The sequence below is a fragment of the Halobacteriovorax sp. GB3 genome (assembly GCF_028649655.1).
GTDB lineage: Bacteria > Bdellovibrionota > Bacteriovoracia > Bacteriovoracales > Bacteriovoracaceae > BSW11-IV.
In genome coordinates this window covers 230685-327980 of the sequence record NZ_JAQSLN010000002.1, presented here as the reverse complement: position 1 = coordinate 327980, position 97296 = coordinate 230685, and the positions used below count along the sequence as shown (strand labels likewise).

Here is a 97296-nt window from a genome sequence, read left to right as displayed (position 1 = left end):
CAAGAAAACTGCTAAGAAAGCGACTAAAAAAGTAGCTACTTCTTCTGTAAAGAAGAGTGAAACAAAATCAACGAAAAAGAAGGCCGCTCCTAAAAAGGCCGCAACTTCTTCAAAGAAGAAAGAATCTAAAAAAGAAGTTAAAGAAACTGTTGATTCAGGAAAGCTAACAAAAGAGCAGGCCATTGCCCTTTATAAAGAAAAAAATCAAGTAACGATCGATAGTGAACTTAAAGACTCACTAAAAGAATATGAACTTGAAGATAAAATCGAAGCAAAGGGTGAAAATACTCTTGAAATTGATGAAGCTGTAGAGGACCAAATGGAAACGACAGCTCCAGCAAAAACTGAAGTAGATCCTCTTCTAGAAGAAGAATACAATCCTGACGATAACGAAGGTGACGATTCTTCTCAATTTGGATACGGATGGGGTTATAACGACGCATTTGATAAGCCAGATGAAGAAGAAGAGCCTGATCTTCTCGATGAAGATGAGCGATATGCTTTAGGTCTTGATAAAGACGATAAATAAGTTCTATAGAGCCTCCCATGGAGGCTCTTTTTTTTTGCCTTTTACTAGGCTAAGCGGTACAACGATCCAAAAAACGGAGAATCCAAATGAACACGCCTAAACTAGAGTTATTCTATTTTGATAGTTGCCCATTTTGCCAAATCGTTCTTCAGGCCATTAAAGAACTCAATATAAAAGTTGATTACAAAGATATCTTCTCAGACCAGCAAAATCTAGAGAGACTCGTTAGTGACACAGGAAGACGAACTGTTCCTTGTCTCTACATCGATAATAAACCAATGCATGAGTCCTCAGATATTATTCAATGGCTCAAATCAAATGCCGATAAATTAGAAAAGAATTAACTAAGAGGTAAAGATGGAAATTAGAGATCCTGTCCATGGCTCTATTCATATTTTAAAAGAAGAAATTCCAATCATTCGTGCTGATTTCTTTCAACGTTTGAGAAATATCAAGCAACTTGGATTCTCTGAATACGTCTTTCCTGGTGCAACCCATACAAGATTTATCCACTCAATTGGTGTTATGCACATTGGTACTCAAGCTTTCGATCGTCTATTTAGAGATAAGCTCGACAATAAAGATATTTTGAGACTCAAAGAGACCTTCAAGCTAGCCTGCCTCTTACATGATATTGGACACGCCCCACTCTCTCACTCAACAGAGTCGGTCATGCCAACAATTAAAGAACTCGATATTCCAAAACAATTTCTTGCAAATGAAAATGCTGATCTTTCTCGTCAGGCAACTCACGAGGACTATACGATTAAGGCCATTGCCGATAGCTCATTTGCCGATTCTTTTCTACTCGTTGAAAAGAAATTTGGCCTTGAAAGAAAATATATTGCTGATCTTATTCACGGACAAACTAATGAGCCAGAATATTTCACAGTAAATGGTATTAACTACTTTGGTCTTCTTCATCAACTTGTTTCAAGTGAGCTGGATTGTGACCGAATGGATTACCTTCTAAGAGATAGTTACTTCTGTGGTGTAAGCTATGGTTCATATGACCTAGATTGGCTTCTTGATAACTTGCAACCTGCGATCATTGATAATCAAGCAAGTCTTGGGATCTCAGAAAGAGCAGTTGTTACTTTTGATGACTTTCTCCTTTCTCGATACCACATGTTTGTGATGGTCTACTTTCACTATAGAGCGGTTTGCTTAGAGCAACTTCTCATGAATTATTTTCAAACGGCTCCGAATGAATATAAAATTCCAGCCTGTATTGAAGAATATATTGAGCACGACGATCACTTTCTTATGAAGGTTCTAAGAAATAGTGATAATAAATATGCTAAGGCGATCATCAAGAATAAGATCCCTGATAAAATTTACGAATCTTTTAATCAAAATCAGCATGCGCGCCTCTCTGATATTCGAGACTACCTCAATAAAGAAGGAATCGAATTTATTCACAGCTCTTCAACAGGAAGACTTTCTAAGTACTACACAAGTGACTCTTCTTATAATAAGAGCCAATACACGATGAAAGTAGTCAGGAATTTACATAATTCGATGAAAAAAGAGTACTCTGATATTAATAAGGCCACTGATCTCTTTCATAAATTCTCTAATTCTCATGCTGTTAACAGATTACACTGTAATTATGATGAATTAAATGATGATCAAAAGAGAGAATTAATTAGACTCATTAACAATAATTAAATCTATCAAGCTGGGCGAAATGCTCAGCTTGTTTCTTCAGCTTCTTTAAGCGATAATCAATTCAAACCTTTGAAATTAGATTTATGAATAAAATCTCACTCTACGTCTTGTTGATATTAATTTTCCTTGGGCTTTCGAAAAGTTTTTCTCCCTCGGAACAAAGAACACCTTATCTTGCCAATGAGCAGGTGTACTCTGATTTTTTTCAAGGCTCGCCATTATCAGTTATCTTATTGGACTCGTTTCAAACAGGTTTTCTTATTAAAACTTATTTTCATAAGTATAAAATTGTTCATGGATTTAAAGTTCCTGAAGAAGTTGTTGTAAGGACTTCAAAAAAGTATTGGACGAAGAATCTTGCTAACAAGGGCCTTTCACTCTTTAGAAGAAAAGAGCTCAATTATGAAAAGAGAATTGAAGAGTTAAAGAAAAACAAATATCAAAGTGAAATCTCTCAAAGTCACGAAGAAAGTAATCTTCCTATGCCCCCAGGATTTATTTATCTTGGCGACAGGGCCTATGGAAGATGGAGATTAGAGAATTCAGGTAGAAAAGTATGGTCATTTCACCGAGCCTATCGACACTTTCCAAAGCTATTTAATTGGGGAACATTTAGACCTTCTTACGATTTCTACGAAAGAGGAAAAATCTATGTAAACCAAGAGAAGCCTTTTTATGGACTTAATCAAGAGTTTGGAACAAATGGTTCTATTACCTCAGAGCACCTTGAAGATACTCTCAATGTGAATCAAAAGAGTATTGATCTCTTAAAACACTTTAAAACTCTCTTTCAAATTCCCCCATGGGAGAAAAAATCATGAATGAACTTTTTGATAAATTAATCCTAAGATTTGTCTTCACCCTCTTTCTCTGTGGAGCACTTTTCTTGTATAAATATGCTCACTCATTTCTTTATCCGTCTTCGAGAAATCAACTTTTTAAAAGATTTTTTCCTTCAAAGAACTCTCCAGACACACTTCATCTCTTTGCAAGAATTGTTGGGATCGGGATCATCTTTTCTGAATTTACTTTTAATATGTCCGATGGGATTTCGATGGCCCTCATTGACTTTGTCATTGAAGCAATCTTGATTAGTGGGTTCTATCTAGCCTCGATTTATATTGTCGAAAGTATTGTTCTTTATAACTTTGAATATAATGATGAAATCATTAAAAGAAAGAACTTTTCATATGCTCTTGTTTGTCTGGCCCACTCACTTGGTCTTGCCTACATAATTAAAACAGTTGTAGCGGTATCTCAAACGAGCGTCGTTATGATTTTCTTTCTTTGGCTTTTTGCTATTGTCCTTATTGGTTTTGCAACGAAGTCCTATTCTCTCATTTCAAAGCTTTCTTTTAACCGCTTAATGGTTCAAAAGAACCTTGCCGTTGGCGTGAGCTATCTTGGATTTATTTGGGGTTGGTGTATCATCATTTCTTCAGCTCTTAATCATGAACTTAACGATATTAAATGGTATAGTATTTGGGTTATTTTAAAAATTCTCCTAAGTCTTATTATAATTCCTTTCTTTAAAAAGGGACTTGTTTTCATCTTCAGTGTTCAAGATGATCTCATGACCAAAAGTAGTGACGGTAAAGCTGTCTCAACTCAAGCAGAGTTTGGATATGGCGTTTATGAAGGTGCCATTTTCTTTACGTCATGTTTTTTAACGACGGTCATCACAAGTAATATCAATTTTGGAACTTTTTATCCTATCTTTTAATACCCGGGCCTTGTGCTCGGGTTACTTTTTGCCCTTTTCACTCAAATTCTTCGTCCTGATATAATAGCTAGAGATCGCTTAGTATCGATACTCTTAATATTTTAGGTGCAATATGGATTTAAGAATTTTTCAAATGTTAGAATTTATGAATACGAGACTTTCAAATATTGAAAAGAATATTTCTCGTATCGATGAAAAGTTAGAGTTCTCAATTGCACTTCAAAGAAATCATCTTATTCGTGTAAAGAATGGTGAAAATATTGATGATAATATGATCTTAATGGGAAGACCTTACAATGATTTAAGCCCTTCAGATGCCTTTGATATTTTTAATAATGTTAATATGGACTTCCTCGTTTTGGATGTTAGTGAAGATGAATATATTGGAAAAAGCATTGCTGGCGCTATCAAAATTCCTCTAGAAGAGCTTGATCGCAGATATGCAGAGATACAAAATAAAACGACGCCCATTATGATTATTTCAGAGAAGGGACTTCGCTCCATCAAGGCCTGTGAAATGCTCGTTAAAAAAGGATTTTTTAACGTAAACAATATTTCAGGTGGACATGAGTTTTGGCCAGGAAAAGAGAGTCACTCTCCTTCCCCTAGCGCCTAGAAATCGAGATTTAAATTCAATTGAACTCGCGATTGTAGAGTGTCTTTTTGCTCTTGATTAATCTTCGTATGAAAATTACTCAAGAGGTGCTCAACCCTATCAAGTTCAACTTTCCCGACTTGATCTACATAGACTCTTTCAACTTCGCTGATCGACTCAAAAAGATTGAACTTAAATCTTTCACCGTATTCAGTTAAAAAGATGTTCTGCTCTCTTTTGTCAGAAGGGTTCACTTTTCTTTCAATATAGCCTCTTCTTTCAAGTTCATTTAAATGACTCGTCATCGTTTGCTTTTTAAGCCCACATGCTCGTCCAATTGACTTGATTGAAGGTCCATCATTTTCACAGATATATAAGAGAATTTCCAAAAAACTTGGTCTAAGATCAGTAAAACCTTTTAATTGGAGAAGACGCAGTAATTCATTGTTATACAATCGGTATATACGCTTTAAAAGACTGCCAATTTGAGAAACTTTTTTCATACAATAACTTCCTGTTAGTATGGTTATAGTACTTTTATAGCATTCTCAATTCTTAAACGTCAACTTTCAAAAGAACTTGGTAGAGCTCCTCTGGAATGATGAAGTCCTCACCTTTACTATCTGGTTGCTCCTGAAGCTTCGCGGCATCTTCTTTTGAGATCAGACCAACACCTCCAAACCAAAGACTTTGCTTTACTTGGGCAAAAGCAGGGTTTTTGATTTCCTTTGGTGTCGCAAATGCTGTTTGAGAGCTTAAAAAGAAGACAGTTGCCAAGAAAATAGACGATTTAAACATATATAACCCCTTGAAAGTAAAGATTTATACTAACTTCAGGTTATTAAATGCAAAGGCAGGGCCACAAATTTATAGAGGATGGCAAAATGAAGAACCAGAGGTCTTATAGTTGAATTCGAGCCCCATTTTTTCATACATTGATCGACAGCTCTTTTGGGCCTCGCAAATATCAGAAATACTATTTCCCAAATCGAGGTTCTTTGATTGATAGGCGTAACCAGAATAAACAGAATAATATTTTTTCCATTTAAACATCCCATGTGATCCAGACTTTGATAGCCTGCAATCAATTAGGCCCTTCTTTTGGCAATACTCCATCGCCTTGAGCTCGGCACTTTCTTTTGATTCACGAGAAAAGATTCTTTCACTTATAACATTTCGATCAAGCCGAATATTTACACCTAAATAACCACAGTAAGGAACTTTCTCCTTACGATCTTTATCTTCATCAAGGATAGAAAAATAGAGCTCTTCTACTAGATCCTGATCATAGATTCCATTTAAACGCAAAAGAGCATAGATAAGAAGAGGGCGAATATCGTGGGAAATTTCTCCATTAACCCACTCATCCCTATTTAAAAATACGGTTCCATCTTGCACGTGTAGATAGAGGCTCTCTTTTGTTCCAAGAATATTAAAGTTTAGGTTTGAAACAGCTTTGACATTCGCCTCATAGAGCGAAGAACGAAGAATGTTAAAAACATAACGAGTTGCTTGATCATTTCTATTTTCAGCAGAACTAACGAGATCTTTAATGATCGACTCACTCTGCCTCACAAAATTTGATCGTATCGTGCTGTCGATCATATCAATAGAGCGAACCTTCTCAATTGCATACGAAGGATCAAGGGCAAATATAAATAGAAGTGTAGAAAGCACAAAGCGCTTCATTCGATAAAACTCCATATCAAGAACTTACAGTTATCTTTTTAATAAAAATTTAAGAAAAGATCTTGGAGTTTGAAAGAACTACTAGGGGCCGTCAATTTTCCAAACACCCTAGTAGTTTTTGATAGTTAGAAGAGATTTCTAGAATTGCTTATCGATGTGGCCACACCACAACAAACCCCAAAGGTCATTAGAGAGGAGCCTCCATAGGACATCAAAGGCAAAGGAAGACCAACAATTGGCATTAAGCCTGTAACCATCCCCATATTAATGAAAGTGTGCCAAAAGAAAATCGACATGATTCCTACGACGACAATGGCATCGTAGACCTTGGTCACCGAGGTTGCTAACCATATAAATCGATAGAACAAAATTAAATACAAACTAATTAAAAAGAGTGAACCAAAGAAACCGTGTTCCTCATTAAAAATTGAGAAAACAAAGTCCGTATGGTTTTCCGGAAGATAATTGAGTGAAGCTTGAGAGGACTTTCGAAAACCCTTTCCAAGAAATTTACCAGAACCAATGGCAATCTTTGACTGAATGGCATTGTATCCAGAACCTTTCGCATCTGCACCAGGGTTTATAAATGTGAGGATTCTCTTTCTCTGATATTCTTTGAGTCCGAATTTATACATGACTCCACCTGAGAGAATTCCTATCAGGCCAATAATAAGAATCGACTTCCACTTTAACTTTCTAAAAAAGGCGATTGAAAAAAAGATCAATATAACGAGAAGACCGGTTCCAAGATCAGGCTCAAGGATAATCAAAAGCGCTGGAACAAAGGCGAGAATAAAAGGAGGAATAAGCTCCTTAATCCCCGATTCTTTTTCAGGGTGATACTTTGTAAACCACCTTCCCAATAAGAGAATAACACTTAATTTCATTAGCTCTGATGGTTGCAATCGAATAGGCCCAAGAAGAATCCATCTCCTCGCCCCCATTCCCTTATGTCCAAGAAAGAGAACTAAAACGAGCAAAAAAACATTGAGACCATAAATAAGCCAAGAGTATCGAAAATATGTCTTTGGTTGAATAAAGCTCACGATCAGTCCCACAATGAGTGACATCGCATACCAACCAATTTGTGTTTTATAAAGATTGGCCATGTGAGCTGATTGAGAAGCATGAGTCGCAGAATAAAGATTCACAACTCCAACAAGAAAAATGGCGAAACAAATTCCAAAAAAAGTAAAATCATATCTCTTTAAGGCCTGAATAAGACCAGAATCACTATTCATCTTCATCTTCGTTCTCTTCTTGCTTTTTAGCATCTTCCGCTTTCGCGCGCTTCTCTCTCCACTCTTTTAACCAAGCGAGATAGGCCTGCTTATCTTCAGCAGCATATTTTTCATAAAGTTCTTTCTGATATTTCTTCATATAAACTGTCGCAACATCTTTCATAACAGGAGCTGCAGAGCTCGATCCACTACATCCATGCTCAACGACAACGGCAACAGCAATTTTAGGATTTTCATAAGGCGCAAAGCCAGCAAAGACACCATGATGTCGATCGTGCATTGGCATGTCTTTACAGCGAGAAAAAAGTTCCTTTGAGCTCATACTTCTAACTTGTGCAGTTCCCGTTTTCCCGGCCATGCGAATCCCACGTCCACGATGCCACCAAGCGGTTCCCTCTCTCTCATTGACAACAGCATTAAGCCCCTGCTTAATCCACTTTAATGTTTCTTTTGAAATTTTAGCCGTTCCAACAAGTTCAGGTTTTACCTTTTGTAAAACTCTCCCATTATTAGAGAAAACTTCTTTAATTATTTTTGGCTTATAAACTCGTCCACCATTTGCAATGGCCGCATAAGCAACAGCAAGCTGAATTGGAGTTGTTAAAACATAAGACTGACCAATACTACATGAAACTGTTTCACCAAGTTGCCACTCTTCTCCAAATCTTTTCTTTTTCCACTCTTTTGTAGGAATGAGACCCGAAGTTTCACGAGGCAGATTCACACCTGTTTTAGAGCCCAGTCCGAAGCTTTTTGCATAGTCAGCAAGAACATCAATATCGAGAAGTGTTCCAATTTTATAATAGTAAACATCAACAGATCTCTTTAGTGATTTCACAACATCCGTCATTCCGTGACCACTTCTTTTCCAGTCGTGGAATGTTCGTCGTCCAAGTTTAAATGTCGGTTTACAATTAATCTTCTGCTCTGGTTTAAAAATACCTTCTTCTAGAGCTGCAATCGCAACAAAAGGCTTAAAGGTAGAACCAGGCATATAATGTTCTTGGATTGTTCTATCTCTTAAAGGGCGTCTTTCATCGTTACGAAGAGAATTCCAATATTCAGTTGTAATTCCGCGACTGAAGCGACTTGGATCAAATGAGGGACGAGAAACCATCGTTAAGACTTCACCTGTTTCAACATCAATAGCAACGACAGAACCAACTTTTCCCTCTAGGGACTTATAGGCCTGAAGCTGCATGTCTCTATCAATTGTGAGACGAATATTATCACCTGGTAGTGCTTCTTTATTCTCAATTCCTGCAAAGAGGTTGTTCGAACGAATAACTCGCTTCATTCGACCTCTAGCATCGACTTCCATAAATTGATAACCATCTTCCCCACGAAGAGTTTGGTCATATCGCTCTTCAACTCCAGACTGACCAATGAAGTCTCCGAGATTGTAATCGATCCCATCTCTTTTTTTATACTTTGGAAGTTGCTGTTGAGAAATTTCTGAGATGTATCCTAAAAGGTGCCCACCAACTTCTTTGTCTCGATATTCACGCGAAATAAATGTTTCAATACGAACACCAGGAAGTGAAGAGTTTTCAGTTTCAATAACGGCTACTTCTCTTTGAGAAACGTTTTTCTTAATGACGACAGGACGATAACGAGCTTGCCCTCTATTTTTCTTTAGAACTTTTTTAATATCATCAGTACTCATTGAAAGAATTTTTGCAACTCTTTCGATCGTTTCTTTTTTTCTTGTTAAATACTGAGGAATAATTACGGCATCAAATCGAAGAACATTATTTACCATATTCTGGTTATTACGGCTGTAAATAAGTCCACGAGGAGCTTTAACAACTTCTTTTCTCAGTCTGTTTTGGACGGAGTACTTATAAAGGAGATCACCTTGATAAATTTGTAGATACCAAAGTCTTGCAACAATAATTAAAAAGCACAAAAGGATGAGGTTATAAATAACATCTGCTCTCGTTTTGTGACTTTTTACAATATCATCTTCACCAAACATTAAGACTCATCTCCAAGAAGACCTCTCTCTTGAACGCCCCAAATTTTATCTAAAAGAGAAAAGAAAAAAGGTGCCATAAGTGAGATAAGAATACTTTCAGGAAGAAAGCGCCAAAATTTTTCGACAAGATAATCCATGTTATCAAGTTTTAAGTAAAGTAGACCTGAGACAATAACAAACCATACGACTTGAAATACCTGGGTAACAAACATCGTTGCTGCTGCCGAATGAAAGTGAATAAGATCTCTTACGTATGAAATGACAATACAAATGATCACCCCCGCAATTGTTCCCATTTCCCAACCTTCAATCGAGAAGAACGAATGAAAATACTGAACGAGAAAAATAAGTACAGCAATATAAGGCGTTTCTAATTTAAATCCCATGAACAGAACGATCAAAATATTAAATGGGATTGTATACTTTTGTAATCCCAAGAGAGGTAAAATCCCCGTTGAGACGATTTCCAATACAATTAAAATCAGTAGCGTAATAAATTGAGAAATAAGTATATTCTTTAACTGTAACTTCATTAATTTTTCCTTGATTGTTCTGGCTCATCAAGAGCTTCCCACTCTAGTTTTCTCGTCTCATCACCTTCTTGAACAAGAATAACAACCTCTTCTAGTCGCGAGAAATCAACTGCCGGAGTAACTTCAATCGATTGCTCGATTCCATGACTCTCTCTTTCAATCTTAGTAACACTTCCAACTCGAATACCTTTTGGATAAATATTCCCAAGACCAGAGGTTAAAACGAGATCCCCCAAAATAACAGGATCTGTCGTCGCAATATATTTCATCATTGTTTTTGAATTTGAATCTCCTTCAATGATTCCGTGAGATCTTGTTCTCTCAATAAGTCCATCTACTCGATTGTTTGAGTCCAAGATCGTTAGAATATCGGCAAAGTGATTCGTAATACGGTAAATATACCCAACAAGACCATCAGAAGTAACAACGGTAGATTGAAGTTTAATCCCGTCCTTAATTCCTTTATTAATTCTTAAAACACGAAAATCAGAATTGGCATTCCACGCGACAACTTGAGCAAGAACTTTTCTCTTCTTAATTTCTTCACCAAAATCTAAAAGTTCTTTAAGTCGAATATTTTCTAAGTGAATTTGTTCCAACTTAAAAATATCGTCTTCTAAATCATTCACTTTCTTTTTTAATTGAACATTTTCTTTACTCGCGTTCACATTAAGAAAGTAATTATCAACAAATGATGTTGTTCTCTCTTGAATAAAACGAACACTTTGCTGCATCGGGGCAAACGTCTCGATCATGACATTTTCAAATGCTGTCGTTTCCATCTTAGAAACGTCTCTTTTTGACACACCATACAACGCAAAGGACAAAATAAATAAATTCAATGTGATTTTAAGCTTAGCGCTCTCACCTTCCAAAAAATTCAAAACATACACCTCAAAATTCTGTTTTATTAAAAGGTTACCGAAATTGTCGGCAAGTGCCAACATTCTTTACGTTCAGTCTCACCTAGGTGATAATACTTCGAATATTGAGAAATCTCTAAAAAAGGACAGGAAAACTATGTCGAACTCTTTCCAAAAGAAAACTTCGAGTTTTTTAGTGAATGTGATCATCGGATTGATCGTTATTGCTTTCGTCGTCTCAGGACTTTACTCTTTCAACGGTGGCGCTCCAGATTCAATCGCTACAGTTGGGGACTATTCGGTTAAATTGAGCGAGTACGAAAACGAAGTTCAAAGACAAACGCAATTTATGAGTAACTTTATGAATGGAGGAAAGCCTCTTACAAGTTCTCAAATGAAGCAGTTTGGTGTGAGAAAAAATGCACTAAATAACCTCATCAACTCTAAAGTGATGATTACATTTGCTGATGAAGTTGGCGCAACAGCGAGTAAAACAGAAATCAAAAAGCAAATTAAGGATATGCCTTACTTTAAAACAAACGAGCAATTCGATGTTAACAAGTATAAGCAACTCCTCGCTTACAATAGAATTACTCCTGAAGACTTTGAAAATGATACAGCTAACCAAATTAAGCTACAGAAAGTTCAAAACCTCATGGCACAAATTCCAGTTTCAGATACTTACAAGAAAGAAGTAGCGACAATCAAGTCGACAGCTGTTAAGGCCACTATTGTAAATATTAATAAGGAAGATCTAAAGAAGCAGATCAAGATTTCAAACAATGAAATCAACGAATTCCTTAAAGACGAAACAAATATGAAAAGAGTTGAGAATCTTTTTAAAGAGAGAAAGGGAGCACTTGATCAAAAAGAACAAGTTCTTGCTAGCCACATCCTTATCGATACTAAAGACGGTGAAGACAAGGCCCTTAAGAAAATTCAAGACATCGCTAAAAAGACAAATGCAAAGAACTTTAAATCTATGGCAGCAAAATTCTCTACAGAACCAGGGGCTAAAGATAGAAAAGGAAGCTTAGGTTGGTTTGGACGTGGAAGAATGGTTCCCGAGTTTGAAAAAGCTGCTTTCTCAATGAAAAAAGGTGAAATTTCATCTCCAATCAAAACGAACTTTGGTTATCACCTTATTCTAGTTGAAGGAAAGAAAGCTGCCGTTGAAGCAAAGCTGGACAACCACAAGATGGCACTAGCAAAAGAACTTATTCAAAAGTCTAAAGACATTAAAGAGCTTCTTGCTACAGTTAAAAGTTCAGTTGAATCGGCCCTAGAGTCAGGAAATAAGAAGACACTTGATAAAGTTGTTTCACAATATGATCTTGCACTAAGTGCAAATGTTGAAGTTAACCAACTTGATTCTAACCGCACTGTTTCTCAACTTTCAGATGACGAAATCATGGCCCTCTTTTCACAAGGTGCCATCAATAAAATTTACACTTTTGACTCGGCGTCCAAAGTGACACTTGTCAAATCTGAGAAAATGAATGAAAAAGAGATCACTAAAAATAAAGATGAAGGATCTCTAGAGAGAATCCTTACGAGAGTTCTTCAACAAAATATTGTTAAAGAGCAAAAAGAAAAAGTTTCTGTAAAAATTAACGGAAATATTTCTTTTCAATAACCAATAGGAGAAGACATGGCCGATAAAAGTGCAAAATGGGAACAAAACGTTACGGGAAGATATTATGTTGATGATCAATGTATTGCCTGTGATGCTTGTGTCATGGAAGCACCAAACTTTTTCGAAATGAACGATGAAGATGGTCATGCCTATGTTAAGGCTCAACCGACGACACCAGATGAAGAAGAAGAGTGTCAATCGGCATTGGAAGCTTGCCCAGTTGAGGCCATTGGCACCGACGGCGAATAACATTTCTTATCACAAAGGCCAGTTTTAATACTGGCCTTTTTTTTGTCATATTTTAGTCAATTCAATTCTCGTTCATAGACATCTAAAGAAAAGCTAAATTATAATTATGCCTTCTGGAAACAATCTAAGGATTCATTATGACATATTTAAAATTGATAATACTTTCACTATTACTTTCAAGTTGTGCCCTCTACAATCCTGTTCAAGTTACTTCTAATAAGCTTGGTAATGTGAGAACAAAGGCCTGTACGGATTATGTATTGGGCTTCCATGCTGGTGGTGATAACTTAATTTCTAGTGCTGCTAAAAACGCTCAGATTGAAACAATTTCAACTGTTGATACATCCATTGAGGGCTTCTTCCCTTTCTCATTTAAAAGATGTGTTTATATCACTGGCCAATCAAGTAAAGACTTTCAGGCCTTTACTGAACTAAGCCCAGTACAAGATAAAGAATCTGTAGTTAAACCAATCAAAACACAGTCACCTTCTCCAAAAGATACGAAACAAACGTATCGTCAGAAAGTTATTAAGGCCCATGAATACTGTAAGCCTTACAATGGTTCTGAATATGATCAATGTATTGATGAATTTGTAGGACAATAAAAAAAAGGCCCTCAAAAGAGGGCCTTTAATCTAGGGATTATCTCTTGATGTTAAGCACTTCTTGTAACATCTGATCTGCTGTTGTTAGCGTCTTCGCGTTTGCCTGGAAGTTTCTTGAAGCCGTCATAAGATTAACGAATTCGTTGGCAATATCAACGTTTGAAAGTTCAATTGATTTAGAAAGAACTTCTCCACGTCCACCTTCACCTGGTTTTCCCATGGCCGCTTGACCTGATTGACGAGATTCTTTGAAAAGGTTCTTACCAACTTTAAAAAGAGCTTCGTTATTTTCAAATTTAGCTACTGCAATTTGAGAAATATCTCTAGCAACACCATTATCGTAAACTGCTGTTAGAACTCCATTATCATTGAATGATAGTGATCCTAGAGTTGCAGCACTTGAACCATCTTGTGTATGTCTTGCAACAGCTGATTCAGAACCATATTGAGTAGAAGCATCAAGCCCATCTCCGCCTTCAGTAATCGATACACCAAAATCAAATTTGATCTTTTGATCTTGAGCCGCACCTTTGTTGAAGTTGAATGAGTTACTTCCTTCTACTTCTTCTTGTAACTGTCCTTTAGCATTGAAACTTAGAGTTCCTGATGCCATTTCAGTAAACTTACCATCTTCTCCACCACTTGCATCAGATCCATCAACAAGCGCACGATAAGTCCAAGTATTGTCTGCTTGCTTGTTATAATAAACAGAAACAAGTCTTGCTGTACCTACGTTGTCATAAACTGTGATTGAGTTAGAAAAGTTAGAAGTATTATCAGGGTCATTAATATCAAATTGCTTAATTTCAGCTCTTGAATCAAGGTTCATATTAACCTTAACTTCTTTCGTTGCTTCAGCAGGAATTGTTGTATTTCCTAGTTTGATTGGACCAAGCTTATTTGTGATATCACCTGCTCCATTAACTTGGAAACCTAGAACTCTATAACCGTCAGAGTTAACAAGTTCACCTTCTTTGTTAAAGTGCATTGAACCGTCTCTTGTGAAACCTGGACCAAATGGAGCTTCGACTCTAAAAAGTCCATCACCATTGATTGCAAGGTCAGTAATCGAGTCAGTTCTCGCAACATCACCTTGAGTCATCATCGGCTTGATGTGTGCTAGCTTAACACCTGCACCAAATTGATCACCACCATCAATTCCTTTGAGGGATTTTGCTAAAACATCTTGAAATTCTGCACGTGATGCCTTGAAACCAGTTGTTCCCGAGTTAGCAATGTTATCACCGATAACACCCATACCCTGACCAACAGCATTTAAACCAGATACACTAATGTTGAATGAGCGTAAGATTCCCATCTAAGTCCCTCCTAGACCTTGAATTTATAACCATTTAGATGGAGGTAAAGATAACTACAGATCTCTACAAGGCTTCCGGAAAGGACCAGCCAACAACCTTCTAAACTTTTTCTACACAATCACTGTAGAATCAATTTTTGTAAAAACATTTTCCAGCATATTGTCTTTATCAATAGCTGTTACAACTTTATTACTTCCTACATCTACTATGTAGGCTGCTTTATCAGTGATAACGAGAGAGTCTCTCCCACCCTTCGTTTTCAATTTATCAATGGCACCTTTCAATTTGAAAAATTCTTCACTATCCATTTGAAGATTTCTCTCTTGCAATCTCTTAGCTGCATGAGTTGAAAGAGAAATACCATGTTCTTTTCTTGGAACTTCTAGTTGTTCATTAAGTAGATTTTTAAATTCACTCTTATCTACTTTACCATCGAGTTTTTCTTTAAGATTAACGTTCTTATGATTCGAAGTTTTCGAAACGTTAGGAATAAGAATGTTGTTAATCTTGTTATTCGTCATATTTTTTCCAACTTACTAGAGTTGTTGCTCCATACCATTATAGGCTTTAGCTGCGTTTTTTTGCAATGCAGGATTTTTTTGCTCACCGAAATTTTTTGCCTGCTCAGGTAGTTTAAAACTATCAACGTCTTTTAGGAAAACTTTTTTTCCACCATCAAGGGTTAGAACAGTTTCACCATTTTCAAAGTCAACACCTTTAACAACACCAACACCTTTCGTCTCACCTTTGAACTCATTCATTTGTTCATCCCAGGCCATAACTTGAAATGTGTAAGCATCTTTTACTGCACGTGTACCATCTAGTTGATCTCCACCCCATGTCATAGACTGTTGACCTTTTCCTAGACCTTCAACCTCAAGCTGCTTTACGAGCTGACGTTTACTATCATAAATATTAACCATAACGTGCTTTGCTGGTTTTTCTAAAAAGAATGGAACATCAACAGAACGATCAGAACCATTGTAATTAAGAGTTGTTCCAGATGTAATGACTTCTTTTCCTAAGAAACTTGCACCATAAAACTTCAACTCTTGTGGAGCATTCTGTTTCATACCATCAAGCTTAGCATTCATATTTGTCATTTGTTCTAATTGAGAAAATTGAGCTAGATCAGCTGCAAATTGCTTTTGATCCATTGGCTTCATTGGGTCTTGATTTTGCATTTGGTGAGAAAGAAGTTTTAAGAATCCATCTTTTCCCATTTTGTTGTGTTTTTCACGTTCAACAAATTGGCTCTCTTGTGCAACACCGGCCAATTGGTTTAGGCTATCTCCAACAGATTTCTTTGCTCCACCTGTCCCAACTCTTTTTTGGGCCATTTGGATATTTGCGAAGTCGTTTTTACCTTGATTAGGTTTTCCAATTGATGGCATCTAATTAAGCCCCTAGCCTTTCTTGATATTCTTGCCAAAGTTGTCTTCTTCTCTCACTTCCTCTATCTGAACTTTGCTGATCCTGTCTTTGAAAACGACTATCACCTTGGTTTTGATTGAACGAAGAATTATCAGAAGATTCTTTAGTATTTGATGCCATTTGAGGAGCATCATTCATTGCAATTTTAATATCTTGAATTTTAACACCTTTTTGTGAAAGGTGTTTTAATAGTTCAACTTCGTTCTTTGCAAAGAACTGATTTCCTTCTGCTGTTGCCGTTTTAATCTGTAAATCGACGAACTCAGAATTTGATTGTTTATTTACTTGAATATTGAATTGCCCAAGAGAGTCATGCTTAACTGTAAGATCTAGACGATCAGCATTTTGTACTCTTGATTGAACGACATAATCAGAAATTTTTTGAATCATTTGCTCTGTATCGGTTGGATTCATACTAGTGAGATCAATGACTTTATTTTGAACACTAGCTTCAACTGATGCAGTCTTAGCTTGAAGTGGCTTAATACCATCATTTGTTAATAGACCTAATTCTGAAGCAGTTTTAGCTTGCCCCTGTAAGGCCATATCAATTTTCATTTCACCATCAGCTGAAGAGCTACCTTTTAAACTCTTCATAACTTCTTTTTTATCAGTCTTGATGATTCCATTTTCAAGAACAGACTGCTCTTGTTGAAATTTTGTAATACCACTGAAGTTACGAATACTCTTGCCTTCACTAGAGTTTTTCAACAATTCAGTGGTCTGAATATTCTTTTTATTAATGAACTTTCTATTTTCAAGAAAATCTTCACCGCTTTTGATTAATTTAAGCTTGCTTGAATCTTTTCCAACTTGTTCAGAATCTAACTTTGCAGACTCGCTAACAGGCATATTCTTAAATAATTTTGTTAACTCATTATTTTCAGCATTCGCCTTAGGAGACTTTGTTTTTAAAATAGAGCTTAGAATATTTCCTTCACCCTTAATTGATTCTTTATTTGAATTTTGTGTTGCCTCTTGAAGCTCATTTAACTTAACTTCAGGTGAATCTGTTTTAAGTTTTGCGAGGAGGTCATTACCATTTGTTTGAGTTGGTATTGATTTTTGATTCACTTCTCTCGCTAAAGTATTTTGAGCAAAATCACTTTCTTTAAGAATTGATTGTGCTTCTTTAGAAAGAGTTTCTAATGAACTATCTTCTGCTTCAAGCTTTTGAGAAACCATATCGAAAAGAAGTGACTTATCTTCTTTATTTAATCCCTTCCCTTCTTCATTTAGAAAATTAATGATCGTCTCTGGGGAAGCATCTGAGTTAACAAGCTTTAGTACCTTAGAAAAAAGAGCATTCTCCCCTTGAAGAGCTCCTTCATTATTTAAGAGCAATTGATCAGAGTTTACAGCGCTACCCTTAGTAGCCTTTGCTCCTTTCATTGCTGTTAAATTTGCTAAGATATTTCCTTGTAACATTTATTTTTCCTTACCCACCGGTAACACACTGTATTATTTTTTCATCTTTAGGTATAATTTTTGAAGCCGGGCAGATATTTCCTTATCCATTAAATTGAATATTTTCGCGCTCTTAGCTCCATCTAATTCACTAATTATTTTTACAGAAATTTCAGCTTCCTGTTCAGATAGTAGATCTGCGGCTTTTTGTGGTCTCATTCCAGAGACAATACTTACCATATGAGCAATGCGATCATTGGCCTTCTTATCAACTTCATCAAGGCAGGCAATGAACTTCGATTGTTCTTGCTTGAAAGCTTCTACACGAGAGACAAACTGCTTTTCATTAAGTTTTAACTGCTCCTCTCTCTTAGAGATCGCAAGTTCTTTTTCTTTGAGTTCCTCTTCTTTTTTTATAAGACTTTTCGAAAAATCAATCATGTTACCACGACCAGTTTGCTTCATCTTCTTACTTAACTCATCCATGACAGCTTTTTTAAATTCTTCTTTAGTAAAAGAAAGCTTGTCTGAATCTTTATTTTCATTGGCCATCGTCTGTAAGCATAAACTTAAGGCGAGGAGACAAATTATTTTTTTCATTAGAGATTTTCTCCCTTTTCTCTAAATTTCTTGGCCATTGTATGTTCTTCAATGGCCTCTAATAACTTCTTTTCTATTTCTTTATAATGTTCAGTCTTCTTTTTTTCTTTGAAGTTTTCCATAATTTTAACGTCACCCTTGGCCTTACTCATCTCTTGAACTTTTTCATCATATTTTCGTTTAAGAGAGTAAAGGAGGTTCTCATTATTTTTTATATCGTTATTTTTGGCCTCAATAAATGCAGGAAAGAATTGAATCATTCTCCCAGCTGCGGGCTCAGCAACGAAAGCCTCTTGTGCCTCATAGGTCTGCGCAATCTCATCTTTAAGAACACGAATTCTATCTTCTACGTCATTCATTTCCTTAAGAAGTTCACCAAGCTCAATCTTGATCTTTTTCTCTTTAAATTCTCGAACCTTTAATAGCCCTTCTAATTTAAATTTAAACTTCTTAGGCATCTAATATCCTTATCCTACTGGTTGTATACTTTGCTCAGCTTTTCTCGCTAAATCAACCATACGATCATAAAGTTCTTCCATCGTCATTGGTTCACTCATTCCTTGAAATTGCTTCATAAGATCCATAAGTTCATCATAAATAGATAAGGCCTTATCTACTTTAGGATTCGATCCTCTAGCATAAGCTCCTACACTAATGAGATCTTCACTTTCTTTGTATGAAGCTAGAAGGTCTCTTAAGTGACCGGCAACAACTCGATGCTCACTTGAAACAACTTTATTCATAACCCTTGAAAGAGATTGAAGAATATCGATGGCAGGAAATTGGTTCTTTGATGCGAGATCACGAGAGAGAATGATGTGACCATCAGAAATCCCTCGAACCGCGTCAGCAATAGGTTCATCCATATCTCCCCCTTCAACAAGGACAGTATAGATTCCAGTAATTGTTCCTGCTCCAGCTTTTGTTCCAGCTCTTTCCATCAGTTTTGGTAATTGAGCAAAAACAGATGGCGTATAACCTTTTTGTCCTGGAGGATCTCCGGCACTTAAACTAATTTCACGATTTGCCATAGCAAAACGTGTGATTGAATCCATCATAAGAAGAACATCATTATTTTGATCACGAAAATATTCTGATAATGTCGTTGCGACATAAGCAGCTTTCATACGAATCAAAGGAGATGTATCAGAAGTTGCCACAACAACAATCGACTTTTTAAGTCCTTCTGGACCTAAGTCTGATTCAATAAATTCAAGAACCTCACGACCACGCTCTCCGATGAGGGCGATAACGTTAACATCGGCCGAAGAATTTTCTGCAATCATTCCTAAGGTAACAGACTTACCTACACCAGACCCGGCCATAATCGCCATTCTCTGACCTTTTCCTGCAGTCATAAAACAATTGATTGCATTTACTCCAGTGTCGAGTTGTTCGCGAATTGGAGGTCGTTCCAGAGGATTAATCGGTTTTCCAAAAATACTTCTACTTTCGACAAAGTTTTCTATTGGCCCTTTACCATCGATAGGATTACCTTGGAAATCAATAACACGACCAATCATCTCATGAGAAATTCTTATCGTTGTTGTTAAATCTTTTAAATAAACTTTTGTTTCAGAATTTATTCCAGAAATTTCAGAATACGGCATCGCCAAACAACGGTTACCATCAATAGAAACAACTTCTCCTAAACAAGAGTCACCAAACTCTGTTACAAATTCAACATTGGAACCAATAACGGCTCTTGCCAAATTAATTTCATAAAGCATTCCCTTCGATGCTCTCACCTTTCCAATTTTTTGATAGGGAGTCGCATATTCGTAGGCTTTATGAATTGCTTCTAAATCGAGGATATTATTCGTTGGCATCTTCAATTACTCCAACACTTTCAAATAGTTTCGATAGGCTTTTAAATTGTTCCTCGATTGTCCCGTTGATAATTCCATTTTCAGACTCTAGGACAATTCCTGGCCCCTCAATGTCATAGTCTGTCTCAACTCTTACATTGACGAGCTCCCCTAATCTCTTTTGAACATGTTCGAGAACTTCAGGCATTTGTTCAAAATCTTTTTGATCAACGCGAATAAGAAGATTCTTCTTTGTTTGCATTTCAAGAATAAGCTTTTCTAAAAGGCGTTCAATATATTGCCCATCATCTTCTAATTCTTTCAAAATGACCCATTTAGACAGTGTCTTAACTAGTGAATAGATTTGAAGCTTTTGATTTTGTAATATGTCTTCTTGTGAAACAAGAACATCATTAATAATTGCAGAAAGAGTTTCTAACTTCTCTTCAGTCTGCTTAATTGTTTGCTCGTAAACCTCTTCTCGACCAATTTGAACACCTTTATCATACCCATCGGCATAAGCTTGTTCTTGAATAGCAGCAACACGACGTTCTACTTCATCTTGAATACGTCTTTCAGTTTCAGCTTCTTCCTGATCTTGAATTCCTCTGTGATGTCTAACAATCGGAGAAATATTGAAATTTGATGTTCGAGCAACTTTTCTTTCAGATTTAATAATCTGTTGATGACGCTCAATTTGTTCAATCGTCTTTCCTTCCAAGTTACTAAACTCGAAATCAGAAACTTCCCCGTCTTTTAACTTAGATCCAGAGAAAGATTGAAACTCGTAATTTTTAACATCAAAATCCATTATTATCCTTTAGTGCTCTAATTAAACGAGAGCGTCTGAGTCTCCACCACGAGAGATAAATGCTTTACCTTGAGATTCAAGATCTTTTGCTTTCTGTACAATTTCAGCTTGAGCTTTTTCAACATCTGATAACTTCGTTGGCCCAAGCGTCTCGAGGTCTTCCTTGAGAAGTGTAGCCGCTCTATTTGACATGTTCTTAAAGAGTTTAGTTTTAACATCTTCTGGCGCTGTTTTAAGAGCAATAACAAGTTTTTGACCATCAACTTCTTTAAGAAGGTTTTGAATCCCTTTGTCATCAACATAGACAAGGTCTTCAAATACGAACATGAGTTTTCTAATTTCTTCAGCAAGCTCAGGATCTTTCTCTTCAACTCTTCCCATGATGTTCTTCTCACTGTTCTTATCCATAAGGTTAAGCATATCAGCGATAGGTTCAACACCACCAAGTTGATTCGTATCGATTGAGCCAAGAGTACTAAGCTCAGTTTTAAGAACATCATCAAGTTGAGCAATGAGTTCTGGTGATACGTGGTCAAGGTTTGCCACCCTAAGAACAACCTCTGCCTGAAGTCCTTCCGGAAGACGTCTTAGGACGTCTACTTTTCTTTCTGGATTCAGGTGAGCGACAATTAAGGCAATCGTCTGAGGGTGTTCATTAATAAGGAAGTTAGCAAGAGTTCTTGTATCTACAAGCTCAAGAGATTCAAGTGTGTTTGAAGCTCCAACATCAACAATCTGACCAAGAAGTTGCTTCGCTCTATCTTCACCAAGAGCATTAACGATAAAGTCACGCCCAGAGTTTTCAGAGAATAGGAGATCGTTCTCTTCATTAAGCTGTGAGTAGAATTCTTCTAGAACTCTTTTAATCATCCAAATTGGAGCACGACGAATGTTTGCCATCGCATTAATCATTCGTTTTACATCGTTATCCTTCATATAAGAAAAGATTAACTGTGTCGTTGTTACTCCAAGAGAACTCAAAAGCAGTGCTGCTTTGTCCTGCCCGGTAAGCAGGGAGTATTCTACATCTGGATCTAAATTCTTACTCACAACGGTTCTCCTTTACCATTAAGCGATTTGTTTATCCGACTCATTTGCATGAATCATTTCATGAAGGATTTGTGCTGCTTTACCAGGGTTTCCTTCTACCAGAGAGATAATCTTCTCACGTAGCATATTTCCTTCAATCTTCTCTGGATTGAGTTTTTCTTCAATCTGAGGAAGAGCATCTTCAAGTCCAGGAAGTTTCTGGTTAGCCTGTACCTTCTCAAGCTCTTCAAGAGTCTTAGGAAGAAAGTCTTCAACAGTCTCAACCGTGTTATCAGTAATCCACTGAATAAATGGTCTAACAACAAGGAAGAAGAAAAGTGAGATAACGAGACCAACTGCTACATATTTTACTATGTTTTTAAGAAGTTCTCTATTTTCACGCTCTCGCATCAGAGCTTCAACACCTTCCATATCTTCGTGATGAAATTGCATATTTTTAATAACAATTTTATCACCTCTTTTATTGTCAATCCCAAGTGTTGAAGCAACAATCGCTTGAAAGTTGGCGATATCAGCTTCCGACCATGGCTCATACTGCATAACAGTCTGTCCACCCTCACCTTTCATAGGAACCATCTTTCCATCGATCATAACAGCAGCTGAAATATTATTCACAGATGCCGTTGGTTTTTTCGACTTCGTAATCTTAGTTGGAACATTATAGTTTCTTGTCGTCAGAGATTTATCGACATTATTTCTCGTCTCAGGGATACCTGGTTGCGGTTGCTCACCTGGAACATTTGATCTCGCTCCAGGAATTCCTTGTGGAGATGGTCTTGAACCATTTAGTTTTTGAACATTCGCAACTTCGGATAGAACAGCTTTATTTTCTGAATCATATTCTGTACTCGTCGATACAGATTCGGTGTAATCTAGCTTAACAGTTACCTTCGCAATAACTTTACCCGCACCAACAACTTTACTTAGAATTTCTTCAATTTGAGATTCATACTGGCTGTTTAACTTTGATTCAAGAGCTAAACGATTCGCCGTATTAGCTGTCATAATATCGCCGATATTATCAGAAAGCTTCTTACCCCTATGATCTAGAATGACGACATTTTCAGTTCTCATTCCTTCAACAGTAGATGAAACAAGTGAGCCGATTCCTCTAATTTCAGTTTCAGTAAGAACAACACCTCTATTAAGCTCTAGGACAACTGAAGCAGAAGGTGGTTTTTTCTCAGAGGCAAATGGACTTGATTCAGGGATTGAAAGGTGAACTCTGGCCCTTTTAACTCCTCTAAGATAAGTAATCGTCTTGATCAGCTCACCTTCAAGTGCTCTTTGCTTATTTACTTTTTGAACGAAACTTGTCGTTCCAAATGATTGCTTATCGAAAACTTCATAACCAACTGTTCCCGAAAAGTTCACACCTTTCGTTGCAAGTTGAAGTCTCCATACTTCTACCATGTCCTCTGGAATCATGATTGTTTTACCATCATTTGTCAGTTGATAATCAATCTTGTTCTGCTCAAGGATGACAGCAATTTTCTTTGAATCTTCTTTATTAAGATCTGTATAAAGGACTTCAAATCTCGTTTTCGATGCCCAAATAATAAGTGCCGATAAAACACCTACAATAAAGACAGAAATTGAGACAAGACCGATCTTCTTTGAAGCATCTAGACTTTGATAAAATTCCGAGAAATTTCTTATAATTTTTTCTAAAAAGTCCTGCAAGGGAATCCTCCTGATTCTCTAGCGGGCTTCATGCCCTAACTCAAGCCTAAATTAGACTTGCATTCTCATTACTTCTTTATAGGCGTCGATTACTTTCATACGAATTTGGTTCATCGTCTTGAAAGCAATTTCAGCCTTCTCTACCGCCAGCATTGTCTCGTGTAGATTTTTAGACTGTCCAGATGCGAGCTTTTGAACAGCAACATCCGCATCCTTTTGCAGTTTATTAACATCTTTAATAGAAGCATTTAGCATGTCGCTAAAGCTTTGGCTCGTTTTACCAACTTGTAGTTCATCAAAGTTAACATCACTAAAATCAAGTGGCTTTTTGATATTCACCTCAGCGGACTTAGACCACTCGTGAGCACCATGTTTACTTAAAATTTCGTTCATTGATGAAACATTATTGATTGGCATAAACTATCTCTCCCTTAGTTTCTACCGATTTCTAGGGCCTTCATGGCCATATTCTTCGTAGTATTCATTGTATTAACATTGGCTTCATATGCTCTTGAAGCTGAGATCATATTGGCCATTTCTTCCATAACATTAATGTTAGGATAGGCCACATAACCTTGTGCATTTGCATCTGGGTGATGTGGCTCATATTTTAGAATAGGTGGTTTATTAGTTGAAATTACCTCTGTCGCGTGGACAGACTGAGCTTGAGCATCAATTTCACCTTCAAGTATTTCTGAAAAGTTCTCTCTTGCAGGTTCCGCTCCGTAAACAACTTCTTTCTTACGGTAAGGTCCACCTTCAGCAGTTCTCGTCGTTTGAGCATTAGCAATGTTAGAAGAGATAGCGTTCATTCTCTTTCTAGTTGCTGATAGTCCTGATGAGCTAATTTTCAAACTTGTTAATAGATCCATTTATTACCTCTCTGAGCTCACGGCATATTTCATTAGTCCCAGCTTTTTATTCAGTAGCTGAACTGATGCATCGTACATGATTTTATTTTCGGCCATTTTTGCCATTTCGGCATCTCTATCAACTGTATTTCCGTCTTCACTAACGATTCCATTTGAATCTTCTACGACTTCAGGCTGAAGATTATCAAAACCACCACTTCCAACATCGTGATGTTTTTCGTCGGAGGTCAACATCGATAAATTTCCATCAACATCTAGGGCACGAGCAAGAGCTTCTTCAAATTCAAGTCTCTTTGCTTTGTAACCTGGAGTCTCGGCATTAGCGATATTCGAACTGATGATTTCTTGTCTCATCTGTCTAAAGTTTAGTGATGTCGCCAGTGCTTGTAGAGTTTTATCGTCCGAAATCATGTATCGTCCTTATTATCTTAAGTTTACGAAGTATGCATTTCCTGAGTTTCTATACTCATTGATCTTATTTCTAAGAGTTCTAATAGAAACACCTAAGATCTTTGCAGCTTGCGTTCTATTTTCACTTGTGTGAATAAGAGCTTTCTTAATAAGTAGTCTTTCAGCTTCTTTAAGAGACATTAGTCTAATTCCTTCTGAATCTTCTTCAGAAATCATGCTAACTGCTCTCTTCTCACCGATCTCTAGAGCTTCTTCCCCAAGAACACCATCTTGAAGATTAGCAACAGAGCTTTCGATTACAGCTTTTAGCTCTTGAACATTATGTGTCCAGTAGTGATTTAGAATCTTATTAAGAGCATTGTCATTAAGAGTAACTTCTTCAGAAGAAAGTTCTGTAATGTAATGTCTTGCGATCATTTCAAGATCACCAACTCTTTCTCTAAGAGGAGTAAGATTGATTGTGTTTGGTGAAATAAATGTATATAGACCTCTATAAAATCTTCCAGCACCAACAAGCTTTGAAAGATTTTTAGTTGTCGTAGCAACAATTCTTACATCGATATCATAGTCAGATAATTCAGTTAGAATTTTGTGAAATCTCTTTTGAAATTCATCTTCAAGTCCGTCGATGTTTGCAAAGATAACGGTTCCACCGTTAGCAACTTCGAGAGCACCACGATTGAAACGACCTGTTTCTTCATCTCTGTAACCTAAAATTTTATTTTCTACTTCTTTTCCTTCAGCTGAACAATCTACGACCATTAGCTGCTGATTTGCTCTTGTTGAGCTGTCATGAATGAAGTGACCTAGTGTCTTCTTTCCTAGTCCAGCTTCACCTGTGATAAGCACTGGTGCTTTCGTAACCGAAACATTTCTTGCGATAGAAAGTGCCTTAACAATTTTTGGATCCTTCCCAAATAGTTCGACATTTACCGTATTCATTTGACCTCCTGTCTTGAATAAACCTTAACCTATTCCGTGGTTATATTTTTCTATCTTTAATAGCGAGTAATGATAATTCCGTTCTCGCCATTTCTTTTAAGTATTCGCTAGATTTTGTATCCTTCAAAATCCCTTCAAATACTTCTCTACCCTCCTTCGAATTTCCGGCCTTAACGAGGTTGATCCCGAAAAGGTAGTTAATTCTCCCAAGATATTGGGATTGTGGGTAGTCTTTTTTAAACGCTGTAACATCTTTTGAAAAAGTTACAAAATCCGGTTTCATTTCGACACCGACCATTTCGAGAAGAAGATAATTCATACGTTCTCTAACTCCTTGAACATACTTATTCTTCTCTTTGAGGCTCTCTGTATCGCTTAAAAGCGCTCTTGTAACCTTCACAAACTTATCGGCCTTCCCCTGCTCATAGATTGAATCAGTATAGGCTTTTAATAGTTTTGCAACTTCAACTGAATCGACAGTTTCCATCTTTCCAGCTTCAGTTAAGTACTTTTCAAACTCTTCTTCTGCTTTATCAAAGTTCTTACGATGATAGTGAATCAGAGCTTGGTAATAGTGTTTTTTCTTTGTGTTAGAAAACTTAATCGAAGCAATACTTCTCCAAGCACCATCCCAATCCTGCATTTGAAATTGCTTTAGCAACCTTAACTCACTTATAACAGTATCGAAGTCTGAATCAGTCGCTCTCGAAACCCATACTGGAAAACTTTTAAATTTGTTTTCTTTTAATCCTTCTAGACGACTAACAAACTTCTCAAAGAGATCATTGAAATTAAGCTTTAGTAGTGATTTAGCAACAATGTAATTGAGGTATGGATCAGTGGCAACTCGACTAATATAAGAGTCTTTATAAATTTCCCAAGCTCTATATACTTTTGAGTATTCTGTTTTTTCGAAATTATCCATCATAATTCCGTAAACAATCTCTGCACCATCACCTTCATAAACTCTTCTCACTTCTTCTTTCATTGTTTTTAATGGAAGAGCAGTTAAGAAGCTCAAGGCCTCTGTATATTGAGCATCTTTAATAAATGTTCTTAAACGAGTTAGCCATAGAAGCTTTTTAAGATCATATGAAATGTTTTTTAAATTATCGTTATCTAGAAAGACACGAACTTCTCTATCAGCATCATTGATTGCATTTTTTCTAATACTTCTATGAGCAACATATCTAATTCTAGCTTCATAGCTAACAAATGGGTTTTGAGATCTATTGATTGCATTTTTATAAAGTTCTTCAACCTTTTTAGGTTCTCTATCTAAAAGATCATAGGCTAGAGCAATTCTAAGTCGGGCTTCAGATGATTTGATGTGGTATGAATGCTGTGCCAAGAAGCTATCGTAAACAGCAACTGCTTTTTCGTAATTTGCTTCTCTAAAATATGCTTCAGCAACATTAAATAGAATAGCCTCGTGAACCGGCTTTGTGAGACTATTTTTTACTTCGTTATAATATGAAAGAACATCTTCAGTCTTTCCAAGTTTTAAAAGTGAGAACATCTCATAAGCAATAAGAACTTGCTTAGGAAGCAGCTTAATAATTGTCTTTTCTTTAACTAGTTGTCTAACCTTATCAACTTGATTTAGCTTCGCAAGAGTATAAAGGATATATTCTGCTGCTTTATCTGATTCTTCGTAGTCAAAATTTTCTTTTGAATCTACGTACATCTTCTTTGCAAGATCAAGAGCTTGAACTGTTTCATTATTGTTCAAATAATAAGTTAAAAGGTATTTCCCAACACCTTTTCTCATATCGTAAACTTCACTTCTTTTAAAAATATTTTGAAACATTGAAATGGCCATCTTTACGGGCTCAGTTTCACCTTTTTCAAGATTCTCTCTCAAGATAGCATTAGCTTTGAGATATTCGATTAAATCAATCTCTGTATCTTCTCCATACTTTTGAACAAATAGACGAAGAGACTTATACATAAGCCCCCACTTCTTCTTTCTAAAGAGATTTACAGCAAGTTGTAAGTGAGCTTCTTTTTCACTTTTATTGAATTCTCTATTCGCTACAGGATAAAAGTACTCCGGAGTCTTTCTCTCAATATTTAAAGGTTTACTAACTCTCGGAGAAAGCGCCTCATAGTCCCAAATAAAAGAAGCTCCATATCTAAAGTCTCTATAGTCTTTATTCTTTTTTACAACTATAGGTTTCTCTATCTTTTTAGCAGCAGCCTTCTTTGTTAGCTTCTTTCCCTTAATTGGTTTAGTAAAAGTAACCTTAGCCGCTGGCTTTGTTGCAGCAGTCTTTGTACCAAGAGAATCTGAATCAATCCAAAAGTCGAGAACCTTTTTCTTCTCTCTTTCTTTATAGAAAGAAAAGAGTTCAACACTTGGACTAGCTAAAGTGATCTTTAAAGAAGGAACATTGTTCTTTGCATTGGGTTCAAGAAGTTGATAGCCAGAAAAGTACTTAGCGTTTAATTTCTCACTCTTTAAGTCATTAACGATGTTATCTAGTAATTCGAGATCGAGAGTCTTGATCTCAATTTCACTTCCCTTGCGACTAATAATAAGTTGTTCAGAAGTTTGTGCGTGCAAAGATAAACGAAGGAAATCATCGTTTTGAATCTGATCAAAGTATCCCTTGGAAAGAATTTCCCCAGAGGCACCCAGCAGGCATAAGAATGTCAATAATTTGAATGCATGTTTTCTCATACTTTCTGAAACTTCCTGTTTCTATAAAGTAATAACTAGGCGGTAACTAAAAGTTCTTCTTCCTGAAGATCTTTTTAGCACCTGAGATAATTCTACCGTGTTTTAAAAAATTTAAAAGGAAAATTTTGCTCGTGGGATTTTTTTTCTGCTCAAAAAAATGACATTGACAAGAATGCGAAAAAAAACAAGCCGTTACATTAGTAACGGCCAAGTAATTTAAAAACTGATTAAGTTGGTTATTTGACTAAATTTCCAGTTGAATGCCCTTCTTCTTCATTTTCTCAATCAAAGTCGTACGATTCATACTAAGAAGTTTGGAAGCGCGATTCTTATTTCCGCTGGTTTTTTCTAAGGCCTGTGTAATGAGAGAGTCCTCAATCTCAGAAAGCATCTTTTTAAGATCAATCCCCTGCTCAGGAAGTGAAATAAAATTCTCTGTTTCATAGTAAGCAAAAGTCTTAGAAGAATGGGCCAAAAACTTCTTTGGTAAATCACTTGCTCTAACAAGGCTTCCACCTTTCAAAATAACAAGTCTTTCCATAAGGTTTTCTAACTCTCTAACGTTACCTGGCCAATCATAAGTAAGTAGGAGCTCTAAAGCTTCATCATCAAACTCGATAGAGTTTCTACCATCAGCACTAACGAAACGTGAAAGGAAATAAGAAATAAGTAGTGGTATATCTTCTCTTCTCTCAGACAGAGCAGGAATTTTAATAGGAATAACATTTAAACGATAATAGAGATCTTCTCTAAAATTACCATCCATGACAGCTTGTTCTAAGTTGCGGTGAGTGGCAGTAATAATTCGAACATCAATGGCCGTTGAAGTTGTACTTCCTACTCTTTCAATCGTTCTATTTTGAAGAACGCGAAGGAGCTTTACTTGAAGAAGAAGAGGCATATCACCAATCTCATCAAGAAAGATAGTTCCTTTATCAGCTATCTCAAAACGTCCTTTTCTAGCGCTTATAGCTCCTGTAAAAGAACCTTTCTCGTGACCAAATAGCTCACTTTCTAAGAGTTCTCCAGGAATCGCTCCACAGTTAACAGAAACGTTTCCATTATTTTTTCTAAGAGAAAGAGTATGGATAGCATTAGCGACAAGCTCTTTCCCTGTACCAGATGGTCCATTAATAAGAACTGTTGAATCCGAAGCAGCAACCTTTTGAATGCGCTCAAAAACCTCTCTCATAACGCGAGAACGGCCAATCATTCCACAAAAAATATCTTCTTTTGTAGGTGCTTCAATTTTAAATCTTTCAGAAAGTGTACTCGTTTGTATTTTCGAAGAAGACGGGGCGGTCTTCTTTTTGAAGAGAAGATTTTTTTCAACACCAAATCTTTCATCCATTGCTTTAACAATGAGATCTTGCAGGATATGAAGTTCAAATGGCTTAGTTAAATAGTGATAAACACCCTTTTTAGTCGCTGTAATGGCCGTTTCAATCGATGCAAAACCTGTCATAACAATTGAAACAAAGTTTAGAGACCTTTCTTTTAAGAGGTCAATAAGAAGAAGGCCGTCAGCCCCCCCTTCATCAAAACTAATATCAGAAATTAAACAAAAGCTCTTATCAGGCTCAAATGTTGAAATTAGCTCTAGACATTGAGATGGACCTTGAACATAGTGAATCGTTAAATTCAACGTTTTCTCAAGATATTTTTTAATTGTTTTACCTAGAGTTTGATCATCTTCAACAAGTACGACATCGGGAATTTTAACGTCATCAAAATTTTGAAAATCGTTAGAATTTTCACCTAGATTATTATGAAGAAAATCAAAATCATTCATGCTTGAATAGTCCATTTGAGGTTTGAAATCGGAACATCATTTCCGATATAAAAAATGCTAGCGAATTAAAGGATGGGTGTCAATTTTTCAACACATGTTCTTTTTGAAGAAATCTTACATGGTAAAAAGTACTTAAATATCAGTATCTTATTTAGTCCCTGTAAAAGAGTGATAATCAGGGTCTGCCCGATTGACACAAGGGGCTACAAAACAAACTCTTGAATAAATCTGACACTTCCACTTGGACCACCTGTTACCAACCAGTACAAGTTAATGAGAAAACACAGGAAGGACGTAATAACCAAATAGAAGGCAATACTTCTAATGTCCTTGATCCAGTATACGTAGGCAAAAGAGAGGGCCATAAGCATGATAGGCGTTGCCCAAAAAGGAATATACTTAACGATAAAATAAATTAAATCCTGCATTCTACTATTTTAACTTTAGATGAGAGCAAAAAAAAGCTCCCAGTTAGGGAGCTCTTTTTTACCTATTATAGAAGTGATTTAAGCTGATCTACGAAATCTAGCCTTTCCCATGGGAAAAGACCATCTACAGCTTCACGTCCAAAGTGTCCGTAAGCAGCAGTATTAGAATAGATCGGTCTTAGAAGGTCTAATCTATCAATGATTGCCTTTGGCTTCATATCAAAGATTTCATTTACAGCACCTTCAATCTTTTTAACATCAACTTTCTCTGTTCCAAAAGTATCGACAAGAAGAGACATTGGCTCAGCTACACCAATAGCATAAGCAACTTGAACAAGAGCTCTATCAGCAAGACCAGCAGCTACAATGTGCTTAGCAATTTGTCTTGTTGCATAAGCAGCTGAACGGTCAACTTTAGAAGGATCTTTCCCAGAGAATGCCCCACCACCGTGAGCTCCGTGACCACCGTAAGTATCAACGATGATTTTTCTACCAGTTAAACCACAGTCTCCCATTGGTCCACCAATAACAAATTTACCAGTTGGGTTAAGGAAGAATTTTGTATCTTTAGTAATGTACTCAGTAGGAACAGTCTTCTTAATAACTTCTTCCATAAGTGACTCTTGAACTTGTGCAAGAGACATATTTTCTGAGTGTTGAGTAGAAATAACGATATTGTTGATGTGAGAAATCTTTCCATCAACATATTGAGCAGAAACTTGAGTCTTACCATCAGCTCTAAGCTCTGGAAGAGTTCCATTTTTTCTTACTTCTGAAAGTCTTTTAGACAGTTTGTGAGAAAGATCAATCGTTAATGGCATAAAGCTTTCAGTTTCGTTAATTGCATAACCAAACATAAGACCTTGGTCTCCTGCACCCATTTCAGCGAATGTACCTTCACCTTCATTTACACCTTGAGCGATGTCTGGAGATTGCTTATCTAGTGCAACCATAACACCACAAGTGTTAGCATCAAAACCTTTGTCAGAGTGATCATATCCAATCTCTCTAATTTTATTTCTAACAACTTCTTGAAAATCAATTTGCGCTTTTGAAGTAATTTCTCCAGCAAGAACAACAAGTCCTGTTGTCACCATTGTTTCACAGGCAACTCTTGAAGCTGGATCTTGTGCAAGCATAGCATCGAGAACGGCATCTGATACCTGGTCTGCAATCTTATCTGGATGTCCTTCAGTTACTGACTCTGAAGTAAATGTATAGTCCTTTAGCATTGTTCTACTCCGTATTTCGTAATAAACATTTTTTAATTAAATAAATAATACACTATAGTTTTGTGACTATACACCTATAGTCATAGGCGGACAATACTAAAATGTACTGTGAAAAAAAACCGAACACTAACTATTTTTTATTTGCTCAAAATAGCGAAAGTAATGCGGGTTTCGATAGGTATAAAATCGCTGGCTTTTCTCACTGAGAACATAATTTCTTCGCCCTATTCTAAGAACGCGAAACCAAGCTCCCTTTGCATCTTTGAAGCGATAGAGAAATTGATAACCACCCTTTTTATAAAGTGCTTTAAGCCTTTTGTCCTTATAGATTCTAACCCCAGGCTCCTCTGGTAAAGAATGATAGTCACTCCACAAGGGGGCCATATCAATACGGCCTAACATTGAGGCCCTAGAAAAATATCTAAGAGCACCAAATGAAAAGTTTGGCTTTTTAAGCAGTGAAAGAACTAATTTCAAATTCTCTTTTCTAAGCTTCCTTCCGATTTTCGTCTGATCAGGACAATAGATCCTTAGGTTTGCTGATATAAAAAAATAAGTAAAAGAGAACTCTCCCTTTTTAAACATTACATTTAGCCAAGGATAATTTTTAGTTTTGACTCTTTCTCTTTCAAGAATTGTATAAAGATCCGTTTCATCGCCCATTGAATTATATTTATCATTAAAGCGACGATTGATTACAACCTGAGCAACACTTCTTCTTTCGGGAGCCCCTTTTGAATCGATTCGTCCAACTTCATTATAAAGAATTGTTTCAAGAGCAAATAGACTTCTATAAAGGGGGTTTTGTTTAATCCAAAACTTATAAGTTTCTTTTTCTTTTTCTAAAACAAAATCTTTTAAAACATATCGTGCCTTAGCTTTTTGACCCAATAGGTCTGTCGCTAAAAGACTTTTTCCATCTAAAACAACTTTGTCTTGCAAAAGCATTTCATAGAAGTCGAGGGCCCTCTTCGACCTTTCAGTCCACTCTTGCATGCGCTCAATCTTCTTTCTCTTACTATAGCGAAGTTGCCTTTCGATACCATCAAAAATAGATTCTAAATCATAGCGAAGATCTTCAGAAAGATATTCATCAGTATTTTGTAGTCGCAAATAAACAGTACTTATATTTGCCCTTAAATAACGATCTGGTCTTTCGTGTTTCTTATTCTGCGCTCCATCTTCAACGATTTTTCGATAGAGATAAATTTCATTCTTCTTTTTGATATCAGAGATCTCTTCAGAATCCTTTACCAGATCAAAGTTCATACGAAGATTCGCAAAATCAGTTGGAAAGGGATAAGTATGAAGAAATGTGATCGAGTTTAGAAACGCCATCGTCTCAGACTTAAAGCTCTCATAGTCACTCTTGGCTCTTAGTTTCAACTCACCTGCTGAAGGCCCATAGCTTTCTTTCTTATAATGAAGAAGTTTGCTTATTTTCTTCTTTAATATTCGTACTTCATTAATACTTTTTTTAAATAATTTCTTCTTTCTTAAATTAACGAGCTCATTTTGAAGAAAACGATGCTTATCTTTTAACACTGATAAGTTCTTCTTTATGGCTTCTTTATCGAGAGTTTCATCATCTAATGTTGGGATGAAATGACCGTCACCCCTAAAGTTTTTATCTAATTGCCAAAATTTTTCTTCAACTCCAGGAGCGCAAACTGTACGAGAAAATTTCTTATGAATTTTGTCATATGATTTTAGTACATAACTTTCTTTATTCTTAAAAGAGAATAAAGACTTATGACTCTGGTTTGCATAAGAGTGAAACGAGAGAGAAAAAGTACAAAGAGCAAAAATCGAATTACGAAATCTCTTTAACAAATTCAGACTCCCAAAGACCAAGACATGTACCATTACTTAAAACAAGAATGACTTTATTCTCATCAACATGCTCATTAAAAACAGTTAAAAGATCATTTAAATCATTAGCAACAAAGGCCTTACGCCCCTTTTCATTGAGACTTGATACAATTTTTTCGTAATCAAGGTTACCACAACCTTTAACGCTTGTTGGACGATTAGGTTTTGTAAAAACAAGATAATCAGAATCTTCTAGTGCTTGTTCAAATTCATTTTGAAAAATAGAACTTCTGGCCGTAGCGGAGTTCGGTTCCATAACAACAAGAATTTCTTTATTGGGATATTTCGTTTTAATTGAATCAATTGTTAACTCTACCGCTCTAGGGTGGTGAGCAAAGTCATCAATGACAGGAGCTCCTTTATAGAATCCCCTTACTTCCTGTCTTCTTTTCACCATCTCTAGCTCAAGAATTGATTGAGTCAGCGACTCATAACTAAAACCTTCTTCAAGCGCATAGAGAAGCACTGAAGTGAGGTTTAAAATATTATGCTTTCCAATAAGGTTCGTTGAAAACTCAAATGTTTCATTTTTATAAATGATTTCAAATCGAGTACCCTTGTCATTTTCATCTAAAATTTTTGGTCCAAACTTTTGATCGAGTCCATAGAGAACAACATTGTCTAATTCGCTTTCTTCAATCAACTCGTTAATAGCACTATAATCGCCATTAAAGATAAGACTCCCTTTAATATTAGGGACAACTTGCTTAAATTCATTTTTAATGTCTTCAATAGAATCAAAAATATCAGCATGATCAAATTCAAGAGAAGTTAAAATCATATTTTTCAAAGAATAGAGTCTAAATTTTGAGATTTTTTCAAAATATGCACTGTCATACTCATCAGACTCAATAAAGAAGTACTTTCCTTCTCCAAGTTTTGATGAAGCTCTTCCATTAACAACACCACCAATAAAATAGCCAGGAGCTTCTCCAAGCTTTTCAAAAACTTGGGTTGCAAAATAAGTCGTCGTTGTCTTTCCATGTGTTCCAGCAAGACCAACAACGTTTATATCATTAAGAACAAGTGAACCTAGGGCCTGAGGAAATGAGCAGAAAGGAACATCGAGAGATTCAATCATTCTCGCTTGATCACTACTTCCTGGAACGACATTTCCAACGACAATAAGATCAAATTGCTTAAGAAAATCAGGTGTAATTTCATCTAATTGATAAAGAGGTATTTTAGTACTTTCTAAATAAGTGGACATTGGAGGATAAAAATTATTATCTCCCCCTTCAACTTCGTAACCTTTTTCTTTTAGCAAGCAAGCTGCTGCTCCCATACCTGTTCCACAAACACGGTAGAAAAAGATCTTTTTAATCGAAGTACTCTTAGATTTAAGTTCTTCCCAGCTTATTTTATTATCTAAATTCATAACTCTTCCTTGATTTGAATACTTCTATTCTATTAGGAAAAATCAGTGGGGTAAATATTTGAAAGCACGAAACAACGATTAAATCTGATCGTTCCAGATCATTTCGCCCACATTTCGACGAAATTCATTGATTTTAGCGCGGTCATACCAATACTTCTTTGTTTCATTGGTTAAAATGATATGTCCTTTCTTAGTTCGAGCATCAATCCAAATTGAAGTTCCAGTAAAACCGAGATGCCCAAATGTCTCTTTAGAACATCCTTTTCCTGCTAGTGTCCTCTCTAAATCTGTTGGACGATCCCATCCCTTTATGAAACGCTCTGCTACAGCCCAGTCCTCTTTAAGCATATTTTCTAATAAGTGGTTGTTCTGATCAAAGTCGATTAAAGTTCGGGCCAGTGAGTTTATATTAGAAAACAGTCCGGCATGTGAAACTCTCTCATTTATGACAAAAGCATTATCATCATGAACATCACCCTGAATCGGATGTCCATTTCTCCAGCCTGTAACAGGACAATGAAGTTTTGAATCCAAATCTAGCCAATTTTTGAGTTCCCCATCCCAATGAGAAGAAAGTCTCTGGTAAATCGATTCTCCCCACTTAGATTCCAGATCAAGCATAAGTCTTAGGGCAGAAAAATCAGAATAGAGAGTTTTAGATTTTGAAATAGGATAACTTAAAACCTGTTCCTTCCAATCACTTCGAGACAACCTTCCCCATGAGGGAAGTCCTCCTCTGTGTTCAAGTAAAAGGATTTGATCTATCGAAAAATCGGCAGGGAAAAGCTGAAAAGCAAGGCCCAATGTTAATGGCTTAGTCAGAGAAGCGAGGTCAAAGACAGCTGCTCCAACTTGAACTTCACGGCCATTTTCAAATTCAAGAGCATCGAAAGTAAAGTTCTTAAAGTCAAGAACTGCGACCGCTAAGCGATCGAAGTTCTTGTCTTTTAATTCATCTAAACAATACTTTCGTAATTTTTCCATTCTATTTGTTATTCAAAGCTGCTTGAGCGGCCGCTAGACGTGCAATCGGTACTCTATAAGGAGAGCAAGAAACATAGTCTAAACCTGCTCTGTGACAGAAATCAATAGAACTAGGTTCACCACCATGCTCTCCACAGATTCCCATATGCATATTTGCATTGGTTTTCTTACCTTCTTTAACAGCGTGCTCAACAAGGAATCCAACTCCACTTTGATCAAGTGAAACAAATGGATCATTAGGCATTAGACCTCTTCCAACATATTCTGGAAGAAATTTTCCAGCGTCGTCTCTAGAGAGACCAAATGTTGTTTGAGTTAAATCGTTCGTTCCAAAAGAGAAAAACTCTGCTTCTTTAGCAATTTCTCCAGCAGTAATTGCTGCTCTTGGAAGTTCGATCATTGTTCCAATTTTGTACTTGATCTCTTTTCCTTTTTCTTTGAAAACGGCCTTAATAACTTCAAGAGCATCTTCTTTTAAAATGGCCAACTCTCCTTTAAGAGCAACGAGTGGAATCATAATCTCTGGCATAACAGTAATATTAGATTCACTAGACTCAACGGCTGCTTCCATAATTGCACGAACTTGCATCTTATAGATTTCAGGATAAGTCACACCTAAACGACAACCACGATGCCCGAGCATTGGGTTGAACTCTTGAAGCTTTTCAGCTCTATCTTCAACTTCACGAATATCAATTCCAAGATACTCAGCAAGTTCATTCTTCTCTTGTTCAGAGTGTGGAAGAAATTCATGAAGTGGTGGATCGAGAAGACGAATATTAACTGGCTTCCCATCCATAGCTTTGAATATTCCTAGGAAGTCCTTCTTTTGAAATGGTAGTAATTTCGAAAGGGCCTTCTCTCTAGACATAACATCTTCAGCAAAAATCATTTCTCTTACGGCCAAGATTCTCTCGGCTTCAAAGAACATATGCTCAGTTCGACAAAGTCCAATCCCCTCTGCACCAAAGTTATTTGCAACTTCACTATCTTCAGGATTGTCAGCATTTGTTCTTACTTTAAGAGTTCTATATTCATCTGCCCAACTCATAAAGTTAGCAAATTCTTTTGAAATTTCAGCATCAATCGTTGGAACAAGACCTTCAAATACTTCTCCGCTTGCACCATCAATTGTTAAGTGGTCACCTTCTTTAAATGTTTTGCCATTCACTGAAACAGTCTTAGCACTGTAATTAATGACAAGATCAGAACAACCTGCTACGCATGGTTTCCCCATTCCTCTGGCAACGACGGCAGCGTGAGAAGTCATTCCACCTCTAGCCGTTAGAATACCGCGAGCAGCATTCATTCCTCCAATATCTTCAGGAGAAGTTTCCTGACGAACCAGAAGAACCTTTTTTCCAGATTCAGCTAAGCTAATGGCAAGTTCAGAAGAAAAGGCAATCTCTCCCGCTCCCGCACCAGGAGAAGCTGGTAGCCCCTTAGCTACGACTTTTTTATCAGCCTTAGGATCAAGTCTTGGGTGAAGAAGTTGGTTAAGTAGTTCAGGCTCAATTTTTAGAATGGCCTCTTCTTTAGAAAGAATCCCCTCACCAACGAGGTCTGAGGCAATCTTAATAGCAGCACTTGCCGTTCTCTTTCCATTTCTCGTTTGAAGAATAAAGAGGTTCCCTTTTTCAATAGTAAACTCGATATCCTGCATATCTTTATAGTGGGCCTCAAGTTTTTGATATACTTCTGTGAGTTCATCAAATGTTTCACCCATTGCTTCTTTCAATGTTTTCAAATTTCTATTTGAATCATTTTTAGACTCATCATTGATTGGAGCCGGGGTTCTAATACCTGCAACAACATCTTCACCTTGAGCATTAATTAGATATTCTCCAAAAAACCTCTTGTCTCCAGTACTTGGATCACGTGTAAAACAAACACCTGTTGCACAATCGTCACCCATATTTCCAAACACCATCGTTTGAACATTAACTGCAGTTCCCCAGTTGTGATCGATCCCATTTATGTCACGATATTTAATCGCTCTAGGATTTGTCCAAGATCTAAAAACAGCACCAATGGCCTGCCATAATTGATCCATTGGATCTGTTGGAAATGAGCGTCCACTTTCTTCTAAAATGATTTGCTTATAAACAGTCACAAGATCCTTTAAATCTTCTGCCGTTAATTCAGTGTCTTCATCGACACCTCTTGCATCTTTTAAGTCTTCAAGAGTTGCTTCAAGTAATGAGTGGTTGAAACCCATGACAACGTTAGCATACATCTGAATGAAACGACGGTATGAATCCCAAGAAAAACGAGCGTCCCCTGTGAGCTCACTCATTCCCTCAACTGTTTCATCATTCATTCCAAGATTGAGAACAGTGTCCATCATTCCTGGCATAGAAACTCTAGCACCAGATCGAACCGAAAAAAGAAGAGGGTTCTTACTGTCACCGAAAACTTTTCCCGTTACTTTTTCAACTTCTTTCAGCGCTTCTTGAACTTGTTGTTTGATTGAATCACTTATTTGGTTTCCAGCTTTTTGAAAATCAATACAAGCTTCAGTTGTTACAGTGAAACCAGGAGGAACATTAAGTCCTAGAGAAGACATCTCAGCAAGGTTTGCACCTTTACCTCCGAGAAGATTCTTCATTTCCTTGTTACCTTCAGTATTTTCTTTGCTAAATAGATAGACCCACTTCATCAGATTCCCTCCGTATCATGGTCCAAAAAGAAAGGAGGCATCAATGCCTCCCTCTCTCAATTATAATTGTAATTTGTCTTGTAGATATTGCTCGACTTTATCCAGCGAAACTCTCTCTTGAACCATCGTATCTCTGTCACGAATTGTAACAGCGTGATCCTCTAGAGAGTCGAAGTCAAAAGTAATACAGAACGGAGTTCCAATTTCATCTTGTCTTCTATATCTCTTACCAATTGTTCCTGTTACATCAAACTCTGCAGGGTATTTCTTATTCAGTTTATTGAAAAGTTCTTTTGCAGGTGCAGCAAGCTTTTCCTTTTTAAGAAGAGGAAGAACTGCAACTTTAATTGGTGCAACTTTTGGAGAGAACTTAAGAACAGTTCTTTCTTTTTCTTTGTCTCCCTCATTTTCAACTCGGTATGCATCCGAGAGAACTGCGAGAAGACAACGATCACAACCAACAGATGTTTCGATAACAAATGGAAGATATTTTTTATTTCCATCTTCAGCATCAAGATACTTAAGATTTTTCTTAGAAAATAATTCGTGTTGTTTTAAATCAAAGTCAGTTCTTGAGTGGATACCTTCCATCTCTCCCCAACCATGAGCATATTGATATTCAATATCAGTTGCCGCATCAGCATAGTGAGCAAGTTCACCTGGTCCATGTGGTTCCCATCTCAGTCTTTCTGGACGAAGACCATTTTCAAGGTGCCAATTCCAACGGATTTCTTTCCACTGCTCCATGAATTCCATTTGAGATCCAGGCTTAACGAAGAATTGCATTTCCATTTGTTCGAATTCTCTCGTTCTAAAAATGAAGTTCCCGGGAGTAATTTCATTTCTAAAGGCCTTACCAATTTGAGCAATACCAAAAGGAAGTTTCTTTCTCATTGTCGATTGAACGTTAAGAAAGTTTACAAAGATCCCCTGAGCTGTTTCAGGTCTTAAATAAACTTGAGCTGATGAGTCTTCAACTGGTCCCATTTGAGTTTTAAACATGAGGTTGAAGTCTTTTGGCTCAGTATATGTTCCAGATTTTCCACAAACTGGACAGTTTGCAGCGAGATCAATTTTATCTGCTCTAAAGCGCGACTTACATTCTTTACAGTCAACCATTGGATCGTTGAAACCATCAACGTGTCCAGAAGCTTTCCAAACTTCAGGGTGCATAAGAATTGAAGCATCGATACCCACAACATCTTCACGAAGAGTCATGGCATTCCACCAACGATCTTTAATATTTTTTCTAAGCTCAATCCCTAATGGTCCGTAGTCCCAACAAGAAGAGAGACCACCATAGATTTCAGAACTTTGGAAAATAAATCCTCTTCTCTTACAAAGACTAACGAGGTCTTGCATATCTTTTAGGTTGGTTTCTGACACAACGCGCTCCTATCAACTAAATTCGACTAATTAAAAACTAAAATGCCTCTGCATTGTACAATACACAAGCATAGTTGATAAGCGTAAAATCGCTGATTGATAAGGATTTTAGTTAGTGCCGAGCGCTACTTTTGACTCAACTCATAAAGTTTAGAGTATTCTCCACCCTTGGCCATAAGTTCGCTGTGATTTCCTTGCTCAACGACAACACCTTCATGAAGAACATAGATTCTATCAAAATCTTGAATTGTGCTCAGTCTATGGGCCACAGCAATGACTGTTTTTTCTCCAGCAATGCTATCAAGGGCCTTTTGAACGACTTTTTCCGACTCATTATCAAGAGCTGAAGTGGCTTCATCAAAGAGTAAAACCTCTGTATTTTGCAAGAATGCGCGAGCAATTGTAATACGCTGTTGTTGACCACCTGAAAGTCTCGCCCCACGATCACCGACGATCGTCTCGATTCCTTCTTCTAATTTATCAACAAATTCACTAGCATAAGCGACATCAAGAGCTTCTTTAATCTCTTGCTCAGAGAATTCTTTAGCAAGCGAGAGGTTATTTTTAATTGAATCGTGAAAGAGAAAGATATCCTGAGAGACCAGTCCAAAGAGCTCTCTTAAAGAATGAAGCTTAATGTCTTTAAGAGGGTGACCATCAATAAGAACTTCCCCTCTATCAAAATCATAGAGTCTAAGTAGAAGATTAATGAGCGTCGATTTCCCTGATCCAGAAAGTCCAACCAAGGCGATTTTTTCACCCTTTTTAACCTCTAAATTCATGTTCTTGATAACATCCCCATTACCGTAGGAGAAGCTTAGGTCTTTAACAATAATTTCTTTTTGAAAGCTAGTTAACTCAACTTTCCCATCATCTTTTTCTTCTTCCAATTTTAGAACTTCAAAAATTCTATCTGAAGCAGCTTTAGCCTGTGAGAGCTTAACATTGGCCTGAGAGAATTTTCTAATAGGGTCCATAAAGAGGGCCAGTGCTGCAACAAAAGAGACAAAGTCACCTACAGTTGTTGCTCCAGAGGAAACTCTATAATGGGCAAAGAGAATCGTTGCTCCAAAGGCCATCGCTCCTACAAATTCAACGAGAGGGTGGGCCATTTCTTCAACGAAAGTCGTTTTCATTTGAGCGTTGAAGAACTTGTCTTGGGCCATGCTAAATCGACTGACAATATAATCTTGTAAGTTGAAGGCCTTTGTTAATTTATTAGCTGAAATACCTTCAGCAATATTGTGAGTTAAATCAGAATGCTCTTCTTGAACTTGCCCTTGGTTTCTTTTTACTTTTTTCCCCGACACGCCAAAGATAACGACAAGAAATGGAGCAATAAAAAAGATCACCAATGTTAATTGCCAATCACTGTAAAAGGCCATTCCTAGAAAAGCCACGGCCTTGAGAGGCTCTCTTACAAGGTCGACGATCGACTTGAATCCAAGAGAGAATACATGGGTGTCATTAACAATACTGGAAATCAAATTCCCTTGCTTACTTCTTGCAAAGTAAGAAGTCGGAAGGGCCTGCAACTTGCGAAAGATATCTTCACGAATTGAGCACGTCGCTCGGTCGACAATAAAGCGAATCCAATAGAAGTGTAAAAAGCGCGCTGGAAAGTGAATCATACTTAAACCAACCAGGGCACCGGCCAAAAGGTAGACATCTTGCCAAGTCGCTTCAGGTGATAGGCCGTGATCGAAAATCGGCTTAACCAAGCGAACTTGTAGCGCACCAACGGCAGCGATAACAAAAGAGAGAAGGATGGTTCCAACAACTTTTGCTTTAAATGGAATAATATAAGGAAATAACTGAGTTTTAAGTAATTTAAGCATGCCTCAGTTTAGCTTTAATTCTAAAGATCGTAAACGAGGCATGCTTATTTTCAAGGTCTAATTTTTAACCAATTTATTATCTAGCTCGAGTGAGCTTGCCATGTCCATAATTTCCATTGAACCTGAACTCTCTTTCACAGTGATCTTATCACCATTCATAAGTTCAATAATATGAAGGACATAGCCCTTACCTTCTTGCTTTTCAATGCGCTTAACCTTCTCTTGTTTAGAGATCAATTGCGAAAGTTTCTCCTTAAGCAGTGGCTCTCCCTTAACGGCAGCGATATCATTCATACTCCATGGAATCTCAACCCCACTGGCTAAATCTTTTTTCATTTTAAAATCAAGAATCTTATCTAGCTTCTTTGCTCTCGAAGCCTTCGGGCGAATCTCTTCATCTTTAGAGCTAACGGCAAGTGTTGAACTTTCAGAGGCGTCTGCTAATTCAGTATCGCTCTCTTTCGCGAAGTTAGAAAGATCTTTATTCTTCTCTAGGTTATTTGATCGTCCTTCATCTACAAAACTAACATCAGAAAATGACTCTGCAGAAGTTGGAGCGGGAGCACTTATTCCAGAGCTTGCAGATGACCCAGAAGAAAAACTTTGTCTTGGAGCGACAGCATTGCGAGTTGAACTTCCAGATGATTTTGAAGGAGCTACGCTAGCGATTGAACGTGATGGCGTTTGAGCTTCTTTTTGACTTCTTTCTACTTCAGTCTTTTTAGCGGCAACTCTTTTATTTGAACTGCCACTTAGATCACTTTGAGCACTTTCAATTTTCTTTTCAAGATCTCTTCTTTTTTGTTCGAGATTTGCAATCATTTGATCATTGCTCTTTTTACGAGATGCATCTTCTCTATCTCTCACAGCAGACTTAATTGTATTTGAAAGATCATTCTTATAATTGCTTAAGTAATCTTTCGCCGCGAGAACCTCTTGCTTTCTCTCTTCAAAGATTTCATTGGCCATTTTACTTGAGACACCAGTCTTTTTAGAGATTGCCGAAACAAACTTATCTCTATTTCCTTCCGAGAAAGCTTCGGCCGCTTTAGAGACTCTATCACTGAGTACTTGGTGATCAATATTTGATCCACTAACATTTAAAGCTTCTTTCACAGTCTCCAAACTTCTCTCATTCTTAGCAAGCTTAGAAAAATTTACTTTTGATGAACTCTCTAGAACATGATTAACTTCATCTTCGATATTTTCATCCGCAAAAGAATTAGAGAATAGATCATTCTTCATTTCTTTATTCTTCTCATTTATCTTATTAGAAACATCAGCAGCGACAACAGCTCCAAGCGCCATTTTTTTCTTAGTCGATGTTTTTGAAGGAATTCTTCTCTTAATAGCTGCTTTAACAGGTAGAGGTACATTTCCAGCAATTCTAGGATCGAGATTCTTTTCATATTTCCCTAAGCGGGCTAACTGTCTTACACCCAATGCACCACTGCCATTAGTATTTTCTTCTTTTTGATGGTGTTCATTTTGTTTCGATTGAGAAGGAGCTGTTGGCTCACTCTTACTTTTTGCAGTCTGATGGCCATGATTTCCAGAACCCGTTACACTTTCTTTAAGAGTCTCTGCTTGATCTTTAATGTGATCCATAAATGTATCACTTTTTACTCTCGCATTTGTCTTTGTAGCTGAACGATAAAGTCTTCTGGCGTGAACAACTTTTGCTGAAACTTGGCCGACTTTATTCGCCTTTTCCATGTTGATTGTAATCTTTGAAAGACTTCCATCTTCATCGAGCTTAATTTGAACGATATCACCCTTACCAGAATTTCTAAGACGAACTTTCTTTCCCGTCCCAAAATAAAGGGCAGCTTCAGTTAACTTTTGACCTTTGTTATAGGAATTTTCAAGTTTATCTTCCACCCACTTAACACCTGTTGCATTTTTCACAGTATCGACAACTTCTTTCGCCTTCGTTGCTGTATTCACTGCCACTTCGACAGCTTTTGCAGCCTTTTGAGCTACAACTTGTCCAGCTTTTTTAGAATTGATAGCCGCGATTCTCTTCGCTCTCTTCGCTTTTTCATAACTTGCTTTTGCTAGAGCGATTTTTTCAGGACTAAAGAGACCTAGAGATTTCTCAATGGCCTTTGCTTTTACTTTCGAAAATGCCGCAAGAAAGGCATTTGATTTATTCAGACTGCCTTTTAACTTGCTCGCCTTAGCGTCAGCTTTCTTTTTACCTTTTAAAAATTTTAACTCAGGAGTCATTGCAGAAATTCGAGCCTTTACTTTAAAAGCAGAACTTGCATACTTTGCAGTAAGTTTAGCTCCTACTCCTAGAGCAGTCCCTGCTCCCCCAGTTAGGGCCATTACAATCATCTCTGAACCAAGAACTCCAACTGCACCACAAACAGCATTGAGAGAGTCATTACAATCGAGACATTCAAATTGCTCAAGTGGCTCGGAGCAATTTGAGTTATATGGCATTCCCTCCCACTTCTGGCAGAAGACACTTGCCTTTACCCAAGTCTTAATAGACTTGATTCCCGACATAATTTTATTTTTTATCCAAGCAAAAGGATCATTTGTAAAACTAGTAACACTTTTTGAACTTTGATCCATTGCTTTATGAAGATTATTGGAAACATTATCCAAAGCTTCACCTGTTGCGACATCCCCAAAGAAGTTAAAACTCTTTTTAACGAGTGACCATAAACTCTTTCCCGTTCCAATGAGACTTCCTGCAAATGCATTAACAAGATCGGACATACAGTCACCTTCACTGTTATTAAAACAGCTTTGATCTGCATATCCTGAATCAATGATTTTACTCTTAAGTTTGCCACCAAGTTTTTTTAGCATCCAGTTGGCATTATCTGTGACCTTAAAGACTGATCGAGCAACGTTACATCCAAGATCACTAAAGCAAGTATTCTCATCTCTTGTTTCAGTACAAGAAACTTTAGAACTGGCATTTGAAACACCAGCAATAAGATCTTCAATTGTTTTGAAACCTTTTTTCGAAGAACAATTTGCCAATGAAACTAACTTATCATCTTCAAAGTCAGCCTTCTCTTGTAAATCCTCATACATCTTAGCAAGAGCATCGGCCTCAGCTGAGCAAGCCTCAACTTTAGCATCAATAAAAACATTAGGAGCAAGTTCTTTTCCCTCTTTATCTAAGCAATTCTTTCCAAAGGCGATGTAAGCATCATGGAAAGCAAGAACATCTTCACTTCCATTGATTAGGTCATCTTCAGCAAGAGCCTCAGGTTCGCTTGAGATAGTCTTCACTTCAGAAGGTTGATCAACATACCTAAAAGGAGGCTGAGCCAACTGAGCAAAGGCAGTTGTAAAAAACAAATTTAGAGTAAGTGTAATGGCAGCAATTCTCTTCATAAACAACTTCAATTTTCCTTTACGGTTCCTTAATTTTGTCTTTAGATTGATCGTATAAAAGTCAAAAAATCTTTAAATATTTTTTTCTCTTTTTACGATATTGCCATAAGGTATGATGGAAAAAAGAATAAAAAGTGAGACTGCCAAAATGAAAAAGAAAATGAAGTATTTAGTAAGATTAACTAAGAAGGCTCAACTTATTGTATTTGCGCTTTTATTAAGTCCAGCCCAAGTCTTAGGCCTAGGTCAAGTTACCCTTAAGATTGGGCCAGAAACCTTAAGGTTTGATGCCCCAAATGAATGGCAATATGCTGAGAGTTTCCTCAATGCTCCCCTCATGATTTGGGGTCCAGATACAGGATCAAAACGTGTTGTTCTTTCTATCTACAATACAAAGCAGGATGCCAAGGATATTTCCAAGAAGAACTTCTGGGGTGATTACGACAAATATAAGTCGATAAAAGAGAATTGGCTTAAAAAGAATAGTGGCGAACTCATATCGTTTTACCCATTTGAAATCAAAAAAATCACGAAAAATGGTAAGAGCGCAACAATGGGACTAACTTATAGAAAAGACGATCTCGTTTTCCATGAAATGAATTACTTCTTCGCCTGTAATGACAAAATGTATACGGCCTCGACACTAGTAACAGACTATCTATTGAAGAAATATGGTCGCGATCTTAAAGAAGTACTCTCTTCAATAGAGTGTTTAAAGAAATAGTGTCAAAGATTTAAAATCACTTTCTTGAAATTGATATTGAAAACATAAAAAAGAAAGTAATGCTCGCACATGAGAGGTTGAAGGAATGCCAAGCTCCTCGATCTCTCCATACTTGGTCGTAGAAATATAGCGCATCCACTTTGAAAGATCTTTTCCCTGTAAAAAATAATGTTGTTGATCTTCTAAGTTGATACATGTGAGATCAGCAAAACCACCTTGTTCACTTAAAAGTATCACGTCTTCAATTTTACTTAATTCTTCACCACTAAGAGCACAGTGTTTCACATCTGGGAATACTCCTGTCTCTATAGAAAGCTTTGTTAAAAAGATAAAGACCTGATCCAACTCACTAAAACTAGATTTCTTTAATTGTTGATCTAGATAAAAAAGAGCATTACTCAAAACTCGAAAGTGCCCTGCTGAAGACTGATCAAATTCACCATGCTCATCATGAAGATCATCTTCAAGAGCAAGCTTCGATAACATTTCAAGATAAAAGCATGTTAAGTAAAAGGCCTTATGATTTAAGCGAATTTTTTCGTGGGCCCAAAGAAGAATTGTTTCTTTTGCCCTGTACATATGTTCAGTCGATCGACTATGCCCTAACTCAATTTGTAGCATATACCCCAATTCCAAAATTGAAGACTTCTTCTTAGAGCCTCCTCCTTGACCACCGTAAAAGAGGACACTAATTTTCTTTCCACTTCTTAAAAGTAGCTTTCCAATAATATGTCGATCTCCATAAGGGACCTTTGAAAGAAGAATACCTTCTATTTTTGTCTTCATCTCTTATCTTAGGTTTATTGCTGAGAATATCTCCTATAACCGTACTAAAGATGAATGATATCAACAACCATTTCCATTCGATCGGACCTGGATTTCTATGATAAAAGGAGAAGCCCTTATTATCTCTTCCGCCCCTTCCTTTCATTTGAAAAAACATTTCACTGGCCCTTACCTGATAACTTATAAAAATATTTCGAAGTACAGGAAGATTGGCACCATGACTAAGAGCAGAGGTTGATACAATAACAAATGGTGAACAAACCTTAGTTACCTCTTCGTAGAACTGGCCAACTTGTCCACCTTTACAAGTTAAAACATTGAGTCCTTGCCTTCTAAAATACTCTCCAACAAAATCAACTTCTTTTCTTGATCGAACAAAATAAAGAGTATTAACCCCATCTCTTTGAATGAGAAAAGAAGCCATTTTTAAAAAACGATATTTAGATAGATAATATGAGCAACGGTCATGGAGTACTTTTTTCGAAGACTGGGACCTTGATAAATCAATGACATGTTGTTTTAAGTAGTGACCATGAAAATATTCTCCGGCCCTTTTAATTAGTTCGGGACCAAAAGTAGCACTTAGGGCCATTAACCTTTCACTATGAGAACACACTCCCATAAGTAATTCTTCTAAGCTCGGTCGAAAGGACTGCCAAAGCCAGAATAAATGAAATTCGTCCAAAACAAAGAGAAGCTCCCTGCCATAAAGTAACTCTTGAAACTGTAAGACTTTCTCTACTGTTGCAACAAGAAGACCTCTCTTTGAACGACAAAAAGCTGAGACATCTTCCGGCTTACTTAGGTAAAAAGTATTTAGGTTCTTTTTCGCTCGATCAAAGACTTCTTCAGCAATAATTCTTAGAGGGCTAATAAACACAACTTTATCGCGTTTACATAAATCGAAAACAAGAGAAGTCTTTCCCCATCCAGTGGGAGCAATAATAATTGCAGAGTGTGATTGATTCTTGACGAGTTGGTGAAAGTGTATGCTATGTTCCATAAATAAAGAATACAGCAAGAAGAGACTACAGAGAGCTCTTCTAAGTCATCAAAAAGATGGATTAAAATGAATCGAATCGTCATATTTGAAGATGAAATTGAAACACAATCAGATGTTAAGTTAGCAAAGATCTCTTGTTCACTTAGAGCTGAGCATATTCAAAAGATTTTAAAACTCGGTGAAGGTGATCAACTTAAAGTGACCATAGCAAACGTTGGCCTTTGCGAGGCTAAGATTTTAACAATCGATAAGAACTGCGCAGTCTTTGAACTAGAGAGTGAAACAAAAGTAGGTCGAGAAGCTGATATTCACTTAACTGTAGGCCTTTCACGACCTATGACGTGCAAGAAAGTTATTGAGCATGGAACTTCTTTAGGAGTTAGATCATTTCATTTCTTTACTTCTGAGTTGAGCGAAAAGAGTTATGCAAAATCAAATCTCTTTTTGAATAAAGAATATGAAAAACTTATTCATCTAGGACTTTCTCAATCAAACGGCCTCTATCAATTGCCTGAAGTTAACGTTTCAAATCATATTAGCGGGCTAAGAGACCAAGGCCCTAAGATGAAGCAAAAATTTATTTTAAGTCCTTTTGCTAAAAAGAGCTTTAAAGACTTTTCTATAGACTTTAGTCAGCCCATTGAATTAGCAATTGGTTCAGAGAGAGGATGGACAGCAAAAGAACTTCAAAACTTTAACGAGATGGGATATGAAGAAGTTAAAATCTCTGAACATATCTTGAGAGTCGAAATAGCGACTTACAGTGCCCTCGGTCAACTTGAACTCTTAAAGTTTCCGAAGCTTTGACTTTAGGGTATATAATAAAAAAATAAGGAGTTTATTATGCTTAGAAAAGTAGAACATATATTAGATGAGCAAATCCGCCCGGCCCTTGCCGCCCACGGGGGAAATATTGAAATCGTCGATATCGACAACAACAAAGTTTATGTAAGACTTCAAGGTGGTTGCCAAGGCTGTTCTAGCTCAAATGCCACATTAAAAGATGGAATCGAAACTCTCTTGAAGAGACACTTTCCTGAAATTGAAGAAGTAATTGATTTAACAGAACACGATAAGGGAGAAAACCCTTTCATGTAGAAAGGGCATCCCTATTTTTGATTAAGCAGATTTAGTGTCATCACCTAGACGAGCCTCGGCTTCCGTCACTTGATTCTCATGAGGGCGCATTGGCATGACATTTTCGTCTGGATGAGTCTTTTCATAATATTCGACTTCATCAGAGAAAAAGCGAAGTGTCATAAAAATTGCTCCACCACCGAAGCACAGGCCAGCGACAACTCCAATAATAATCATTTCAGTCGTTCCCATAAATGCCTCCTGTTTTCTTATTTTACCCTTCTCTCATCGGCAAAAAGCGCACATTATTAAAAAAGTAATGAAATTCGAATATTTGTGCATTACAATCTTAACGGAAACTTAAAATCATTAAGATTATTTAACTTTTCATGAAAATCAGACTATGGCATAAATATTCCGTGACAAATATAAAGAACTTAATCACATTCCTTATTCTTATCATGATCACTTCATGCCACCCGCTTATGGGTAAGCTAGAAGGAAGTTGGTATGATGAAGACGGCCTTTTGAAATTTAAAGTTCAAAATGGGAAGGCCTATGTTCACAGCCGTAACACGATTGAAGTTTACGAATCTTACGAAATCAATGATTACAGAAATCTGATCATCTTTAATGACGGACCAAGTGGAATGAGCTTAAGAAAGTATTTTTCTTCTTTAAATAATAATCAAATTGAATATCTTGATGGACTTGGTAAAGTTAAGACTCTCGTAAAAAGAGACTAACCCATTATCACAGACTGGCGAACTTCTTGGATACGTTCTTTAGATAGAGTTGCTGTCATAACATTTTGAGCTTCACCATTATCGCAAAGAATATCGCCCCAAGGATCAACACAAAGGGAGTGACCAAAAGTATTGACTCTCTCATTATGATTCCCCCACTGCGCTGAAGAAATGACGTAACTTTGATTTTCAACGGCCCTTGCCCTATTAAGTAAATGCCAGTGAGCTTGACCAGTTGGAACAGTGAAAGCGGAACTGAAAGTCAAAATATCTGCACCTTGATTTCGATAACTTCTCGCAAGTTCAGGAAAGCGAATATCAAAACAAATCCCTAGACCAATTTTCCAGCCATCGACATCAATCAATTTCTCTTTCTGACCTCTTGTATAGATATCACCTTCATCGACTTTCTTTCTCTTTCCATCGCGAACAATATCACACGAAAAGAGATATCTCTTATCATAGTGACCAAGGTCTTCCCCTTGCGGTGAAAAGTTATAGGCACGATTTAAAATACCTTTTTCACTTTCTGTAGCAGCAGATCCGCCTATTAAATAAAGATCAAAACGTTTGGCGAGGTTTTGAATGTTTTTATAGTGCTCGTTATTATTAGATACAAGGTAAGGAGTTGGTCCAGTTCCATCTGAAAGCGAATAGAAGCATTCAGGGAGAAAGGCCATTTTAGAATGATTATCTTTTGCAACTTGGAGAAGCTCTTCTAACTTCTCCAAGTTTTTTTTATAGTCTAATACCGAAGTTAATTGGATAAGACTGACTTTCACTTTCTACTTCTCGTTTGCTGGAATATATTTTCCAATCGCATAGTAAGTGAAACCAGCATCGAGCACTTTCTGAGTATCGTACAGATTTCTTCCATCAAAAATAACAGGAGTGTTTAGTCTCTCTTTGATTTCAGAAAAGTCAGGAGAACTAAATTCTCTCCACTCTGTCATTGTAACAAGAGCGTCACTTCCTTTAAGAGCATCATACTTATTTTCAAAACGAATTAGCTTGTCGTTATTTCCCATAAGCTTGAGAAAGTTATCAGAAGCAACTGGATCAAAAAATTGAACTGTTGCACCAGCTTCAGTTAAGACCTTGGCCATGTAAATTGCTGCAGTCTCTCTAACATCATCAGTATTGGCCTTGAAAGCAACACCCCAAAATGTAAATGTTTTACCTTTTACATCTCCATAGTGAGCTTTCATCTTATCAAAAAGCCTAACTTTTTGATCATCATTAACCTCTTCTGTTGCACGAACAACTCTTAGGTCCATACCGTATTCATTTGCCGTGTACATAAGGGCCTTAACATCTTTTGGAAAACAACTTCCTCCATATCCTGGACCTGGGTAAAGAAAGTGACCACCAATTCTTTGATCAGAGGCAATCCCCTTTCTCACTTCATTAATATCGGCACCAGTGAAGTCACAAAGTTTTGCTACATCATTGATAAAAGAGATCTTAGTTGCTAAGAAGCAATTTGCTGCATACTTTGTCATTTCAGCAGACAAGTTAGACATCATATAAATTGGATTACCTTGACGAACAAGTGGTGCGTAGAGTTCAGTCATAACATCTGCTGCATACTGATCTTTACGACCAATAACAACTCTATCTGGTCTCATAAAGTCTTCAACCGCTGAACCTTCTTTTAAAAATTCTGGGTTATTCACAATATGAAACTTTTTATTCGTGTTCTCTTTTACAAGGGCTTCGATCATCTGACATGTACCAACAGGTACAGTTGATTTTATGACAACAATTGCATCATCAGAAAGTTCTTTTGCGACAGAAACAGCAGCAGCTCTTAAATAAGTAAGATCAGCTTGCCCATCATCACTTGAAGGAGTTCCAACCGCTAAAAAGATTGCCTTAGCCTCACCAACTGATTCGTAACCAGTAGAGAAATGTAATCTCTTTCCTTCAATATTTCTTTCTAAAAGATCAGTTAAACCTGGTTCATATATTGGAGATTTTCCATCTTTAAGCATTTGTACTTTATTCTCATCAATATCAATACAAGTGACATCGTGCCCAATTTCAGCGAAACATGTTCCACTAACAAGACCAACATATCCCGTTCCAATTACTGATACTTTCATATTTTACTCCAATTCTTATTTTATAAAACCTATTTACAATAGCACTTATTTTTCGCATTATAAAACGTATTTTTCAAAGTAAAATAGGTTCTCTTTATGTTCAAAACTGCCCTCAAATTCCTTGGCGCTGCGGCCATTATTTACTGGATGTATGACAGCGGAAAGTTGGATTTTACGCTTGTTAAAAAAGCTTTTTCAAGTGGTTCGATCGCTTATCTAGGTGTGGTTCTCATTATTACACAGGCTGCTCTATCATCTGTTAGATGGAAATGGCTTTTAGATCTTAAGGCCTCTAAACCAATTAAGCCTTTTGCGGCGCTCAATCTCACTTGGATAGGACTGCTTTTTAATACTGTTTTGCCAGGTGCAGTAAGTGGGGACCTCCTCAAGCTCGTTTATGCCAAAGACTTAGATAAGAACTTTGATAGAAGTTTTCTTTTTTCATCAGTGCTTATTGATAGAATTTTAGGACTTATAGGACTTCTCTTTCTCATGGGGCTTTTTACAATCTTTGACTATAAAGAGATGGTAGCGATTAGCCCACAAATGAAAGGACTGATCAGCTTTAACTTCATTCTCTTTTTGGGATCAATTGTTTTTATAACTCTTCTTTTTCTACCAAAGAAAATTAGAGAACCTATTCTTCAAATTCTTAATAAGATTCCGGCCATTGGTCCAAAAGTGGCCAATGTCATGGAGCAAGTTTGGCATATTGGTAAAAGTAAAAAGACGACAATCAAATGTCTTCTTTTTAGTATGCTTCTTCAATTTAGTAACATTATGGCCTTTTGGCTTTTAACGAAGGGATTCTACGGAAAAGATCTTTCTTTAACTCAGGCCTTCACGTTCATTCCAATTGGTCTTATCGCTGTAGCCGTACCAATTTCACCATCTGGAGCAGGAGTTGGTCACCTTATCTTCAATGAACTCTTTTCCTATGCAGGAATTAGTAATGGCGCATCACTCTTTAATATTTTCTTTGTTGTCGTTGTCTTCAATAACCTTTTAGGAGTTATTCCATTTCTCTTTTTTGGTAAGCAACATAACTTAAAAGAGGCAGAAGAGTTCGAACACGGGACAAACTGAAACCACAGTGCCTTTTTGCTCGGTTCGATCTGCACCGAGCAGCGCGTCTTCTTACTGAAATCTCATAAACCATTTTTGGCATAACAATTGCTTTTATTGTTTTCATCACGATCAAACATCAAACGAATTGATGAATAGTCACAACATCCACAAACTGGGAGGGAGAGGATGATGAAAAAAGTATTGTTGGCCGGTTTACTCTTATCAGCACTAGGAACTCAAGCAGCCGTCCAGAGAATCCAATTACCATTACAAGATGAACACTTAAGGGGTGAGAGCACTATAAAACTCAAGCAACTCCTAAAAGCACAAACAGGTAAAACAGCAAAAGGACTAGAACTCCTTAGAGTTGCCATCGTGGCCAAGAGTAAAAAAGGTCATGGAAAAGTTCATCTCACAGTTGGCCAAGATGATTCTCTCAAAGAAATTATTGATGGTCGTCCCTACGACTTCGATGATTCTCACAGAAGCACATTCTCGAGAATCGTTTTAAGAAACCCAGCTCTTAGCTCACAAGGAGTATGGCAACTTAAATTGAAAGGAAATATTAAAGTTAGAAAAGTCGTTCTTATTGTCGATGAAAAAAGACAACAACCTCCCCTTCCACAGATCGTAACAAAGGAACTTAGAACATTTAAAGTATCAAAATGGATCGAAACTGAAAGACATATTCAACTACCAACAAAGCAAATCAAAGCAATTAAAATTAAAGCGGATAATAATACAACCGTACTTGAAGCAAGCCTTGTTCTTTCAAATGGTCGTGTTATTGATCTTCCAAGATTAGAAGGAGTTTTAAGAAAAGGTGTCGAAGAAGCCGTTAAACTCAATGCCAATCAAGGAGCAAAAGCAACAACACTTCGAATTAAGGCAGTATCGAACAACCTAAGAGGCAGTCGTGCACAAATGACAGTATCAGTAGATATGGAGAAATAAATAAAGAGAAGTATAAAAAAGAAAGCCTCTCGTAAGAGAGGCTTTTTTTATTTGAATTGAAAAATCTTTTTAGCATCAATGTGGCCGTATCTGCGCCACTTTGTCTTAAAGGCCTCTACTTTCATAAGAAATTGTAAGTCCCTTTTATCATCCTGAAGCTTTCTTACCTTTTTAGATTCTTTGATCAAAACGGACCTCACATCAACAGGAACCGTTGTGATACCTTCAAGAAGGTATGACTTGCTATTAAAATCAATTGTTCTTCCCATGAAAATATCATTTTTTACAATTGAAGGCATGATGTAGTTTTTCTCTAGAACAATTTTCTTATCGTGTAAAATATCGCGAAGAACATGCTTCTTAGTAAAACTTTGACCTGTATATTCAAAAAGAGAGTGGTTAACATTAAGAAGAGATTCTTTAACCTCTTCTTCAACCTCTTCTTCTTCAATATATTTTGACATTAACGTTGCATTAGAATTACTCGGCAATCTTTGTAGAAGGTACCAAAGGTTAAAAGAGCTCATTCTATTTTCGTAATCGTCATCTTCTTCGAAAACTTGACCGGCTTTTGTGAAGTATTCTTCTTTCGCTTTAACGAGATCTTCATAATACTCTTTAGAAGTAAACTTCACGAGAGCATTTTGAATGTGCTTTTCAAGGTTTGTATCCATCTAATCCTCATCCATACTTAATACAGCAAGGAAAGCTTCTTGTGGAACCTCTACACTTCCAACCATTTTCATTCTCTTTTTACCAGCTTTCTGCTTTTCAAGGAGCTTTCTCTTTCTCGAAACATCCCCTCCATAACATTTAGCAAGAACGTTCTTTCTAAGGGCCTTAACAGATTCCCTTGCAATAACTTTCGCACCAACGGAAGCTTGAATAGCAATATCAAATTGCTGCCTTTCAATTACTTTTCTAAGTCTTTCAGTAAGGGCACGACCCTTACTATAGGCGTGGTCTCTGTGGCTAATAATTGAAAGAGCATCAACTTTTTCACCATTGAGAAGAACGTCTACTTTTACAAGTTCAGCGGCTGCATATCCCTTAAAGTCGTAGTCTAGAGAAGCATAACCTTTAGTCATACTTTTTAGCTTATCGTAAAAATCAAAAACCATCTCACTTAGAGGAAGGTCGTAATTAACTTGTACTCTATCTTCAGTAATGTAATCCATCCCAGTCTGAATACCGCGCTTCTCTTCACATAATTTAATGATTTTTCCAACATATTCATTTGGAACGTGAATAGAAATAGCGACAACAGGCTCTTCAATTGTTTCAAACTTTGTCGCATCAGGTAGTTCTGAAGGGTTAGAAACTTCAATATTTTCACCACTGTTTAAATTCACTCGATACGATACAGATGGTGCTGTAGAAATGAGACTTAATTGGAATTCTCGTTCAAGTCTCTCTTGGATAATGTTCATGTGAAGAAGGCCTAGAAATCCACATCTAAAACCGAAACCGAGGGCCTGTGAAGTTTCTGGCTCATATGTAAATGATGAATCATTGAGAGCTAATTTCTCGAGGGCATCTTTTAAATTTTCATACTCAACAGAATCAACTGGAAAGATCCCACAGAAAACCATTGGTTTTACTTCTTCGTAACCAGCTAAACTTGGAGTGTTCTTTTTCTTCGCATGAATAAGTGTGTCACCAACTTTGACATCACGAATATTTTTGATCCCACAGATAACCATTCCAACTTCACCTGCTCCAATTTCTTTTAGCTCAGTGAAAAATGGTGTGTTAACTGCAAGTTTTAAAACTTCATACTCTTGATCAGAATGTTTGAGATAAATTTTATCTTTCTTAGTCAATGTTCCTTGTACAACACGAACGATGAAGACAACACCTTGGTATGGATCAAACCAAGAATCAAAAATCAAGGCCTGAAGATCTGCATCAGGGTTACCTGAAGGACAAGGAATCTTTTCAATAATTGTTTCAAGTAAATTATCAATTCCAATCCCCGATTTGGCGGAAACTTCATCAGCTTCTAATGCATCTATTCCAACAACATCTTCAATCTCTTGCTTTACTCGATCAGCATCAGCGTGAGGAAGATCAATCTTGTTAAGAACGGGAACGATTTCGAGATTATTTTCAATGGCCATATAAACGTTGGCCAGAGTTTGTGCTTCAACTCCTTGAGAAGCATCAACAACAAGAAGTGCTCCATCACAAGAGGCAAGAGAGCGAGAAACTTCATAAGAAAAATCCACGTGACCTGGAGTATCGATTAGATTGAGATAGTATGTATTTCCATCTTTTGCATCGTACGAGATACGAACAGTTTGAGCTTTAATTGTAATCCCACGCTCTTTTTCAAGATCCATGTTATCTAAAAGCCGATCTGTTTTTTCTCTATCTGTGATGGCATTTGTATGCTCAATCAGACGATCAGCAAGCGTTGATTTTCCGTGATCGATGTGAGCAATAATGGAAAAGTTTCTAATTAATTTCCTGTCTATCATTTTTGGCCTTTCAATGAAGTCTATTTGATTTTAAAAATCACATCATTCTAGCAAAGTTAATGGGAATTATTAATATAGAAATTGAGCCAATCGAGCGAAAAAGCCAAATAAAACTCTGTTTTTCGACAAAAAAACACTGTGCATTAAAACAAATGTAAAACAAAACCTATTTGTGGGCAAAAAAAATGGCGCGTGATGCGCCATTTTTATGCATAAACTTCTTTTGACATAACCATAAGGTAATAGTCGAGAGAGCTATCTTTTCCTCTAATAGGAATGACATTAGCATAACCTTGATAAACATATTCAATCTCTGGTTCGCTTTCCTCTTCGACAGGAGCATCGACTTCACCAACCTCATCAGTGATCTCTACTCCATGTGAAATGGCCTCTCCAACATCTTTGCTTTCAATTTCTTTTTTCGCAACAATTCCAATCTCAGCATTTTCAATTTTTGAACGACGTTTAATCGCAATTTCAAAAGTTTCCATAATAGATTTTGGAAGTGCAGTATCATCCATCTGCTTACCAATTACATCTTCAGATTGAACTTGAAGTAGTGAGTAGAGCTGATTATTCATATAAATAAGCTCTCCCTTAGCATTGGCAATAAGAACTGGTCTTCTAACCATATTAGCAAGAACATCAAATTTTCTATTCTCAACATTGATTCTATCTGTACGAAGTTCCTCGAAAACTTTAAATGACTGAATCATTTTATTCATTTCTCGAGCAATCTCTCCAATCTCATCATCTTGTGAATAGTAAATACTAACATCGAAGTTACAATCTTGAAGTTCACGAATAGCATCTTTGATCTTCTTAAATGGTAGTGCAATCTTTCCAGGTACAACTAAGGCCAGAATAATTGTTCCAAGGAAACCGATGATCAACGTGATCATCATATTTCTTTTGGTTTCTTCAATAATTTTCTTAATCTTCTTGTCACGATCTAAATTGTGATCATATTGGATGTCTTGAAATTCAGAAAAGGCATCAAGAATTTTATCCGCAAGATCTCCAATTGAATTCATTCCAGGGTCATCTCTATTATAAACAGAGGCCTTAGAAAGAACGATTTTTAAAGAATCAACATAAGAGAGCATCTGCTTTACGGCCTGTTTAGCATCTCCATCTTTATAAAGTGTATCAAGTGCTTGAAGTTGAGAAGTGAAACTATCACATAGTGTAGAAAGCCTCTCTACCGTATTGGCCTTTCTCTTTCTTGCTAAAAGCTCTCTTGATCTCTTCATGATAGAAACCGCAGAGATACGAACTTCATCAGTTAGAATAGAAGCTCTGTTTGATTTTAAAGTAATTGATTCAATGTCTTTATTTAGTGAATTCAAAAAATGAAAGACCATAAAAGTAAGAATCAGGACTACAATTGTAGCGATACCAAAACTCGTTGCGACTCTATTTCTTAGTGATAAGTTCACGGCTTACCCCTCTGCCAATTCGGCAAATAATTTATTAAAGTTTTTCTCACTACCTACGAGAACGACGATATCATCGGCTTCGATTACATCCATAGGCATTGGACAATCGTTAATTTCAACTCGATAAGAAGACTTTCCATCCTCTGAAATAAATGGAACTTTCTTTTGAAGGGCAACGATATTTAAGTTGTAATTTTGTCTAATTTTACTTTCAACGAGAGTCTTTCCTTCAAATTTTTTACCAAGCTTCAATTCGACAATTGAATAACCTGCGGCGAAGTTATATCTCTGAAGTACGTGTGGCGCGACGATTTTAGAGGCGATAATTTCCCCCATCTCTTCTTCAACTTTAATAATTTCAGAAGCTCCAATTTCATGGAGAACGTGCTCGTGAAGAACTGAGGTTGCTCTTGCAATTACTCGACCTACCCCTAGTTTTCTAAGCATTGTTACGGCCATAATTGAACTTTCAATAGAGTCACCAATTGCGACGACGGCAACATCGACATCTGAAATATTAACGGAGCGAAGGGCCCTCTCTTCAGTAACATCTAGTGCCACGGCATGTGTAACACGGTCTTTAATTTTATCGACAAGGTCTTGCTCTTTATCAATCGCAATAACCTCGGCGCCTTTTTCATAAAGACGTACAGCTGTTTTAGCTCCAAATGTTCCAAGTCCAATGACTGCAACTAACATAGTATCTCCAATTCTTTATTCTTAACCGATCATGATTCGGCCATGAGGGTATTCTGCATTTCCTTTTGAGCCACTCTTTTCTCCAATAGCAAGAATGAGAGTTAGTGGACCAATCCGGCCAATGAGCATCAAAACAGAAATAGCAAATTTCCCCATAAAACTTAAGTAACTTGTAATTCCTAAGGTTAAACCAACTGTTCCAGAAGCACTGATGACTTCAAAAACAAGTGGCAAAAATGATTGTTCCGGTTCGAGCTTCATTAAAAGAAAGACAAAGAATGAAGCAATGAAAACGGAGATAAAGGTCAGGGCCGTTGCCCTAACAACAATTTGCGGAGGAATCTTTCGATCAAAGGCAATTACATCTTTCTTACCAGATAAAGTAGATCGAATAGACTGGACAAGAATGGCGAGGGTACTCGTTTTAATACCACCAGCAGTTGAGCCCGGAGAACCACCAATAAACATAAAGAGGATCATCGCAAAAATTGTATAGTTATTTAAATTTGTTAATGGAATGGTATTAAATCCAGCCGTTCTTAAAGTGACAGACTGAAACATGGCCACTTGAACCTTTTCCCAAACTGTATAGTTATCAAGTGCATTTAAGAACTCACCAAAGAAGATTATGAAAAATCCCATTACAGTTAAAACAAAAGAAGAAACGATAACAATCTTAGAGTGCATTCCAAGACGAACAAGAGATTTATTACCAGTTGCAACTTCTTTTAGTTCTTTTAAAACAATGAAACCAAGTCCACCTAATGTGATTAAGACGGAAATTGTTCCGTGAATAAGTGGGCTCGTTGCATAACTTTCAAGAGAGTTATCAAAGAGGGCAAAGCCCGCATTACAGAAGGCTGAAATACTGTGAAAAAAACCGTAATAGATGGCCCTAGAAAATTCGAAGCCTTCAAAAGTAAATGCAATTGTTAAAACAATTCCACCCCATAGTTCTAAGAAGAATGTGTATTTAACAATATCAACGATCATATGGAAGAGCTCTTCAAGAGATGAAACATCCAGAAGATCCTGCATAATAATACGGTCTTTCATCCTCATCGACTTTCCAAGAAGAATAGTCATTGAAGAGTAAAGAGTCATAATAGAAAGTCCACCAATCTGAATAAGAATAAGAATGACGATCTGGCCAAAAAGAGAAAGATCACTCGCAACAGAGATGGTCCCAAGTCCAGTTACACAAGTTGCTGAAGTGGCCATAAAGAGAGCATCAATAAAGTCCATACTCTTTCCAGAAACACTGGAAACAGGAAGCTTCAACAGAAAGGCTCCAATCAAAATAACAAGTCCAAATGATAAAAGAACTAATTGTGCTGGCTTTAACTTAATACCTAAAAACTCAGATGGTTTTTGTGGTCCCCTATTTTGCTCATCTTCTTTTTGTTCTGACTTGTCTTCTTCATCATAAAGCGATAGCACTGTTGCAATTAAGTGAGCAGCACTTAGACCAAAAGCAAATTCAATATCTCCCCAAGTTATCAATAGAGGAACAAAGCAAAGAACCGAGAAGATGTGCTTTCTTAGAAAGTCTTCTACGCCTTTACCTGAGATAAAATTTACTATGATGTTTAAAAAGATCATGAAAGGAACTATCTTAGCCCCATGCTGAAGACCCCAATCAACGAGACTCGAATCGATTGACTTAGGTAAACGGTCCATCGTCTTCATTGTATAAAAGAGGATAAATGTGCCGTTAAAAAAGAGCTCTAACAAAAATGGAATTTTCAGTAAAATTTGAAACATAAGACTATGATAATACTAATTGCCTATTAGATTTGATAGGTTACTTTTTCCACCTTACATATTAAAGAGTCAACGTGAAAGTAAATAAGTTTGAAATTGAGCATATTGACCCACTCGGTCAGGGTGTCAGTAAAAAAGATGACAAAATAATTTTTATTCCTAAAACCCTACCTGGGGAGTCGGGTACCTGTGAGATTCTTAAATCAAAGAAGAAAGTTCACTTTGCTAAGGCCACCAAAGTTGATCGCAAAAGCGATCTAAGAATCGAGGACCAGTGCCCTCACTTTCATGAATGCCCCAGTTGCCACTATCTCCATACCGACTACGAGCAAGAGGTTGTCTTTAAAGAAGAGGCCCTCAAGAGGCACTTTAGAACGATTCAATCGCAATTAGATTCGAGTAAGATTCATATTCACAAGGCCAGTGAGCGTTTTGGTTACAGAAACCGTATTCAGCTTCATTACGATGTTGAAGAAAATAAACTTGGCTACTTTGACGCGCTTCAAGAAAGTATCGTTGAAGTTCCAAAATGCAAGCTCTTAAGAAGTGAGCTCCAAGAGAAATTTGATCAACTTTATCAGAATTGGCAAAGGAAGATTGGTCCTAAAGACAAGGCCCAAGGACATTTTGAAATCTATTTAAAAGATCATGAAGTCTCAGTTCACCACAATAAAAATTATGCTCATGGCGGCTTCAGTCAAGTTAATGAGAAAATGAACCAATTAATGAATCTCACGCTTAGCACCCACCTTGAAGAAAGGTCTGGTAATGCGATTGATTTATTTGGTGGTAGCGGTAATTTAACGGCCACGAGCGCTCACCTCAAAACTCTCGTCATCGATGGAACTGAAACAAAATATATTAAAGTCAAAGAGCATCAAAGTTATCGCCAGCTCAACCTCTATGGAAGAAAAGCTCCCGAGCATTTCTCTCAACTACTTGACCAATTCTTTAGTGAGAAATGTGAAACTCTCATCATAGACCCTCCACGAAGTGGACTTAAGAATATTGACGCTTTTCTAGAAAAGGCATCTTACCCTGAAATGATTTACTACATAGGCTGTGAGTGCCCTAATTTAGTTCGCGATCTGGCCAAAATTTCAGATCGATATGAATTGCTGGAAGTTCACCTCTTTGATCTTTTTCCAGGAACGCGGCACTTTGAAACTCTGGCAATACTAAAACGACGATGATTGCTTTCCCCTAGGGCTTCAAGTACAATTTAACTAAGTTTAATCAGGGGTTTTTCAATGTCGTTGTTAAAAAGTATTTTAATTATTCTTTCGATATCAACTCTTACTTCTTGTGCATCTAAGAAAGTACAATCGAGTAATGAGAAAAAAGCTGATATCTACTATGCTCATGGAACTCAAAAGCTTATCTCTAAAGACTATACAGATGCTCTTAATTACTTAAAACAAGCGGCTAAACTTGATCCAAGTAGTTCAAGGACTTTTAATAACTTGGGAATGGCCTACTACTTCAAAAAAAGAAATGATCTCGCACTTAAGCATTTGGAGAAATCACTTGAACTTGATCCAAAAAACTCTGATGCAAGAAATAATCTTGCTTCAATTTATTTCGAGATGGGGCAACTTTCAAAAGCTAAGCAACAATATGAATTGATTTTAGAAGATCTGACTTACCCTCACCAGTATAGAACTCACTATAATTTAGGCTTAATTTTTCTTAAGCAAAATGAAAAACAAAAAGCAGTTACCTTTCTAACAAAAGCAACTGACCTTAAAAAAGATTATTGTGCGGCCAATTACCAACTCGGCCTAGTCTACAAGAGTACATTCAAGTATCACAAGGCGCTAAACTCCTTTAAAGATGCATCAAAAGGTACATGTACAAATAATCCAGAGCCACATTACCAATGGGCGCTGACATTGAAAAACCTTCATATGACTGATCACGCATTAAAGAAATTCCTCGAAATTCAGGAAAATTTTCCAGAGTCTAAGTATGTAAGCTTGGCCAAACGTGAAATATCGTTGATTAAAGAGGAAGAAATGTTCACCCATCAACAAAGATCTAAAATTAGAAGACAATACTATAAAGCAAATAATCAAAATAATGATGTGAACATAGAATCACCAAAGTTTTAAATGAAATGACAAAGAAAAAAAATGAGGGAAACATTAAAACACAAACAGAAGTGAACAATGAAGTTCAAGGTCCTGTTATTTCTCCAGATGAGTCGATTGAAGAAGTCGAGACAAATAACCTCGACGAAAATCAAAGTAGTGATCTTCCTACAATTGGAGAATATCTTCGAACTCATAGAGAAGCAAAGGGCTACTCTATAAAGGTCGTTGCTCAGCATACAAAAATTAATGTTACAAACCTTGAACACTTAGAAAGAAATGAATTCGACAAACTTCCTAATATCGCCTACCTCAAAGGCTTTGTTAGAAATTATGCCAAGATTCTTAATCTAGATGAAAAAGAAGCTGTTGATATTCTTTGTCAAAGTCAAGGCCATATTGAAAAAGAAGTTTCAACTCCAACATCAAAAATCGAAAATATCGATATGAATGTCGATCTTTCTTCAAAAGATGACTCGAGAGTTCCTGAAACGAGTTACAATGCGCCTAATAAGAATACCGGAGCCATTTATAAACTTGGTGGAGCCATTGTTTTGGCAACTCTTGTCGCTTTCCTCTTTTTCAAAGCATCCGATGAAAACGAAACGAATCAAGTTTCTAGTGACACTCAACAGATTCAAGAAGTAAAAGATGAAATTCAAGAAATTGTAGAGGAATCGACTCCTGCGACAGCTGAAGAAGAAACTGTCCAAGCAGGAACTCAGGAGCTAGTTCAAGAAGAAACTCAAGAAGAAACTGACACTAAAGAGCCTGAGGTAACAAAAGAGGTTCAAGAAGTCGCTGTTGAAACAAAGACACCTGAGCCAGTTGAAGAAGAGAAAGTAGAGAAGAAAGAGAAGGAAGAAGAGCAAATTACTCTTAGACCTCTCCCTACTCCACTTTATACTTTCGCCTCACCAACTGATGAGGAACTTCAAGAATTACTACCTGAAAAATATAAGCAATCAGTTGTTGAAGGAAAGCAGAACCTTTTTATCAATGCATTTAAAGGTGACTCGTGGATTACTTATAAAGCTGATGATGAGCCTATTAAGAAGTTCATCTTAAAGGAAGGGAGACAACTTCTCATTCGTGGTGATGAAATAAGAATCTTCTTTGGTAACGTTCATGTGACTAAGATTTTCTTAAATAACCAATTGCTCGACATTAAATCGAGTTCAGGTGTTAAAAGTCTCGTTTTCCCTGAAGAAAGTGTTTCTAAATTTAAAATCCCACTCTTTATTTTTAATAAGAAAACTGGTGAAGTCTCACCATCAAGTGACTTAGAACAGGGCGAGAACTAACTCGCCCAATCTAATTTTCGATAATAATAACTAGCTAGAAGAAAGGCCATCAAACTTGGTACGAATACCGTAATAAATGGTGCTAATTGACCTCGTTTAGAAAAGCTTACACCCGTAAAGAAGAGAGCGTAATAGACAAGAAGAATTCCTAAGGCAACGGCTGAAGTATTCTTACCTCTTCCCCTTCCCTGCTTGATTCCAAGACAAAAGCCAAGAAAAACAAAAATCAGGCACTGAATAGGAGTATTAAATCTCGACCAATACTCTAGTTTTGTTTTTTCTAATTTTATGTGGGCATCTTTTTTATCAGTCTCATTTTTAGCACTATCGCGAAGTGCCTTATACTTTTCCACTTCTTTTAAAAGCTCTCCATTGGTTCTCATGCTATCTTTAGTAACAAAGTTACTGATTGCGCGACCTTCGATAATCGGAAATTCATATTGCTCAAAAATAACTTTTTCTTTGCTGTTATTCTTTCCCGTTTTATAGATATTTCCATCCAAAAGTCTTAGCCTCAGTGTAGGAACACCCCACTGTCCAATTTTGTGCTTAATCATGATTCCTTTTTTAGCAATCACAACCTGTTCTTCAACTTTTCCACTCGCCTTAAATTTAATGAAAACATTATGAAGGACATTTCCGTCATCTTCGACTCTTTCAGCAAATAGAGTGACGCCAGGAATATCTGTAAAGAACTGCTCTGGCCTAATGTCGACAAGTACGCCCTTTGAAGTTAGACGAATTAATGTATTTTTATACTGAGTTTTTGAATAAGGAATAATACTTCTATTGAGCGAGAAGATCCCTAGTGAAATAAAGATTCCAACGATGAGAAATGGTCTAAATAGCTTAAATTTATTAACCCCAAAGGCCCTCATGGCCACAATCTCAGAATCTTCACTCATTTTATTTAGTGTATAGATTGTTGCGAAAAGTGCCGATAGAGGAACCGCCATAGGAAGAAACGAGATACCAATGTGACCAATTAATTCAAAGATGGTCCAAAATGGTACGCCCTTTTTAGTGACAATACGAGTTATTCGAAATAACTGTGACGTTAAGAGGAAAGTAACGAAAAAGAACGTACTAAAAAGAAACGGTGGAATGAATGTAGCAGCTAAATAGCGCTCAGTAATTTTTAACATAGTTCGTCACATCCCAAAATGGCATTTTGAATCGAGCTATGCTAGTTTATACCGCCCGAGCTTAATTAACAATAAAGCACATGCTTTAGATATATTTTATGTTCAACATCCAAGGAGATTCTTCATGGACATTAAACTAAATCTCAATACGAAAGATTTTTCAGGAAAAGATCTAATCGTTGTTTCAGCTTTCCAAAAAACAGTTGAAGCAAAAGGTAAAAAGAAAGAAACAACTGAAGTTGTTAACACTCACTGGTCAAAAGAACTTAAAGAAGCTTTTCTAGCTATTAAGTCTTCTAAGAACTATAAGGCTTCACTTGGAGAAAGATATTTCTTTGCTCTACAAGATGGAACGGAAGTATGCGTTCTAGGACTTGGAGATAAGAAAGCTCTTGACCTTGAAAAGATCAGAAAAGAATTTGCAAACTTCTATAAGGCGGTAAGTTCTAAGTATGCTGACGTTTCTGTTGCTTTTGATGGTTTTGTAAAAGGAAGCAAGGAAGATTCACTTAAAGCAATCGTTGAATCTCTTCTTATGACTGCTTACTCTTTTGATACTTACCTAGCAAAGAAATCAAATCCAACTCTTAAAACAGTTACATTTGATTCTGCAGAAAAAGGTACTTCTAAAAAGAAATTTCAAGCGGCCATTGATGAAGCAACAACAGTGACTTCAGCAATTAACTTTGCAAGAGACCTAGTAAACGAACCACCAAACGTTCTTCGTTCAACTGAATATGCTAAGCGTATCAAGAAAGACGTTGAGAGTATTAAAGGTGTTAAGTGTAAAATTCTTGGAAACAAAGAACTGAAAAAAGAAAAGATGAACCTTTTCCTTTCAGTTAATGCTGGTTCTGCTTATGAAGCTCAACTTGTTCACCTAACTTACACTCCAAAGAAAGTAACTAAGAACACAAAGCACATTGCATTTGTTGGTAAAGGTCTCGTTTTTGATACTGGTGGATACTCACTTAAGCCAGGTGGTTCTATGGTAAACATGAAATTTGACATGGCCGGATCTGCAACTGTTTATGCTGCTTTCAAAGCTGCTGCAGAAATGGGTCTTAATGTTAAAATGACATGTATCCTAGGTATGACAGATAACGCAGTTAACTCTCATGCAACAATGCCAGATGCAATCGTAAAAGCTAGAAATGGTAAAACTGTTGAAATCCTCAACACTGATGCCGAAGGTCGTCTAGTTATGGCCGACTGTCTAGACTATGCCTGTGATCTAAAGCCAGACGCACTTATTGACTCTGCAACTCTTACTGGAGCATGTCTAATTGCTCTAGGAACAGAAGTTTGTGGACTTATGGGTAACGATCAAAAACTTCAGGACAAGCTTCTAAAGTCAGCTAAAAATGCTGATGAGTACATGTGGCAACTTCCAGTGATTCCTGAGTGGCACAAAGATATGAAATCAAATATCGCTGATCTTAAAAACATTGGTGGTTCAAGATTTGGTGGAACAGCGAAAGCTGCGGCATTCCTTAGTGAGTTCATTAAGAATGATGTTGCTTGGGCCCACCTAGATATCGCAGGTGTTGGTGATTCACAATCTCATCTTCCATACTGTCCTTCTAAAGGGGCTTCTGGACTTGTGATTAGATCACTTGTTGATTTCCTTAAGAACTCATAATTAAAAAGAGATAAGAGTGAAGATCAAGCCCACACGTTTTAATATCGTACTCTACGCTCCCGAGATTCCAGGTAACACTGGAAGCATCGGGAGAACGTGTGTGGCCCTTGGTCTTCGCCTTGTCTTAATTAAACCCTATGGTTTTGACCTCTCAGAAAAAGCAGTCAGAAGAGCTGGACTCGACTATTGGAAACATGTTGATATCGCCGAATATGAGAATTGGGATGATTTTCTAGAAAATGAAAAGCCTGAAAATGATCAACTCTATTTCTTTTCAAAAAATCCAGAGCAGAATTACTTTCAAGCCGACTACAAAATCAATGGCTATTTGATCTTTGGATCAGAGACAAAAGGTCTTCCCCAGCATATCTTTGATAAATACCCACAGAGAATGTTTTCACTTCCAATGTTTAGTGAGCATGTACGTTCATTGAATCTTTCTAATGTTGCAACAACTGCTGCATACGAAGCTTTAAGACAAATCAATCTGAAATTATAAATCCCAGTCCCCATTGGCCTCTGGTTGATAGACGACTTTTAAAATAGTAATGAATTTAGTGATCCCATTCTCACTTACCCACTCTATATTATCTCCCTCGCGACGGCCGAGAATTTTTGAACCAAGAGAATCTGAAACAGAAAGTCCCTTTCTCTTCTTTGTTACATCGGTTGGATAGACTAGAGTTGCCTCTAGCTTTGAATTAGTCATTTGATCCATAAATTCAATTTCAGAATTCATGGTTACGACATCCTTAGGAACTTCTTCTTTAGCAACAACACAGGCATTCTTTAGCTCTTGTTCAATCTTTTCATAGCCATGATAATTTTCAATAAGGCCTTCTAAGCGTTCAAAATCTAAATCTGTCACAATAATTTGTTGCTGCATTCATAACTCCCTTCAGCCTATTGTTCTTCAATTCTCTCTTATTTGTTAGTATTTAAAAAGTGAATACGGGAAAATCTAACACAAAAAAACCCGGGACGAAGCCCGGGTCTTTTATCTGACAATTTATTCTAGAATTAGAACTTGTAAGTCATACCAACTCTGTAAAGAAGTTGATCAAGTCTTAGGTTCCCATTTTCAGAAATTGTAGATCCATTGTTTGTTGCACCAATTAGACCATCAATATCAAGGTTACCAAAGTTAAGACTTGCACCAGCTCTTACATCTGTAGAGTTAGTGATTGATCCCTTACCTTGTGATCCAAATTCAGCAGCAGCAAGTTGAGCTACAACAGCGTTAATTGAATCATAGTTCTTGTTGTCTTTTTTACCGTAAAGGTTGTGAATGATTGAACCTCTAAGAGTTAACCAGTCAGTAGCCTTTGACTCGTATCCAAGAACAACTGGAACATAAGTAAGACCAACTTCAGCAGTCTTTGCTAGTTTAATTTCGATGTCTTTCTTTTCGAAATATACACTAGTGTAAAGAGTACCATCACCGTTAGTCATAGTATTACCCCAACCAACTTGAATTGTATTGAAGCTACCTTCAGAAGTTCCTTGCTTACCTCTAGCTGAAGATCCAGAAGAAGCTGCATCTAGAGTTGTTCCACCAGTTGTGTAGTTGAAACCATCTTTTTGATCCCACTTAAAAGTTTTGTAGTAGGCCCAGAAAGTATTTTGTCCCATGTGGTAAGCACCACCAACATGTACACCTAGTTTTCCATCAAACTCGTGCTCGAAAGAACCAAGTCCAGCTAGAGAACCTGTAAATGTAACTGTTTCTTTTGCAGAAGAAGCAAGAGATAGGTTTAGGTGAGCATCCCAGTTTTTAGCTTTAACACCAAAACGAGCTGCCATGGCCTTATCTTCTTCTTTTTGTGCGCTTTCTTTATCTTCAGACTTTGTGTAAAGGAAGTTTGATCCCCACTTTAGACCAGCAGCTTCCCATCCAAAGAATAGGTCTACTTGGTTATCTGAAGTATTTAGAAGGTGACCAGCAGAAGAACTACTGTTTGTAGATGCACCAGCAACTACAGCGGCTTGAGAAGTAGAAAGAACTCTTAAAAGAGTTGAAGTCTTCGACTCATTTCCAACGTAAACACCGTAAACAAAGTTACCGTGCTTCTTAAGAAAACCACCTTGAGCTTTTGGATTAGTATCTGCATCAACAGTTGTATTTGATGAAGAGTCACCAGTAAGAACCTTTCCGTTTTTACCAAACTCAAGAATTACGCTGTTAGCGTAATCGTGAATATTAGCAACGTTAAGAAAGATGTTTCTGTTATCTTGAATGTAGTAAGAACCTTCGCTATCGATTTCGTTGTTACCAAGAGCTTTGATTCTAGCTACTGTTGCGTTTGCAGAAGGTGCAAGAACTGCTGCAAGGGCAAGTGTAGAAATAATTTTTTTCATGATCTTTCCTCCATGAACGTTGGGTCAGGAAGCACCCAAAAAAAAGGCCTCCTCTACTCTAACAAGCAAAGGAGGCCCATTTAATCAAATAATTAGAACCAGTAGTGAACTGCTACTTTTGACATAAGAGCATCAGTTCTTAGGTTACCATTTTCGTTACCTGAACCGTCAGTTCCGATAACACCGTCAACTTTTAGCTTACCAAAGTTAAGAGTTGCACCAGCAGCTACATCAGTAGTGTTGTTAGTTGATTTCTTCTTACCATCAGTTTTAGTTTCGTTGATGATAACGTTTTGCTTAACAGAACCTCTAAGAGTTAGCCAAGAAGTTGCGTCAGACTCGAAACCTACTGTAAGTGGAAGAGCTGTTGTTTCAGTCTTAGTTCCACCTTTAACTTCTGTTTCAGTAGTTGCATAAGCGATGTCAGTGAAAACTCTTGCAGTAGAAGTAACTTCGTGAATGTGACCAACACCAACAGTCATTGCAGTGTAATCAGTTTCAGTTTTTGTTCCTGAAACAGTTTCTTCTTTTGTGTTTGTTTCGTAATCAGCAAAGAAAGTCATTGCACCCATGTTGTATGATGCACCAAGTACCATACCGTCACCTTCGAATTTATCGTCAGCTGTTGCAGCACCTTTAGACTCATCTTTAAGATCTAGGTTAGCATATACTTCGATAGCTCCCATTTCGATACCAAGACCAAGTCCTAGACCGTCATTTTCTTTCTTGAAAGCTCCAGACTCATCTTCAGAAGAAGTATAGTGAAGTCTTGCACCCCATTTAACACCCATGTCACCAGCGAACATAAGGTCAAGGTTGTTATCTTGCTTAAGGAAGTTTGAGTTTGATCTGTCAAAAGTTCCGTTAGCTTCATCACCTAGGTAAAGACCGTAAGCAAATGATCCCATTTCTCTAAAGAATCCACCTTCAACTGTTTCAGAAGCATTTGAATCTCCCCACTCAGTAACTAGGTAGTTTTTAGTGTTGTTAAGAGCAGAAGCGTTTCTGAAAACGTTTCTTGTGTCTTCGATGTAGAAAGACCCTCTGTCAGTGTTTTGCCCAAGAGCGGCCATTCTTGATTTTGTTGCGAATGCACTTGTTGAAAGTACAGCAAGTCCAGTTGCAAGAAGTACGTGCTTTTTCATCAATCTTCTCCTTGATTAATCGATTACATCCCTAGTTGTAATCCTTTTATTAATAGCAGTACGAAATACTAATTTATTTATTAATAAAAGTTTCGAGGCCTTTTGGATGTTTGTCAATACTTTAAAATCACATGAATGGAGCGAATTTAGCTGAGAATTTTCGCTAATTCCTCTTGCCCTTTAAGCGCTCTGGCAAAATGCGTTAAAAACTCACAGGAATCTGCGATGCTACCATCTTCTTTAAGAGAAACTTCAAGAGGTGCATTAAAGCTAATGAAAGTTAGGTTCTTATTCTCACCCTTAGTTTGAGCATAAATCGAATCGTCAATTTTTAGACTCATCGTATTTTCAGTGAGAGTTATGAATTCTTTAAATGAAACATCTTTAGATGTTGCGAAAATTTTTTCTAAATTTTTTTTCAAATTTCTTATTTTTCTACTTAAATCTTCTTCTGAAGTACTATTTTTATCTACAAAGTGGAGAAATTCTACGACTTGGGAACCCTCTTCTTCTTGAAAATCACCTATGAAATGGCCCCAATCATGCGTATAACTCAATGGAATAAAAAGTGTTTTTTCAAGATCAGTAATAGGTTTATCAAAAACAAGTTTAATGAACAAAGAGCACGGTGTAGCCGTTGATTCGCAAAATTCAATGAATGAATCAGAAAGCTGATTCATGTTCTTATAACACTCTTTATAGAACTCTGGTCCCATGGCCCAATAAAGATTTTCTACGCGATAAATAGTACCATTTGCACACTCTACTTCGTGGTGAGCATTTTCAACGAGATCTTCTGGCTCAATTTGCTTTGTATGAGTAATAAGATTATTGAAAGACTCTTCGTTGATCTTCTTTATAAGTTCTTCATCTCTTAAAAAAGAAAAGTACTTATCATAATCAAAATGAAGTGCAGGTGTACTGTAGTACTCTTCATCCCACAGCAGAGTTTCAGACTTTGAACGACCACCAAAATCTTTAAGCTTTAAGTCTTTAAAAAATACAGGCATATCACTTGCTTCACTTAAAACATATTCAGAGAAGTTATCTTTAATATAGTTAATATTAGATAGCCCTCTAATTGAACTTGGCCCTTTAATTCTTAAGTGCTCTTTCGTTAGCTCTGTATTTGTTAAAAGCTTCACTTCTTCACCTAGTTTTTCTTTCAGGTCTAAGAATGTCTTAACAGCAAAAGCATCATTTCCAACGACAAGATTGCGAACGAAAATAACTTCGCTTTCTTTAACGTCAACTTTCTTGAGCTTTTTAAGATCACTATAGGCCATTTGTATTTCCTTTAACCACGATGAAGACAGGTGAAGGCACGAGTTTACAACAAATGAAAACCTCTTTGCAAGCGCTCTATTAAGGAATATTGGGCAAAAAAAAGCCTGACGAATAGTCAGGCCTTTATGAGATTTATTTATTCAACGATTAATTTATCACCAGCTCGAATCATTCTGTGCTTAATGATATTAAGATTAGAAACAATCAAAGTATCAAGACTTGTTCCCGTTTTTCTAGAGACACTCCAAAGAGAGTCACCACTTCTGACAGTGTAATACTTCTTAGGATTGGTAATTCTCTTTCCACGTCTCTTAGCGATATGAATTCTCTTACTATAACGTCTTTTTCTAACAACACTCTTTCTCGGTTTTTCATAGAGATCAGCATACATAGGAGCGCGTTTGCTTTGACCCTGTCTAAAAGGAATAGAAATTTTCTCCCCTTTTTTTAATCGAGATCGCGTAGACTTTACCACAGGATTGAGGGCGAGGAGAACTTTGGGATCTTTAATTTTAAATTTTCTAGCGACATCTTTTAATGTAGTTCTACTCCCTCTTACGCGATAGTTTTGAAAGTCTGAGGCAAGAAGTTTGGCTTCCCTACAACACTCATTCCACGCAACTTTTTTACCAACAGGAACTCGAAGAGTGTAAGATTCAATTGAGTTTGGAATAAACCAACGAAGAACTTCTGGGTTTAATCTTTGGATTTCTTCAAACTCGACATCGAGGGCCTGTGCGACCATCATTAAATCTGTACCACCTTGAACTTTAACTTCTTCAAAATCAAGTGGCTCGTGAAATTCAATTTCCTCAAATCCAAATGACTTTAAGTTTTTTCCAATAATGGCAAGGGCCATAATTTTTGGAACGTAGTTCTTAGTTTCAGGCTTAAGATATCTCCCCTTTCGAATACGCCAAAAATTCTCTGTTCTATATCTTCTGATTGCTCGAGACATTTTTCCCTCTCCTGCATTATATGCAGCAGCGGCTAATTCCCAAGCACCAAAATCTCCGTAGAGCTTCTTCAAATATTTTGAAGCGGCGATCGTCGCTTTAATCGGATCACGTCTTTCGTCAATATACCAATCGATATGAAGTCCATATCTTCTTCCCGTATAGGGCATGAACTGCCATGGACCAACAGCTTTTGCCCAAGACTTCGCCTTATTTTGGAATCCGCTCTCGGCCATCGCTAAGAAAATGAGATCTCTTGGAAGACCATGGTCTTCAAGAATTTTTCCCAAGACTGGTGCATATCTTCCAGCTCTAGCGCCATAGCGCTCAAAAAATCCTCTACCTCTATTTAGGAAATAATTAATCCACTTCTTAACAGCGCGGTTATAAACAACGGGAATATCGAAATAATAATTTTCTAAATTCAAATGTTCAGCACCGTAGAGAAAATATGTCTTCCCTTCGTATAGACCAGGCTTCTCAATTAAAGCTGAACCCGTAATTGAGTTCGGATCATCATGAGTGGCATGGTAATCTTGAGCCTCGAGAGTCCAGGCCTTATGCTTAGAAATTGGTTGTTTTACTGATTTTGCAACGTCATTGTCACTTTTTTGATTTGATTGAGTAGCACATCCTGAAAACAAAGCCGCAATCGCGAGAACTTTTACTACTTTAGTATGCTTAAATATAACGTCCATGACCTCTACCCTTATGTTCATCCTGAAGGCAACGTCCCTTTATTCTCTATTGTGTATAAGAACCAGTCAACAGGCCTAATATTTTTTTACTTTTACAATAAATTTTATCGTCAAAAAAGAGTATTATATTAAGAACTTGAGTGCTCTGAGCGGTCTTTAGAATAACTTTCCGATCTTTGTTCACCTAAGTAATAGAGTAAAATATTGTTATGAAAGACTTAATATCCCTGACTTGTCTGCTCTCTCTTTTTTTTACTCTAAATGTAAAGACTTTCGCCAAAGTTGAAGCACAAAATTATAATTTCAGCCTAGATGAATTGGCATTATTCGCTCCAGGCCAGCCTTTAGAAAAGATCAAAGAGAAGTACAAAGATATTGATGTCATTAAAGAATCTGGTGAAGAACAAATCATAAAAATCTACGTCGCCCAAACTCGCTACAAGTATCCAGTCTATATTCAACTTAAAAATAAGACTTCGATTGGCTACTACGCCAAACTTCCAACTTATTTTTTACACGATATCTTTCATCAGTCTCTTATCAATCGATATGGAAAACAAGACACCTATAAAAAGCAGGAATCCGAGGCCATTTATATCTGGAAGAATGCAAATGGAAATATGATTGTCTATAACGGAGCCTGTACGATTACTTGCTTCCCCGTTTATTTAAGCGTGATGAAAAAGCCTAAAAAAGAAGAGGCCATTAAGCCCCTTCTCCAACAATTTATGAATATCGATTTATTTAAGAAGATTTAAAATTAAACTTTGTAGTTTTTCTTTCTAGCAAATCCCATTAAAAGAACGCCAGCAATGATCATGAGTAGACATAGGATTTGTCCCATGGTCGTCGTCCCTGCGAAATAATAGCCGAGTTGCTTATCTGCTTCGCGAAAGAATTCTACAAAGTAACGGAATGATCCATATCCAATCAAAAAGAACGCGCAGATGATTCCATAAACTTTTACTCTTCTTACAACAAGCCAGAGAATGAGAGTTAAAACGACACCCTCTAAAATTCCTTCATAAAGTTGAGAAGGATGGCGTGGATAAGGACCACCGTTAGGAAAGACCATTCCTAGGGGTGAATCGGTCACTCGTCCATAGAGTTCTCCGTTAATAAAATTTCCCATTCTTCCAAAGAAAAGTCCTGGGCAACCTGCAAGAGCTACAGAGTCCATGACCTGGAACCAAGGTATATTATTTCTTCTCGCAAAAATAATACCACCAACAACAAGTCCAATGATGGCCCCATGAAAACTCAGTCCACCTTTCCATACAGAAAGTAATTCAGCTAGATTATGAGAATAATAATCCCAGTTATACACGAAGACATAAATGAGTCTTGCTCCAAGAAACATACAAATGAGCATTGTTGTAATAAGTGAGTCGATTTTCTCTACACCAACTTTAAAGAAATTTCTTTGCACAAGTTTCTTTAAAAGAAATCCTGCGATTAAAAATCCTATAACGTACATCAGTCCGTACCAACGAACTTGAAGAGGGCCTAAAGAAAAAATAACGGGGTCTATCTGTGGAAATGTCATACCACGATGTTAACCCCGTCACTTAGTTGTGTAAATATAATGATTTATTAGTTAGATGCTTCCTTTCTAGGAACAAAACTCTCCGCTGGATAGATAAGTCCGACGGATTCTTTCGCTACTGCACTAATCATTTGTCTTACAGCAGTTGATAGACCTTTATAATCGAAATAAGCACAGTGAACTGATAAGAAGCTCGCAAGCTCTTCAGTTTGCATCGGAAGATTTCTATTTTTAAGATTGCGATCGAGCTTCAAAAACTTAAAACGCCTTTTCATCTTTCGCTTACCATCTAGTGAGTACATAAAACGATTTCTCAAATCAACAAAGACAGCTTCACCTTTCGCTTCACCCTGTCTCAAGACAACGAGTCCATCTTCTACTGGGCTTGCCCAAAATCCTAGAATACCAACAGCACTCAGAGACCAAGCAAGGTAGCGGTTAATTATCGATCGACTTGCAACCTCGAAGTGAGGTGAGCCAAAATCGGGAAACGCTCCAAGTTGCCACTCTCTCGATGCGAGAGAATAGACCATCATTCCGACATTCTTATAGCGATAAACACTGTATCCATTTTTAGGAATGATACTTTCATGGCCATAACGATCGCTATCCTGGGCCATCTCAATTTGCTTGGCCACCTGAGTTGATGCCTCAGAGATTGTTAGTAGTCGCGTATTTGGCCTCGAATTAATATCCTTAAAGACAACTTCGACCTCATTTTCTTTTAATTCATCGAATTTCATCTCCTGAAGAAACCCAAGAATATCTGGCTCAAAGTCCTCAAGAGCAACCCTCAGATAAATAGGAAGATCACTTTCTTTAAAGTACTGAAAATACGTGTATACAACACCATCATCTAGCTGATCTTTTTCAATTTTTTTCATATAAACCTCATTCACTCCTTTCAGTCACCCAAATGACTTATCGGCTTAAATGAAACAAATCCAACCAACTAAACAATACCTATAGAGCAATGGCATAACTTTCCTACTGGAGGGCCTATTCCCTCTTGACATGAGGCCAAAAAACTAATAAAAGTCATAGGTTCATATGGTTAATGACTCAAATTCGGGGCTTAAAAGCTTCTGGTCATAGAGACCGAACCCCTGGGTTTGTCGAAAATAGGAGATTCTTGATGTACGGAGTTGTAGAAATTGCAGGACATCAGTATAAAGTTCAAGCTGGAGACGTTCTTGACGTTGAAAAACTAGCTAACGAAGCTGGTACAACTGTTGAATTCGAAAACGTTCTTTTTGTTGGTGGTGAAACACCAGCGGTTGGTTTCCCAACTGTTAACGGTGCTAAAGTTACTGCGAAAGTAATTAAGCATGACAGATCTAGAAAGATCATCGTTTTCAAAAGAAAGCCAGGAATGTACAAAAGAAAAAATGGACACCGTCAACACTATACTTCACTTCTAATCACAGAAGTTAACGATGGTAGCGGTAACGTTCAGAAAATCGAAGCTGATTCAAAGAACGCTAAGAAATTTTTAAAATAATTAATTAGATTTACAGGAGTATATCATGGCACACAAAAAAGCCGGTGGTTCAACAAATAACGGACGTGACTCAAACCCAAAAATGCTTGGTGTTAAGAGATTTGGTGGAGAAAAAGTTCTTGCTGGGAACATCCTTATTAGACAAAAAGGTTCTAAATTCCACGCTGGAAACGGTGTTGGAGAAGGTAAAGACCGTACTCTTTTCGCTCTTAAAGACGGCGTTGTAAAATTCGCTTACTACAACAAGAACAAGAAAACAGTTTCTGTTGTAGACGCTTAATTCAAAGCACTAAAAAGAATACAAAATAAGAGGGGAATCTTTATGATTCCCCTTTTTTATTATATATACTGCATTGTATTATAATAACAATTGAGAAAATATGCGCTTTATAGATGAAGTAAAAATCACAATTAGCTCTGGTCGCGGCGGAGATGGCTGCGTAGGCTTTCGTAGAGAAAAGCACGTGCCTCTTGGTGGTCCAGATGGTGGAGACGGTGGAGATGGTGGAAACATCTACTTCCAGGCCGATGAAGGTATCAACACTCTAATGAATTTTAGAGGACGACGTATCTACCAAGCAGGACACGGAGAAAACGGGAAAGGCAGCCAAATGCATGGCCGCTATGGAGATGACCTCATCTTAAAAGTTCCTGTTGGAACTATTATTCGCAACCAAGACACTGGTGAAATTCTCGCTGACCTCACTGAAAATGAGCAAAAAATAATCTTGGCCGAAGGTGGACGAGGTGGTCTTGGTAATATGAACTTCAAGACATCGACAAACCAAGCACCACGATATGCCCAAGAAGGTCAACCAGGAACAAGTTTAGAGATAGAGCTTGAGCTTCGCCTCATTGCTGATATCGCTCTCATAGGTCTACCTAACGCAGGAAAATCGACACTTATTTCAAGAGTTTCTGCAGCAAAACCTAAAATTGCAGACTACCCTTTTACAACCCTTGAACCAAATCTAGGTGTTGTTTCTCTAGGTGAAGAATCTTTTGTTGTCGCCGATATTCCAGGTCTTATTGAAGATGCATCAGAGGGGAAAGGACTTGGTATCAAGTTCCTTAAACACATTGAAAGAACTAAGGCCTTTGTTCATCTCGTTGATGTTTCTTGGTGTCTTGATGAATTTGAGGCATTCGAGCAATATGTCATCGTTAGACAAGAGCTTGAAAAATACAACTCAGACCTTCTCAACAAAAGAGAAATAGTCTGTCTTACAAAAATTGATGCAATGACTGAAGAAGAGATCGAAAAGTTTCAAACATTCTTTGAGGAGCAGCTCGATAGAAAAGTACTGCCTATTTCGTCTCCATCAGGAAGAAATATTGATATTTTGAAGAACTTAATGCTAAAAACTCTAGAATAAATTAGAGAACGGAAAAAATATGAGTAGAGAATTTATCACAAAAGAAGTTACTAAAATTTTCAAAGACGAGAGTCTCGAATACCCGCTTAACATGGCCATGTCAGCTGCATGGATCTTAGGGAACTACAAAGGTATTAACCTTAAAATTCTCGATGTATCTAAAACCAGCTCACTAGCTGATTACTTTGTTCTTGGTTCGGCAACAAACATCACTGCTGCAAAAGCAATGGCCGATGAAATTGCTGTTCAAATGAGAGAGCTAGGTCATGAAACTATTTCTAGAGAAGGTTTCACTGATACAGACTGGATTCTAATCGATTTTGGAGATGTTATTGTTCACATCTTCCAAGAGACGACAAGAAGTGTCTATGACCTCGATAATCTATGGTCAGGAGCGAAGAGTATTGAGATTCCTCAATCGTACTATTTTTCTTCTGATGCTGAAGACCAAAGCAATAGCGATCAATCTGATGATCGTGGCTTCTTTTAATGCGTGAGCTTCACTTAATCACTGTCGGTAAATTAAAAGACAAGCATATCGAGAAGCTTGAGGACGATTATTTAAAACGCCTCAAGCTTCCAAAACTTAAAATCCACGAAGTTAAATCCCATTCAGAAAACCTTCAACTCGAAGCTAATGACGTTTTAAAAAAAATTGACGATATTGCAAAGAATGCTTTTGTTGTCTTAATGGCCGAGAATGGAAATCTCTACGATAGCCCTAAATTTTCAAAGTGGTTATACAATCATATTGAAACCAAGCAAGAGCCTATTGTTTTAGTGATTGGTGGAGCGGCTGGGCATGGAGAAGAAGTTTTAAAGAGGGCCAATGGAAAGCTCTCGCTCTCACCACTTACCTATCCCCATAAACTTGCACGACTACTTCTTGTCGAACAACTTTATCGAGCACAAACGATTTTTCAAAATCATCCTTATCACAAATAAGAATTAAACTTGATACTCTTTAATTACTCTTAAAAAGTCTTCCCCGTACTTCTCTTGCTTACTCTTTCCAACTCCATAAACCATAAGGAGGTCATCCATTGATTTTGGTAGAAAAAGACACATATCATGTAAGGACTTATCACCAAAGATGACATAGGGGGGAACATTGGTTTCAAGAGAGATCTCTCTTCTTAGAGAACGAAGCTTTTCAAAGAGATCATCTCTACCATGAGCAGAAGTTCCATCACTTTTAAGCTTCTTACGAACTCCTTGAAAACGATCATTAACTAGTTTTCGAATATAGAATTTTTCCTCACCTTTTAAAAGGGGTGAACATTTGGCCATAAGACCGAAGTTACGATATTCCCAATTTTTAATAGTGATGAAGTTTTGAGTAAGTAACTGGCGTATGACAACATTCCACGTGTCTTTAGAAATTTCTTTTCCAATTCCATAGACAGAGAGTCTATCGTGGCCTTTCTCAAGAACTTTGGCGTTCTTACTCCCACGTAAAATATCAATCAAATAGGCAGCTCCGTAGAACTCTCCCGTATGATAGACAGTTGAAAGAAATTTTTGAGCGTAAACCGTCGCATCAAAAAGCTCCGGAGTATCAAGACAGTTATCGCAATTCCCACAATCTTCTATCTTCTCTGCAAAATAGCCAAGAAGCTGCTTTCTTCGACAGCTCGTCGACTCACAAAGTGAAAGCATAAAATCAAGTTTGTGTCTGGCAAATTTCTTATAAGTTTCATGCGCCTCAGTCATTTCAATCATGCGAGAATTTTTAACGACATCAGCAAGACCATAAATCATCCAAGCATTAGAGGGATTACCATCTCGACCAGCTCTTCCGGTCTCTTGATAATAATTCTCAACACTCTTAGGTAGATCAAGGTGAGCTACAAAGCGGACATCTGGGCGATCTATCCCCATTCCAAAAGCAACTGTTGCAACAACAATAATCTTTTCTTCTTGATTAAAGAGATTTTGATGGTGAGTTCTCACATCAGAACTCAACCCTGCATGATACGCAATAGCATTATAGCCAAGGCCACGAAGCTGCTCTGCAACCTTTTCAACTTTCTTTCGCGAAAGACAATAAACAATACCCGTATCTTCTTTATGAAAAGACTGAATGAAGTCATGAAGTTGCTTAAGCTCATCCGTTCTCTCTGCAATGAGGTACTTGATATTTGGGCGATCAAAAGAACTTATATATTCATTGTAATGATCAAACTTAAGTTGATTCGCAATATCCTTTCTTGTTCTTTTGTCCGCAGTTGCAGTCAGGGCCACCATAGGAGCGTTTGGACAAAGCTCCCTTAGCTCACATAAACGCGTATAATCAGCTCTAAACTCATGCCCCCACTGAGACACACAGTGAGCCTCATCAACGGCAATTAAAGACACATCAAGCTTATTCAATAGGTTTTGAATAAAACCAGCGTGAATGGCCTCTGGGGCGAGATAGAGAATTTTTATTTCTTTAGAAACAAGCTTCCTTTCAATTTCAAGCTTCTCTTCAAAGCTCTGCGTTGAGTTTAAAAATGCAGCCTCTATTCCATTTTGCTGTAGACCAAGAACCTGATCTTGCATGAGAGAAATCAAAGGAGAAATAACAAGGCAAACTCCATCAAGATATAATGCTGGAATTTGATAACAAAGAGACTTTCCTCCCCCTGTTGGCATGATGGCCATTGTATCAATTCCATCTAAAATAGAATTGATAATATTCTCCTGCTCTAAACGAAAGCAGTCATAACCAAAATTCTCTTGTAATAAATCAATTAACTTTTCTTTTCTCTTTTCCATATAGACAAGTATTTACTCTTGAAGAAAGCTTTGAACAAATTCTTCATCAAAGCCTTGATCCTCAAAGCCCTCTTGTGGGTAAACTTTTTTAACCTGAAAGAGTCCCATTTCAATAAGACCACATAGGTGATCTTTCAAATAGAGGAGTTTAAATTTATCTCGATTCTGATCGGTAATTTTAATTTCCTTCTTCGCACCAAATGCACCTGCAAGTAGGCTTGAAGAAATATCCTCAGAAGATGCCTGATTTTTTTGAAGTAAATTTCTAGCTGTTTCAATATTTGAATCATCGATTGAAAGAACCTGGAAACCAAGATTCGTTGCCGTTGTTCCATAAGGACAATGAAGACAATTTGATTTACAACAATGCCCACGTTTTTTAAGATAACTACTCGTAAATATTTCGCTCATAGACACTAGAGTTACCATTTATGCGATAAAGTTACTAGGAAGAAGAGGTTAGAATTCGGTGAATAATTCGCGAATATATTGCTCGTAATAAGAATAAAACTGAGAGCCGGCTATAAGGTATTGATTCATAATAGATGTCGCTCTTCCATCCTCATCTAAACTATTATCATGGGTTCTTCCAAGAGCACAGTGACCTAGCTCATGATAAACAATGGCCTTTCTTGAAAATTCACTTAGTGTCTTCCAATAGGCTTCTTTTATGATGATATCTCGTCCTCCTGGCCAGATTATGCAGATTCCAACATAAGAGTTTTTGTCGTCGACTTTATCTTTTAAATTAATATGAATTGCCTCTGTTGAAATAACCTGACCCGTTTCAACATAATAATCTTCTTCAAAGGCCCTCTTGTATTTATCAAATTGTGGATCGGAAGTTGTAAAAGAAGAGACATAACTTGAATCTTTGAAGTTCAAATCTGTTTCAATAATTTCACCGCATGAAGCGAATGAAAAAACGATGAATAGAAAGATAAGATTTTTCCAACTCAAAGACTGACTCCTTATTTGATATAGACAATTATAAAGAAGAAATCTTTAAAAATTAAATTTTAGAAGATCGTAATTAAGACTAATTAGAAGAGGACTACGTTAAGTCAAAATGAAGAATTTTAATTACTAATGGATTAAAGATAAGTTTGCACTTGGAGCTTTATACAAACTTTAATATATCGAACAAAAATTTTAACTTAAGAAATTGCATTGTTAAAATACGTTCATACTTCTTTTTAAAAAAGTGGCATTAACGAATAAAAAGATGTTGAACAACTTCTAGTCCATTTCTCTCATCTTCTTGATTTGGAGTTATGGGCAGCTTTCCTTTGTAGTTTAGACCAGCTGAATTGAGGATGACTTTCACTTCCTCTAGAACCTCTTGTCTACTACCACCCATAATTGTCCCATTCATAGGAAGAATATAAGAACCGTTATTACAATCTAATTTTGGAATATCTTCACTGAATTCGCTGCCTCTTTTATAAAGGGCATAGAGTGAACATAAATTCGACTCCTTGAGATCACGATTTGTGATCATCTTTTTTTCGATGGAATTTTCTTCGGCCATTGAGCTAAAGACCAATAAAGATAACATTAAAGTAATGAAAGCTTTTTTCATGATTCCTCCACTGAGTCTGAGAACTATAGCGTGATTTTTAATTTAGCTCATCGTATTGGAAAGATTACATAGGTCTAAGTAGTTGATTATTTATTTGAGTAAGAATTTTTCAGGTTCTTCAAAGCATTTTTTAAGTTCTTTTGCCATCTGGGAAGCGTGGACACCATCGATAAAGCGATGATCGAAAGTCACTCCAATTGGCAAAACTTCTCTAGCGACAACTTGTCCATCGACAACGACTGCTTTTTCTTGAATGCTTCCAAGAAGGAGAATCAAAGGAACTCTTGTATAAGGACAAAGTGGAGCAAAGCCAATATCGATTCCCATACTTCCTACGTTTGTAATCATTGCTGATCCGAAAGGATCTTTTGGAATTCCTAAAAAAGAAAGATCGAGATTAAGGCCATAGACAAGCCAAGAGGCAATATTGAGATAGTACTTTGAAAACCACCAAGGAATGTATTTAAAGGCATTCAAATTTTTTGAATACTCTTTATCTTTTCCCTCTCTGACTAGAGATGCTTTTTCACTTAATTCCCTAGCTATTTGAAAGACTTCTTTTTGTTCAGCTTTTTCAATAGTCGCTCCCGAAAGATTAGCTTGATCAATTTCATGACCTTTTTTTCCAGGGATGCTGACTTGATAAAAAAGACTAACATGATCTCTTAAATAGAGTTTTGATCCGCGAATAAGTCCATTGATCTCCGGTCTATTTTTCATGCAAAGACTCAAGGCCTTTCCAACAAGGTGGCTTGGAGAAACTTTAATTTGGTGCTTTTTTTCATACTCTGGAAGAAGCTCCAAAGTTTTTTTCATATCGATTTCTAGTAGGCCATATACGCTGGGGTCCTTGGCATTTGCCCAAGTCCCCATTGCTATTTTACGAAAGGTAGGAGCTTCTTTATATTCGCGAAGCTTTATTTTCCCCACTAACCAACTCCGATTAACTCTTTTATCTCACGAAGATATTCTTGAATCTGAGGACGAACTTTTTCAGCCCCCATTTGAAGGGCCTTATCAATCTGTGCTTTATCGGCCATCAATTCATTGTAGCGCTCTCTTGCTGGTGCAATCTCAGCATTCATCGCTTCAAAGAGTTGTTGCTTAGCTTCTCCCCAACCGATTCCACGACGATACCAATCAGCTAACTCTTGCTGCTGCTGTTCAGTCGTAAAGTATTTGTAGAGATCAAAGATGAGTGAATCATCAGGGTTCTTTGGCGTCTCTGGTGGTTGAGAATCTGTTTGAATTTTCATAACCATCTTTCTCAATTTCTTCTCAGGAAGAAAAAGAGGAATGTGATTGTTATAACTCTTACTCATTTTTCTACCATCAAGCCCTGGAAGAAGAACTCCTTTTTGAGCAATTCCTTCAGGAAGTTTGAAAGCTTCTTTTTTGTAAGTGTGGTTGAAAACATTGGCCATATCACGGGCCATCTCAATATGCTGAAGCTGATCTTCACCAACCGGTACATAATCAGACTTATGAATAAGAATGTCACAGGCCATGAGAATTGGGTAAGTATAAATCCCCATATTGATTCCCTGGTCTTGATCGCGACCAGCTTCTTCATTTCTTTGAACGAGAGCTTTGTAAGCATGCGCTCTATTCATTAAACCTTTTGAAGTAAAGCAGGCCATAATCCAGTTAAATTCCATAACTTCAGGAACCTGACTTTGAAGGTAGATCGTCGTCTTTTCAGGATCTAAACCACAAGCAAGCCAAGAAGCAGCAACTTCATAAGAATTCTCTCTAAGAGTTTTCCCATCGTGCATTGTTGTTAACGAGTGGTAATCAGCGATAAAATAAATCCCTTCAGTCGAAGAGTTTTCCAACATTTTAAGCGCCGGCCTAATTGCACCAATGTAGTTACCAAAATGTGGTATCCCCGTTGGTTTAATTCCAGTTAAACTAATCTTCTTTGTCATTTTCTTCCTTCCATCCGAAATTGGCTCCTTGCAGAATAACAAGGCCCCCTAGACTTTGTCACCGGCTAGAGGCAAAATATGGTCAGTTTTTAGGGGTATATATGGCATCTTTTATCGATCGCGTCTTCAAAAGAAAAATTGGTTTAGCACTAGGTGGTGGAGGAGCTCGTGGGGCAGCTCACCTGGGTGTTCTCAATCTATTAAACGATAAGAAAATTGGAATAGAAAGCATTTCAGGGACAAGTGCAGGAGCTATTGTTGCGGCCTTTTACGCTTTTGGAATAAGTCTCGATGATATGGCAAAGGACCTTAAAACATATAAGCCAGTAGATATAAGCTCTCTTCATATCAATTCACTTGGTATTTTCAAAAATAAACCTCTTTCAAAATTGGTCGATCGCTATCTGCCAGAGGGAGCGAAAATCGAAGATGCAAGAATTCCACTGGCAATTCACACCACTGATATCTCCACTGGAGAAGGCGTCACACTCTACAAAGGTGACTTGAAGGATGCCCTTCTCGCTTCAAGTTGTGTTCCGGGAATCTATATACCTAAGCCAATTAACGATCGCATTCTCGTAGATGGTGGTCTCACTGAAAACGTTCCTCTATCAGCTCTTAATAAACTAGGCGCTGGCTTTAAAATTGCCGTCAATTTAAACGGAAGCTACAGCTATCAAAAACCTGATAGCATCATCGACATGGCCACAAACTCGCTGGATATTGCCATCGATCTAAGTACTCGAGAACAAATAGAAAAAGAAGCCGATCTTGCGATCAATTTGTCTCTCGTTCAATTTTCTAGAACGAGTGCGATTCACTTTGATGAGCTTGTTCGTGCCGGTTACGAACAGGGCGAGCGCGCGCTGAAGATGGCGAATGAAAAGTCGTTCATCGACCTCTAAAAAGTAAAAAGAAAAAGTGTCCTGGATACTTTTGTTGCGTCGATGCATCAAATGCCGTCGTGGCTTTCAGGGTTCGAGATAATTTATTTTTCTTTTGGTTTTAAGCAAGTTCGACTGGATTCTGCGGCTCCCTTCGTGGTCGCCTTGAAGTTGTTCAGCATCAAATGCCGTCGTGGCATTTGCTGCTTCCAAAAAAAAAAGCCTCACGTTAGTGAGGCTTATATATAAAATTGAATTGTGATTTTGGTTGCGGGAGCTGGATTCGAACCAACGACCTTCGGGTTATGAGCCCGACGAGCTACCAAACTGCTCCATCCCGCGTTAAATTATTGAAACTTGGTTTGTTTCGATCTGTAGAGGGATAATAGTCCTTACTTAAGCTTTTGTAAAGAACTTTCTTAGTCGGGTAAAAAAAGTAATTCGCTCCAGCACAAATCACTAATATTGCGCGGAAATATGGCGATAGGAATAGGGATAGGAGCCCAAATCAACTGTGAGGTAGTTATGGCCTTTGGTATGAAAAATAAAAAAGTACTTATCGAGCTCGATGCTAGTGAGCTCACAAATCAACAAGTAAGATTGATTAAATCAATCAATGCAATGCTTGCCCACGTCGTTACGACGGATGAAGAAGAAGAGTTCTTCGAAGGATCTGCAGAGTTTATGAGAATGTGTGCATCTCTCATTAAGCAGTCCAACTTCTCTACTGAGTTAAAAGGGAAAAACGATATTCCATATGCTGAACAAGCACTCGAGTATTCTATGGATACACTTATGGAACACATGTCGAATTCAAAAATTGTTCACTACGACAACTAAGTTCATTGGCCGAAGGTTCTGCCTTCGGCATTAAACCTAATTCTCCCCAATGCTTTCTTAGCTATTCATTTCAACTTATATAGAAGATCATAAAGATCAAATATTTCCTTCCGCCATTCGTCTTATAAAAAAGATTCGTTATAATAGATGAAAAGGGGATTTATGAAACTTTTGATCGCTATAACTTTTCTCTTTCTCAGCAATTCCTATGCAGCGAAATTCCCTGCATCTAAGTGGACATTAACTGATACTCTTTCGCCTGAAAAAAAGGACGCCCTTACTCATTTACTATTTGATAAAGACAAACCCTATTTCACTAAGAGCTTTCTCATCGTAAAAGATGGAAAGATAATTTTTGAAAAAGACAATCAAGGCTTTAGTTCTCTACAGGCTCAAAAGATGTGGTCAGTGTCAAAGACCGTTTCCTCTATATTAATTGGTATTGCTCAAAAGCAAGGACTTATAAATAAGGATGACCAGATTAATAAATTCTATCAATCGCTTGGAAAAGATTTAACAATCACACACCTCCTACAGATGAGTTCGGGTCTAGACTGGAAAGAAACATACGAGACAAACCCACTTGATAGTGACGTTTTGAAAATGCTTTATATTTCAAATTATAAAAATATGGCGTCATTCGTTGCTACGAAAGAGCAAAAATACAAACCAGGTACTCACTTTAATTATTCTAGTGGTGAAACAAATTTATTAATGAGCATCTTACAAAAGAAAGTTTCTAGAAAAGACTATGAAGACTTTCCCTGGAAGCATTTATTTAACAAGCTTCAAATTAGCTCAGCAACTTGGGAGCGAGATCACTCAGGAAATTTCATTGGCTCCTCTTACCTATATCTCTCCCCTCGAGACCTCGCTAGAATTGGTTTTCTTTATCTGCAAAATGGTAAATGGAAAGACGAAGAAATCGTTTCAAAAGATTGGGTTAACTTCTCTAAAAACCTTGCTCCTGCCGTTTTAACAACAGAATTGAAAGGAAAGAAGAAATGGGACTCATACGGTGCCCACTGGTGGTTAAACACCAAACTTCCAAATGCAGGTAAGAAACATAAAAATGCGCCAGAAGATATCTTTATGGCACTTGGCCACCATGGACAAGCAATGATGGTTGTTCCTTCAGAAAATATGATCATTGTAAGAACAGCAGATGATCGAGAAGATAAGTTTGATAGAAACAAAATTTTCAAGATTCTGTTTAAAGATAAGTACGTGGGGAAATAATGAAAAGAGTCCTTCTGTTAACGTCTATTTTATTTCTCTCAGCTTCATGTGGAATGAGAAAAGGAATTAGCTCTAGTTTTGCTAAAGAGTTTTGCTCATGTGTTTACGTCGAGAAAAAAGAAAAGAGTTTTTGCCAATCTTATGCTTCTTATATCCTACCTGTTACTAGCTACTCTATTGAAGAAAAACTTCAAAAAAAGACGATTAAAGCGAGTTTTCTTTTTTCTGAGTCTGTAGCAACATTCACAAGTAAGAAGTTTGGCTGCCAATTAAACTAAAAAAAAAGGCCCACATTGTGGGCCCTTATTACTTAACAAATTGTGCGTGAACACCTTTTGAACTTTCTTCTTTTTTCTTTTGTCTAAACCGCTTCTTTTGAACTCTCTTCTTGTGAGCTTCTTCTTTAGCAGCATAGAACTCTTCAACTTCTTTCTTATGTGCAAGTTTTTTACTCTCTTCAATCTTTTTAATCGATTCGAAGTAAGTATCTTTTCTAAATTTTGTGAAGGCCTTATCATCGGCGCTTGTACAATCTTGTGCACCTTTCTTCTTCAGGTTTACAGACTTCTTAGAAGAAACATATTCAACAGCGTCTTTTGATTTAGATCCATCAGGATTTAAACCTACCGCCTTTAAAAGTTGAGTCTTCGTAATATAACGAACACCACCTGGAGTGATACCTTCTACAACAAGGCCTCCAATAGCAACCCTTTTTAGCTTATCAACTGTTAGACCACAAAATTCACAAATCTTACGAATTTCACGGTTTTTCCCTTCTCCAAGACGGAACTCTAACCAAGTCTTAGTAGGAAGTTGCTTGATGATTCGAACTGCTTTTGGTTTTACAAAACCATCTTCTAATTGAGCACCTGATCTAAGCTTTTTTAGAAGAGCTTCACCAACGGCACCAAAAACTTTTACTTCATAAACTTTAGTAATGTCATAGCGTGGGTGCATGATCATATTGGCCATTTCACCATCGTTAGTCATGATAAGTAGACCTTCGGAAAGGTAGTCTAGACGACCAACAGGATAAATTCTCTCACTTACCTCTCGAACGAGATCGACAACCGTCCTACGTCCTTCCGGATCTGAAACTGTTGTCACATAACCTCTTGGCTTATTCATAACAACATAAACTTTTTTAACAGAATTTAAATCGGCAACCTGTCCATCAACCATAACGACATCAATGTCTGGATTCACTTTTGTCCCAAGCTGGGCAACAGTCATACCGTTTAATTGAACACGTCCTTGAACGATTAGCTCTTCGGCCTTACGTCTAGATGTAATTCCACAGTCTGCGATAAATTTTTGTAATCTGATTTCTTTACTCATTGGATCCCCTAATCTGGCCTCACGGCGGTTCAGAAGTTAATATTGATTTATTGTGCGGGGCTACAGTAATCCATAGCCCCACTTCGGTCAATCGATTAATCGAAATCTATTGAATCTTCGGAAGATTTTTCACCATTTTTAAGAAATGAAAGGTCTAAATCCAAGTCATTTCCTTTAGATACGATATCTGAAGAAAGATCATCAAGATCAGCTCCTAACTCATCAGCTTCGCGATGACCGTCTTCAAGGTCTGATTCATCATCGAGATTATGACCAGTTAACTTTGCAAAGGCATTATCAAGGGCAGCTGCAAGACTCTTAATCTCATCTTTGTCCTCTTTAAAGAGGTTTTCAGCCTCTAGCTCCATTGCGCTATCTTCTTTTGAAACTTCAGCCTTTTCTTCAACTTCAGCAACCTCAGAAGGCTCATCTCCAATATAAGAGTCGAGTTCATCTGATTGCTCAGCTCCAAGAGCTGCAAGCATCGCAAGGTCAGTGATATCATCACCTGGAATTTCTTCTTTCTCTTCTTCTTTCGAAACAGATTCATCATCGTCAGACATTTCAAGTTCCACTTCAACATCAAACTCAATGTCATCCATTGGAATTGGCTCACCTGTATCGAGATCGATCATTTGGAAGTCTTCATCGTCGAAAACTTCCGGCTCGTTAAAAGGGCCAGCAGTTAAATCAGAGATAACTTTTGGATCAATCACAGCAGTGAATAATTCTGAAACAACTGCTTGTTCATTAAAGCGTGCTGCTTGTGAACTATTAACAAATTCTTCCAGAAGATCGAAGGCAGATTTAACCTCTGCTCCCGCTTCAGTCTTTCTCTTCTTCTCTTCTACTTTTAAAGATCTTGTGAAATCAGTTTCAGGACTAATCGATTTAATACTGTCAGCAAGTTCATCTAACTCTTCAATCTCATCGAAAGTAAATCTCGACTTGTCTCCATCATGAACGATAGTCTTGATATCAGAAATGCTACCAACACCAGCAGTCGCCATCTCTTCAAGTTCATGCTCAGGTGGAAGTTGATCTAAGTTTGCTAGATTGAAAACCTCTAAGAACTCCGGCGTTGTTCCGTAAAGAACAGGCTTTCCAACTTCATCAGAGCGTCCACAAACTTTAACAAGTCTCTTATCAATAAGTCCTCTTACAATGTGAGAACTATCAACTCCTCTAATCTTTTCAACTTCTACTTTAGAAACAGGCTGTTTATATGAAATAATAGCAAGGACTTCTAGAGCTGTTGGAGAAAGGACAAGTTCATTAACCTTGAAAAGGTCTTGAACGTATTTAGAGTAAGTAGCTTTTGTTCTAAATTGATAACCTTCTGCAACCTCAGCAAGTCTTAGTCCGTGATGAGAACTTTCATATTCATCTTGTAGACGAGTAAGTGACTCGTGAATAACTCTAAGAGGGATATCTTCATCAATTAAGTTTTTAATTTTAGCAAGAGCGACTGGCTTATCACTCATAAAAATAACAGTTTCAATTGCACCACAAAGAGTATCGTAATTTAAACCTGTACGTGCTTGCCAAATTTTATCTTCTTGCTTTTTATCGTCGAGATAATTTAATTCGAGATTAAATTGCTCATCGTTATTTGACTCTCCTGAATAGTCAGAGAAGTCATCTTCAACTTTGGCCATTAGAGCTTCAACATCTGGAAATTCAAGATCACTTTCAACAGGAAAGCTTACTTCTTCATTTTCTTGATCCTGCTCTATTTCTAGTTCGAGATTCTCATTTTCTGTAGAATTGATTTCGTCCATTTGTTCGTCCACTATTGAAGAGTTGTTGGTTTTTCTTCACTTGTAGGAACTTCTAGTTCCATATCAAGAGTACTGTTAATTGTTTCTGTTAATTCTTGGTCGAGGGCCTTGGCTTCTGCCTCACCTTCTTCGTCAAATCCATCTGCTTGAGTCACATCAAAGTCTTCTAATGATTTAACAACATCAACATAGATGTTACTGAAACTCTCGTTTTGAAAAATTTTAATTCTCTTTAAACGAGCGAGTTCAAGAAGGGAGATAAAGGTAATAACAATGTTATCAATGTTTTTCCCTTTTCCATCTGTATCCAGAAGAGTCTCAAGGTCAGTCTTTTGCCCGACGCTGAGGTTTTCCTTCATAAATTGTAGTTTTTCTTTAATAGAGAGTCTGTCTCTTCTTAAAACCGTATATTTTCTGTTTTGGCGAAAAATAAAGTCAACCATCGACATTGTTAACTTCTCAAGATCCATTGGAACAAGAATTGAGTTCACAATCTCTTTTCGATTAATCTTAGGTTTTACAAAGATCTCACGTCCCTTTTGAGGTAACTCGAGTAACTTCTGTCCCATCTTTTGAAAGTGTTGAAGCTCTTCAAGTCTTCTAATAAGTTCTGCTTGAGTAGTAATATTTAAACTATCTGTTCCAGTTAACTCATCTTTTAATTTTTGAGTCTCTTCTTCTGTTACACAGTTCTTAGATTTTAAAAGAACAAGAGTTGCTGCGAGGTAGAGGTAATCTCCAGCCAAATCGAAGTTAAGTTCTCTCATTTGGTCGAGGTAATCGAGGTATTGCTTTGTAATCTTTGTTAGGTCTAATTCTCTAACATTCATTTCTTCTTTTTGAATAAGAAGTAATAGAAGGGAGAGAGGCCCATCAAAATTTTCTGTTCTTACCTGAATACTCGTATCTAACATTGTAAGTTCCTCTTATCCCTGACTGAACAAATACATGAAAAAGAATTGCAGTTTATTAATCAAAATCTGCCCTGGAGCAAAAATATAGTGAAATCCACCAGTGAGCATTAGTCCAATAATAATGAAGAACGAATACTGACCGAGGGCCTCAAATTTTCGAGCGCTATTGTAATCGAGAAACGCTTGAACCATCTTCGATCCATCTAAAGGAGGAAGTGGAATGAGGTTAAAAACGCCAAGGGCCATATTAATCATCGCCGAAAATGAAAGCATCTGAACAAAAGGTTCAAATAAGTAGAATTGTGGATCGACGAAAACAATAATCGCAGCAAAAAGAATGGCCGAGATAAGGGCCAAGATAAAATTTGTCAGTGGGCCAGCAAAGCTTACCCAAAACATACCTGATCTAAAATTTTTAAATCGAACAGGATTAACTGGAACAGGCTTGGCCCATCCAAAAAGAAACCCAGTTGAAGCAAAAATGACGAGTGGAATAACAAGTGATCCCATTGTATCGAAGTGAGCTGCAGGGTTTAGCGTTAGGCGACCTTCATTGCGAGCAGTATCATCACCGTGCTTAAGGGCCATCACTCCGTGAGCAACTTCATGGCAAACGACGGCCAGAAGAAATCCAGGGAGGGCAATAGCAATTTTTTGAAACATTAAAGTAAAATCCATAGGGAGTTTTCATATCATTTTAGACTAAATGTGTCCAAGAAAAACGCATTGCACAATAAAAAGGTGCCTGCAAAGTAAAGATCGAAATTCCTTGATATAATAGGAAAATGAACAAGAAAAAAGTACAAGTTATTATTTTTGCTAAAAAAGAAACGGAGATCGTCCTTCTTCTTTTGCAAACTAGGCCAGATAGAAACGAACACTGGCAAAATATAACAGGGGGCGTAGACGAAGGAGAGACCTTTGAGCGCGCCGCACAAAGAGAATTACAAGAAGAAACTGGCATAGTAAGTGAACTTAGAGAGCTCGATCTTGAATTTAATTTTCACGATCGCTGGGGAAAAGATGTGCTAGAAAAAGTCTATTTCCAACTTCTCGACCAAGTCCCACAGAATATCACTCTTTGCGAAAAAGAACATCAAGCCTATAAGTGGCTACCCATTTCAGATGTCACAAAAAATCATTTTGGCTACCCTAGCAACTTTGAAGCATTTTCAAAGGCAAAGGAGCTTATTTGAAAAAACTGGCCCTTCTCTTTCTTTTATCTATTCCCGCTCAGGCGCAAGTCGTCTTTCCTGATGGGGATCTCTATCTTGGTATTGAGAATGCAAATAAAGAAGATGAAGCCTTTCCACCAGCAAAACTTAATAAGCGAGGAAAAGAAGAGATTGATGAGCTTAAAAAGTTTAATCAAATTAGCTCTCATATTAAACGTAACAATAGGAAAAGATTTAAGTACGAGAAAGGTAACGATCTTTTAAAACCTTTTCAGGCAGTTCTCATAAAACATGCGACTGTTTATAATTTGCTCAAAGAAAAAAGCTATAAAGTACCTAATGCCATTTATGTAAAAGCGGAGTTAACACATATTGGAAGTCAGTATTCTTATATTTTTAATAAAAATGATGACGTTATTTTTGTAACAAAAAGTTCTAATCTCTCTTCGATCGAGGAAATTACAAATCTTTCTTTACCTCATAATCCAAAGAAGAACTACCTGTTAAAAGAAGATGAGGCATCTCTCGATTACTACTATACGATTGATCAAACGATTCTCTTTGAACAGGAAACAAGAGAAGTAAGTTATCTATATAAAAATACCACAGGACTAGAATCAGACAATTTAACAGCACTTGGCTTTCGCTACAAAGTCTATTTTCAAACAGGAATTCCTCTTGATGTTGGACTTTTTGCAAATGCTCAGGAAGTAAAATTTCAAGAATCTCTTTCGAGATGGACAAGTATTTTTCTTGGCGCAACGATTCGCTACAGTTATCAACTAAATGATTCAGTTACTTTTCGCCCATTTATTGATGCCGGTAAAAGTATCTATGATCAATTAAATATTGAGGGAGAAGAAGCTCCTTACTCATTTAGCACTAATTACTGGAGTCTAGGAATCCACCTCGATTACAAGACGGCACTTGGAAATTTCTTAATCGGGATTTCGCGAAAAAATTACTTATCGAGTCTTAAAAATTATTCACAGAGAGATTTAAACTTTTCTTCTGAAAAGAAAAGTTCATCATCACTTGGCTTTTCTATTGGGTATAAATTTGAGGTAGAACTATGAAGAGAATTCTTTTAACTCTTATTAGCTTTATTTCAATTGCCAGCTTTGCTCAAAGAAATGGAATGGTGATGGTACTCGAAGCCCCTTTACTTAAAAGCCCATCGACAAATTCGCCTGTTCTTCAAGTAAAAAGAAGAGGAAAGATTATTTATGTAAACCCCTCTTCAATTCGAGATGAAGAAACAAAGTTTTATAAAACTCTCACTAGAGATGGGCAAGACGCTTATATTGAAAAAAGATTCGTTAAGATTTTTTTCCATACAGTCAAAGAACTTGAGCAGCCCCTTCTTTCCATGAAAAAAGATCCTACAGACTACAGACTCTCCGAGCCTCTTCTTGAAGGCTATCCAATCTCATCTAATAAGACCTTGCTCTCTTCATTTGCACTACACTATGGGACAACGGAGAAGACAAATTATCAATACCCAAAGCTCGTTGAAAAAGAATCTTTTAGTTCTGCTATTGGGGCTAGTTTTAATTTTCTTAAAAGAGCAAATTACGACAAAACGAATCGCTTTTATTACGGAATACAAACGTCTTTTTTAAATCAGAAATCAGAGTTCATCCTTCCCGGCAATCAATATAGTAGTGAGTCTCAAGCAAACATAGGAGTAGGTCCAATGGTCTCTTATTCCTTCTATCGCAATGAGACCTATGACTTGAGATTACAAGGTGGTTTTCAGTATAATTGGATTAGAAGACTTGTCTCTCAAGAAACAGTTGAAGCAGCAGAAGAGAGACTCTTCAGTGGTTATAACATTAGTTCTAATATAGAACTTCTCATTCAACGCAAAGGTGTTTTTAAATCTGATCGTTTGAGATTTTCAGGTGGAATAAGGGCCAATGCAAATTTACCCTACACTCTTTCAAGTGTGACTCCTATTGAAATATCTGAACTATGGAACGAACAACAGGATACGATCTCACAGTCACTAACTGTTACAGCGACAATATTTTTTGGAATTACTGGAAGCTATTAACAGACCGTTTTAGTCTTCTTTCTTTTTTCTCACTTATGTCTATTTTTTCAACAACTTATATATTCAAAAATGTCTAAAGTTTAAACATTCTCTCCCGATAAGTTTGGTAACAAGATAAAAAGGTCAAAAGGAGTTTGGTCTTTCAATCCAATGATACAATCCAGGAGGGATGTAATGCACACTGAAACAATCCACAACACAGAAGTTCTTTTTCAAAAACTTGGAAACAGCTGGTACATCTTTGCAGAAGTTGAAGGTGAAATGGTTTACTCAACACTACCAGAAGGGATGGACCCTAGAACGACAAAGCTAGAAGTATACAATGTCATTGAAGATCACATTAAAAGAGTTTCGAACTTTTATAAGAGATCTCCAGAAGCCGCGGCATAATAAATATTACGAAGTGAGGCACCATGGGTGTTAAAAAACTAAAAGACCTATTCTCTACTAAAAAACCGCATAGACCTGTCGCTAGACACCTCAAAAGCGTCGACAAAAAAGTTGAAGTCAAAGGTCAAGATAGCGCTGAGATTCTCAGAGAGAATCAAAGGGCCAAGGCTGAAATTCAACAGCTCAAAGATTCTATTCAAAAGAAACTTCGAGATCCTAAGATGGCGCAGAAAGCCGCAGCTATTCTTTCCGATTACGTAAATAATAAAAAGAAGTAGGTCTATTCAAGACCTACTTCTTCTAAATAATTTATAGCCTAGTAAATTTTCTCCTATCGCCGTTGTTTCCAGCTAGCGAATCAAAAATCCAAGTGATAAGATAAGCCCGTCTATCTATATAAGACTTATTTTATCTAAGGATTTTTTATGACGGTACCTTTTTACAATTTTCATGACCTTCATGATGAAGAACTAAGAAATCAAGTTAAAGAAATGATTGGAGAGATCATTGATAACAACGCCTTCGTTGAAGGAAAATATAACGCAGAATTTGAAGAGAAGTTTGCGAAGATGCAAGGAGCAAAGCACTGTCTTCTTCTTGCGAATGGAACTGATGCTCTTGAAATTTCACTTCTCGCTTATGGTATTAAACCAGGTGATAAGGTTGGTGTTCCAGGCATTACTTTTCACGCTTCAGCTGAAGCCGTACTCAATGTTAATGCTGAAGTTGTTCACATTGATGTCGATCCTAAAACAGGTCTGATCTGTCCAGAGTCGACAGAAAGAATGATCAAAGAACACGACCTTAAAGCAATCATTCCCGTTCATATCTATGGACTAAACGCTCCTATTGCTGAGCTTGAAGAAGTTTGCGCTAAATACGATGTCAAAATTATTGAAGACTCTGCCCAAGCGCAAGGGACTTTCTATAAGAATGGTAAGCCAGTTGGTTCATCAAATAATCTTGTCACTTTTTCTTTCTACCCTACTAAAAACTTAGGTGCATTTGGAGATGCTGGAGCAATTCTAACAAACGACGATGAGCTCGCTAAGAAGATTGTTGTTATCAGAAACCATGGACGTGGGGATGATAATGCATATGGAAGAAACTCTCGTTGTGACCATATGCAAGCAGCTGTCTTAGTTGCAAAACTTCCAAAAATTGAAAACTATAATCTTCAAAGAAAAGAAGTTGCGAAGAAATACCATGAGGCTCTCAAAGATCTCTCAGTTCAACTTCTTCCTGAAGAGTATATTCAATCTTCTTCATGGCACCTCTATCCTCTACAACTTGAAAGCGTTGCTTTAAGAGAAAAAGTTCAAGCACACTTTAAAGAAGTAGGTATTGGTTGTACTCCATTTTATGAGTCAGCTCTTGTTGATCAAAAGCCTATCGACAAATGCCCAGGTGAGTACGAAGTAGCAAGAAACTTTGCAGGGAAAACAATTTGTCTACCGATGCATCCTTTCATTACAGATGAAGATGTTAATTTCATTAAAGAAGAATTTAAAAAAGTTCTTGGATAATAACCAGGCCCTCATTTGAGGGCCTTTTTTATGCAATTGGAAGTGTTAGATCAAATTTTGTTTTTGGGCTATTCACATCATAAGAAAGACTCCCTTCAAACTTCTCAGCGATATTTCGAGAGACACTTAAACCCAGCCCTGTTCCGACGCCAGGAGGTTTTGTTGTAAAAAATGGTCCCATCATTTTCTCAACAACTTCTGCCTCAATGCCATCTCCACTATCAATGACACTCACCTTTGAAACTCCTTGGCGATTCGTTACTTCAATTCGAATCCATTTTTCTTCTAAATCAGAAATTGCATCATACGAGTTATTAATAAGATTAAGTAAAATTTGAGTAATCTCTACTTTGTTAACTTTTACTTTATCAAAATTATTATCGTGAATAATATCGAGAGGAATTCCCTCTGAAGAAATTCGACTTTCGGCCAATTGAATTGCCTCTTGGACAATTTCTTTAACTGGCAGAATTTCAGCTTCATCATTAATTGTGTCTCTTGAAAAGCTTCTTAAACTTTTAATAATCGACACCGATCTCTTTACAGCATCCTTAATTTTATCAAGAGACTTATCAACTTCTTTATCATTGTTAAGACTTCTTTCATTATATTTTTTCAATCGATCAGCATTACCATTAATAATGGTTAGTGGGTTATTAAGCTCATGAGCAACACCAGAGGCTATCTCTCCAATCGCCGACAATTTCGAGACTTGAACGGCCATGGCCTTTTGTTCTTTGAGCTCTCTATTTTTCTCTATAAGGGTGTAAAGAAGTGATCTTCGATTGATACAAATAATCACTGAAACAATAATTGCAGTGATCATATAGGCCGCAAAAATCAGACGATTGGTTGAAAAATTAGTCATCATTCCATAAGTAGGAATAATTGAAGCGAAAAGACTCCAAAGTAAGACCCCTTTCACATCATAGGTCATATTACTGGCAAACACGACTCCAAGAATGAGAGCAGTATCAAAGAGAATCGTATCCTGATTAACATGCGAAAGAATGGTCAAATGAAGAGCTGCCGCATAAAGAAATAAAAACATGACATTGTGCTTTCTCTTCTCTAACCACACATGCTTTGAACTTAAAAGAGCAATTGAAACAAAGAATACGAGAAATGCCCCTCGAACCCACATAGGGTCTGTGTATTGTGGAAAAAAGAAGTTAACAAAGAAACCCCAAACAAAATAAAGGGAGACCTCGATAATGAGAGTGGCCTTAAAATAAGGGTAATGTTCATTGTAATTTATTTTCTTTTCTAACATAAGACACCGAAATCTTTCTAAAATAAATAACTTTTGATCATTCTATCCCCGTTGCCACTAAATAGGAAATCAGCCTAAGGTAAGAATCTTCAATGTATGTTGCATTTCGTCGTTAATTTTGTTAGAAAAACCCGCTAAAACAATTGAATTTATTATCTTATTTTGGTGACGAACATGGTTGATAAGGCTTTTACCGAAAGTTTTCAGTATTCACACGATAACCCATACCACGACAAACTAGAAGAGTTTGGAGAATTTGTCCTTCGCGATCACGAAGCGGAAGAGAATCGTGGGAAATGGAATGAAGCAATTTTTAAAAGAGAAGCTCCTCTTTGCCTTGAGATTGGAAGTGGTTATGGCCATTTCATGATGGAATTTTGTGAAAATTATCCTGAATTCAATTACGTTGGTCTCGACTATCGCTTCAAGAGATCTTATGCTCTTGCCAAGAAGCTT

97 protein-coding genes, 1 tRNA gene and 1 pseudogene (1 of these 99 cut by a window edge) are annotated in these 97296 nt (G+C 37.1%); 37 read left to right on the top strand and 62 right to left on the bottom strand.

The genetic code is table 11. The annotated features are described in order from the left end of the window. From HBN50_RS06155 to HBN50_RS06130, 6 genes and pseudogenes are all read left to right on the top strand, one after another. Nucleotides 1-529: pseudogene (locus HBN50_RS06155) on the top strand (histone protein); the annotation flags it as partial. A gap of 86 nt (nucleotides 530-615) precedes the next feature. Then, a complete protein-coding gene (locus HBN50_RS06150; RefSeq protein ID WP_273868678.1) occupies nucleotides 616-873 on the top strand; it encodes a glutaredoxin family protein in 258 nt (85 codons plus the stop codon). A 13-nt stretch (nucleotides 874-886) separates the two neighbouring features. Continuing rightward, nucleotides 887-2200 (top strand): HD domain-containing protein, encoded by a 1314-nt coding sequence (locus tag HBN50_RS06145; protein WP_273868677.1) that lies wholly within the window; start codon nucleotides 887-889, stop codon nucleotides 2198-2200. A gap of 83 nt (nucleotides 2201-2283) precedes the next feature. Further along, nucleotides 2284-3021, top strand: a complete 738-nt coding sequence (locus HBN50_RS06140) for a hypothetical protein (RefSeq protein ID WP_273868676.1) — start codon at nucleotides 2284-2286, stop codon at nucleotides 3019-3021. Next, a complete protein-coding gene (locus tag HBN50_RS06135) occupies nucleotides 3018-3923 on the top strand; it encodes a DUF350 domain-containing protein (protein ID WP_273868674.1) in 906 nt (301 codons plus the stop codon). The genes HBN50_RS06140 and HBN50_RS06135 overlap by 4 nt, the downstream gene beginning before the upstream one ends. A 112-nt stretch (nucleotides 3924-4035) precedes the next feature. Continuing rightward, the gene (locus HBN50_RS06130; RefSeq protein WP_273868673.1) at nucleotides 4036-4539 is read left to right on the top strand and encodes a rhodanese-like domain-containing protein; all 504 of its coding nucleotides are present in this window, start codon (nucleotides 4036-4038) and stop codon (nucleotides 4537-4539) included. Here the strand turns inward: HBN50_RS06130 and HBN50_RS06125 are convergent. From HBN50_RS06125 to mreC, 7 genes are all read right to left on the bottom strand, one after another. Then, nucleotides 4536-5021 carry a MarR family winged helix-turn-helix transcriptional regulator gene (locus HBN50_RS06125; protein WP_273868672.1) on the bottom strand — a complete coding sequence of 162 codons (486 nt, stop codon included), beginning with the start codon at nucleotides 5019-5021 and terminating at the stop codon, nucleotides 4536-4538. The two genes, HBN50_RS06130 and HBN50_RS06125, sit on opposite strands and share 4 nt — an antisense overlap. 52 nt (nucleotides 5022-5073) lie before the next feature. Further along, the gene (locus tag HBN50_RS06120) at nucleotides 5074-5316 is read right to left on the bottom strand and encodes a hypothetical protein (protein ID WP_273868671.1); all 243 of its coding nucleotides are present in this window, start codon (nucleotides 5314-5316) and stop codon (nucleotides 5074-5076) included. 69 nt (nucleotides 5317-5385) lie between these two features. Beyond that, complete coding sequence (locus tag HBN50_RS06115; protein ID WP_273868669.1) at nucleotides 5386-6207, bottom strand: hypothetical protein; 822 nt, start codon at nucleotides 6205-6207, stop codon at nucleotides 5386-5388. Between the two features lie 125 nt (nucleotides 6208-6332). After that, nucleotides 6333-7454 (bottom strand): rod shape-determining protein RodA, encoded by a 1122-nt coding sequence (gene rodA, locus HBN50_RS06110; protein WP_273868667.1) that lies wholly within the window; start codon nucleotides 7452-7454, stop codon nucleotides 6333-6335. After that, nucleotides 7441-9426: a penicillin-binding protein 2 gene (mrdA, locus tag HBN50_RS06105; RefSeq protein WP_273868666.1), complete on the bottom strand. Its 1986-nt coding sequence runs from the start codon at nucleotides 9424-9426 to the stop codon at nucleotides 7441-7443. Before mrdA ends, rodA begins: the two co-directional genes overlap by 14 nt. Next, nucleotides 9426-9959, bottom strand: a complete 534-nt coding sequence (locus tag HBN50_RS06100) for a hypothetical protein (protein ID WP_273868665.1) — start codon at nucleotides 9957-9959, stop codon at nucleotides 9426-9428. Before HBN50_RS06100 ends, mrdA begins: the two co-directional genes overlap by 1 nt. Then, nucleotides 9959-10843 carry a rod shape-determining protein MreC gene (gene mreC, locus HBN50_RS06095; RefSeq protein WP_273868664.1) on the bottom strand — a complete coding sequence of 295 codons (885 nt, stop codon included), beginning with the start codon at nucleotides 10841-10843 and terminating at the stop codon, nucleotides 9959-9961. Before mreC ends, HBN50_RS06100 begins: the two co-directional genes overlap by 1 nt. A 136-nt stretch (nucleotides 10844-10979) precedes the next feature. Between mreC and HBN50_RS06090 the strand changes: the two genes are divergently transcribed. The 3 genes from HBN50_RS06090 (at nucleotide 10980) to HBN50_RS06080 (ending at nucleotide 13312) form a co-directional block, all read left to right on the top strand. Beyond that, nucleotides 10980-12458, top strand: a complete 1479-nt coding sequence (locus HBN50_RS06090; RefSeq protein ID WP_273868663.1) for a peptidylprolyl isomerase — start codon at nucleotides 10980-10982, stop codon at nucleotides 12456-12458. A 15-nt stretch (nucleotides 12459-12473) separates the two neighbouring features. Next, nucleotides 12474-12707 carry a ferredoxin gene (locus HBN50_RS06085; protein WP_273868662.1) on the top strand — a complete coding sequence of 78 codons (234 nt, stop codon included), beginning with the start codon at nucleotides 12474-12476 and terminating at the stop codon, nucleotides 12705-12707. Between the two features lie 137 nt (nucleotides 12708-12844). Next, entirely contained in the window at nucleotides 12845-13312 is a 468-nt protein-coding gene (locus HBN50_RS06080; RefSeq protein WP_273868661.1) for a TRL domain-containing protein, read from the top strand. Between the two features lie 37 nt (nucleotides 13313-13349). Here the strand turns inward: HBN50_RS06080 and HBN50_RS06075 are convergent, their stop codons facing one another. From HBN50_RS06075 to HBN50_RS05955, 25 genes are all read right to left on the bottom strand, one after another. Then, nucleotides 13350-14630 (bottom strand): flagellar hook protein FlgE, encoded by a 1281-nt coding sequence (locus tag HBN50_RS06075; RefSeq protein WP_273868660.1) that lies wholly within the window; start codon nucleotides 14628-14630, stop codon nucleotides 13350-13352. Nucleotides 14631-14741: 111 nt separating this feature from the next. Beyond that, on the bottom strand, nucleotides 14742-15152 hold the full coding sequence (locus HBN50_RS06070) for a TIGR02530 family flagellar biosynthesis protein (RefSeq protein ID WP_273868658.1): 411 nt from the start codon (nucleotides 15150-15152) through the stop codon (nucleotides 14742-14744). 15 nt (nucleotides 15153-15167) lie between these two features. Continuing rightward, nucleotides 15168-16025 (bottom strand): flagellar hook assembly protein FlgD, encoded by an 858-nt coding sequence (locus HBN50_RS06065; protein ID WP_273868656.1) that lies wholly within the window; start codon nucleotides 16023-16025, stop codon nucleotides 15168-15170. A gap of 4 nt (nucleotides 16026-16029) precedes the next feature. Further along, nucleotides 16030-17493, bottom strand: a complete 1464-nt coding sequence (locus HBN50_RS06060) for a hypothetical protein (RefSeq protein WP_273868655.1) — start codon at nucleotides 17491-17493, stop codon at nucleotides 16030-16032. Between the two features lie 33 nt (nucleotides 17494-17526). After that, nucleotides 17527-18072, bottom strand: coding sequence for a MotE family protein (locus tag HBN50_RS06055; protein WP_273868653.1), 546 nt, complete (start codon nucleotides 18070-18072; stop codon nucleotides 17527-17529). Next, a complete protein-coding gene (locus HBN50_RS06050) occupies nucleotides 18072-18530 on the bottom strand; it encodes a hypothetical protein (protein WP_273868650.1) in 459 nt (152 codons plus the stop codon). Before HBN50_RS06050 ends, HBN50_RS06055 begins: the two co-directional genes overlap by 1 nt. 9 nt (nucleotides 18531-18539) lie before the next feature. Continuing rightward, on the bottom strand, nucleotides 18540-19901 hold the full coding sequence (locus HBN50_RS06045) for a FliI/YscN family ATPase (RefSeq protein WP_273868648.1): 1362 nt from the start codon (nucleotides 19899-19901) through the stop codon (nucleotides 18540-18542). Next, complete coding sequence (locus tag HBN50_RS06040; RefSeq protein ID WP_273868647.1) at nucleotides 19888-20691, bottom strand: FliH/SctL family protein; 804 nt, start codon at nucleotides 20689-20691, stop codon at nucleotides 19888-19890. The genes HBN50_RS06045 and HBN50_RS06040 overlap by 14 nt, the downstream gene beginning before the upstream one ends. 21 nt (nucleotides 20692-20712) lie before the next feature. Continuing rightward, on the bottom strand, nucleotides 20713-21741 hold the full coding sequence (fliG, locus tag HBN50_RS06035) for a flagellar motor switch protein FliG (RefSeq protein ID WP_273868646.1): 1029 nt from the start codon (nucleotides 21739-21741) through the stop codon (nucleotides 20713-20715). 18 nt (nucleotides 21742-21759) lie between these two features. Continuing rightward, nucleotides 21760-23424 carry a flagellar basal-body MS-ring/collar protein FliF gene (gene fliF, locus HBN50_RS06030; RefSeq protein ID WP_273868645.1) on the bottom strand — a complete coding sequence of 555 codons (1665 nt, stop codon included), beginning with the start codon at nucleotides 23422-23424 and terminating at the stop codon, nucleotides 21760-21762. Nucleotides 23425-23475: 51 nt separating this feature from the next. Next, the gene (fliE, locus tag HBN50_RS06025) at nucleotides 23476-23841 is read right to left on the bottom strand and encodes a flagellar hook-basal body complex protein FliE (RefSeq protein ID WP_273868644.1); all 366 of its coding nucleotides are present in this window, start codon (nucleotides 23839-23841) and stop codon (nucleotides 23476-23478) included. Nucleotides 23842-23855: 14 nt separating this feature from the next. Continuing rightward, nucleotides 23856-24296 carry a flagellar basal body rod protein FlgC gene (gene flgC, locus HBN50_RS06020; RefSeq protein WP_273868643.1) on the bottom strand — a complete coding sequence of 147 codons (441 nt, stop codon included), beginning with the start codon at nucleotides 24294-24296 and terminating at the stop codon, nucleotides 23856-23858. 3 nt (nucleotides 24297-24299) lie between these two features. After that, the gene (gene flgB, locus HBN50_RS06015) at nucleotides 24300-24707 is read right to left on the bottom strand and encodes a flagellar basal body rod protein FlgB (protein WP_273868642.1); all 408 of its coding nucleotides are present in this window, start codon (nucleotides 24705-24707) and stop codon (nucleotides 24300-24302) included. Nucleotides 24708-24719: 12 nt separating this feature from the next. After that, complete coding sequence (locus HBN50_RS06010; protein WP_273868641.1) at nucleotides 24720-25649, bottom strand: sigma-54-dependent transcriptional regulator; 930 nt, start codon at nucleotides 25647-25649, stop codon at nucleotides 24720-24722. Nucleotides 25650-25689: 40 nt separating this feature from the next. After that, nucleotides 25690-28332: a tetratricopeptide repeat protein gene (locus tag HBN50_RS06005; protein ID WP_273868640.1), complete on the bottom strand. Its 2643-nt coding sequence runs from the start codon at nucleotides 28330-28332 to the stop codon at nucleotides 25690-25692. A gap of 244 nt (nucleotides 28333-28576) precedes the next feature. Next, complete coding sequence (locus tag HBN50_RS06000) at nucleotides 28577-30124, bottom strand: sigma-54-dependent transcriptional regulator (RefSeq protein ID WP_273868639.1); 1548 nt, start codon at nucleotides 30122-30124, stop codon at nucleotides 28577-28579. A 203-nt stretch (nucleotides 30125-30327) separates the two neighbouring features. Next, nucleotides 30328-30552, bottom strand: coding sequence for a hypothetical protein (locus HBN50_RS05995; protein ID WP_273868638.1), 225 nt, complete (start codon nucleotides 30550-30552; stop codon nucleotides 30328-30330). 65 nt (nucleotides 30553-30617) lie between these two features. Continuing rightward, complete coding sequence (gene metK / locus HBN50_RS05990; RefSeq protein ID WP_273868637.1) at nucleotides 30618-31784, bottom strand: methionine adenosyltransferase; 1167 nt, start codon at nucleotides 31782-31784, stop codon at nucleotides 30618-30620. 126 nt (nucleotides 31785-31910) lie between these two features. After that, the gene (locus HBN50_RS05985; RefSeq protein WP_273868636.1) at nucleotides 31911-33617 is read right to left on the bottom strand and encodes a hypothetical protein; all 1707 of its coding nucleotides are present in this window, start codon (nucleotides 33615-33617) and stop codon (nucleotides 31911-31913) included. Continuing rightward, the gene (locus HBN50_RS05980; protein ID WP_273868635.1) at nucleotides 33598-35034 is read right to left on the bottom strand and encodes a UDP-N-acetylmuramate--L-alanine ligase; all 1437 of its coding nucleotides are present in this window, start codon (nucleotides 35032-35034) and stop codon (nucleotides 33598-33600) included. Before HBN50_RS05980 ends, HBN50_RS05985 begins: the two co-directional genes overlap by 20 nt. Before the next feature lie 78 nt (nucleotides 35035-35112). Continuing rightward, nucleotides 35113-36018 (bottom strand): serine hydrolase, encoded by a 906-nt coding sequence (locus tag HBN50_RS05975; RefSeq protein WP_273868634.1) that lies wholly within the window; start codon nucleotides 36016-36018, stop codon nucleotides 35113-35115. Between the two features lies 1 nt (nucleotide 36019). Beyond that, nucleotides 36020-38677 carry a pyruvate, phosphate dikinase gene (ppdK, locus tag HBN50_RS05970; protein WP_273868633.1) on the bottom strand — a complete coding sequence of 886 codons (2658 nt, stop codon included), beginning with the start codon at nucleotides 38675-38677 and terminating at the stop codon, nucleotides 36020-36022. 60 nt (nucleotides 38678-38737) lie between these two features. Then, nucleotides 38738-40063 (bottom strand): glycine--tRNA ligase, encoded by a 1326-nt coding sequence (locus tag HBN50_RS05965; RefSeq protein ID WP_273868632.1) that lies wholly within the window; start codon nucleotides 40061-40063, stop codon nucleotides 38738-38740. Nucleotides 40064-40188: 125 nt separating this feature from the next. Beyond that, nucleotides 40189-41901, bottom strand: coding sequence for an ABC transporter ATP-binding protein (locus HBN50_RS05960; RefSeq protein ID WP_273868631.1), 1713 nt, complete (start codon nucleotides 41899-41901; stop codon nucleotides 40189-40191). A gap of 57 nt (nucleotides 41902-41958) precedes the next feature. Beyond that, nucleotides 41959-45261, bottom strand: coding sequence for a hypothetical protein (locus tag HBN50_RS05955; protein ID WP_273868630.1), 3303 nt, complete (start codon nucleotides 45259-45261; stop codon nucleotides 41959-41961). A 148-nt stretch (nucleotides 45262-45409) separates the two neighbouring features. On the opposite strand from HBN50_RS05955, the gene HBN50_RS05950 reads away from it, so the two are divergent. Beyond that, nucleotides 45410-45985 carry a hypothetical protein gene (locus HBN50_RS05950; protein ID WP_273868629.1) on the top strand — a complete coding sequence of 192 codons (576 nt, stop codon included), beginning with the start codon at nucleotides 45410-45412 and terminating at the stop codon, nucleotides 45983-45985. Here the strand turns inward: HBN50_RS05950 and recO are convergent. Then, nucleotides 45974-46771: a DNA repair protein RecO gene (gene recO / locus HBN50_RS05945; RefSeq protein WP_273868628.1), complete on the bottom strand. Its 798-nt coding sequence runs from the start codon at nucleotides 46769-46771 to the stop codon at nucleotides 45974-45976. The genes HBN50_RS05950 and recO overlap by 12 nt on opposite strands. Further along, a complete protein-coding gene (locus HBN50_RS05940) occupies nucleotides 46674-47774 on the bottom strand; it encodes a DEAD/DEAH box helicase (protein ID WP_273868626.1) in 1101 nt (366 codons plus the stop codon). The genes recO and HBN50_RS05940 overlap by 98 nt, the downstream gene beginning before the upstream one ends. A gap of 66 nt (nucleotides 47775-47840) precedes the next feature. On the opposite strand from HBN50_RS05940, the gene HBN50_RS05935 reads away from it, so the two are divergent. After that, a complete protein-coding gene (locus tag HBN50_RS05935) occupies nucleotides 47841-48581 on the top strand; it encodes an RsmE family RNA methyltransferase (protein ID WP_273868625.1) in 741 nt (246 codons plus the stop codon). 36 nt (nucleotides 48582-48617) lie between these two features. Beyond that, nucleotides 48618-48872: a NifU family protein gene (locus HBN50_RS05930; RefSeq protein WP_273868624.1), complete on the top strand. Its 255-nt coding sequence runs from the start codon at nucleotides 48618-48620 to the stop codon at nucleotides 48870-48872. Nucleotides 48873-48893: 21 nt separating this feature from the next. On the opposite strand, the gene HBN50_RS05925 is transcribed toward HBN50_RS05930, so the two are convergent. Next, on the bottom strand, nucleotides 48894-49103 hold the full coding sequence (locus tag HBN50_RS05925) for a hypothetical protein (protein ID WP_273868623.1): 210 nt from the start codon (nucleotides 49101-49103) through the stop codon (nucleotides 48894-48896). 167 nt (nucleotides 49104-49270) lie between these two features. Between HBN50_RS05925 and HBN50_RS05920 the strand changes: the two genes are divergently transcribed. Continuing rightward, complete coding sequence (locus tag HBN50_RS05920) at nucleotides 49271-49597, top strand: hypothetical protein (RefSeq protein WP_273868622.1); 327 nt, start codon at nucleotides 49271-49273, stop codon at nucleotides 49595-49597. On the opposite strand, the gene HBN50_RS05915 is transcribed toward HBN50_RS05920, so the two are convergent. Next, complete coding sequence (locus HBN50_RS05915; RefSeq protein WP_273868621.1) at nucleotides 49594-50379, bottom strand: nitrilase-related carbon-nitrogen hydrolase; 786 nt, start codon at nucleotides 50377-50379, stop codon at nucleotides 49594-49596. The two genes, HBN50_RS05920 and HBN50_RS05915, sit on opposite strands and share 4 nt — an antisense overlap. 3 nt (nucleotides 50380-50382) lie before the next feature. Beyond that, the gene (locus HBN50_RS05910) at nucleotides 50383-51702 is read right to left on the bottom strand and encodes a UDP-glucose dehydrogenase family protein (protein ID WP_273868620.1); all 1320 of its coding nucleotides are present in this window, start codon (nucleotides 51700-51702) and stop codon (nucleotides 50383-50385) included. A 96-nt stretch (nucleotides 51703-51798) separates the two neighbouring features. Between HBN50_RS05910 and HBN50_RS05905 the strand changes: the two genes are divergently transcribed. Continuing rightward, nucleotides 51799-52788 carry a lysylphosphatidylglycerol synthase transmembrane domain-containing protein gene (locus HBN50_RS05905; RefSeq protein ID WP_273868619.1) on the top strand — a complete coding sequence of 330 codons (990 nt, stop codon included), beginning with the start codon at nucleotides 51799-51801 and terminating at the stop codon, nucleotides 52786-52788. 168 nt (nucleotides 52789-52956) lie between these two features. Next, nucleotides 52957-53724: a hypothetical protein gene (locus HBN50_RS05900; RefSeq protein ID WP_273868618.1), complete on the top strand. Its 768-nt coding sequence runs from the start codon at nucleotides 52957-52959 to the stop codon at nucleotides 53722-53724. Nucleotides 53725-53771: 47 nt separating this feature from the next. On the opposite strand, the gene HBN50_RS05895 is transcribed toward HBN50_RS05900, so the two are convergent. The 5 genes from HBN50_RS05895 to HBN50_RS05875 form a co-directional block, all read right to left on the bottom strand. Further along, nucleotides 53772-54398 carry a hypothetical protein gene (locus HBN50_RS05895; protein WP_273868617.1) on the bottom strand — a complete coding sequence of 209 codons (627 nt, stop codon included), beginning with the start codon at nucleotides 54396-54398 and terminating at the stop codon, nucleotides 53772-53774. Further along, nucleotides 54399-56204 (bottom strand): translation elongation factor 4, encoded by a 1806-nt coding sequence (gene lepA, locus HBN50_RS05890; RefSeq protein WP_273868615.1) that lies wholly within the window; start codon nucleotides 56202-56204, stop codon nucleotides 54399-54401. Between the two features lie 206 nt (nucleotides 56205-56410). Then, entirely contained in the window at nucleotides 56411-57643 is a 1233-nt protein-coding gene (locus HBN50_RS05885) for a HAMP domain-containing protein (RefSeq protein WP_273868613.1), read from the bottom strand. Nucleotides 57644-57646: 3 nt separating this feature from the next. After that, on the bottom strand, nucleotides 57647-58342 hold the full coding sequence (locus tag HBN50_RS05880; RefSeq protein WP_273868612.1) for a potassium channel family protein: 696 nt from the start codon (nucleotides 58340-58342) through the stop codon (nucleotides 57647-57649). Nucleotides 58343-58363: 21 nt separating this feature from the next. Continuing rightward, a complete protein-coding gene (locus tag HBN50_RS05875) occupies nucleotides 58364-60106 on the bottom strand; it encodes a TrkH family potassium uptake protein (RefSeq protein ID WP_273868611.1) in 1743 nt (580 codons plus the stop codon). 74 nt (nucleotides 60107-60180) lie between these two features. Here HBN50_RS05875 and HBN50_RS05870 point away from each other — a divergent pair, with 74 nt between their 5' ends. Genes HBN50_RS05870 through HBN50_RS05860 form a run of 3 tightly spaced genes read left to right on the top strand, consistent with a single transcriptional unit; the run spans nucleotide 60181 to nucleotide 63500 of the window. Then, on the top strand, nucleotides 60181-61299 hold the full coding sequence (locus tag HBN50_RS05870) for a class I SAM-dependent RNA methyltransferase (RefSeq protein ID WP_273868610.1): 1119 nt from the start codon (nucleotides 60181-60183) through the stop codon (nucleotides 61297-61299). Between the two features lie 57 nt (nucleotides 61300-61356). Continuing rightward, the gene (locus HBN50_RS05865) at nucleotides 61357-62217 is read left to right on the top strand and encodes a tetratricopeptide repeat protein (RefSeq protein WP_273868608.1); all 861 of its coding nucleotides are present in this window, start codon (nucleotides 61357-61359) and stop codon (nucleotides 62215-62217) included. Nucleotides 62218-62222: 5 nt separating this feature from the next. After that, nucleotides 62223-63500 (top strand): helix-turn-helix domain-containing protein, encoded by a 1278-nt coding sequence (locus HBN50_RS05860; RefSeq protein ID WP_273868607.1) that lies wholly within the window; start codon nucleotides 62223-62225, stop codon nucleotides 63498-63500. Here the strand turns inward: HBN50_RS05860 and HBN50_RS05855 are convergent. Next, nucleotides 63497-64645, bottom strand: a complete 1149-nt coding sequence (locus HBN50_RS05855) for an LptF/LptG family permease (RefSeq protein WP_273868606.1) — start codon at nucleotides 64643-64645, stop codon at nucleotides 63497-63499. The genes HBN50_RS05860 and HBN50_RS05855 overlap by 4 nt on opposite strands. Before the next feature lie 124 nt (nucleotides 64646-64769). Between HBN50_RS05855 and HBN50_RS05850 the strand changes: the two genes are divergently transcribed. Beyond that, complete coding sequence (locus tag HBN50_RS05850; protein WP_273868605.1) at nucleotides 64770-66287, top strand: leucyl aminopeptidase; 1518 nt, start codon at nucleotides 64770-64772, stop codon at nucleotides 66285-66287. Nucleotides 66288-66303: 16 nt separating this feature from the next. Beyond that, nucleotides 66304-66786 (top strand): tRNA (cytidine(34)-2'-O)-methyltransferase, encoded by a 483-nt coding sequence (locus HBN50_RS05845; protein ID WP_273868604.1) that lies wholly within the window; start codon nucleotides 66304-66306, stop codon nucleotides 66784-66786. Here HBN50_RS05845 and rnk read toward each other — a convergent pair. From rnk to HBN50_RS05820, 5 genes are all read right to left on the bottom strand, one after another. Continuing rightward, a complete protein-coding gene (rnk, locus tag HBN50_RS05840; RefSeq protein ID WP_273868603.1) occupies nucleotides 66781-67173 on the bottom strand; it encodes a nucleoside diphosphate kinase regulator in 393 nt (130 codons plus the stop codon). The two genes, HBN50_RS05845 and rnk, sit on opposite strands and share 6 nt — an antisense overlap. A 134-nt stretch (nucleotides 67174-67307) precedes the next feature. Then, nucleotides 67308-68645: a hypothetical protein gene (locus HBN50_RS05835; RefSeq protein ID WP_273868602.1), complete on the bottom strand. Its 1338-nt coding sequence runs from the start codon at nucleotides 68643-68645 to the stop codon at nucleotides 67308-67310. Between the two features lie 92 nt (nucleotides 68646-68737). Further along, nucleotides 68738-69790 carry a hypothetical protein gene (locus HBN50_RS05830; protein ID WP_273868601.1) on the bottom strand — a complete coding sequence of 351 codons (1053 nt, stop codon included), beginning with the start codon at nucleotides 69788-69790 and terminating at the stop codon, nucleotides 68738-68740. A gap of 146 nt (nucleotides 69791-69936) precedes the next feature. Next, nucleotides 69937-71076, bottom strand: coding sequence for a hypothetical protein (locus tag HBN50_RS05825; RefSeq protein ID WP_273868600.1), 1140 nt, complete (start codon nucleotides 71074-71076; stop codon nucleotides 69937-69939). Between the two features lie 137 nt (nucleotides 71077-71213). Next, complete coding sequence (locus HBN50_RS05820) at nucleotides 71214-72731, bottom strand: lytic transglycosylase domain-containing protein (RefSeq protein ID WP_273868599.1); 1518 nt, start codon at nucleotides 72729-72731, stop codon at nucleotides 71214-71216. Between the two features lie 209 nt (nucleotides 72732-72940). Here HBN50_RS05820 and HBN50_RS05815 point away from each other — a divergent pair, with 209 nt between their 5' ends. Then, nucleotides 72941-73489, top strand: coding sequence for a hypothetical protein (locus HBN50_RS05815; RefSeq protein WP_273868598.1), 549 nt, complete (start codon nucleotides 72941-72943; stop codon nucleotides 73487-73489). 2 nt (nucleotides 73490-73491) lie between these two features. Here HBN50_RS05815 and lgt read toward each other — a convergent pair whose 3' ends face one another. Next, nucleotides 73492-74277, bottom strand: coding sequence for a prolipoprotein diacylglyceryl transferase (gene lgt, locus HBN50_RS05810; RefSeq protein WP_273868596.1), 786 nt, complete (start codon nucleotides 74275-74277; stop codon nucleotides 73492-73494). Nucleotides 74278-74324: 47 nt separating this feature from the next. Then, a complete protein-coding gene (locus tag HBN50_RS05805) occupies nucleotides 74325-75161 on the bottom strand; it encodes a hypothetical protein (protein ID WP_273868595.1) in 837 nt (278 codons plus the stop codon). 251 nt (nucleotides 75162-75412) lie between these two features. On the opposite strand from HBN50_RS05805, the gene rplU reads away from it, so the two are divergent. The 5 genes from rplU to HBN50_RS05780 all read left to right on the top strand — a co-directional run bounded on the left by rplU (nucleotide 75413) and on the right by HBN50_RS05780 (nucleotide 78099). Next, nucleotides 75413-75778: a 50S ribosomal protein L21 gene (rplU, locus tag HBN50_RS05800; protein ID WP_337961799.1), complete on the top strand. Its 366-nt coding sequence runs from the start codon at nucleotides 75413-75415 to the stop codon at nucleotides 75776-75778. A gap of 25 nt (nucleotides 75779-75803) precedes the next feature. Next, a complete protein-coding gene (rpmA, locus tag HBN50_RS05795; protein ID WP_273868594.1) occupies nucleotides 75804-76058 on the top strand; it encodes a 50S ribosomal protein L27 in 255 nt (84 codons plus the stop codon). 100 nt (nucleotides 76059-76158) lie between these two features. Further along, the gene (gene obgE, locus HBN50_RS05790) at nucleotides 76159-77154 is read left to right on the top strand and encodes a GTPase ObgE (RefSeq protein ID WP_273868593.1); all 996 of its coding nucleotides are present in this window, start codon (nucleotides 76159-76161) and stop codon (nucleotides 77152-77154) included. Nucleotides 77155-77173: 19 nt separating this feature from the next. Beyond that, complete coding sequence (gene rsfS / locus HBN50_RS05785; RefSeq protein ID WP_273868592.1) at nucleotides 77174-77644, top strand: ribosome silencing factor; 471 nt, start codon at nucleotides 77174-77176, stop codon at nucleotides 77642-77644. After that, complete coding sequence (locus HBN50_RS05780) at nucleotides 77644-78099, top strand: 23S rRNA (pseudouridine(1915)-N(3))-methyltransferase RlmH (RefSeq protein WP_273868591.1); 456 nt, start codon at nucleotides 77644-77646, stop codon at nucleotides 78097-78099. The genes rsfS and HBN50_RS05780 overlap by 1 nt, the downstream gene beginning before the upstream one ends. A gap of 3 nt (nucleotides 78100-78102) precedes the next feature. Here the strand turns inward: HBN50_RS05780 and recQ are convergent, their stop codons facing one another. From recQ to HBN50_RS05750, 6 genes are all read right to left on the bottom strand, one after another. Then, nucleotides 78103-79914, bottom strand: a complete 1812-nt coding sequence (gene recQ, locus HBN50_RS05775; RefSeq protein ID WP_273868590.1) for a DNA helicase RecQ — start codon at nucleotides 79912-79914, stop codon at nucleotides 78103-78105. 12 nt (nucleotides 79915-79926) lie between these two features. After that, nucleotides 79927-80325 carry a DUF5522 domain-containing protein gene (locus tag HBN50_RS05770; RefSeq protein WP_273868589.1) on the bottom strand — a complete coding sequence of 133 codons (399 nt, stop codon included), beginning with the start codon at nucleotides 80323-80325 and terminating at the stop codon, nucleotides 79927-79929. Nucleotides 80326-80373: 48 nt separating this feature from the next. Beyond that, nucleotides 80374-80874 (bottom strand): hypothetical protein, encoded by a 501-nt coding sequence (locus tag HBN50_RS05765; RefSeq protein ID WP_273868587.1) that lies wholly within the window; start codon nucleotides 80872-80874, stop codon nucleotides 80374-80376. A 250-nt stretch (nucleotides 80875-81124) separates the two neighbouring features. Further along, a complete protein-coding gene (locus HBN50_RS05760; RefSeq protein WP_273868586.1) occupies nucleotides 81125-81496 on the bottom strand; it encodes a hypothetical protein in 372 nt (123 codons plus the stop codon). A gap of 90 nt (nucleotides 81497-81586) precedes the next feature. Further along, nucleotides 81587-82369: a 2-oxo acid dehydrogenase subunit E2 gene (locus HBN50_RS05755; protein WP_273868680.1), complete on the bottom strand. Its 783-nt coding sequence runs from the start codon at nucleotides 82367-82369 to the stop codon at nucleotides 81587-81589. Between the two features lie 56 nt (nucleotides 82370-82425). Next, the gene (locus HBN50_RS05750; RefSeq protein WP_273868585.1) at nucleotides 82426-83424 is read right to left on the bottom strand and encodes a tryptophan--tRNA ligase; all 999 of its coding nucleotides are present in this window, start codon (nucleotides 83422-83424) and stop codon (nucleotides 82426-82428) included. A gap of 101 nt (nucleotides 83425-83525) precedes the next feature. Between HBN50_RS05750 and HBN50_RS05745 the strand changes: the two genes are divergently transcribed. Then, complete coding sequence (locus HBN50_RS05745; RefSeq protein WP_273868584.1) at nucleotides 83526-84329, top strand: patatin-like phospholipase family protein; 804 nt, start codon at nucleotides 83526-83528, stop codon at nucleotides 84327-84329. Nucleotides 84330-84573: 244 nt separating this feature from the next. Here HBN50_RS05745 and HBN50_RS05740 read toward each other — a convergent pair. Then, a tRNA-Met gene (locus HBN50_RS05740) sits at nucleotides 84574-84650 on the bottom strand. A gap of 183 nt (nucleotides 84651-84833) precedes the next feature. Here HBN50_RS05740 and HBN50_RS05735 point away from each other — a divergent pair. From HBN50_RS05735 to HBN50_RS05725, 3 genes are all read left to right on the top strand, one after another. Beyond that, on the top strand, nucleotides 84834-85148 hold the full coding sequence (locus HBN50_RS05735; protein WP_273868583.1) for a hypothetical protein: 315 nt from the start codon (nucleotides 84834-84836) through the stop codon (nucleotides 85146-85148). Between the two features lie 162 nt (nucleotides 85149-85310). Next, nucleotides 85311-86387, top strand: coding sequence for a serine hydrolase domain-containing protein (locus HBN50_RS05730; protein ID WP_273868581.1), 1077 nt, complete (start codon nucleotides 85311-85313; stop codon nucleotides 86385-86387). Further along, nucleotides 86387-86665 carry a hypothetical protein gene (locus HBN50_RS05725; RefSeq protein ID WP_273868580.1) on the top strand — a complete coding sequence of 93 codons (279 nt, stop codon included), beginning with the start codon at nucleotides 86387-86389 and terminating at the stop codon, nucleotides 86663-86665. The genes HBN50_RS05730 and HBN50_RS05725 overlap by 1 nt, the downstream gene beginning before the upstream one ends. 28 nt (nucleotides 86666-86693) lie before the next feature. Here HBN50_RS05725 and HBN50_RS05720 read toward each other — a convergent pair whose 3' ends face one another. The 4 genes from HBN50_RS05720 to HBN50_RS05705 all read right to left on the bottom strand — a co-directional run bounded on the left by HBN50_RS05720 (nucleotide 86694) and on the right by HBN50_RS05705 (nucleotide 91098). Beyond that, nucleotides 86694-87725, bottom strand: a complete 1032-nt coding sequence (locus HBN50_RS05720) for a pseudouridine synthase (RefSeq protein ID WP_273868579.1) — start codon at nucleotides 87723-87725, stop codon at nucleotides 86694-86696. A 95-nt stretch (nucleotides 87726-87820) separates the two neighbouring features. Next, nucleotides 87821-89506 (bottom strand): SMC-Scp complex subunit ScpB, encoded by a 1686-nt coding sequence (gene scpB, locus HBN50_RS05715; RefSeq protein ID WP_273868578.1) that lies wholly within the window; start codon nucleotides 89504-89506, stop codon nucleotides 87821-87823. Nucleotides 89507-89517: 11 nt separating this feature from the next. After that, nucleotides 89518-90420, bottom strand: coding sequence for a segregation and condensation protein A (locus HBN50_RS05710; RefSeq protein WP_273868577.1), 903 nt, complete (start codon nucleotides 90418-90420; stop codon nucleotides 89518-89520). A gap of 12 nt (nucleotides 90421-90432) precedes the next feature. Further along, nucleotides 90433-91098 carry a site-2 protease family protein gene (locus HBN50_RS05705; RefSeq protein WP_273868575.1) on the bottom strand — a complete coding sequence of 222 codons (666 nt, stop codon included), beginning with the start codon at nucleotides 91096-91098 and terminating at the stop codon, nucleotides 90433-90435. A gap of 107 nt (nucleotides 91099-91205) precedes the next feature. On the opposite strand from HBN50_RS05705, the gene HBN50_RS05700 reads away from it, so the two are divergent. From HBN50_RS05700 to HBN50_RS05675, 6 genes are all read left to right on the top strand, one after another. Further along, nucleotides 91206-91616 carry an NUDIX domain-containing protein gene (locus HBN50_RS05700; RefSeq protein ID WP_273868574.1) on the top strand — a complete coding sequence of 137 codons (411 nt, stop codon included), beginning with the start codon at nucleotides 91206-91208 and terminating at the stop codon, nucleotides 91614-91616. Continuing rightward, nucleotides 91613-92671, top strand: coding sequence for a hypothetical protein (locus HBN50_RS05695; RefSeq protein WP_273868573.1), 1059 nt, complete (start codon nucleotides 91613-91615; stop codon nucleotides 92669-92671). Before HBN50_RS05700 ends, HBN50_RS05695 begins: the two co-directional genes overlap by 4 nt. Beyond that, a complete protein-coding gene (locus HBN50_RS05690) occupies nucleotides 92668-93651 on the top strand; it encodes a hypothetical protein (RefSeq protein ID WP_273868571.1) in 984 nt (327 codons plus the stop codon). The genes HBN50_RS05695 and HBN50_RS05690 overlap by 4 nt, the downstream gene beginning before the upstream one ends. A 174-nt stretch (nucleotides 93652-93825) precedes the next feature. After that, nucleotides 93826-94041 (top strand): hypothetical protein, encoded by a 216-nt coding sequence (locus HBN50_RS05685; RefSeq protein ID WP_273868570.1) that lies wholly within the window; start codon nucleotides 93826-93828, stop codon nucleotides 94039-94041. Between the two features lie 23 nt (nucleotides 94042-94064). Beyond that, a complete protein-coding gene (locus tag HBN50_RS05680; protein ID WP_273868569.1) occupies nucleotides 94065-94319 on the top strand; it encodes a hypothetical protein in 255 nt (84 codons plus the stop codon). Between the two features lie 147 nt (nucleotides 94320-94466). Further along, on the top strand, nucleotides 94467-95567 hold the full coding sequence (locus HBN50_RS05675) for a DegT/DnrJ/EryC1/StrS family aminotransferase (protein ID WP_273868567.1): 1101 nt from the start codon (nucleotides 94467-94469) through the stop codon (nucleotides 95565-95567). Nucleotides 95568-95595: 28 nt separating this feature from the next. Here the strand turns inward: HBN50_RS05675 and HBN50_RS05670 are convergent, their stop codons facing one another. Continuing rightward, a complete protein-coding gene (locus tag HBN50_RS05670; RefSeq protein WP_273868566.1) occupies nucleotides 95596-96840 on the bottom strand; it encodes a sensor histidine kinase in 1245 nt (414 codons plus the stop codon). Nucleotides 96841-97014: 174 nt separating this feature from the next. On the opposite strand from HBN50_RS05670, the gene trmB reads away from it, so the two are divergent. Further along, on the top strand, nucleotides 97015-97296 hold the 5' end (the start) of the coding sequence (gene trmB, locus HBN50_RS05665) for a tRNA (guanosine(46)-N7)-methyltransferase TrmB (protein WP_273868565.1). Its footprint extends 408 nt past the window's final position; only the first 282 of its 690 coding nucleotides appear in the window; it begins with the start codon at nucleotides 97015-97017; its stop codon lies off the right edge, out of view.

Excerpts from the sequence above, each read along its gene's own strand:
- HBN50_RS06150 (WP_273868678.1), top strand. The coding sequence starts at position 616 with ATGAACACGCCTAAACTAGAGTTATTCTATTTTGATAGTTGCCCATTT.
- HBN50_RS06145 (WP_273868677.1), top strand. The coding sequence starts at position 887 with ATGGAAATTAGAGATCCTGTCCATGGCTCTATTCATATTTTAAAAGAA.
- HBN50_RS06140 (WP_273868676.1), top strand. The coding sequence starts at position 2,284 with ATGAATAAAATCTCACTCTACGTCTTGTTGATATTAATTTTCCTTGGG.
- HBN50_RS06135 (WP_273868674.1), top strand. The coding sequence starts at position 3,018 with ATGAATGAACTTTTTGATAAATTAATCCTAAGATTTGTCTTCACCCTC.
- HBN50_RS06130 (WP_273868673.1), top strand. The coding sequence starts at position 4,036 with ATGGATTTAAGAATTTTTCAAATGTTAGAATTTATGAATACGAGACTT.
- HBN50_RS06125 (WP_273868672.1), bottom strand. The coding sequence starts at position 5,021 with ATGAAAAAAGTTTCTCAAATTGGCAGTCTTTTAAAGCGTATATACCGA.
- HBN50_RS06120 (WP_273868671.1), bottom strand. The coding sequence starts at position 5,316 with ATGTTTAAATCGTCTATTTTCTTGGCAACTGTCTTCTTTTTAAGCTCT.
- HBN50_RS06115 (WP_273868669.1), bottom strand. The coding sequence starts at position 6,207 with ATGAAGCGCTTTGTGCTTTCTACACTTCTATTTATATTTGCCCTTGAT.
- rodA (WP_273868667.1), bottom strand. The coding sequence starts at position 7,454 with ATGAAGATGAATAGTGATTCTGGTCTTATTCAGGCCTTAAAGAGATAT.
- mrdA (WP_273868666.1), bottom strand. The coding sequence starts at position 9,426 with ATGTTTGGTGAAGATGATATTGTAAAAAGTCACAAAACGAGAGCAGAT.
- HBN50_RS06100 (WP_273868665.1), bottom strand. The coding sequence starts at position 9,959 with ATGAAGTTACAGTTAAAGAATATACTTATTTCTCAATTTATTACGCTA.
- HBN50_RS06090 (WP_273868663.1), top strand. The coding sequence starts at position 10,980 with ATGTCGAACTCTTTCCAAAAGAAAACTTCGAGTTTTTTAGTGAATGTG.
- HBN50_RS06085 (WP_273868662.1), top strand. The coding sequence starts at position 12,474 with ATGGCCGATAAAAGTGCAAAATGGGAACAAAACGTTACGGGAAGATAT.
- HBN50_RS06080 (WP_273868661.1), top strand. The coding sequence starts at position 12,845 with ATGACATATTTAAAATTGATAATACTTTCACTATTACTTTCAAGTTGT.
- HBN50_RS06075 (WP_273868660.1), bottom strand. The coding sequence starts at position 14,630 with ATGGGAATCTTACGCTCATTCAACATTAGTGTATCTGGTTTAAATGCT.
- HBN50_RS06070 (WP_273868658.1), bottom strand. The coding sequence starts at position 15,152 with ATGACGAATAACAAGATTAACAACATTCTTATTCCTAACGTTTCGAAA.
- HBN50_RS06065 (WP_273868656.1), bottom strand. The coding sequence starts at position 16,025 with ATGCCATCAATTGGAAAACCTAATCAAGGTAAAAACGACTTCGCAAAT.
- HBN50_RS06060 (WP_273868655.1), bottom strand. The coding sequence starts at position 17,493 with ATGTTACAAGGAAATATCTTAGCAAATTTAACAGCAATGAAAGGAGCA.
- HBN50_RS06055 (WP_273868653.1), bottom strand. The coding sequence starts at position 18,072 with ATGAAAAAAATAATTTGTCTCCTCGCCTTAAGTTTATGCTTACAGACG.
- HBN50_RS06050 (WP_273868650.1), bottom strand. The coding sequence starts at position 18,530 with ATGCCTAAGAAGTTTAAATTTAAATTAGAAGGGCTATTAAAGGTTCGA.
- HBN50_RS06045 (WP_273868648.1), bottom strand. The coding sequence starts at position 19,901 with ATGCCAACGAATAATATCCTCGATTTAGAAGCAATTCATAAAGCCTAC.
- HBN50_RS06040 (WP_273868647.1), bottom strand. The coding sequence starts at position 20,691 with ATGGATTTTGATGTTAAAAATTACGAGTTTCAATCTTTCTCTGGATCT.
- fliE (WP_273868644.1), bottom strand. The coding sequence starts at position 23,841 with ATGCCAATCAATAATGTTTCATCAATGAACGAAATTTTAAGTAAACAT.
- flgC (WP_273868643.1), bottom strand. The coding sequence starts at position 24,296 with ATGGATCTATTAACAAGTTTGAAAATTAGCTCATCAGGACTATCAGCA.
- flgB (WP_273868642.1), bottom strand. The coding sequence starts at position 24,707 with ATGATTTCGGACGATAAAACTCTACAAGCACTGGCGACATCACTAAAC.
- HBN50_RS06010 (WP_273868641.1), bottom strand. The coding sequence starts at position 25,649 with ATGAATACGGTAAATGTCGAACTATTTGGGAAGGATCCAAAAATTGTT.
- HBN50_RS06005 (WP_273868640.1), bottom strand. The coding sequence starts at position 28,332 with ATGAGAAAACATGCATTCAAATTATTGACATTCTTATGCCTGCTGGGT.
- HBN50_RS06000 (WP_273868639.1), bottom strand. The coding sequence starts at position 30,124 with ATGAATGATTTTGATTTTCTTCATAATAATCTAGGTGAAAATTCTAAC.
- HBN50_RS05995 (WP_273868638.1), bottom strand. The coding sequence starts at position 30,552 with ATGCAGGATTTAATTTATTTTATCGTTAAGTATATTCCTTTTTGGGCA.
- metK (WP_273868637.1), bottom strand. The coding sequence starts at position 31,784 with ATGCTAAAGGACTATACATTTACTTCAGAGTCAGTAACTGAAGGACAT.
- HBN50_RS05980 (WP_273868635.1), bottom strand. The coding sequence starts at position 35,034 with ATGAATTTAGATAATAAAATAAGCTGGGAAGAACTTAAATCTAAGAGT.
- HBN50_RS05975 (WP_273868634.1), bottom strand. The coding sequence starts at position 36,018 with ATGGAAAAATTACGAAAGTATTGTTTAGATGAATTAAAAGACAAGAAC.
- ppdK (WP_273868633.1), bottom strand. The coding sequence starts at position 38,677 with ATGAAGTGGGTCTATCTATTTAGCAAAGAAAATACTGAAGGTAACAAG.
- HBN50_RS05960 (WP_273868631.1), bottom strand. The coding sequence starts at position 41,901 with ATGCTTAAATTACTTAAAACTCAGTTATTTCCTTATATTATTCCATTT.
- HBN50_RS05955 (WP_273868630.1), bottom strand. The coding sequence starts at position 45,261 with ATGAAGAGAATTGCTGCCATTACACTTACTCTAAATTTGTTTTTTACA.
- HBN50_RS05950 (WP_273868629.1), top strand. The coding sequence starts at position 45,410 with ATGAAAAAGAAAATGAAGTATTTAGTAAGATTAACTAAGAAGGCTCAA.
- recO (WP_273868628.1), bottom strand. The coding sequence starts at position 46,771 with ATGAAGACAAAAATAGAAGGTATTCTTCTTTCAAAGGTCCCTTATGGA.
- HBN50_RS05940 (WP_273868626.1), bottom strand. The coding sequence starts at position 47,774 with ATGGAACATAGCATACACTTTCACCAACTCGTCAAGAATCAATCACAC.
- HBN50_RS05935 (WP_273868625.1), top strand. The coding sequence starts at position 47,841 with ATGAATCGAATCGTCATATTTGAAGATGAAATTGAAACACAATCAGAT.
- HBN50_RS05930 (WP_273868624.1), top strand. The coding sequence starts at position 48,618 with ATGCTTAGAAAAGTAGAACATATATTAGATGAGCAAATCCGCCCGGCC.
- HBN50_RS05925 (WP_273868623.1), bottom strand. The coding sequence starts at position 49,103 with ATGGGAACGACTGAAATGATTATTATTGGAGTTGTCGCTGGCCTGTGC.
- HBN50_RS05910 (WP_273868620.1), bottom strand. The coding sequence starts at position 51,702 with ATGAAAGTATCAGTAATTGGAACGGGATATGTTGGTCTTGTTAGTGGA.
- HBN50_RS05905 (WP_273868619.1), top strand. The coding sequence starts at position 51,799 with ATGTTCAAAACTGCCCTCAAATTCCTTGGCGCTGCGGCCATTATTTAC.
- HBN50_RS05900 (WP_273868618.1), top strand. The coding sequence starts at position 52,957 with ATGATGAAAAAAGTATTGTTGGCCGGTTTACTCTTATCAGCACTAGGA.
- HBN50_RS05895 (WP_273868617.1), bottom strand. The coding sequence starts at position 54,398 with ATGGATACAAACCTTGAAAAGCACATTCAAAATGCTCTCGTGAAGTTT.
- lepA (WP_273868615.1), bottom strand. The coding sequence starts at position 56,204 with ATGATAGACAGGAAATTAATTAGAAACTTTTCCATTATTGCTCACATC.
- HBN50_RS05880 (WP_273868612.1), bottom strand. The coding sequence starts at position 58,342 with ATGTTAGTTGCAGTCATTGGACTTGGAACATTTGGAGCTAAAACAGCT.
- HBN50_RS05875 (WP_273868611.1), bottom strand. The coding sequence starts at position 60,106 with ATGTTTCAAATTTTACTGAAAATTCCATTTTTGTTAGAGCTCTTTTTT.
- HBN50_RS05865 (WP_273868608.1), top strand. The coding sequence starts at position 61,357 with ATGTCGTTGTTAAAAAGTATTTTAATTATTCTTTCGATATCAACTCTT.
- HBN50_RS05860 (WP_273868607.1), top strand. The coding sequence starts at position 62,223 with ATGACAAAGAAAAAAAATGAGGGAAACATTAAAACACAAACAGAAGTG.
- HBN50_RS05855 (WP_273868606.1), bottom strand. The coding sequence starts at position 64,645 with ATGTTAAAAATTACTGAGCGCTATTTAGCTGCTACATTCATTCCACCG.
- HBN50_RS05850 (WP_273868605.1), top strand. The coding sequence starts at position 64,770 with ATGGACATTAAACTAAATCTCAATACGAAAGATTTTTCAGGAAAAGAT.
- rnk (WP_273868603.1), bottom strand. The coding sequence starts at position 67,173 with ATGCAGCAACAAATTATTGTGACAGATTTAGATTTTGAACGCTTAGAA.
- HBN50_RS05835 (WP_273868602.1), bottom strand. The coding sequence starts at position 68,645 with ATGAAAAAAATTATTTCTACACTTGCCCTTGCAGCAGTTCTTGCACCT.
- HBN50_RS05830 (WP_273868601.1), bottom strand. The coding sequence starts at position 69,790 with ATGAAAAAGCACGTACTTCTTGCAACTGGACTTGCTGTACTTTCAACA.
- HBN50_RS05825 (WP_273868600.1), bottom strand. The coding sequence starts at position 71,076 with ATGGCCTATAGTGATCTTAAAAAGCTCAAGAAAGTTGACGTTAAAGAA.
- HBN50_RS05820 (WP_273868599.1), bottom strand. The coding sequence starts at position 72,731 with ATGGACGTTATATTTAAGCATACTAAAGTAGTAAAAGTTCTCGCGATT.
- HBN50_RS05815 (WP_273868598.1), top strand. The coding sequence starts at position 72,941 with ATGAAAGACTTAATATCCCTGACTTGTCTGCTCTCTCTTTTTTTTACT.
- lgt (WP_273868596.1), bottom strand. The coding sequence starts at position 74,277 with ATGACATTTCCACAGATAGACCCCGTTATTTTTTCTTTAGGCCCTCTT.
- HBN50_RS05805 (WP_273868595.1), bottom strand. The coding sequence starts at position 75,161 with ATGAAAAAAATTGAAAAAGATCAGCTAGATGATGGTGTTGTATACACG.
- rplU (WP_337961799.1), top strand. The coding sequence starts at position 75,413 with ATGTACGGAGTTGTAGAAATTGCAGGACATCAGTATAAAGTTCAAGCT.
- rpmA (WP_273868594.1), top strand. The coding sequence starts at position 75,804 with ATGGCACACAAAAAAGCCGGTGGTTCAACAAATAACGGACGTGACTCA.
- obgE (WP_273868593.1), top strand. The coding sequence starts at position 76,159 with ATGCGCTTTATAGATGAAGTAAAAATCACAATTAGCTCTGGTCGCGGC.
- rsfS (WP_273868592.1), top strand. The coding sequence starts at position 77,174 with ATGAGTAGAGAATTTATCACAAAAGAAGTTACTAAAATTTTCAAAGAC.
- HBN50_RS05780 (WP_273868591.1), top strand. The coding sequence starts at position 77,644 with ATGCGTGAGCTTCACTTAATCACTGTCGGTAAATTAAAAGACAAGCAT.
- recQ (WP_273868590.1), bottom strand. The coding sequence starts at position 79,914 with ATGGAAAAGAGAAAAGAAAAGTTAATTGATTTATTACAAGAGAATTTT.
- HBN50_RS05770 (WP_273868589.1), bottom strand. The coding sequence starts at position 80,325 with ATGAGCGAAATATTTACGAGTAGTTATCTTAAAAAACGTGGGCATTGT.
- HBN50_RS05760 (WP_273868586.1), bottom strand. The coding sequence starts at position 81,496 with ATGAAAAAAGCTTTCATTACTTTAATGTTATCTTTATTGGTCTTTAGC.
- HBN50_RS05755 (WP_273868680.1), bottom strand. The coding sequence starts at position 82,369 with ATGGGGACTTGGGCAAATGCCAAGGACCCCAGCGTATATGGCCTACTA.
- HBN50_RS05750 (WP_273868585.1), bottom strand. The coding sequence starts at position 83,424 with ATGACAAAGAAGATTAGTTTAACTGGAATTAAACCAACGGGGATACCA.
- HBN50_RS05745 (WP_273868584.1), top strand. The coding sequence starts at position 83,526 with ATGGCATCTTTTATCGATCGCGTCTTCAAAAGAAAAATTGGTTTAGCA.
- HBN50_RS05735 (WP_273868583.1), top strand. The coding sequence starts at position 84,834 with ATGGCCTTTGGTATGAAAAATAAAAAAGTACTTATCGAGCTCGATGCT.
- HBN50_RS05730 (WP_273868581.1), top strand. The coding sequence starts at position 85,311 with ATGAAACTTTTGATCGCTATAACTTTTCTCTTTCTCAGCAATTCCTAT.
- HBN50_RS05725 (WP_273868580.1), top strand. The coding sequence starts at position 86,387 with ATGAAAAGAGTCCTTCTGTTAACGTCTATTTTATTTCTCTCAGCTTCA.
- HBN50_RS05720 (WP_273868579.1), bottom strand. The coding sequence starts at position 87,725 with ATGAGTAAAGAAATCAGATTACAAAAATTTATCGCAGACTGTGGAATT.
- scpB (WP_273868578.1), bottom strand. The coding sequence starts at position 89,506 with ATGGACGAAATCAATTCTACAGAAAATGAGAATCTCGAACTAGAAATA.
- HBN50_RS05710 (WP_273868577.1), bottom strand. The coding sequence starts at position 90,420 with ATGTTAGATACGAGTATTCAGGTAAGAACAGAAAATTTTGATGGGCCT.
- HBN50_RS05705 (WP_273868575.1), bottom strand. The coding sequence starts at position 91,098 with ATGGATTTTACTTTAATGTTTCAAAAAATTGCTATTGCCCTCCCTGGA.
- HBN50_RS05700 (WP_273868574.1), top strand. The coding sequence starts at position 91,206 with ATGAACAAGAAAAAAGTACAAGTTATTATTTTTGCTAAAAAAGAAACG.
- HBN50_RS05690 (WP_273868571.1), top strand. The coding sequence starts at position 92,668 with ATGAAGAGAATTCTTTTAACTCTTATTAGCTTTATTTCAATTGCCAGC.
- HBN50_RS05685 (WP_273868570.1), top strand. The coding sequence starts at position 93,826 with ATGCACACTGAAACAATCCACAACACAGAAGTTCTTTTTCAAAAACTT.
- HBN50_RS05680 (WP_273868569.1), top strand. The coding sequence starts at position 94,065 with ATGGGTGTTAAAAAACTAAAAGACCTATTCTCTACTAAAAAACCGCAT.
- HBN50_RS05675 (WP_273868567.1), top strand. The coding sequence starts at position 94,467 with ATGACGGTACCTTTTTACAATTTTCATGACCTTCATGATGAAGAACTA.
- HBN50_RS05670 (WP_273868566.1), bottom strand. The coding sequence starts at position 96,840 with ATGTTAGAAAAGAAAATAAATTACAATGAACATTACCCTTATTTTAAG.